We start from the raw sequence: 86,994 nt of genomic DNA on the forward strand, positions 1-86,994 counted from the left end.
TTCAATCTTCCTAATGAATATGCTACATCTGATGCAGTTACTTTCCTAGTTTTATGTTTTCCAAAACGTTCATGCTCATGAAAAAACACATCATCTCGTAATAGAAATTGATAAATTTTTCCATCTTCAGAAATTGTCCATTGCTTAGCTATATCTGGTTGTACAAGTAAACTATCATCTAGTTGTACTAATCCATTAAATAATTGATGAACCGCCCAAATATTTCGTTGATCTCTAGCAAAAGCAGGATCTAAGGAAGTAATATTTGAATGTTCATTATAACGAAATACTTGTGCTCCTGAAAATTGTTTTTCTTTAGTAGTACAAGCTGAAATAATTAAAAGAGTGTATACAATAAAAATATTTCTTCTTTTTACGCTTGTTTCTATAATAGGTTTTATTTGCAATGTAAATTGTTTTAGTAGCTTCTGCGAATACTAAGGCTTCTCATTTATGGATTGTACTCTGCTTAAAAAACTGCTTGAAAATTCTATATATTGACGGGTACATTATTTATGGTTTAGTAAATCCATATTCACGTTCTACTTTACAAATTCTAAGTTGATATTGTTTATACCATTTTTTTCGACCTTGTTCTCTAGCATAGGCATGTTCTACATTATTTTTCCATGCAGCTATGGCTTCTAAACTTTCCCAATAAGAAATAGTTATTCCAACTTCATTTCTAGCTGACTCTATCCCTAAATATCCTTTTTGTTGTTTCGCTAATTCATCCATTTTTTCAGCCATCTCTTTATAGCCTTCTGTATTATCTGTTAATAATGTTGTAAAAATAACAGCATAGTACGACGATTTTGAAATTTCTGCAATCATAGTTTTAATTCATATTTAGTTTCAGGTAAGCCAATATCTTTACTCACAAATTTGTGTACTGGCTTAAAATTTAATTTTTCTAAAATTTTAGCTGATGCTATATTTTCATCAACCACATATCCTATTAATTTAGACATTCCTACTTTTCTTGCATAAGTTATTAATCCTTCGCAAATTTCAAAGCCATACCCATTTCCCCAGTATGTTTCAATAAATCTATAGCCTATTTCATCCTCATTATTCTCATCTTTAACTATTGCCACGGTTCCAACAAATATCTGATCTGACTTTCGTTCAATAGCATAAATCCAAAAATTATTATCGACAACATTATACTTCTGTATTACCTCTTCTAAATTTTCCTTAATTTTTTCGTAGGAGGTAACTTCTCCTGTAGCGTATTGCAATACTTTAGGATTACTTTGCAATTGATAATATCCTTCAATATCACTCATCTTTAGATATCTAACTTCTAGCCTATCTGTTTCAAAAATCATTTTCAATATTGTATTTTTGCCACCGGTTAAATGTACAAGAATGAATGCGGAAAAAAAAGTAGCTTTTTATACCCTAGGTTGTAAACTAAATTTTTCTGAAACTTCAACTATAGCTAGAAACTTTGTTAATGAAGGTTTCAGTAGAGTTGAATTTGAAGAAAAAGCAGATATTTATGTAATTAATACTTGCTCTGTTACTGATAATGCAGACAAACGCTTTAAAACTATTGTTAAGTCTGCCCTAAAACAAAACTCTGAGGCTTTTTTAATTGCTGTTGGATGTTATGCACAATTAAAACCTGAAGAGTTAGCTGCTGTTGATGGGGTTGATTTGGTACTTGGTGCTACAGAGAAATTTAACGTTACCAGTTATATCAACGATTTAACAAAAAACGATATTGGAGAAGTTCACTCTTGTGAAATAGAAGATGCTGATTTTTATGTAGGGTCTTATTCTATTGGAGATAGAACTAGAGCTTTCTTGAAAGTTCAAGATGGATGTGATTATAAATGTACATACTGTACTATTCCATTAGCTAGAGGAATTTCTAGAAGTGATACTTTAGAGAATGTTTTAAAAAATGCCAAAGAAATTTCTGAAAAAGGAATTAAAGAAATTGTGCTTACCGGAGTGAATATTGGTGATTATGGAAAAGGTGAATTTGGTAATAAAAAACATGAACACACTTTTCTTGAGTTAGTTCAAGCCTTAGATAAAGTAGAAGGAATACATAGACTTCGTATTTCATCCATCGAACCTAATTTATTGAAAGACGAAACAATTGATTTCGTTTCCAATTCAGAAACTTTTGTTCCTCACTTCCATATTCCTTTACAATCAGGTAGTGATACTTTACTCAAGAAAATGAAGCGTCGTTACTTACGTAAAGTATACACCAACCGGGTAGCTAAAATTCGTGAGGTAATGCCTCATGCTTGCATTGGAGTTGATGTAATTGTTGGATTTCCAGGTGAAACCGATGAGTTATTTTTAGAAACATACAATTATCTTTCTGAGTTAGACATTTCATACCTACATGTATTCACCTATTCAGAGAGAGCCAATACTGAGGCTGCAATAATGGATGGAGTTGTACCGAAAAATATTCGTGCTAAACGTAGTAAAATGTTACGTGGTTTATCTGTAAAAAAACGTAGGGCATTTTATGAAAGTCAACTAGGCAATATGCTTTCAGTACTTTTTGAAGGTGAAAATAAAGAAGGGTATATTCATGGTTTTACAGAAAACTATGTTAAAGTAAAAACACCTTGGAATCCAGAGCTAGTAAACACTATACACACAATTACACTTACAGAAATTGATGATGATGGCTTAGTACGTTTCAATTTTGTTGAAACCAAAGTTATTGTTTAAATTGGTCTGCATAACCCAAATGCTTTGAGTCTCATGAAATGGATTTATTTATCAATACTTTTATTAGCGTTGAGCTGTGATATCCCAAAAAAGGAATCTACTATAGTAGAAACTGAAACTAATGAAACAGCTCCTACTCCTGAAGTATCTGAACCTAAAAAAGAAGTTAAACAAAATTTCATTGTAGTACTCAGAAATACAAAACAAAAGAATAAAGCTAAAGATTTTATAATCAATGCTGGTTTGCAGTGGAAAAATATAGATTTGGAAGAAGACGTAAACGCTACCATGGCCTATATAGATATTCCTGATGAACGGTATGATTTTTGGAAAGAGAAACTTGAAAGTTCTAATGAGTTTAGTGCGGTAAAAATTAATGAAGATAAAATACTTGATGAGCTCATAGCTAAAGAAAAAAACAAACTTATTTCAATAAGTAAAACAAGCTGTTTTGGTGATTGCCCTGTATATGAACTTTTGATTGATAAAACAGGAAAAGTTACATATAATGGCAAGCAATATGTATTGAGTAAAGGAGTTAGTGAATTTACACTTACTGATGAAGAATTAGAAATTTTAAATAATAAATTAATTAACACTTCTTTTTCATCTTATAAAGATGTGTATGACAATCCAAAAATTATGGATTTGCCTAGCACTTTTATTACTCATCAAGGGAAACAAGTACAAATTCGTTTATGGAATGATGATGTACCTGCTGAACTTATGGATTTACATGAATATATTGAAGGTATATTATTAGAGAAAAAATTCTTTGAATAGTTAAACATGAATAAAACTCATATATATTTCGTTCCTGGTTTGGCTGCAAATACGAAAATATTTGAGTATCTGAGCTTACCTGAGGAACACTTTGAAGTTCATTTTTTAGAATGGATTTTACCACTTTCTCTTGATGAATCTATTGAAAATTATGCCAAGCGAATGTGTGAGGTTATCACACATAAAAATCCTATTTTAGTTGGTGTTTCCTTTGGAGGTGTTATGGTTCAGGAAATGAGTAAGCAAATTAATTGTAAAAAGGTAATTATTATTTCTAGCATGAAAAGTAATCATGAATTACCTAATCGGTTAAAAATTGCCCAAATGACTAAGGCTTATAAACTCTTTCCGACTAAGATTATTGAAAACATTGAAGATTATGAACATCTTTTCTTTGGTGATTATCTAAAGAAAAGAGCAGAACTTTATAAGATGTACTTATCGATTCGAGATGCTAATTATTTACAATGGGCTATCTACAATGTTTTACATTGGGAACAAGATTATGAACTAAATGATATAGTACATATTCATGGAAATAAAGATGAAGTATTTCCTATTAAACATATTAAAAACTGTATAGAAATAAACAACGGAACTCACATTATGATTTTAAATAAGGCTAAAACTATATCCAAAATTTTAAAAGAACACTGCGCCTGTTAATATTGTAGAGTTTATAAACAGTCAAAATAAAAACAATTGATTCATAAAGAGTTTTAATTAATCCCCAAAACATTAACTCTTTACTCATACATTAAAATATTATATATGAAGATTACATTAGTACGCATTTTTTATTTTATCTCATTCTTAGCTATTGGTTTTTTATTATTAAACCTAGCTACTCCTAAAGTTACAACATCACAAAACCTAAATAACACTAATGTTGTTATTATAGATACTAGCATAGTCAAAAATGTAAGTCATTTATATGAAGTAAAAGCCGTAAAAATTCCTGAAACTATTGAATTTTCTGGAGAAAAAGTTCCTCTAGATATGGCTGATATCCGTGAACGATTAGATAGAGAGTTATTAGTAAATACCTACTGGCAATCTAATGCGCTTTTACTTATAAAAAGAGCTAATAAATTCTTTCCTTTAATTGAACCATTATTGAAAAAATATGGTTTACCTGATGATTTTAAATATCTATGTGTGGCAGAAAGCGCGCTAATTCAAGTACCATCATATAAAGGCGCTGCTGGATACTGGCACTTTATGCCAAGAACAGGAAAGGAATATGGTTTAGAGATCAATAAAAATGTAGATGAACGTTATAACCTAGAGTTATCAACTAAAGTTGCTGCTGAGTATTTAAAAAACGCCAAAAATAGTTTTGGTAGCTGGACTCTTGCTGCCGCTGCTTATAACGCTGGAAACGGAAGAATTTCTCAACGTTTAAAAGAGCAAAAAGTAACTAGTTATTATGATTTATTATTAAATCCTGAAACTGGAAGATATGTGTTTAGAATTCTGGCTTTAAAAGAAATCATGTCTAATCCTGAAAAGTATGGTTTTATTTTAGAACAAGACGATTTATATAGCTTTCCTGAAGTTAAAGAAATCTTAGTAGACTATCCTATTCCTGATTTACCTGATTTTGCAAAAAAATACAATATTACTTATAAGGAACTAAAATTAGTAAATCCGTGGCTTAGAGAAACTAAATTAGACAACCATAGTAAAAAAGAATACATTATTAAAATACCTTTAAAATCTAGTTAAAGGAATCAAAACAGATATCATGAAATTATCTGTCAATATATTTCGCAGATAACAAAACATCTAAAAGGATAAGAACAATATAAGCACGCGTTTTATTTGATCTTATGTTCTTATTTAGATACCATTCCAATTTTTATTGTGTTCAAGACAATAGTTCTCAATTTCCACACAGAAGAAAGAAAAATATTAAAATCTATTTCCAAAAATAGTTCTCGTTAGGAACATGTCTTTTACATTTTCAAAGTAAAACACCTAACATAAGTAATAAATGATGTCTGAATATAGATAAAAAAGGGTAAAATAAGAATCCTATATCCAATCTATAATCCTACCTTACATTTCCTCGGATTCCTGTAACGGTTAAAGTAATTTTAATCAAACATTATAACCATAATTTCTCATATGCTTTTTATAAAAAGCATATACCAGTGTATGAAAGAGGACAACTATTGCATTTCTTTATTCACTTTTTTTCTAATTCCTATTTACTTTAGCGCAACTTAAAATCAAGCTATGTTTTTATCATAATTAACATTTGATTGTAGGTTACAATTAAATTGCTGACTAGATTTTAAGTCTTGAATCATAAAAAATTGCTAATTCTCATCAAAGAGTAAATAGTAATGATTCTACTAATAAATTATAATTAGTAAACAATTAATTAAAAATTCATATATGAAAAAACTATTACTCATTTGTAGTATCTTAATTACAAACATTTTATTTGCTCAAGTAGCTTCTTATGATTTTGAAAATGGAAGCTTTATTGATGCCGTTAATTTGAATAACCTAACTCAAACAGGTTCAAATTTGGCTGTAGAAACAGATCGTTTTGGTACCCCATCTAATGCTGTAAAATTAAATGGAGACAATTTATCTAGAAGGGATATTAACTTCTCTAATAACTCTGGAAGTATCAGCTTTTGGATTAAGACTACCACTAAAGATGGAAGCACTAGGATTATTTTTGAAGATAGCACACGACAAACTGACTCCAGTAATACGGACTGGACCGGTTATTATATTTTTTTATATGATGGTAGAATTGGCTTTTACATGAGAACTTTATATGATAGTTTTTTCAACTACCAATCTGCAGTAACTACTACTAATAAACTTGTAAGTGATGATCGTTGGCATCATATAGTTGTTAAGTTTTATGACCGTTATGACGCAGATTTTCCATTTGACTTTAGCACTGCAGACGCAACCTATTTTCATACACTCTATGGTTTAATATATATTGACGGTGTATATGCTGGAGGAGTAGCGGAAGAACAATCAAGTAAAAACAGAGATAACCTAAATTTATTAGAAACTCACGATGCACAAACCAGAATTTCAATAGGAAGTAATTTAAACGATACACAAAGAGATCGAAATAGTTATCAGGATTACTTTGATGATCTTAAAATTTACAATGAACTCTTAAGTGAAGAAGAAATAAAAGCTTTAGCAACTGCTAACGGTTTTTGTATTGCTCCTGAAGTATCTATTCTAAGCAGTTCTGATATCACAAGTACCTCCGCTACTATTAACATTTCTGAATCAGGCACCTTTGACGTAATTTATCACAAAAGTTCTGAATCATTTTCTGACGGTACAGTTATAGAAAATATTACTTCTAACACCATTGAACTACAAAGTTTAGAAGGAGGTGAAGATTATGAAGTATATATTAGAGAACAATGTGGAACAAACCCGACAACTCCATGGTCTGAAAAATCATTAACTTTTAGAACTTTAAGAAACACAGGGAGAATTTATGTAAATCATGCAGCTACAGGAAATGGTAGTGGTAGCTCATGGACAAATGCATACACATCACTTGCTGATGCTTTGTCTGTGACTTTACAAGGTGAAGAAATTTGGATCGCTAAAGGAACATACTTGCCAACAGTAGAAGACAGAAATGGCTATGTTAACTTTCAAATCCCTCATGATAACATAAAACTATATGGAGGATTTAACGGAACTGAAACCAAACTTTCTGATAGAAAAATTAAAGAAAATGAAACTATATTATCAGGAGATAAATTAGGAAATGATGATGCTGATATCTCCTACGAAAACACCTTAAGAAGAGATAATTTTGAACATATTCTAAGAATTTCAAGAAAAAACGGGATTCTTATAGACGGACTTACAATTGCTAATGCACATGCTGATGGTTTTGATGAACTTAGAGCAAATACTGGTGGTGCCATTTTTAGCTTCTCATCTGATATTACCGTGCAAAATTGTGTTATAAAAAACAATGTTGCTGAGAAATATGGAGCTGGAATTTTTGCTTATTTCTATGGAGGATATATGAATATTTACAACTGTGAATTCTCTAATAATCTGTCAAAAGGAGGAACTGCTATTTATTCTTATACTACAAGTCCATATTCACCAGCAAATATTGAAGTTGCGAATTCTCTATTCGATAATAATACAGCAAAAAATAATGGAGCTAGTAGAGCATATGCAGGTAGTGCAGGATGGTTTAAATCTGAAGGTAGTAGATCAGTAATGAATTGTAAATTAACTAACAACACTTACGTTAACAATAAAGACATTGGTAGTGCTTTGTCTAGTACTTTCACATGGGCTCCTGTTGGAATGTCTAGTGAAAAAGATGGTGCTTTTAATGGTAATGTTAGTAATTGTATTTTTTGGAAAAACACCAGTGATGGTACTGAAATAAGTAGGTCTATCTCAGGAATAAATTATGACCTAGGAAACAATATCACAGTATCTAATTCTATAGGTGAAGATAATTTTTACACCCTAACTCCTGAAGCTGCTGCTGTTTTAAATACAAACTCTGCTGAGTTAATAAATATATCGAATGCAAACCCTTTATTTGAAGATATTGATAATAGTAATTATAATTTACAAAGTACTTCTCCTGCAATAGATAGCGGAGATAATTCAAAGGTAATTAGTGCTTCAGACTTATTAGGTAATTCTAGAATTTATAATTCTATAGTTGACATGGGAGTATATGAATTTGGTGCTTCTAAAAATATTGAGCGATACTTATCAATTATTGCTACAAATGGAACAATAACAACAAATCCAGATTTAATTAATGGTATTTACTCTGATGGTGCTACTGTTGAATTATTAGCCACACCGGATGTAGGATATCAATTTGATGGTTGGAAAGACTATACTGACACTTCAAATCCATTAAATATTGTAATGGATACAGATAAAACTATTACTGCCTTGTTTTCTAAACTTAAACATACCATAAGTATCAATGCTGAAAATGGTAATGTTTCTGCTAATATTCAACCTACAGAAGGCACTTATGAATATGGAACAGAAGTCACCTTAACAGCAACACCTAACAAAGGATATACATTTGTTGGTTGGGAAGGGTATACTGAAACTTCTAACTCTTTAACTATTACTGTAGATGAAGATAAAACCATTACTGCTTTATTCTCTAAAGCTAAGTATACTTTAACAACTACTGCTGATAATGGTAGTATTAGTACTAATATACAAGCTACAAACGGTACTTATGATTTCGGTACACAAATTATTCTAACAGCAACACCAAATGAAGGATATAAGTTTGATAGCTGGGAAGGTTATAGTGAAACTTCAAATTCTCTAGCTATTACAATGGATGAAGATAAAACAGTCACTGCTATTTTTACCAAACTAGCAACAGCCTCTATAAATGACGAATCCTTTGCTAAAAAGATTAAAATATATCCAAATCCAGCAGAAAACTTTATAACTATAGAAATTCAAAATATTTCTAAAACAATTGAAACAACTGTAATAGATGTATTAGGTAAAGAAATCTTTCTCACTGATCAAAAACAAATAGATGTTTCTATACTTCCTGAGGGGGTATACGTTTTAAAAATAAAAGATGAAAATAATAGAATAGCTATTAAAAAAATTATTAAGCAATAAAATTGCAAATTCGATTAAAAAAAGCTCGTTAATACGAGCTTTTTTTATTTTCAATAAGTTTCTACATTTTTTTTATCAAAACTGGGTAACGTTTTTTCAATTAAGGAACATAGCACTAAATAAAAGTGAATTTTACTGAAAAATCAGTAACTCAATTAAAAGAAACCTAGAAATGAAGAAAAAATTACTATTTGTTGTTTCCATTATTACAAGCATCATTATGTATGGTCAATGTACAGATATTGTTAACATTACTGATACAAACTTTAAAAACGCCTTACTCAACCATACACCTACAATTGACACCAATGGAGATGGTGAAATTCAATGTTCTGAAGCAGCATCTTTAACAGGAAAATTAGATGTCAGCAGTAGTACAATTACTGATTTAACTGGTATTTCAGCATTTACCAATATTACAGATTTAACATGCTCTAATAATCAACTTACTAGTTTAAATACAAGTGCTAATACTAATTTAACGAGTATTTTTTGCGATAGAAATGAGTTAACAAGTATCGATATTTCAGGAAATGTTAACTTATTAGAATTATTTTGTCAACAAAATAAATTAACCAACTTAGATATATCTAATAACTCAAATTTATTAATCCTATCCGCTTTTTTAAACCAACTTACAACCATAGATGTCTCAAATAAGGACAACCTATCTGTTTTAGGAGTATCTAACAATTTATTAACCAATATAGATGTATCCACTAATTTAAACTTAACAAGTCTTACATGTTCATCTAATCAATTAAGTTCTGTAGACGTTAGTAATAACAATCTTTTAGAGACACTTTTTTGCGCAAACAATACACTTACTTCCTTAAATACAGATAATAATCCTCTATTAAGGAGTTTAAGTTGCAACAATAATCAACTTACAGCCTTAAATGTTACAAATAATCCTAAGTTAATATCACTACGATGTTTTACCAACCAATTAACAAACTTAGATCTAAGCCTTAACACAGATTTACTAGAGTTAGTATCTTCTGAGAATCAACTTACAAGTTTAGATGTTAGTAATAATGCCTTATTAAAAACATTATATAGTCATACTAATCAGCTTACAACAGTGGATGTTCGTAAGAATTTAGATTTAGAGAAACTTTCTTTTTTCAATAATCAATTAACTGAATTGGATATTAGAAACAATGACAAACTTGTAGAATTATTTTGCGGTGTTAATCAACTTACTTCATTGGATGTTAGATACAATTTCGCTTTGACTAGGATTCAAGCTCGTGACAACCAAATCGCTCATATGTATATTTCTCGTAACACTAACCTAAAGGTGTTAGATTTAAGAAATAACTTATTAACTGTGGTAGATATCGCAGGAAATAATCAAATCAGTGCGTTAGCTCTAGAAGGTAATAATCTTGAGTATTTAAATGTTGCCAATGGTAACAATGCTAATTTCTCTAGAATGTCTGCTGATAACAATCCTAATTTAACTTGTATACAAATTGATGCTGGGTTTACCCCACCAACAGATGATACTTGGAAAAAAGATGCTGTAGCAAACTTCAACGAAACTTGTGATTGTACAGTTACTATACCAGATGTTAACTTTAAAAATGCTTTACTAAATCATACTCCTACCATTGATACCAATAGCGATGGTGAAATTCAGTGCTCAGAAGCTTTAGCAACCAAAAACATAAACATAGAGCGTAATCCAAATATTGATGCACCAATCAGTGACTTGACAGGAATAGAGGCTTTTATAAACTTAAAAGAGTTAGATTGTTCTTATCATGAACTTACAACTATAGATTTGAGTAAAAACTTCGAATTACAAGGTTTATCCTGCACTGACAACAAATTGACTAGCATAAATATTACCAAAAACACAAGATTATCCTATTTAAATTTTAGTCGTAACAAAATCAAAAATATAGAATTGAGCAATAACACAGGTCTAAGCGCACTTATTGGTACAGGAAATTTACTAACAGATATAGATGTTAGTAACAATATAAATATTAATGAACTTAAGATATCTAATAATAGATTACAAGCATTAGACATTAGCAAAAACCCTGTTCTAACTACTTTAAATTGTTCTGAGAATTTTTTAACTCAATTGGATGTAAGTAGAAATCCATTTTTACAAAACTTATCTTTTCACACCAATTTTGTTACAGAAATAGACTTATCTAATAATTTAGAACTAAAGGAAATCACTTGTTATACTAATAAAATCAAAAGTCTAAACACCAATAGTCCTATATTAGAGTCTTTAGAATGTAATAGAAATAAATTAGTTGATTTAGATGTTAGTATTAGCACTAATTTACGCACACTTTCATGTCAATTTAATCAATTAACATATTTAGATCTAAGTAAAAACATTCAATTACAAAATTTAACATGTCAAAATAATACACTTATCAATTTAGACCTTAGCAATAATCCTTTACTTAAAAACATATCATGTAATGATAATACCTTAGTAGGATTAAATCTAGCAAATGGAAATAACACTGAAATTGAAACAATTAACACTTCTAGAAATTCTAATTTAACTTGTATCCAAGTTGATTCCGGATATATTCCACCAAATAATAATACATGGTCCAAGGATGATAACGCTTCTTATAGTGATAGTTGTGATTGTGTTATCAATATTCCTGATACTAATTTTAAAAATGCTCTGTTAAATAACTCAGATATTATTGACTTAAATAACGACGGTGAAATACAGTGTTCTGAGGCTATGGCTTTCAATAGCCCTAGATTAAATGTCAGTGATAATTCAATTAGTGATTTAACAGGTATTGAAGCTTTTCCTAATATTCAAATATTATTTTGTGATAATAACACCCTTACTTGGCTTGATCTTTCAAAAAACACAAAGTTACTTGGTTTACAATGCAACAATAATCAAATATCATATTTAAATCTAAATAATATTGATGATTTATTTATTTTAAATTGTATAAATAACCAATTAGGAAACTTAGATATTACCAATAATACGAATATACATACACTTCGTTGTCAAGACAATGAATTAATGAGTTTAGATCTTACCAATAATACAAATCTACAAACCTTAATATGTAATGATAATCAACTAACAAATTTAGACGTAACTAATAACACCAAACTAACTTTATTAGAAACTGCGAATAACACTATTGGCAACTTAGATGTAACCCAAAATACAGCTTTAGAAACTTTAGGTTGTAAAAACACTTCTATAAGTAATTTAGATATATCTAAAAACATAAACTTGAAAACATTAAGTTGTGGTACAAATTCCTTATCAACTATAGATGTTTCAAATAATCCTAAGTTAGAAATATTATGGTGTAGTGTTAATTCTTTATCTACGATTGATGTTACCAATAACCCGATGCTAAAACAATTATTTTTTAAGGATAATTCTTTAAGTACCATCGATATTTCTGCTAATCCTAACCTAGAAAAATTAGGTTGTGGGAATAACAACCTTAGTAGTCTTGATATTTCTGATAAATCAAATTTAAGCGCTTTATTTTGTGATGGTAATCAACTAACTTCATTAAATGTTGCTAATGGTAATAATTCTAATTTCACTAATATGTGGGCTGATAACAATCCAGACTTGCACTGTGTACAAACGGATACTGGATTTGTAGTACCAACTGATGATACTTGGAGAAAAGACGATACTGCAAGTTATAGTGAAAATTGTACAGCTACTGCAAGTATTGATGAAGAAATCATTTATAATTTCACCCTCTCTCCTAACCCAGCGAATCATTTCTTAACTATTGAGTATGATGGTACTATTAAAAAAACTGAAGTTTATACACTTCAAGGAAGAAGAGTACAAAGTAACAAACAAGAAAAAAACATTGATATCTCTAAACTTAACACTGGAATTTACATCATAAGTATACACACAGATGAAGGAAAAGGAGTTAAACGATTTATTAAACAATAATAAGTAGTAAACATTTTAACTCAACTTTACAATAAAAAATAAAACAACATGAAAAAACAACACTTAATTTTATTTCTTTTCTCATTAATAACATTCAATATATTTCCTCAGTTTAAATTATCAAGAATGTTATCTAATGAGCCTGTACATAGAATACTAAACCTAAGAGCAGGACTTCCTACTTCTAAAAAAGAAAACGATTCTATAAATAAAGAAATTGAAAACACAAAACTAAAAATTAAAAATAATAAGTTTAAATACGCTGTAGAAATCATTGATCCAGATAATCATTTATACAATCTAGGTCAATATAAAAGTCACCTAACAGCAATGACCATAAATGGTCATGAAAAAGTTAAAAACCCTGAGGAAGCCGACCATGTTTTTAAGTATACCATAAGGAATGTAATAAAAATCTACGAAGGAGTTAAACCTACTAGAGAATATTCTGAATTTGGTAGACCCTATTACTATGCTACAGGAAACTTTGTTTTTGATGTTTGTTTTGAACACTCAACAAAAGAAAAAAAAGGGGATTGTTTTAAGCTTACCAATAGTAATAGTAATACTATTAGAATATCTACTGGAAAAAAATTTTACAATGGATACGATGCTGATGATAATTGGAAGAGTATTTCTATAGATAAAGCAGGGAAAGCATTAGACGGGCACATTAGAGAACATTTTGCTTTAAGAACTCATAGATACACTACAGAAATCCCTAGAAAAATCAGAAAAGGGAAATTTTTTAAAACATATTTATATTTATTTAAAAATAAAGGAAATAGAAAAAATCTAAAAAAGAAAAGTGATGATTTAGCTAGGGAAGTAATATCTATAATAGATAAACATTATAAAACATTCTCAGAAATCAGTGATGAACAGCATAAATGTAAAAAAGTTAAGACTGAAGAAGAGGCTATTAATTGTTTTATAACTTCAAAAAAAGAAGTTCTTGCTGAAAACACCAAACTATTAGAAGCCATGAATTTTTGGAAAAATGAGATTCTTAACAAGTATAATACTAAAGGAAAAAAAATAACAATAAGATCTGTAATGGCTGCTAATTTATTGAGCGTATCTTATTTATTAAAAAATCACGACAACATAAATTTCGCAATGAATATTTTAAAGGAAGAAAAAACAAAAATTTATTATAAAGTAAAAGATGAGATTCCTGACTTTACAGAAAAACCTTATCAAGTAGTTCCAAACTATTATGATGTGAGACTTAGATCTAAAGGCAAAGTGATTTCTGGTTATGATTATATATGGGATTAATTATTAGTTGAAATTCCAAATCCACAACTTTAGAAGTTACAAAGGTTGTCTAAAACTAATTTTTAGACAACCTTTATTTTGGTCTAATATATAGAGTTAATAATTTATGTAACAATTACCTTAAAATTTCATCTTATATTACGATTAATTAAAGTTTAATAAATTCTAGAAAAAGATGAAACAGCTTACAAAAGAAGAATTAGAAGCTTTACAAGTAGCAAAACAGTTACTAGAAAACCCAGGGATTGCTATGAAAATCACTAAAACATCTTTATTAAAAGCTACTGACGCCGCAATTTTTACACTAAAACAAGAATCAGGAGCTAAACATCAAAACTTACTACATAAAATTACCGCAGGTACAGCTGGGGCTGTTGGTGGTTTATTTGGAATTGCTGGTTTAGCTGTTGAACTTCCAATTACTACTACTATTATTTTACGTTCTGTTGCAGATATTGCTCGATCTAATGGAGAAATAATAAGTGCTCCTGAAACAAAATTGGCTTGTTTAGAAGTATTTGCTTTGGGCGGTAACAGTATAGAGGAAAGCACCTTAGAGTCTGGCTATTACGCTACACGAACTTTCCTTTCAAATTCCATGAGTCAAGCTACTCGCTATGTAACCGAACAAGGAATTATTAACGAAGGAGCTCCACTATTTTTAAACATCATAGGAAAAATTGCCAAGAAGTTTGGAGTACAGGTTACAGAAAAAACAATCGCACAATCCATTCCTGTCATTGGAGCTGCTGGAGGAGCTTTAATTAACACCTTGTTTATAAGTCATTTTCAAGATATGGCTAAAGGGCATTTTACCATCAGAAAATTAGAACGCAAATACGGTAGTTCACTTATCGAAGAATTATATAAAACTTAACTCTATTCCGTTAATTTCTACTTTTTTAATATAATTTATAAAAAGTATACACTTTTTCATCCACACTTTAATAGCCTTATAACTTTACATTAACGCTTTATTAGTAGTCTAAATACGTATTCAAAAATAGTTTTTGAGATCAATACTAAAACCAATTTAAAAACTATTTTTATGAAAAAACTATTACTTATTACGTTTTTATCCTCCATCATTTTTACGTATGGACAAAACAAAGAGGGGAAATTTGCTATTGAAAAAGGAACATGGAACTACGAAGGACAATTTTCATTAAATTTTATTGATGCAGCGCCTAGAGGAATACAAGTTGGATACACTTTTAAAGATAATTGGGTTATAGGACTTGGTTTAGAAGATATTAATACAGCTATTTCACCTAAACAACCTACATTAATAGAACAAGGAGGTAGTGCTTATGCATTTGTTAAGAAGTATTTTCCTATTGGGAAAAAACTAGCATTCTCAATACAAGGAAATATAGGGTATACTAGACTAAAGAGAGGACTAAAATTTGGTGATACACTTAATCGAACTGATAATATAAATCAATATTCTTTAAACCTTAGACCTGAACTCACCTATTTTCTATCAAAGAATGTCGCTGTAAAAATGGGCTTTGGTAGTATTGATTATGGGTTTAGAAATTTTGATACACATAATAGCAATACAAGTTATTTCGATTTTAATACTCTTGATCCTGCTCATTATACTTTTGGAATAATCTTAAACTTTTAAACCAAAAAAACCTCTCTTTATTAACTAAAAGAGAGGTTCATCTTATATTTAATTTATTCATTAAGCTACACTAACTATTCTTTGTAAAGGGATTAAGGTAGATTTTTTAAGAATTACCGATTTATCTGTAATTCCCCACACTGTGGTTTCTACCCTCTTATACCCAACATTATCTACAAAAACAATCTTTACTTTTTGCCGCTCTAAATTTCCTAAAGATAAGGCTCTTTTTAACTCAATAGAACGATTCAATTGATCATGCTTCTGATCTAAAATCTCTCCTTTTGGAAATGTAAATGACGCGATTTGTTCTTTTTCAACATTTTGTACTGTGTAATCTAGTGTCATGGGACTTTATAGGGATTTAGTTATTTCTTTATATTAAATTGGCCTAATAAAGATAACTTTCATATTTCATTTTCTCATAAAATCACCCATTAACAGCAAAATATGATCGATAAACAACCTATTTTTTACGATAAACACAAAAAAAACAACAGGTTAATTTAAAAAATATAAAAAATTAGCTACACTCGTAGATTATAAATTTTGTATTTTCTTTTAGAATACTCACCTGTTTAAAAATCTTAAGTAAATGAGTTTTGTAATTTAAGTGTTTATTCGCAACTAAAACAAAACGACCATTGGTAGTTAGACATTCTTTAACTTCTACAAACAAACGTGTACTTACCTCAATATTATTTTCGTGTTCAAAATGAAAAGGAGGGTTACTAACTACAAGATTAAAATACGTTTTAGGTAAGTTTTCTAAAGTATCATTACAAAAAAAATGAGCTCTAGCGTTGTCTAAATTTAGTTTTGAAGACTCTACAGCTAAATTAAAATCATCTATTAAAGTTACTTCTGATTCAGTATTAAATTTTAAAACTTCACTGGCAATGATACCATTTCCAGAAGCTAGGTCTAAAACGAGTTGTTCTTCAGGATGTATAGAAATGTGTTCAAGTAAAAACTGTGTTCCTATATCAATATGACCAGATGAAAAAACACCATAGTACTGTTTTAGATCTCTTCCTCTCCAAGAAATTGAGTTTAAGAATTCTTTTTCCTGACGCTTTTTTGGCGATTTTAAAATCAATAATCGTGCTTTTTTCCAAGCTTTAGATTGTGAAACATCTTCAAAATATTGTTCGGCTATTTTTAAATATGAAGGACTAAAATATTTAGTCATAAATCCGCAAACCACTTCAGTAGTTTCTGAGGCTGATTTTGTAATTTGGTGTAAGAATAATTCAAATAATTCTAAAGATTTAGGAATTTTAAGCAATGCTAATTCAACGTGTTCTAAATCATCTAATGGCGTTTTAAAAACTCCCTTTTCTTCTAAATTATTTAATAAAAGATTCTGATTTACAGCTTTTTTTTGACTTGCATATGTCCAAACCGTAGCTAACTTTTTAGTATGCAAAGTGCAATTCCAAACACCAAACCTGTCATTAAATAAATGAGCCTGATCAAAAGATTTGTCTTTTATATACTCTAAAACTAGAAGCTCGGCATTACTCCACGCTCTTAATGAACCGTCTTCAGTTTTAGGATATCTTACTAAATTGTAAGTACCATTATCGAATTCAAAATTAGTCTCCAAGTAATTTTTAAATTTAGGATATTACTTTTTCTGCAAAGTAAATAGTGCTTAATGAAGTGATATCACCTGCTTTATTTCTTCTGAAAATATCTTTAGCTCCTACTTCTGCTATGGAAGATTTTCCCATTGCAGAAACCACCTCTTTAACTGCCAAGATAGTTTTCGAATGATAATTTTTTACTCTTACATTTTTATCTGCTACCACTAAAGCTTCAACTAAATCTTCATCTTGCGTAGCTACTCCTACAGGACAAGTATCTAAATTACATTCTCTTGCTTGTATACAACCTAAACTTAACATAAAACTTCTAGCCATACCAATAGCATCTGCTCCGATAGCCATCAATTTCACAATATCAAAAGCATCTATTGCTTTTCCACTTGCTATAATCTTAATCTGATCTTTCAAATTGTATTTTACTAATGTTTTATATACAAAAGCAAGCCCCTCCAATAATGGTGTTCCAACATAATTAGAAAACTCCAAAGGTGCAGAACCTGTACCTCCTTCTCCTCCATCTACAGCAATAAAATCTGGGTAATTATTACGTTCTGCAAATGTTTTAATCATCTCCTCTATTTCTTCATTATTTCCTACACAAAATTTAATTCCAATAGGCTTTCCTTCACTTAAATCTCTAACTTTTTGTAGAAAAGTAACCATTTCTGTAAAATTTGAAAAAGCAGAATGACTAGGCGGAGAATCTACTCTTGTAAATGGTTCTACAGCTCTAATTTTTGCAATCTCTTCTGTATTCTTTTTTGCTGGTAAAATTCCTCCGTGACCAGGCTTTGCTCCTTGTGATAGTTTAATCTCTATCATTTTTACCTGCGGTTTAACTGCATTTTCTTTAAAAATATCATCGTCAAAATATCGCTTTCCATCAACTGTTTTTCCTGCACCAAAATACCCCGTTCCTACCTGAAAAATTAGATCGCCACCTTGTAAATGATATGGAGAAATACCACCTTCTCCCGTATTATGCGCAAAATTTCCCATTTTAGCCCCTTGATTTAATGCCATAATTGCATTTTTACTTAGAGAACCGAAGGACATTGCCGAAATATTTATGATTGAACTTTCATATTTTTGAGTGCATTTATCTGATCCAAACACCACTGATTCTCCTTTCACATCATGATGATCTGTAGGAAAAATAGAATGCTTTACAAATTCGTATCCTTTTTCATATACATTATGTTGCGTTCCAAAAGGAACTGTTTCCACTTCTTTTTTAGCACGCTGATATACAATACTTCTCTTTTCTCTATTGATTGGCGTTCCATTTAAATCATCTTCAATAAAATATTGTTGGATTTTCTCTCTTTCTTCTTCAAAAAACCAACGTAATCTAGCCACTATAGGGAACGCTCGCATTAACGAATGACTTTTTTGAATAAAGGCATCATAAATTGCTAGTATTGTAAAAGCTGAAGCAATTGTTAATAAGATAAAATTTCCTGTGTCAGGAATAAAATATGTTAATACTCCACATAGGATATTAATAACAATCACAATTGCCAAAATAGTGTCTCTCATTCTTTTGAATTTTTGTTAGTATTTACGCTAAGATACAAGATTTGTTGTACAAAAAAAGCACTAACAATGTTAGTGCTTTCCTATTTTTATGTTTGCTTAATTTATTTTTTAAATTTAGCATATTTGTTCTTGAACTTGTCAATACGTCCAGCAGTATCTACTAACTTAGACTTACCAGTGTAAAACGGGTGAGAAGTTCTTGAAATTTCTAACTTTACTAGCGGATATTCTGTTCCTTCAACTTCTAAAGTTTCTTTTGTAGCAGCTGTAGATCTTGTTAAGAATACATCTCCGTTAGACATATCTTTGAAAGCCACCATTCTATAATTTTCTGGGTGTATACCTTTTTTCATCTTAAAACTTTTAATTTAGTGCGAAATTGCTTAAAATTGGTAAGGTTTTAAACGCATTCAATAAAATCAAAAACCTGCAATGGCTATTGAGGGTGCAAATTTAACCCTTTTTTTTAAATTCCAAACAAATAAATTGTTTTATTTGTATTGAAATTAATGAACCAATATATTCAACAAGTCTTCTTATGAAACTTTCACACTTTTTAAGTATACTAACAATTATAATTTTAGGGTTAACATCTTGTAGTAAAAAAAGTTATAAATTCAAATTAGATACTCCTAAAAAAGCAACTGTTGGAGAAAAAGTGAACGTAACTCTTCAACAAATAAGTGGTGATCCCGCAGATAGTATTCATGTATACTTAGGTCAACAGAAATTATCTTTTCAAAACAATAAAGCAGAAATAAATACCGCTAATTTTGGTGTAGGAAAACATCAAATTACTGCATTAGCTTTTGTTCCTGGTAAAGTGAAAAAAGTTAGAAAATCTATCGAAGTATTTTCAAACAAAAAACCTGATTTATATTCTTTTAAAATAATCAATACTTTTCCTCATGATAAAGAATCTTTTACTCAAGGTTTAGAATATTATAATGGTTATTTATATGAAACAACAGGAAGAAAAGGGCAATCTTGGTTACGAAAAATAGATATTAAAACTGGTGAAGTATTACAACAATATGATTTGAGTGATAAATATTTTGGTGAAGGAATGACTATCTTCAACAATGAAATATTCTGGTTAACCTGGCATGCTAAAAAAGGATTTATCTTTGATTTAGAAACTTTTAAACTTAAAAAAGAATTTCCATACAATAAAAGTAATGAAGGCTGGGGCTTAACACATAGTACCTCAGAACTTATTAAGTCTGACGGTTCTAATAAAATTTGGTTTTTAAATCCTGAAAGTCAAAAAGAACAAAGAAATATTCAAGTATATACTAATGATCGTTCTTTAGAGAAACTTAATGAACTAGAGTTTATAAATGGTAAAATATATGCTAATTATTGGCAAAAACCATTAATAGCAATGGTAAATCCTAATAATGGTATAGTTGAAGGTATTATAGATTTAAGAAATCTTGTTAAAGAGATGGAAAAAACTCAAAAGCTTGTAAATGATGATGATGTTTTAAATGGGATTGCATATGATGCTGATAACAACCGTTTATTTGTTACAGGTAAACGTTGGAATAAATTATTCGAAATAGAAATTATCAAACAGTAATCACTAAGTAATTATCAGTTATCAATAAGAAAGTAAATTATGATTAAAAAGTTAATACAGCCTATGTTAATTGTTGCTATTATAGTAGCAACAGTAAGTTCATGTAGAAAAGATTTTAGTACTGTACCTAGCTTTGGTAATCTTGAATTTTCTAAGGATACTGTTTTTTTAGATACAATTTTCACCAATATTGGATCTGCCACATACAATTTAAGAGTATACAACCGTAGTGATAAAGCAATTACTATACCTGAAATTAAGCTTGAAAATGGAATAACGTCCAATTATCGTTTAAATGTTGATGGTATTCCTGGTAAACAATTTGAAGATATTGAGATCCTAGCCAAAGACAGTATTTTTGTTTTTGTTGAAACTACTATTGATTTTGATGCTATTTCTGATCCACTTTACACCGATCGTATTTTATTTGATAATGGCGATAATCAACAAGATGTTGATTTAGTTACCTTAGTTAGAAATGCTAATTTTATATTTCCAGGTAGAACTCCTTCAACCATGGAGATTGACAATCTCTTTTTAGATGGTCAACTCACCAATCTTCAAGGACGTTTTTTAACTGATAGCGAACTTAGATTTACAAAAGAAAAACCTTACGTTATTTATGGCTTTGCTGCAGTTCCTGCAAATAAAACCTTAACTATAGAAGCAGGAGCAACAATCCATTTCCATAATAATTCAGGTCTTATAGTTGATAATGGAGGAACATTAAAAGTGAATGGGACTTTAGAAGAAAAAGTAGTTTTTCAAGGAGACCGATTACAAGATGCTTTTAGTAGAGTTTCTGGACAATGGGGTACTATTTGGATGCGTTCTGGTAGTGTTGAAAATGAAATTAACCATGCACAAATTAAAAATGGCGTTGTAGGTCTTTTGGTAGATGGAGATATCGAGTCAAGTACCGAACCTACACTTCGATTAAAAAATACTGAAGTTTATAATCAAACCGCATTTGGTGTTCTTGGAAGGCAAGCTTGGATTGAAGGAGAAAATGTAGTTATTGGAAACGCAGGACAGGTTTGTTTTGGAGGTACTGTTGGTGGATCGTATCATTTTACACATTCAACTTTTGCTAACTATTGGAACAGAAGTTTACGTACATTACCAGCGGTTTTGATAAATAATTTCCTAACGACTACCGATGATGATGGAAATGAAACTACTATAACCCGAAATTTGTTAGCCGCTAATTTTACCAATTGTATTATTGAAGGTAATAATAACATTGAATTTGTTTTAGATAGACTTCCTGATGGTTCTACCTTTGAATATAATCTAAAAAATTGTCTAATTCAATTTGATGATTTCAATGATAGCTTTAAAAATAATGCTGAATTGAATTTTTCTGATGCAACTCGTTATGAGAATATTTTCTTAAACAAAAACCCTGATTTTAAAGACGTTTCTAAAGAAGAATTCATTATCGGAGAAAATAGTGATGCTATTGGTCAAGGGAGAGTTACACCTGTTACTTCTGACATACTTGGAGTAATGAGAAGTGCAACTCCAGATCTTGGTGCTTATCAACATATTACGTTTAACTAATCTGCCTTTTTCATTTACCTAAACAATAACTACAGCTCGTCGAATTACAAAAAAATGAACGGATGTTTGTGCTAATTTTACAGCAAAGTTTGTTTCATTATAATTATTTATAGTAGTTAATTTGGTTTGTAAAAGAGCTATTTGTTGACGGGAGGATATGAATAGTTCTTTTCTTTTGTATTAAAACACCAAATATCAATTTAACTTTTGAGTTAAATGATCTACAAACTTCTTTTTATCATCTATAACTATTGCAAAATTATCTGCTTTTTTTATCATACCATACATACTGGTATAAGCTGCTTCTTGATTTAACTGTACAATAACATTATGTCCTGTTAACTTACCAATAAAAGCTAAATGATTTACCTCATTAGACTCTTTAGAATTTATTTGTACCTTATCAATATTCTTAAAATCTATAACTGCTTTACCAAAAAAACCAAAAAACAAGTATAACTTTTTATTTTTATCATCAACATAGACCGGATTAAATCTTAATGACTTGTATAAAGCGAAAAATTGGATTATGGTATACACACTCAAAACACTCAATATCCATGCTAAAACAACACTTATTTTGACTAAAAGCATATGTAAGACAAATGTCTCTATCAAAATGATAAGCATAATACCTATTAAAATTCCCTGATAACTACCTTCTTTATGATATGAGTACTCGTTTGGTTTGAACTCTTTAGATTTCCACTTAAAAAACGCATAATAAAATACTTTGATTTCCATAACTAAAAAATTAGCTATTCTAGCTGGGAATAGTTCTTTAGCAAGATTATCCAAAGCTCCCAAAAAATCTTTACTCGTATTGCTTTTTACCTTTTTATGTAGTGTAATCGTTTTTAATAATACAAACCCTAATACTAAAACTTCAAGCAATGGAACTAGAACTTGTTGTATTGGCTGTAACAAAAATTGATGTTCATGAGGGAGAATAGTTCTACTTGTAAAAACTCCTATAACAAACAGTGTTATAATCGTTAATTTGTTGATACTCTTTTTTCGAATTAAAAAAGCATAGGTTAATGGAATAACCAATAGAAAATCAACAATAAATGATAGTGCTAAATTAGAAGAAAAAGAAATATTCTTACTCAATAAGATTAATGAAAGCATCATTAAAAAAGGAATAAGTAAAAAATTAAATCGACTGTAAAATCTATAGATATTCACCATAATACTACATTTAATGTTTCACACAAATTAGTCCACTTATTCTAGAATTTGTTACATAAAATTCTGAAGAATTATTTCTTTTTTCTTCTAGCTTACTACATAAATTATCAGTTAATCTTTTTTGTAAACTACACCGTTTTTCATTACAAAAACTACATTTTCTATTGTTTTTATATTTTTAATAGGGTTTTCATTAACAGCAATTATATCTGCAAAAAAGCCTCCCTTTAACTGTCCTATTTCATTCTCCATTTTTAAAATCTTCGCATTAGTTATGGTTGCTGCTTGTATAGTTTCTATTGGAGGCATACCGGCCTCGACCATGTAACCAAACTCTTTAGCATTATTACCATGTTTGAACACACCTGCATCAGTACCAAAAGCAATCCCTACTCCTCTTTTATATGCTTTAGCAAAAGTCCCTTGAATTTGTGGACCTACTGCTAATGCTTTAGGAACTACAATATCAGGATAATAACCTTTCACTCTAGCCTTTTCCTCAACTTCCTTACCTGCTGTTATGGTTGGTACAAGATAAGCATCATGCTTTTTCATAAGGTCCATAGTAGCTTCACTCATATAAGTTCCATGTTCAATAGTTTTCACTCCACCAATAACAGCTCTTTGCATTCCTTCATCTCCATGCGCATGTGCTGCTACATGCATACCATAATCTTTTGCCATATCGCAAATAGCCTTAACTTCTTCAATAGTAAATTGAGGATTATCTCCGCTCTTAGCTACACTTAAAACACCACCAGTAGCTGTTATTTTAATACAATCTGCTCCATTTTTATAGCGCTGACGTACTGCTTTTTTAGCATCTGAAACACTATTAACTACTCCTTCTTTTGGTCCAGGATTTCCTATTAAAATTCTTTTACTACCATTAGTAGGATCAGCATGTCCACCCGTAGACGCTAATGCTTTTCCAGCGGTAAAAACTCTAGGCCCAGGGATTTTACCTTGATTAATTGCTTTTTTTATAGATATATTTACACCAGTACCTCCTAAATCTCGTACTGTAGTAAATCCTTTTAATAAAGTAGTTTTAGCAAAACCTACAGAATTAAATGCTATATCTGCTTCATCTAAGATATAACTATCTAAACGGGTAGTAGGACCAAATTCATTTTCAATATGTACATGCATGTCTATTAAGCCTGGTAATACATACTTTGTTTTTAAATCTAGTGAAATATCTTTTGAATTTTTAGGAGCAACATAGCCATCTTGTACACTAAGAATTTTATTCGCTTCTACTATAATGGTTTTTTTAGGTTGAAATTTCCCTGACTGAACATCTAATAAATTACCACAAAAAATATGTGTTTTTTGTGCTAACAATAAATTCTGAACTAATAATAGGAGTATTAGAAATATTTTTTTCATTATAAATTGGTTTAATAAGTTAAAAGTATTAAAATTTATAATGCAAAGGATAAAGTTGTGTAAGATGAAATATTGTTGCACTTTTGATATAAAATTTTAATTCATTTCAAATGTCTGGAATTTTAGGTTTGAACTCTGATAAAAAGCGCTTTCAATATTTTGGAAAAGGTATTGATTTTACACTTCTATTTTTAAAGAATATGTTACTTACTCTGATTAGCTTTGGATTTTATTACCCTTGGGCTAAAGTAACATTATTAAATTACCACTATACAGCAACTGAATTAGAGAATACAAGATTTACATTTCATGGAACAGGTAACGAGGTATTTAAAGGCTTTATAAAAGTGTATCTTTTAGTTTTTATATTATACATTCTGTTAGCTTATGCTTTTGCTTCTCAAAATTTCTTGTTGTCTGGTATTTTTACAAGTTTACTTTATTTAACAGCTATAGTATTGTTTCCTTTAGCAATTCATGGAGCAGTAAGATATAGAGCTTCTAGAAGTTCTTGGAAAGGAATTTACTTTAAATACTTGGGGGATAGATCAGAATTATTTTGGAAGTGTATTACAGGAACTTTAATTACAATTTTCACTCTAGGTATTTATGGACCGTGGTTTGTAACTGATCTTAGAAAATATATAACTAGCCATTTACGTTTTGGAAATTTAGCATTTGATTTTCATGGTAAAGGAGAAACTTTATTTTGGATACATTTAAAATTCTTCCTTTTATTTCCAATTACTTTAGGTATTTATTCATTTTGGTATGTAAAGGAACTATGGAGTTTTTATGTAGAAAACACAGAAATTACACAAAATAACAATCAGATAAAATTCAATTTTACAATGAAAGCTGGTGATGCTTTTGAGTTGTTTATTGTAAACTTTCTATTAATTATATTCACTTTTGGTTTAGCTACTCCATGGGTTATTGTAAGAACTTATACATTTATATTTCGTTTTTTAGAAATTGAAGAAGGCTTAAACACAAGTACTATACAGAAAGTTAACTATGATGATTATAGTGATGCTACAGGTGATAGTGCTTTAGATTTCTTTGACTTTGATTTAATTTAATACACCAAATGAGTAAAAATATTGTAATTACAGGAACAAGCAGAGGCATTGGTTTTAAACTAGCGCAGCAATTTGCCGAAGCTGGGCATAATGTTTTAGCTTTATCTAGAAATAGTCTTCCTTTAGAAAAAGTAAATCACAAAAACATTATTCCCTTTTCAGTGAACTTGGCACAGGAAGAAGATAGTACTAAAGCAATTGATTACATTACTGCAAATTGGTCTCAAGTAGATATCTTAATCAATAATGCAGGAATGCTGATTAATAAACCTTTTGAAGAATTAACTTCTGACGATTTTTTAAAAGTATATCAAGTCAATGTATTTGCTGTGGCTTCTCTTACTAAAAAACTCCTCCCTTTTATGAAATCAGGAGCACATGTAGTTACAATAAGTAGCATGGGAGGAATTCAAGGAAGCATGAAATTCCCAGGACTTGCGGCTTACAGTTCTTCTAAAGGCGCTGTAATTACTTTATCAGAATTACTTGCTGAAGAATATAAAGAACAAGGAATAGCTTTTAATGTTTTAGCTATTGGTGCTGTGCAAACTGAAATGTTAGAAGAAGCTTTCCCTGGCTATAAAGCTCCTTTAACTGCAGATCAAATGGCGGATTATGTTTTTAATTTTTCTCTTACTGGCCATACTTTTTACAACGGAAAAGTTTTACAAGTCTCGAGTTCTACTCCTTAGAAACTTAAGTTTAACAAAATTTTTTCAATATAAATTTAAATCTAAATGTAGTATTGTAGTATTATAAATAGTTGATGACTATGAATTACACTGCAGTTTCTAAATATGCTTTTGATATAAACACTTTTAATCTTGTTTTTTCTTTAGTTATTGGTATTATTATGGGCTTTTTTTGGTCTATAGTTATATTCTGTTCTTTTGGGATTTTAATTGGATACCTAGTATTTAATCTATTTAAAAAAAATGAATACTATATGTATTACAATTTAGGCTTTACAAAGAAAAATTTGTTATTACATGTTTGGTTACTAAACCTAATAATTTCATTGCCAATTTTTATAGTATCCATAGTTTTACAATGAGATTGAATATAACTCGATTAACGAAATCATTTAATACTGCTATGGTTTTAGATGACATCAGTCTAAGTTGCTCCACTGGTGAAATTATCGGGATTTTTGGAAGAAATGGATCTGGTAAATCTACTTTGTTAAAAATACTATTTGGTTCCCTAAAACCAGATCATATTCATAGAGAAATTAATGGAAAGTTATTCTCTCAAAAAAAGAGTATTTCTTCTAAAACTATAGCCTATTTACCACAAGAATCTTTTCTTCCCAAAGCCAAAAAAGTACGAGATATTATTCCTTTATTTTTTGCTGATGGAAATATACAAGATCAGATTTTTTATGCTCCAAAAATTTCTAGTTTTGAAAATCGTAAAGTCGGTAACTTATCTCTTGGTCAATTACGATATTTAGAGTTATTACTCATAGGGAATTTAGAACATCCCTTTTTATTACTAGATGAACCTTTTTCAATGATTGAACCTATTTTTAAAGATATTATTTCGTCATTTCTTATAGAATTATCAATAAAAAAAGGAATTGTAATTACAGACCATTATTATGAAGATGTATTGAAAATAACACATCGAAATTTACTATTGAAAAATGGACATTTACATTCAATCACTAACAAAAGTGATTTAATTTTAAACGGGTATTTAACTAATTAATCTAGATTTTTACTTTTTCTGTTTCAAAAACTTTCAAGTTCAATTTACCTGAGTTACTTTAGTAGTTAAAATCGAAATATTGAATACAGTACTTCAAAAATTCATTCCTCAAAAGGCAGTTCCCATTGCTCATCATATACTTAAGAAGTATAAGGTAAATCTAAAAATTGTACACCAACGACAAACAAAGCATGGTGATTTTAGAACTTTTCCTAATGGACAAACCCAAATTACTGTGAATAATAATTTAAATCCGCATCAATTTTTACTTACTCTGATACATGAAGTTGCTCATCATGTTACGTATAGTAAATTTGGAAGAGTACAACCTCATGGAAAAGAATGGAAAACTATTTTTCAACATTTAATGCTACCATTTTTACAACCTGATATTTACCCAAATGAAGTTCTACCCATACTTGCTAATTATTTAAAAAATCCAAAGGCAAGTACTGATTCAGATGTTAAATTATCGCTTGCATTAAAAGGAGGCGTTGCTGAATCGGGAAAGAATTTTATATTTGAAATACCTAATGGTAGAATCTTTAGTTATAAAAATCAACTATACCAAAGAGGAATTAAACGTAGAACACGTTATGAGTGTTTACATTTAAACTCAAAAAAAACTTATCTTTTTAATCAGAATATAGAAGTTTTACTACTGGACTAACCCAATATTAATTAACCATGAAAAATAACTTTTACGCAGTAATAATGGCAGGTGGAATTGGTTCCCGATTTTGGCCTGTAAGTACGCAAAAATTCCCCAAACAGTTTCATGACATGTTAGGCACTGGACAATCACTCATACAGCGTACATTTGAACGTATTAATGAACTTGTTCCTACCAATAATATTCTAATTGCAACTAATGACAATTATGAGAAATTAGTACTACAACAATTACCTCAACTCAATAATAAGCAATTATTGTTAGAGCCTGTAATGCGAAATACCGCTCCTTGTATATTGTATGCAGCACTTAAAGTTTATGATAAAAATCCTGATGCTGTAATGCTTGTAGCTCCTTCTGATCATTGGATAAAGGACGAAGGTGAGTTTTTAAGAAATATAGAAACTTCATTTAATGCTTGTGCGAAAGATGATATTTTAATGACTTTAGGTATTCAACCTGATCATCCTAATACAGGATATGGCTATATTCAATATGAACAGCACGATTCTGAGATTAAAAAAGTAAAAAACTTTACTGAAAAACCAGATTTAGCTACTGCGCAACAATTTATCGAAAGTGGAGATTACTTATGGAATGCTGGAATTTTTATTTGGTCTGCTAAAAGCATTATAGAAGCTTTTAAAACGTATTTACCCAACATGTTAGACATACTAGACAATGGTGACAACGTGTATAACACTGATTTTGAAGACGATTTCATCAAAAGCAACTATGAGAAATGTGAAAATATTTCAATAGACTTTGGTATTATGGAACGTGCTAATAATGTACATGTACTACCTGTAGATTTTGGCTGGAATGATTTAGGTACTTGGGGATCTTTATATGGTAAACTTAAAAAAGACGAAAATGAAAATGCAGTAGTTGGTGCTAATGTTATTTTTAGAGATGCCAAAGGTAATATGATTAGAACACAAAACGGAAAACGTGTTGTTATTCAAGGATTAGAAGATTTTATTGTTGTTGAAAAGAAAGATGTTATCATGATTTGTCCAAGAAAAGACGATCAGGATATTAAAAAGATTATGGCTGAAGCTAGAGATTCTTTTGGAAAAAAATATGTGTAAGTTGAATACTAAAAGTTGTTTACTACTTCTTCAAAAAACGGGAAGTAGTATTCAGCTAAATAGGCACCATTTTTTCGTCCTAATACTTCCCCTTTAGCATTAATTATTAGTATCGTAGGAAAAGAACTTTGGTCATACCTTACTCTAAGCTCCTCATTTATTTTCTTATTTTCTTCTGTTACTAAGTCTCTATTTCTAGGGAAATCAGCCATGTATAGTACCATATTTTCATCGGAAAATTTCTTAAATTTTTCGGTATGAAAGACATTTTTATCCAAATTTATACATGGACCACACCAATCAGAACCAGTAAAGTATAGTAAAATAGGTTTATTTTCTTTAGTTGACTTTTCAATTGCCATTTGTAAATTAGGCTGCCAGTTAATATCTATGTCAGTACCTACATGAGATGATCCCTCTTGAGCATTCAAGTTATACAACAGACAAAATAATGATATTATAGTAACTATTTTTTTCATTGTGAATTGTTTAACCTAATTTCAAAAAACAAAAATAATGCCAATTTTACAAATTTAAACAGTAATAAAACATTTAATACACCTATTAAATGCTTGTTCTTCTTCAAAAAAATGATTTTTGATACTGATGTAATATAAATCTTTAATCTTTCCTTCTAACCTCATGTAATCTTTCTCAGTTGTTAATATCAGTTTCTCTTTAGATTCTATTTCTTCATAGCTCTTTTTAATTTTTAAAATATCTGAAGCTGTAAAGTTATGATGATCTGGAAAGTTCAAATGTTTTACATCAATATCTTTCTCTCTTAAATAATTTAGTAATGGAGTTGGATTAGCAATTCCAGTAACCAAAACAATTTCTTTATTTTCTAGAGTTCCAATATTAATTATTTTTTCTCCTTTTAAATTCTCATCGTAATCAATAGCACTAAAAAATATTTTTTGATGCTTCTTAATATTTAACTTAGCTTTTATTTTATCTTTTTCTTCTAAAGATAAACTCTCAGGACACTTAGTAACTACTATTAGGTTTGCTCTATTACTACCTCTACTACTTTCCCTCAAATTCCCTGTAGGCAAAAGAAAATCATCTTTATATAAATCATTATACTTTGTCAATACAATATAAAAACCAGCTTTAACTTTTCTATGTTGATAAGCATCATCTAATAAAACAACATCAGGATTAACCTTAGTAATTAAACTACGAATACCATGAGTTCTATCAGCATCTACTGCAACTGTAATAGCATCTTTAAATTTAGAAAAGAATTGTAATGGTTCATCTCCAACATCATCTGCTGAATGATTTTCTTTAGCTATTAAAAATCCTTTGCTCTTTCTTTTATACCCTCTACTTAAAACAGCAACTTTATAGTCTTCTTTTAATAATCGTATTAAATATTCAATCTGTGGTGTTTTTCCAGTTCCTCCTGTGGTTAAATTTCCAACAGCAATTACCGGAAGTTCGAATGAAGTAGATTTAAATACTCCTATATCATAAAGATAATTCCGAATAGTGGTAATTAAGTCATACAGAATTGCTAAAGGAAATAATAAATATCGAAGTACTTTCATTAGTACGAAAATACATTAAATATCTTAACTTTGACATTACGCAAATTAGTACTATGACTATAAAAGACATTACAAATCATATAGAAAAAATAGCTCCGCTTGCTTATGCTGAAGACTTTGATAACGTTGGACTTTTAGTTGGGAAATATTCTACAGAAGTAACTGGTGTTCTGGTCACCTTGGATACTCTTGAAGAAACCGTTGATGAAGCTATAGAGAAGGAATGTAATCTAATAGTGAGTTTTCACCCTATAGTGTTTAGTGGACTTAAAAAACTAAATGGAAATAATTATGTAGAACGTGTAGTATTAAAAGCTATAAAAAACGATATTGCTATCTATGCCACACATACTGCATTAGACAACTCCAATAACGGTGTATCTGCTAAAATGGGAGAAGTATTAGGTTTACAAAACACAAAAATATTACTTCCTAAGAAAAGCATTATAAAAAAACTAACTACTTATATTCCTAAAAATAACGCCAAAGACTTAAGAAAGGCGTTATTTGAAGCTGGTGCCGGTAATATTGGTAATTATGATCATTGCTCTTTTAATATAGAAGGAAAAGGTAGTCATAAAGGAAATGAACATTCTAATCCTACAATAGGTAAAAGAGGTGAGTTACGATTTGAAGAAGAAACTTGTATTTCAGTAACTTTTAATAGCTATTTAGAAGGAAGTATTTTAAATACTCTATTTAAGAATCATCCTTATGAAGAAGTTGCCTATGAAATAATTACACTAGAAAATAAAAATCAAAATGTCGGAATGGGAATGATTGGTGATTTACCTGAACCTATGAGTGAAATTGATTTCTTACAATTTGTAAAATCTACTTTTAAAACAGACTGTGTAAGACATTCTGAGTTACTTCAGAAAAATATACAAAAAGTTGCTGTTTTAGGTGGTTCTGGAAGTTTTGCAATTACAAGTGCAATAAGAGCAAAAGCAGACGCATATATTAGTGCAGATTTTAAATATCATGAGTTTTTTAAGGCTGAAGGAAAAATTTTATTGGCTGATGTTGGACATTATGAAAGCGAACAGTTTACAAAAAACCTTTTAGTTGATTATCTTACAAAAAAATTCACTAATTTTGCAATTATTTTAAGTGAAAAGAGTACAAATCCAATACATTATATTTAAAAGATGGCAAAAAAAGAAGTAACGGTAGAACAAAAGTTAAGAGCGTTATACGATTTACAATTGATCGATTCTAGAATTGATGAAATTAGAAACGTTCGTGGTGAATTACCTTTAGAAGTAGAAGATTTAGAAGATGAAGTTGCCGGATTAAATACTAGACTTTCAAATTTAGCTCAAGATATTTCAAACTTAGATACTGATATCAGTAATAAAAAGTTAGTAATTGAAGAAGCTAAAACATTAATAAAAAAGTACGAAGAACAACAAAAAAATGTTCGTAACAATAGAGAATTTGATTCTTTAGCTAAAGAAATGGAGTATCAAGAATTAGAAATCCAATTAGCTGAAAAGAGAATTAAAGAGTTTAAAGCTAAAATTGCTCAAAAGAAGCAAGTAGTTGACAGTACTAAAGATAAATTAAAGTTACAGGAAGGTCATTTGAATGGTAAAAAATCTGAATTAGATGCCATCTTACAAGAAACTGAGAAAGAAGAGAAATTATTACAAGAAAAGTCTCAAGAGTTTGCTGAATCTATAGATAGACACTTATTAACTGCTTACAATAGAATTCGTAATAAAGTAAAAAATGGATTAGCAGTAGTATCTATTGAGCGTGGTGCTGCTGGAGGATCTTTTTTTACTATTCCTCCACAAATTCAATTAGAGATTGCCAATAGAAAGAAAATCACTATTGATGAGCATAGTGGAAGAATTTTAGTAGACGCTGCTTTAGCTGCTGAAGAACGTGAAAAAATAGATAACTTATTTTCTTAATTTGTCTACTATTATATAAAGAATAAAAAAAACCTCGAATTTAAATTATTCGAGGTTTTTTGTTTTCAATCTGTTTAATATTTAATTTCCAGAAATAGAAGCTGTACATAAATCAAAGCAGTCGTCAGCGCATTGAAAGAACTCATCATCTTGGTCTAGAGGAATTTGCATACAACCCGAAGTACATCGACCAACACAACCAGATCCTCCATGTATTAGTATTTGTTCTCTCTTTGTTAATTGTTTAGTTCCTTTTAGGCTTACAATTGATTTTACCATAATTATTAGATTTTAAAGGTTTATGAATTATCGATAAAATTATTTCAAAGAAAATATTATGAATATTATTTCTGCATTAAACATGTACGTTTGTATACATTAATACAAATAATAGTATAAAAAAACTCAGCCAAACAGGCTGAGTTGTAAATAAATATAATTGTATACTATTTTAGTAATCTAACTTCTTTAGATAATCTAGCTTCATTTGCCAGATATCTAACTCTTCTTTAAATTTCCCTATTCCTTTTCGTACATTTTGTACTAGAGGATTGTCTTCTGTTGCATTAGAGATGAAACTTAGATTATTTTCTAATTGCTGCATTTCTCTGACAGTTTCAGTTATTTTTTTACGGATGAAGAATTGCTCACTATCTAGCTTTCTATAATCTTCTTGAGCTAGATAATTATCTACAATATTTTTGAATTTCATTAATTCAATTTCCTCTCTACCTAAGTTTAATTTTGCTAAACTTGCATCTACAACTTTGTTAAACTTACCATCTAAATGACGTGCATTTCTAGGTAAAGATCCTAAGGCTCTCCATTTTTGGATATACTCTTGAACTTGCTCTATAGATAGTTCACCTGCATTTTTAAATTCTTCTAAGAATTCTTTTTTAGTAACTACTACCGCTTCTTGTTCTTGTGTTACACCATCTCTATGCGCATTTAAACGATCAAAATAAGCGTTACAGGCAGTTTTAAAACGACTCCAAATCTCATCAGAATATTTACGAGGTACATGTCCTATTTTTTTCCAATCAGACTGAATACGCTTCATAGTATTGGTAGTTGTTTCCCAATCTTCACTATCTTTCAAACTTTCAGCTAACTCAACCAATTCCATCTTCTTTTTCAAGTTATCAGTTTGAGCAGACTTTTCTTGTTTATAGAAAGCATTCTTTGCTGTGTTGAAACGTTTAGTCGCTTGCTTTAATTTTTGCCAAACTACTTCACTTTTATTATAAGGTAATTTTCCAACATTAAAGTATTCTTGACGCAAAGCTTCAATTTCTTTAATACTTCTTTGCCAATCTTTATGACTTATATTTTTAGAGAAATCGAATGCATTTATTTTTTCAACTACTACTAATTTAGCGTCTATGATTTCTTGATGTTTAGATCGTAGGTCTTTAAAATAGTCATGGCGTCTATCATGAAGTTTTTTTGTTGCCTCACTAAATCTATGCCATACCTCTTCTCTAAACTCTCTACTTACAGGCCCTATATCTTCTTTCCAAACCCTGTGTAACTCCTGTAGTTCTTTAAAGGCAACATTAATATCCTCAATTTCTAATAAAGACTCAGCTCTTTGAATTAGTTTTTGTTTTTCTTCTAAATTGTGTCTAAAATCTAACTCTCTAAAGTCTTTATTTAAATGTAGAAGATCATAAAATCTTTCTACATGATGGTGATAAATTTTCCATGTATCATTATATCGTGCTCTAGGAACTGCCCCAATCGCTTTCCATTTCTCTTGAATTTTCTGAAATTCATTGTACATGGTTCTTGGATTAGCATTTTCAATTAATGATTTTAATTCTTCGATAAGCACATTTCTCTTATCCAAGTTATCTTTTAATTGATTTTCTATCTGTGCATAATATGCATCTCTTTTAACTTTATATTCTTTCAATAAACCGTTATACTCAACTTTTACTGGACTAGAAAACTGAAAGTCTATAGAATTACCTCCCTCAGCTAAAAACTCTTCCTTCTTTTGAGATAATAGCTTTCCAAACTTAATGTTAAATGCATTTTTGATAGCATCAGCATTATTTTTAATAAGTTGTATAGGATTATTTTTGATTAGCTTTTTTAGTTGCTCAACCAGTTCTTCTAATTCCATGGAAGCATAATCTAGCATCGGAATCTCTTCCTTCTTTTCTTCCTTTTCTGAATTTTCGGCAACCATATTCTCTACTTCATTTACTGCTGACTCTACTTCTTTTGAGATAACCTCTTGATTTTCTATTAATTCTTTGGTATTATCTTCTACACTTTTGTCTTTGTTTTCTAACATATGAATAATGTTTAAAGTTCCATGATTTGAATATAAAGATAAGGAATTATTGAGTAATCCCCACTTAAATTGGGTTAAACGTTTTTAGATTTAACTTTATAACGTAAATATTAATGCCATATTTCCCAAGCCTTCTCAGCTTGCAATTCTAACATCTCTAATCCATTCTTAATTGTAGCTCCTTTTTCTTTACCTAACTTCAAAAAAAGAGTTTCGGAAGGATTATAAATTAGATCATATAGTATATGTTTATCTGTGATAAAGTTATAAGGAATATCTGGTTTACCACTTGTATTAGGATGTGTTCCTAATGGAGTAGTGTTTACGATTAACAAATACTCCTTTATTATATTTTCAGTGAGCTCACCATATGTAAGCATTTTCTCATTTTTTTTAGTTCTTGAAACAAATGTATATTGTATTCCTAACTTTTTTAAGGCATAGGCAATTGCTTTAGAGGCACCTCCTGTTCCTAAAATGAGTGCTTTTTTATGTTCTTTTTTCAGTAAAGGTTTTAATGAATTTCTAAATCCATAGAAATCTGTATTATATCCTTTTAACTTACCAGACTTAGTAATTTTTATAGTATTAACAGCCCCAATTTTTTTAGCTTTTCTATCTATTTTATCTAAAAAAGGGATTACTTCTTCTTTATAAGGAATAGTCACATTCATTCCTTTTAAATTTGCTTCATTTCGTTTTAAAATATCATACAGCTCATCGATAACCTGTATATCAAAATTCACATACTCATGATCTTTTAGATTCAATGATTTAAATTTTTCTGTAAAGTATCCTCTAGAAAAAGAGTATGAAATATTTTTTCCTAGTAAACCAAATAAACTTCTAAGCTCTTCTTTTACCATAATGGTCTATAATTAAAATAAGGCTTATTCCTAATAGTATAAAACCTACAGCAATCCAAGTTTCATACTGCTGTATATCAGGAATAAAACGTTGATAGTTTTCTATAATTTTATTTCCTTGTTTATCTAGCAAAAACTTTCCCTCTTCTATTTTATAAATTGTTTTTTTCCATGGCCATACTATTCCTAATGAACCACTTATAAATCCAATAATAATAGCTGTTACTATTTGATGATATCTCTTCAGCACATAGCCTAAAACATGAGAAATAGATACTAAACCAAAAGCAGATCCTAAAGTAAAAACGGTAATAATTTTAAGATATCTGACTTTAACAGCGTCTTTAAAAGCTGAAAAATCACCAGAAAACATAGCTGCAATAACACCTCCTAATACATTAACGCTATCTACTAGTAGTAACACATAGTTTCCTAATAGGATTAAAATAAAAGACCCTGATAAACCTGGCAATGTCATACCAGAAACTCCTATAATTCCGCATACAAATACAAACCATAAATTATCATTCTCTTTAGCAGGTGTCATAAAACTAATTGCCAATCCAATTGAAATTCCTATAGCTAGCGAAATGAAACTCTTGATATTCCACTCTCCAAAATCTTTAGATATATAATAGATTGAGCCGATGATCATTCCGAAAAACCAAGCCCATACATAGAGTTCATAATTTTTGAGAAAATAGTCTAAAATAAGAGATACACTGAAGTAGCTAAACATGCTTCCTAGCATAACCCAAACTAAAAACTGAAAGTTAGTATACCTAGCAAAACTTCTAAATTTCCCTTTAAATAAAAACTTAAATGCTGTAGCATTTATCTTTTGAAACGTATAGATAAGTTCCTCGTAGAATCCCATTACAAAAGCCACCATTCCACCTGAAACACCTGGGACTTTGTTTGCGCCTCCCATAGCTAAGCCCTTGAGAAAAAGGTTTATTTTTTGTAGTAATGTTCGTTCTTTATACATACAGTTTGGCTACCTCTAAATATAACTACTTTTTTACAGCTAATTTTTCTAAAACAATAATTATACTAAAACCAATTATTGAAAGTAGTATGGCATAAAGTAACTGAGGATCTCCATCATAAGAAAATGGAGAAATAGATAACTCATTAAAAGGTTCTTGTTCTCCATGAGAATTGGTACGGTATGTAAGTACTTTTTTCCATGGCCATATCTTATTTAATGAACCAATAATAAATCCTGTTAATGCTGCTAATGTATAGTTTTTATAATTCGCGAATAACCACTTTAAAACCCTAGAAAAAGATAACAAACCAACTATGGTTCCTAAACCAACTATCACAATGGTAACGAAATCTCGATCACTAACCGCTTGTAATATCGGTTTATAAGCTCCTAACAACACTAAAATAAACGATCCTGAAATACCAGGTAATATCATTGCACAGATTGCTATAGCTCCTGCTAAAAACAAGAATAAATTCGACGAACTTTCAGAAATTAAAGGTGGTAAAGTTGTTATGTAATACGCTAAAATAGCTGCTAGAACTACTAAAATCACAGCAATTATATTCCATTTTTTTATTTGTCGACCAACGTAAATAACGCTTGCTAATACCAATCCAAAGAAAAAAGACCATACTAAAATTGGTTCAGTTTCTAACAACCAAGAAATTAACTTCGCTAATGATACTACACTAATAAAGATTCCTGAAAACAGTGCTAAAAGAAAATTACCATTTAACTGTTTCCAAGCAGCAGAAAAACCTTCTTTTTTTAAAGTTTTAAAAAGGCTTAAATTGATATTACTAATAGACTGTAAAAGTTCTTCATAAATACCAGAGATAAATGCTATAGTTCCTCCTGATACGCCAGGCACAACATCTGCTGCTCCCATTGCCATTCCTTTTAAAGCTAGAACTATATAGCTTTTAGTTGTTCGATTCATTTTTGATTTTTGTAGTGTCTTGTTTGGTCTTGAATTGAATCAGACTTCTTTTCTTTACAATAATACTATCTTTTTTAACTTCTTTTTTCTTTTTTATCCCTAACTTTTCACCTAATTCCTTCAACGTATTAAAATTCACTTGATAAGAAAGCCCCAGACCTTGTGTATACCCCTCATTATCAATATCAAATTGAATATCATTAGGTTTATTAAAGAATGTACCTCTAAGTGTTCCTTCTTCATTCAATAACACTTCTACTTTTACCTCTCCAACAACATTAGTTTGTGTATTGGCTCCTACTGGTACTCCTACTCTACCGTTTACTAAAACTCTATCTGAAATTTGTGTAGAAACAGAAACATCAACCTGATCGTCAATATTATTTTGTAATTGCTCAACATTAGTTCTATCTCCTTGTACATAACCTACACCTACTTGAAACTTCCCTCCTTCTTTATTAATTACGCTTGATAAAATATTGGACGCTACTTGTGCTGCTGTTCCTGTTAAACCTGCCGAAGCACTATTTCCTATATTTTCCTCATTATAAAATGTACCAAACGCCATTAAAAAAGTAAAGTGCTGCATTTTGGTATTGATATCATTTTCATTTAATTTAAATTCCAATTCAGAAGCTACGGTAGAATTTGCATTAGGAATTTTGATGTCAAATTCTTGTTTAGAATCGAATAAACCACCTGTAATTTGTGTATATAAATCGATTGGAATTTTTCGAGTAGAGTTTATATTATCTAATAATTGAGCTGGATTTGCTTTGGTTTGATAAATGGCGGTAAGATCTAACTGTGCTTTTAACGGATCTCCTGTCCATGAAATGGTTCCACCTCTCTGCACATTAAATGGTTTACTTATAATTCCTCCATATTTAAAGTTATAAATTCCATTATCTATGGTAATAGCCCCATCCATAATGAATTTCCCTCTCGTATCAATTTCTATATGTAAGTTTCCATTTCCACTTCCCTTCAAATCACTTCCTGAAACTTTATCAATTACCACTTGAGCTACTGCATCTTTAGTTACTGCTAGATCGAATTTTAAATTCAATCCTTTAATTTTTTCGATACTAATTTCTTCCTCATCAATTTCTTCATTTGATTTGAATCGGATTAGTTTATAATTATCAACTGTCGTTACATCATTTAATGGAATTACAAATACAGTTCCTGGTTGAGTTCTTCCATTTACATTAATACTAAGATTACTAGTTAGTCCTCTAATTTGTGCATTTCCTCTAACAAAGCCTTTTCCATAGTACGGTATATCTTCAGCTTCTTTAGTGTCTAATACTAATAGATTAGGTGTATTTAAATCGAGTTTCATGTACCATTGCTCAAAATTTTTATGAGTGATACTTCCTTCTAAATATCCTTTAGTATCATATTTAGTGTCTTGTAAAACAATACTATTGATCAAAAAAGATTGATCTCTTAACTTGATATTTGCATTCTCTATTAAATCAAAATCTATATTTAAATATGGGAAGGTTAAACCCGCTTCAATTAATTCTAAATTTCCTTTAAAATCTGGATTATATGCTAAACCTTTAGCTGAGAAGTCTCCAGATAATCTTCCTCTAATATTAGAAATTACTTCTCCTCCAAAATCACTAAAACCATTTAATTCGTATTCTTTAAAGTTTACCTCTAAATCTACTTGTGGTTTTTTGGTATCTGTAAAGTCTAATCCTCCTTCAATTTTCACATTGTCAAACTCATAATCTCTCAAGGAAACATCTACTTTATATTTATTCAATGAATTTTCTCCTTCTAATTTCACTTTTAAGGTACCCTGAGAGAAATCATTAACAATTACGTCATTTATTGTAATATCTGCTTTAGGTTCAATCACTCCACCTTCTTCTCTGTAATTGACTTTTCCATTGAGCAACCCAGTCAATGTAAAACCTTCTACTTCTGGAAGGAAACTCAACAATTCTACATCAGTAAAATTCAATTTTACATCTCTATTTGATTCCCCTAAAAGATTTCCTTCAAAATCAATTTTTTGTTTCCCAGAGATTAACTCAAAAGGACTAATACGATAGTTTTGCTCTTTTACATTAAAACTTACTTTATTATTACTATCATTTTTAGGATTGATAATCCAATCAAAATTATTGTGATTAAATGTAGATTTTTGCATTCCTACAACAGACTGTTGATTCTCATCTATAGTATAAAAGAAATCCAAATTAAAGCTCTCTTTTTCCTTTTTTCCGCCTTTAAATGTAGATTTAAAAAATAACGTATCGTTTGCTGTTCTGTTGACTAAATTTAACTTGCTAACATCATAATATTTAGTTGCTATTTTATTGGCTGTAAGATGTGTATTGTATAACTTATTTTTATTATCAACTCGCAAAATAATGTTATCAATCGCATTATCATAAATCGTAATATCTGGTGATGAAAATGTAAGTTTTACAGCATTCTCATCTGAATCTATTCGCCCTTTTACTCGTGTATTTTTTCCGATAGCTATTTTAGGTAAAAAAACATCTACAATTTGATTATAAATGGTGAAGTCAAACTTTAAAAACTGATGTTTACCTACTTTAATAGGTCGGTAATTGGTGTATACACTTCCTAAAGCATTTTGAAAAACAGGCAATACATCTTTAAATACAAACTTCCCTTCTAATTTACCTTTTACAATATCTGCAGAATTGACTTCTATAGTTTTGATACTATCTTTAACGGAAGAATTTATATTGAAATCTTTAAATAAGAACGTCTTTTTTTCATTCTTATACACTAAATCTTTAAATGTGGCTTTTCCAATAATATCATCAAAGGTATTTCCTATAATATCTAGTTTTACTTTTCCTTTAAGCTCAGATATACTATCACGATCAAATAGATTTGTTTTTTTAAGGTCTAATTTGTCTATATCAGCTTCGAAATCAAACTTATTTACTGCGTTAGAAAAGTCAGCCAAACCTTTAAACTCTAATTTAAAGTTTTCATCTTCAGCTTGTAAAAACCCATCGAACTTTTTGTTTTGAAATTGTCCATTAACATTTAAATCTCGATACGTATATCCTTTAAAATCGATGTTATATACTTTACCAATAATTGAAGAATTGATATTATCTACGGTAAAACCGCTTCCTTGTACATCAGCTTTTAAAGATACTTTTTGTAAATCTTCATTTTCTGTCAATTCTCCTAAATCAAAATTGATAAATTCTATAACCCCGCTATAGGCTGCATTATCCATATTATCAATATTGGTAAATTGTAAATCAGAAATTGTACTTCCTATTTCAGAATCAACATTTAATGTAGCTTCCATTTGGTCTGGTGTTAATTTTAACAATCCAGACATGGAAAAATTTCCTATTCGTTTAAAATTTGTAGGTAAAGTTTTCCCTAATACATTAGGTAAAATACTCTTTAACTGATTATAATTAGAAGAAACCCTTTCCATATCAGCATCAAAAACAAAACCTCTTTCAGAGTTGAATGCGTTTACAAATCCCATATCTCCTCTAATAACCATACCGTTTTTAGAGTATAAATTCATATTACTAACACTAAAATTATTTAGTGTTCCTACAGCATCAGCAGTAAAAATTAGTTTATCATTTCCTTTAAGTTCTCCATAAAACTTTTGAACATCTTTAACTGCTAAAGTACTTTTTTCTACATCTGCCTTTACTTTTACCTTATCTGTAAAACTTGCAAAATCTTTTCTATTATAATCAAATTGGATATTGGCCTTTAAATGGGTTTCATTATCTGTTTTAACAATAGTATTTTGAAATAGCATTTGTGTTTTGCTATATGAAAAATCAGTGGTTAAATTGGTAAAGTTGATTTGTTTATTATCTGTAAAATATAATCCTCTTACTTTTCCAGAAACATTAGGCCCTTCTAGTAAAAACTCTTGAATATTACCACCTACATTGTAAGCTCCGTATTGAAGTGGATCTTTTTTATCTTCATCAATTACCTGGAAGTTTAGCTCTTCAACATAAATATTTTTAGCTTGTAAAATAAAAGGTGTATTACTTTTTTCCTTCTCCTCCTCATCATCTTCAAAACTATCTATAAAGACAGTCATACTATCATCTTTTTCTCCTTTATATTTACGCATATAGAAATGAACTCCATTCAATCTAATATCTCCAAGATTCACTTTATTATCTACTATTTTTTTTACATTTTTAAGTGAAGTAGTTAAGTTTTTTACAAAGATTAAGGTGTCGTTATGATGGTCTCTTATTTCAATACCTTTAAGCTGCACATTTCCTAAAAGCGACAGATCTATTTTTTTAATCAAAATATTAGTATCAAAATCTTTATTGATACTCTTAGTAGCTACTTTTGCTAGCTTACTTTGAACATAAGGAATAGAGAAAATGATTACTAGAAGTAATACAAGAATTAGAATAACTCTTAGGATTTTGAATATTATTTTCCCTACCTTTTTAATGACTTTTTGCGCTATTTTATAAGAAAGAAACTACAAAAAATTTGCCTAATTGCAAAGAAACGGCATTTTTAACGAATATCTAACGAGTAGTGCCTATTTTTGTTAAATAAAAATTAAGTTTTTGAGTACATCTAATATTTATATCTTAGGGATTGAAAGTTCTTGTGATGACACAAGTGCAGCGGTAATTCATAATGGAAAAGTATTGAGTAATATAGTTGCTAATCAAGAAGTACATGCGAAATACGGTGGTGTAGTTCCTGAATTAGCTTCTAGAGCGCATCAACAAAATATTGTTCCTGTGGTACAACAAGCTATTGCTCAAGCAGGAATTACTAAAGAAGATTTAAGTGGTATTGCTTTTACACGAGGACCTGGATTGATGGGATCATTACTTGTTGGTACTTCTTTTGCTAAATCTTTAGCGCTAGGCTTAAATATTCCTTTGCTAGATATTAATCATATGCAAGCGCATATTTTAGCTCATTTTATTGAAGAAGAAAACAGTAAAATTCCACCTTTTCCTTTTATTTGCTTAACTATTAGTGGTGGGCATACACAGTTGATAAAAATCATAGATCATTTTAACATGGAGATCTTAGGTGAGACTATTGATGATGCTGTGGGTGAAGCGTTTGATAAATCTGCAAAAATTTTAGGTTTGCCTTACCCAGGAGGCCCTTTAATTGATAAATATGCTCAACAAGGTAATCCGAAAGCTTTTACTTTTACGCAGCCTAAGGTTGGTGATTTAGAGTTTAGTTTTAGCGGTTTGAAAACACAAATCTTATACTTTGTTCAAAAAAATGTAAAAGCAGACCCTGATTTTATTGAGAAGAATCTTGTAGATATTTGTGCTTCTATCCAACACACTATTATTGAAATATTAGTAAAAAAACTAAAAAACGCTGTAAAAGAAACTGGCATTAAACACATTGCTATTGCAGGTGGTGTTTCTGCAAATTCTGAGATTAGAAAACGTTTATTACTTGCCGAGAAGCATTGGGGATGGACTACCTATATTCCTAAATTTCAATATACAACAGATAATGCGGCTATGATAGCTATTACGGGGTATTTAAAGTATTTGAAACAAAATTATGCAGACTTTTCAATTTCAGCGAAAGCTAGATTAAAAGTTACTGAGAGTTAATTTTTTCTTTGAAATTTAATTTAATTTTTCAAATTTCCAACCGCATCCCTCAACACAATTTAAATATATCGGAATAAATACTACAGTATTAGATTCAAAAGCATAATTCTCAATAAATATTCCCTCTGGTTTTTCAATTCCAGTTGTAAATCCATTACAATCAAAATCTAGGGTCAATTGATTAGCATCTATGGTATAATTTCCAGAACTACATTCCGAAAAACGTGTTGATGTAAATTGTCCATCTATAGAAAAATTATAAGTATATCCATTTTCAACAGGTTTCCAACTTCCTGTACCATCTCCACTGTCATTATAAATCTCGATTAACTTCCATGTTCCAATTATAGAATTCTCTATTTCTACATTTTTACTATCGCTACTACATCCAATTAACAAAATTGCAAGTAAACTTAATACTCCAAGTTTTAATTCTTGATACATTTTTAAACTTTTATTATTAAGATGCATTTTCATCTAAATGGTTGCTTTGAATTGATAGAAAAATTAAAAGAGGTTGTTTAAACAACCTCTTCGTGATCTATAAAAAAATATTATTCTTTAATTACTTTTATTGTTTCGTTTACTCCTTTAGTTGTAATTGTTGTTAAAAAATATACTCCCTTTGGATAACCTGAAAGATCAATCTTTGTTTTCTCTGTTTCTAATACATTTGTAGAAAATAATATGCCTTGTGTGTTAGATACATTGATCGAAATTATATCTTTTGTATTTTCTATATATATAAAATCTGAGGTTGGGTTTGGATATGCATTCCTTTCTATCAAATTAAAGCTCTTGACATTTTTACTTATCATTGATGTTACTCTTGTATCTTGAACACACTTAAAATCTAATGCAGTCCAACGAGCTCTGGCATAAGAAAATCCTTTTTTCTCTACAACTTGTTCATTAGTCAACGAAGTATATTCTACTCGAATTGTTGAATTTTCTGTAACATCAACTTCTGTAAACGTATAATTTGCTGGTGCAAAATCTACAGTAGTAGTCGGATTTGTAAATTCTCCTACCTGATCATCGTTAATAAAAATCTTGTATACACTCTCTCCATCTAATTCTGTTAAGGTGTGTAATGTAATATTATAAGTACCTGTTTCTCCTATAAAAGTAGTAATAGCCGCTGCAGTTCCTCCTTTTACTTTTGTTGCAACCGCATCTCTCGCCACATCTCTGTAACCAGCAGCAAAACCACTGACATTTATATTCGAAAAATCATTAATTGCATCAAGAGTTAGGTTTGAACAATTCACAGGTTCTGGATCTGGTTCTTCATCAACATCTGGGTCTGAAGTTGTATCTTCAATGCATTTAAAATCAAGTGATGTCCATCGAGCTCTAGCGAACGAAAATCCGTTTTTCTCTACAACTTGTTCATTAGTTAATGAAGTATACTCTACTCTAATTGTTGAGTTTACTGTAACTTCAACTTCCGAAAATACATGACTCGCTGGTGCAAAATCTACAGTGGTAGTGGGATTTGTAAACTCTCCTACTAGATTATCGTTAATAAAAATTTTGTACACACTTTCTCCATCTAATTCTGTCAAAGTGTTCAAGGTAATATTGTAAGCTCCTGTTTCTCCAGTAAAAGTGGTGATAGCCGCAGCCGTTCCTCCTTTTTCTTTTGTTGCCACAGCATTTCTGGCAAAATCTCTGTACCCAGCAGCAAAACCATTCACATTTATATTGGAAAAATCATCAATTGCGCCAAGAGTTACACTTGCACAATTAGTAGGATCATTTGTATTCGCGTCATCATCGTCATCATTATTATCGTCATCATCATTACCAGGATCAGTAACTGATGTACCAGTTACATATCTACTCCAAAATTTAGATATTGTATCCGCCTGATCTCCAACATTAAAAATCCACCAATTTTCTGAACAATCAGAAAAGTCAACTCCTTTTCTATTTCTAACCTTACCTAACCAACTTGAAGGTAATCCATTTGGGAATGTATCATTTAATATTCTATCTGCCTCTATCCATAATTCTTTTGCTTTTTGATTTGTAGAAGATTTTGCCTGTTGCATCCATTTCTCGTCTGAATTTCTATACTCAGGAGTACTCCATTGCCCACGATCTCTAAGAGGTGATCCGTATGGTAAATTACCATCATCTATAGCAAAGTATTGACTATTATTTCGTACAAATTTCAAGTCCGAAAGATCAGTATGATCTTCATTCCATCGTCCATGTTGAACGACTACAACATTGGATATTACCGTAGCTGTAGGAATTGTTTCCATTACTTTTGCAATCCAATCTGCTGTTAAGTTTGATTGTCCTGCTTCTTGAACCCATGCCTTACCTCCATTTTGTAAAACGGCAATAACTCTATCTGCAATTCTGGTTACTGATGCATTCCAATTTGCATTGGCATCTGTCCAGTTATTAGGGCCAAAAGCCATATCAAATAATGTATGTGAATCAATAAATTTCCCTTCTTGATTACCAACTGCACCTGCTACACCATAATAATTTATATCTCTAAGATCTTCATGTGCTAGCATGCATCCTAGAGCAGCTTGTGCATGAATATCGTCAGGATCTGGTTTGCTGTCAAATTGAGCAATAAGAATGTCTTTACTTTTATTAAAAAAAGGACGTTGTAGCGCAATTGCATCTGAAAATGATAACAGAAGTATCGCTATTAAGAAAACATGAATTTTGGGATTAATTTTTGTCATTTTAGTTTACTATTACATTTTATACTGGTTGTTACAATGTAAAATTAGATCTTAATCTAGTGAGAAATTACCCCGTTTTCCGTGAGCTTTGTAAAATATATATTTGGGATTTATGAAATATTTAATACTATTTTTATGGAAATGATAGTGTGAGATTTCCTTTTGATTTTTTTAATAAAAGTCAAAATTAATCTGGTGCATTATTATGGTAATATTTAGCGTACATTAAAGACAAGTAGGCTTTCACTTCTTTAATAGGTTTATTGTTTTCTAACATATCAAAAACCTTAGATATATACTTCTTTTTAAATCCTTTTAAAATGCCTTTATCATTTAATACGTCTTGATATGTCAAACCTGTTAATTGTTCTTGCATCCAAACATGTGCTTTGTACTTTTTGCGTCTTACTTCTAAATCTTTCTCATCACTTTTTAACACAAAACGTCCCTTTCGTTTTTCAACCGTTACTAAGTCTAATAATCGTGTATAATCACTCTTAATTTTATGATCCATTCGTACTGCATCTTTATATAATTCTTTCAAACTTTCAGCAGATATTTTATGGTATATGTCTGAGAAATCTTTGTATTTATATAGTAATTTTAAGTACTCAATAGCAGCCTTCTTGTATTTTTTATTACTATTTTCTTCATTTTCTTTAACATTCAACCCTAATAATTCTAGATCATTTTTTACTCTTTCTAAATATTGTACAGATGTAAAAGATGAGTTATTTATAAGTCCTAATATTTCATCACTAATTTTTGTATGACTTCCCTTGAATGTATGTTCTTTATATGAAAATTGAAATATTTTTTCCTTTTTTTCTTTTTTTACCTTTTCTCTCTTTTTAAAATGAAATTGCGGCTTTTTTAATCCAAAATTATAACCATAACTTAAAGTTACTGTTAGTTCATTTAACAGTTGTTGATTGGTTACATCTCTAAATAATTGTACTGCATTTAGATTTAGATTGTGTTGTTTTGCGATTACCGTACCTGTACTAGCTCTAAGGTTTACAACTTGAGTTTGTACATTTCTATTTTCATTTTTGTTAAATGCTATACCTAAAGAAGTATTTAGTTTTTTTCTAAAAAATAGCTTATTAAAATTTGTGGATGCTCCCCAAGCTTTACTATTATCTCTTCCAATATCACTGTAGTTATAATTTAAAGAAGAAGCTATTGTAAACGCTTGTTGGAGAAAACCTAAAGTATATGTAGCTGTTCCGTTATGAAAATTATTAGCTTGTCCAACTCTTATGATTCCATTTTCTTCATTTGCTGATGATGCTAAGGCGTAATTCAGATTTATATTCTGTGTTGTATTCTTCTTTTTTGGCAATGCCCAATTTAAACTGACGTTGGCATTCTGAGAAAGTTGCCTGTAATTTAATGCTTCTTGATCTTCATCTGTCAAATCATTATCATTGATATCATCAAATTGATTCAAATTTTGATTGGTAAAAGATGTAAAATTGGAATACGATCCGCTTAACATAATAGCATTTGTTAACTGATATGTAGCATTAACACTTCCTACCGTTCTCCCTAATGATTGTGTTTTTTGATTTTCTAAATTATCTCTTTGATAACCTACATTAAAATCCAAACTTAGTCTATTATTGAATAACGCAGTTGCCAAGTTTAGTGTTATGTTTTCAAAATCATTATTAAAATAATATGCTCCTAAAGTTTCATAATTAGGATCTATCCTTTCATACCCCAATCCAACTTTCAACCCTCCCATATTTGCATCAAACGCTACTTTTAATGCGTTATAAAATTCTGTAGATGTTTTGTTATTAAATAGAAGTCCTGCCAAATTATAGGTAGAAACATCACTTTTATCGGCTCTAATATCTTGAGTGATTGCTGTGGATGCATATTCTACTTTTATTCCATACTTTCTTGCAATAGTAGTTGCTCCATTAATGCTTAACACTAAGTTTTCTTTAGGTCTTATATTTCGTTCTTCAGGAATGAGAGGTATAGAATTTATATCATCTTTAGCATAAAAACCTATAATTCCAAATTGATAATTTGGTTTTTCCCATCCTATTTTGGCACCATACCCTATTCTACGATACGCTGGAAGTGTTTGCTCGTTTCCATCATCGGGTGTCGCTTTTAACAATCTACCATACATAGCGCTAAATTTTATCGGCTTATTCGGTAACAACTCAACACCTCCACCTGTGAATTGATGGCCACTCAGTGTGTAAGGTGAAAAATTCATAGTTACATCTCCAATATGAGCTTGTATCCATTTGTATTTCGGGTGTAAGCTTAGTCTATTAAACTTAAAAGGCAATTGATAATTAAAGTTTTCTCCTTGATTAGAGTAACTGTATGAAATAGGCATAGTAAAGGTTAGCCAACTCGTATTTAATGTTCCTTGTACAAAATACGTAAAAGGAATACGGGCATTTCTACTATTAGAATTATAGTATACTGCATTCGCATTTATATTTCCACTAACTTTAAATTTAGTGGATTTAAGAATGTTATCAATATCAAGGTTCTGGGTAAAACCCAAATTAGTACCCAAAAATATGAATACTGTAAGTATATATTTTATTATTTTTTTCAATGTATTGCCCTTCAGAAGAATTAATGATCATTCAAAAATTTTATCATGATTAGATTGATCGTTAGATAATTAATATTAGTTATCATCCTTAGCTAATGGATTTTCAAAAAGCTTAAAATCATCACTAGTAATTCCTAACTTTTTAATAACACTAGCCATATCTTCTAAGTTTTTATTTGAAGGCTTATAATGACCACTAAAATTTGAAATCTCAATAATTTTTCCATCACGGACCTCTAATTTTCCTGCTGAGATAACTGATTCTGCATTTCTTGATAGATTATAATGTCCATAACCTAATAATAAACTCCCTTCATTAGTCAACACAAAATTTAATTCACTATTTGCCTCAGAGTTCAATAACTCCCATCTACCTGTTTCATTATCAACTCCCTTATATTGCTCTATTCTTCCTTGTTTTATTCTTATTTGAAAAGCTCCAAAAGAAGCAGTTCCTGAAAATTGTGGACTTGTTGTCTTAGCTGAAATAGGAGTAATTTCACTATATAATTCATTTGGGATTTTTATCCCATTTGGATATTCTTTTGATAAAAGAATAGCGTTGAAATAAGCTTCCTTATCTATTTGATTGTCTACAAATCGATTAAATAATTTTGCATCTAGTGTATATCCTTCTTCTTCTACATGCTTTTTGTATAACTCCATAGCTTTGAAGTTATCCACTTTTTGTCTGTAAGAATCACTTACTGAGACATCGTAAAGTAGATTCCAAACTTCTATTAAATGAATATCATTTCCTAATAATTTAGCCAGCTCTTTAGAATTATTTAGATCTTCTGCTAATTGTTCTCTTTTTGCTGGAGAATCATTTACGTAACCTAATATTTCATCAATTGAACGGAGTGGAACATGACGCTTAATATTGGGGAATTCTTCATTAAGAAAATCATCAACTCTTTTTAATAAATCATCAAATTCTTCATTGGTATCAAACCAATCAATTTCAGGAAACCAATCTCCTTTATATTTTCCTGTCTGTTGACCTATTTTTAGTTGTACATACAATTCTTCTATTAACCTTTGCTTGCGACTGCTTGGTCTTATACTTAATAAATCTTCATAGGTCTTTAATTTAGTTGGTATAGATTCACTTCCTAATTCAGACATTGCTTGCGTACGATAAAAGCTATCAGCATTTGCTGGAACCTTTATTCCATTAGGTAATGTTACAATATCTATAGCATTAATTTTATCTAAGTCATAACCTTCATTCTTAAATTCGTCACGGTAACTCTTTATTATTTTTTTACCATTACTTCCAATAGGATCAAACAAACTGGAAACATCAGTTATTGCAATTGTTGATATCTCTTTTTGATTCCCTAAAATTTTAACCTTATCAGGTGTAGGATTTCCTATGTCAATAAGAGCTTTAGGTTTTGTAAAAACAACGCGTACTTCTAATGGCTCATCTTTCTCAAATGTAGGAGTACCAGTGTATCCATTTTCTTTAGCTAAAATACCATCAGGAATTCTAAAAGCGGCAACTTCTCTTCCTTGACCTCTTCTTTCTAGATACATCTGTAAATACTGTCCTTTATTTACTTTTGAACTCCAAACAAAACGTACCCCTTCTGGATTGAATTTCCTGATTGCTTTATCTAAAAAAGTAGCTGTTATTTCATCTATATTCGAATTAAAATACCCTTTTGGTGAGTTTGTCATAAACTCTAAAATATTTTCTGATCGTTCATAAGTACCCACAGGTATTAAACTACCGTCTAACATTACTATATTAATAGCATTTTTACCATATGCAGTGTTTGATTCAAACTGTATATCCGTCCAAAGTTTATTATTTCTTCCGTTCTCAGTCTCTTTCCAATTTTTATATCCTCCTACTCTAATAAGAATTTCATCAATCTCATCTAGCTCTTGGATATTTATTTTAAATGGTTTACTTAAGTTTATATCATAATATGCTTTCCATGATTCTATAAGTCCTAAATCATTTTTAACAGCATTAATAATATACCCCTCTACATTAGAAAAGCTATTGATAAAGTCTTCTAGAATAGTACTAGAAAAATTTAGTTTATTGATTTGATTATATACTAAATCACTTCCATCTTTAAATATCTTATCTAACTTCTTTCTCTTAGCTAAATTTGGAAATAATTTCTCGAAAAATGTTGTAGCTGGAATTCTAACCTCTCCATTTTGACCAAGTAATCTGAGTTTCTGACTAAATATATTGGCCGGAATTTGCTGTTTAAGAATCTTTAATACTTCTACTAAAGACTCATCACTTGGCTTAAAATGCCCTGAATTATTATCTATAAAGGTTAGTTTTCCGTTTTCAAAAACAAGCATTCCTGCTCCTTTTACATTCGGATTTTCACCTCCTATTAAGGTAGGGTGAGGATACTCTAAACCATCTCCATGTACCCTAACAAATATATTATCATATTCATCTACAACATACATGGTCTCTTGACCTAAGAAATGTGAATTTAATGGTTCACCTCTAGCATCTAGTACAATTCCTAGCTCTAAATCCATTTTCATTTTAGTAAGATCTTGACGACTCGGATGAATAATATAATCATCCGTTCCTGGCTTAAAATAAGCTTCTAAATGTGCATCTTTATCTGTAGCATAAATATCATGTTCAACTGATTTGAGATCGGCACGTTTTGCATATATCGACTTTAATGACTCTTTGAAGTACTTTAACCTGTTTACAGTAATATTTGAATGATTCCAGAAAAATCCAGCTCCATTACTTTCATTTAATTTCTTTAGCATATCACGATCCCAATCTTTAAGAACCGCTGTAATTTCTTGTTTTACTGTAAAATCCTTAATGCTCTCTAATCCTTTTTCAATGGTGGGATACTCTCTTAATATTTCATCCAGTGTACTACTCCCTTTTTCTTTCCCTAAAACAATAGAAGTTCCTTTTCCTTCCTTGATATTTGGCGGAATTTCATCTATATCACTACGAGCTCCTTTATGGTATTTTTTAAAAGGCGTATCATGTACTACTGTTCCATCAGGATATAGCTTCACTTTTCCATCACTTGCATAAAATGGCCTTGCAACAATTTTTGATAGCTCTAAAGCTGCTTTATCTGTATTACATGATAATAACCTGATTTTCTGATTTTCAGGAATTGAATTTATAACATCTCCCAACAACTCTATTGGTATTACTGTACTCTTTCCTTCTACTCGTACTTCAAAACCTTTTTCTCCATGATGTATAATAACATCTACATATTCATCTCTTATATTGAAATTAATTCCTGCTAAATCTATATTTTTAGGATATGCGTTTTTATTTTCTATAAGTACATTTTTAATTTTTGCCCAAGTATTAATTAATTCAGGCTTCTCTGCAAATTCTGCTAGTTTAGTCGTATTATTTTGAAATTCGTTTTTAAATGCTTCTTGTAAATGTTCAGGAATTAATACTTTCAAAGATCTTAAAATGTCTTCATCTTTCTGAACAAAGTCAGAAAAATCCCTTTTCATTGATTCATCAATACTTTCTAAAAATCTAATTTTAGTTGCTGTATTTATCCATGAAGCTTCAGGCATCCATTCTCCTTTATAAAATCCAGACCTTATAGCTAAGAGTAGAGAAAAATAAATTCTTTCTATTTCATCCTCATCATATTTAAAATCATCATAGGTATTATAGTAAACAGGAACATAATTTTCATTTAACCTATTTCTCATTGCTTCTACCCTATGCATTCCATCTAATACAAGTTTAGTTCCATTTGGTAACTCAACAACATCAATAAAACCACTATTTGCTACAACAAATCCTTCGTTTTGTATTTTTTCTACTATTTCTTCTACTCGATTTTTATTTACTGGGTGTATTACAGTCAATTCAGATGTTTTTACATCTTTAACCTTTTCTGGGTATGGTGTTCCTTTAGGATTCCTTACTATTTTAACATTTTTATAAATTGTTTTTTCATTCGTTGCCTTTGTAAAAACAACACTAACATTAAACACTTCATCTTGTTCAAATATTGGAGTACCTGTAAATCCTTTTTCTTTAGCTAAAGCACCATCTGAAGTCATAAAAGCAGCTGCTTCTCTACCTTTACTCTTGCTGTCAAGATATCTTGCTAAAGTTGCTTGCTGATTTTGTTCCAAATTCCAAATAAACCTCACTCCCTCTGGATCAAATTCTTTTATTACTTTATCGAAAAAATTGGATATTATTTCATATTTCTTCGGAGAAAGATACTTTATAGAAGTATTCACCGTAAATTCTAAAATATTGTCTGATAATTCGTACATACCTACAGGTATTTGACCATCATTCAACATTACTACATTAATGAAATTTTCATTTGATTGCGTATTTGATTCAAGTTTAACATCCTTCCAAAGTTTATTTTCTCTTCCCCTTTTGGTCTTTTTCCATTCTTCATATCCAGCTGTAGAAAGTAATATTTCATCAATTTCTTCAAAATCACTAATTTTCATCCCATAGGTGTTTCCTGAATTAATATCATAGTAAGCCTTCCAAGATTCAATTAAATTAATCTTTTCTTCTATTCTACTAATAATACCTTTTTCTGTGGATGGAGAGACTAAGTAATCTAGAAAAGCATCTCTTTCTTTTACTGTAAAGTTTAAGTTCTGTAACGTTTTTTCTATTTGTTCACTTTTCTTTTTAAAAATAAAACGGATAGCTGTATGGTTTTGAACCACTCCTAAATCAATTGGCTTACCGATACCTTCTTCTGTGTTCGGAGGAATTTCATCTATATCACTACGAGCTCCTTTATGGTACTTTTTAAAAGGAGTTTTATGTACCACAATACCATTTGAATATAACTTTACAGGTCCTTCACTAGCATAAAACGGTCTTTCTATTAGTTTTGACAACGCTATTGCTGCTTCATGTGAATTACAAGACAACAATCGTATTTTTTGGTTTACAGGAATTAAATTCATCATTTCGGCTAACAACTCTACAGAAACTATTACATCTCTTCCTTCAAACCTGAGCATAAAGCCTTTGGTATCATGATGGTGTATAATTACATCGGTATATGAATCTCCTGTGTTAAAATTATACCCCGTAAAATCAAGATTTTGTGAAAAGGTTTCTCTATACTTTTTTAGTATATTCTTTATATACGCATAAATGTCAACCAATTTAGGTTCTTCTATAAACTTTCTTAATTGGTCATTTTTACCTTCAAATAATTTTAAGAAATCATCTACTACTTGACTATCTAATTGTTCTATTTTTCCAACAACTATTTCTATACTTTGTTTATTTTTTGGAGTATATATAGTACTAAACAGTTCTTTTACCCGTGTTCTTTGTTTGTTAGCTGGTTTTGTAAACAACACATCTATTCTAGCTTTGGTATCCAACATAAAAACTGGTACTCCTGAATATCCATTTTGCTTTGCTAATTTCCCTGCAGGTGTTGAAAAAGCTGCTTCTTTTCTAGTTTTTCCTTTTTGTATTTCCGATAAATACACCGATAGATTTGTAGAAACATCACTATGATTAATATTAGTAACGCCCCATGTTTCCTCTATTTCTATTGGATTGTATTTTTCAATTCCTCTTCTTAAAATTTCTGCAGCTATTTTTTGTTCTCGAAGATACTTTGGTAAATCTACTGTATGGATTAATGTTCCTTGTTTTGATACTGCAAAACCTCCTATTTCATCTGTTTTAGTTTGATCTAATAAAATTACATATGCATGATCTTTACCATCTATTTCTATTCGATCCCATAGTTGGTTTTTCTTACCTTTTTCCGTGCTTTTCCATTTAACATACCCGCCAATTTTTTTTAATATTTTTTGAATTTTTTGTATATCCAATAACCCTAAATCAAATTCTTTATTAGGAATTATATCATAGCGTACCTTTATAGGCTCTAATAAACTAGGGTTTACAACAACTTCTTCTAAAATTCTCCAATCTAAAACTGCCAAGTATTTTAAAAAGGCCGTTCTTTCTCTACTACTGAGTTTTAATGCAATAATTGCATCTCGTAATGGTTTAGCTTTAATTCCTAGTATTTTTTCAATCTCAAAATCTAAATCTTTGTCTTTTCCTAAAACAATAGGCTTAGCTCCTCCTGTTCTTATATTAATATTAGGTGGAATCTCGTCTAGATCACTACGCACGCCCTTATGGTATTTTTTAAATGGAGTTACATGTAATACCTCTCCATCTGAATACAGTTCCACTCTTCCATCATTGGCGTAAAATGACCGTTCAGTAAGTTTTGATAATGCTACTCCTGCTTCTTCAGTGCTGCAGGATAATAATCTTACCTTGTAATTTGAAGGGGTAGCATCAATTATTTTGGCTAATTTTTCTATACTTATAACTTCATTCTCGCCTTCTACCCTAGATATAAACTTTCCTTTTTCATAATGAATAATTATATCAATATAATTATCTCCTGTATCAAAATTAAACCCTGTGAAATCGATATTTCTTGGAAATGCATCTGCATTTGCGTCCAATGTTCGTTGTATATTTACCCAGACATCTACTAAATCAGGATTGCTATTAAATTCATTAATTCGTTTACTATCTCTTGATAATTCTTTTTCAAAAACTGTTCTTAGTTTATCATTAAAAATCAATGCTTTTAAAGAAGCTAACTTTCCTTCAGAAGATGCTGCCAATTCAGGAAATTCTTTTTTCATTAAATTATCAACCTTACTCAATGCCACATCTCTTCCATTAGACTCCCATGGAACATTTGGCATCCAATCGCCTGAATAATATCCTGTTCTTTTTCCAATATGAAGCATAATAAAAATATTATCAATACTATTCCTATCCATACCTGCTTCAAAAGCTTTGTATACTTCATCATAGGTTTTATAAGATACAGGAATATGGGTTTCTCCTAGTTTTTGCATCGCTGCTACTCTATGCATACCATCTACCACTACTTTTGTTCCATCAGGCAGTTCTATCACTCTGACTGGTAAGTTATGCATGCCATCATTACCAACTACATGAAATCCTTCTGCTTTAATTTTTTCTATAACTGAGTTGACTCCGTTAGGTTGCGTTTTTCTTGGTACTGGATGTAGCGTTGTTAATTCTGAAATTTCAACATCTACATAACCATTTGGATATGAACCAACAATATTAATATTCTTATATAACGAGTTGTTAGATACATCTAAATTCTTGAGTTTCTCTACCGCCCTTTCGGCTTTATCTAAATCAAAACCAGTATTTGTTTTTAATACTGTTATTTCTTCTTCTAAAATTTTGGTTGAAGCCTCTAATTGTGCAGGAGTTAATTTTTTAAGATGTACATCGTCTTTTAAAATATCTGCTACTAACTGATTTACATTAGCCACCTGATCATTAGTTTCTTTTAAAACCTCTGGATCTATTACTTCTCCTACTTTCTTCTGAGTGATTCCATCTTTTACCAATTCAGAAAAACTTGCTAAGCTTACCACACCTGTAACTAAACTCAAGTGATTCATATAAGTAGCCAACTCTGGATCAGTTTCTCTGAAAGCAGTACCAGCCATACTTGTAGCAGAACTCATTTTATCCGCATAATATAAAAACTTTCCAAAAGTATTTAATGCTGCTGTTCCTCCTGTCGGTAAAAAAGCTAGTAAATCTACTGAGGTTTGTATAATATCAGATTTGGTTTGTAAAGCATCAGTTTCACTAGCATAATGCAAAGTAAAAGCAGGAATAAAAATGGCTTGCGGATTTCCATTTTGATCTTTTGCCGTGAATGGCTTCAGTAAATTGTTTTTAGAAATATTAATGAATGATATTAACTGAAATGGTGATAAATCTTCATTCTTTTCTGTTTTATTTTTAACGAATCCCCATTTGATTTTTTGCTTGGCATTGATCAAATAATCATCTGTAATTTCAGTATCTACACTCTTGTAAAAATCATCTTCATCGTATATAGAAATTCCAGGTACTCGACTTCTGAAATTTGTTTTTATATGACTCCATCCTCTTCTAAAAATATTTTGATAATCGTTTTCATATGTGAAGAATTGATTGTGTATCGTTTTTATATCTTCAAAGGTCATTTCTTTTAACAACTCTGGATCAATACTATTTTGTAACTGCTCCTGAAAACTCTCGGAACCTATAAATATTTTACCAATAGATTCTACAACACTTTGTCTATTATCTTCTCCAAAAACAAAAACTTCATCCTGTATATTTTTAAATACAGCGTACCAAAGTGGATGGGTTTTGGAAAGAGATCTATTTCCACTAGTTTCCCAATTATAGGTTATTTTTTCAGTTTCTAGTAGTGAGAGTGCTTTTTGATAATTCGATGATGGACCATTAGCTATTGACTCTAAAATTCTAGCTACTTGTATTTCTTCTTTATCTGATATATTACCTCCACTAGAAGAACTTAATAGTATTTTCTTAACTCCTTCTATTTGTTTGGATAACGATAAATTTATCAGTTCATTTTCACTAGCTCTTGCTATACATTCATAAACTTCTTTACTTGATTTTGTTGCAAAATCTGCTGTTAAACAAAGACTGTTTTCCGTTGCTTTTTGATTGGTAAAGGCTAATAATTCAATTAAAAAATCTTGATAAAAGTTATATAAAGCATCATTAGAACTCCCTAGTTTTAAGTTTTCTTTCCATGTGTTATACGCCTGACTTGGCTCACCTCCGAATGGAATATTTTCGTCATCCCATTTTCCATAGTCTGAAAATGTTTTGATCAAGAAAGATTGATCCCAATTATTAAAGAAGTTTGTAAACTCTTTAAATAATACTGGATATCTATTATAGATTTCCGCAATTTTAACAATTAAAAATACTTCTCTTCTCTCATTATGACTAATGTGTACTTTAGTGTTTCTAACTCTTCCTTGAGTATTCTTTTTTTCATTGACATACACCGGATTAAATTCGCCACTCAATAGTTGAACTTCTAGTTCTGAAACATCAATCTGTCCATCTCCTAAAATTTCAGATACTTCTGTAAAACCTTCTATTACCTCAGGTTTCAATGCATTAAATAATCCTATATTTTGAAATGCTTCTGAAGTTATTGCAACAACTTCACTACTACCATTTTGATATTCAAGAATATTTTTACTGTCGAACTTATAATTTTTCCACTGTGCTTGATTCGATTTTGATTCCCCATAAGGAAGCCCTATAACAAAAGAGGTATCTACATCTCCGTTTAAATCAGGCACTTGATAATAAAAGTTTTCATACCCTAAAAACTGACCATTCTCAATTTTTGCTTTGTAAACAACTTCATCTACTTTTTCTTCACTTACGTTTCTATTACTATTTGAATTTTTACGCTTAAAACCAATTAGTGTTCCTGGTATTATTTCATTATATCTATCGTTTGCTATACCATGAAAAAAGATGGGTGTATAATCATCAGATAGAACTATACGCTCTCCTGATGGGGTTAAATAACCATAGTAATATTTACCATTATATTTTTTCTTATTAATAGCCAAAGAAATTGGCATTACAGTAGCTACACTTTGTCCTTCACTATCTTTATCAAAAATACCAATTCGTAATGTTGGATTATGAATACTTCTCCAATGTACAAATGGAAGTTTTACATCGGCTCCATAATCCATTAACCAATTGGTTTCCTTTTCTGGATATCCATAATCTTGTAAAGAGAACGGATGCTTTAATTGAAAAGCTCCATGACCTAATTCATGTGCAACTGTTCGTTCATTCGCCCCATTATTCGCATATATATACCCGAATTGCTTACCTAAAGGCATTATTCCTTTTTCTTTATTGGTAGAGGGTTGTTTGTTGGTTAGGATGATATAATAAGCGTTTGTGTTAAAATCATCTCTAGCTCTTAGCGCTTTATTAATTGCTTTTTGATCTTGTGTATATTGAGTTAACAATTCATCTTCACCGCTTTCTATGATGGAACTTGGCACTAAAGTTTCTAAAGTACCTGTAAAATCATTTATCTCTTTAATATTTAACTTTACTAGAGCTTTTGTATAGATATTTTGAAGAGATTCTTTTACTTTTCGAATACTGGTATTAGTAGTATTTACCAATACAACATCAACATTTTTAACTTCAGCTTGGTATTGAATAAAAGCTCCTGCAACTTCGTATTTATCTGATTTTTTTACAACGGCTTGCGTTTCTATACTTGCATCAGTAAATGCTCCTTTCAATTTTAAGGTATATGAAGTAGCAGTACTATCTATTTTAGAAATAGCAATTCCATCTTTTGTTTTAAAAATAATATCTTGAGGTTGAATATTTTTATCTGTAATATCCAAATTGGCTATAATCGTAGTTTCTTGCCCTTTAGGTATAGCTTTATATGGAATTACATAATCATCATTAAGTGTTTTGTATAAGTTTTTAGTTTGTTTTTGATCTTTCTGATACGCATCAAAGCCATACAGATCTTTAGGATCTCTGGCAAAAGTTACTATAACTCCATCCGCAGTTAATGCTACTGCTTCTCCTTGATTATTTACACCATTTGTGTTTTCTGAATTTGTTGCTCCTCCTTCTGCTACTTCACCAGACTCTGTAACGTTTCCTTCTTCATCCACCGACCATGTTTGTCCGTTAGCATCGGTAATCACATAATCTTCTCCACCTGGTAACTCTACAATTTCTCCATCAGTACCTATAATAATAATATCTCCATTCGGATCTATTTGTACATCATCTACTATAAAATCGACTGTAGTAGCTCCTGAATTCCCAGCTCCTCCAAGCGCCAAATCATTTACATCTTCTACTCCCGACCAAGTAGGATCGTATGTTGTTTTGACTACTCCGTAAATTAATTGGTGATGATCATTCAAATGAATTGAAGAAAAAGTAACAGCTATTTTTGTGTCTTGTAAATACGGTACCGTTATATAACCTCTTCCTGTAAATACTCCATTTCCTCCAAAAATTTGTTTCACCGTAACCGAAAAATCTCCTGCGGTAAATGTCTCATTAACTCCTATATTTTTTAGTGGATTTCTTCCTTTGATTTCAATATCTGGAATAATCCCACAATTGTAAGTAGCTACATCTTCTTTTTTAGGCATTGTAAATTGACTTACATTACTATACGAAAATGTTTTATGCCACTCATAAGGTTCATTACATGATCCCCCAACTCTAAACATATATGGTTTTCCTTCTTCTAAATTCCCTATTTGTGCAAAATTGTTATACGTGAATACTTCAAACCATTTAGCTTCAGGAACATCTGCTCTTTTATATTGTACATGAAATTCTTTATGATCGAAATGAGGTTCCCAAGAAATTTTAACCGTGCTGCTGTTTAAAGCTTCTGACAACACATAGGTCGGTACCTCACAGGGATTTGCATAAGTAAAATAGAATATTTCACTATATCCATTATTTTTAAATACTGAGCTTTCAGAAATTCCTGTAACCGATTTTGCTTTTACTCTCCAACCATACGTTCTTTTAGGTAACAATACTGGCTTGCTTATATCATAAAGCAATGTTGTATTATTCAATGTTTCTGTATAGTAATTTGGGGCAGCTAAAAACGCAGCTCTTGGATCCATCGTTATATCCCACAATTCACGTAACTCAAAATCGTAACTGACATTTGTAGCATTGGTATGTCTTGGTGTCCATTGAAAAATAACATTCATTGGATCTTTAGCTAAAATATAATCTCCTCTGTAGGGTAAGTTTAAAAAAGGTGGATCATTTAATAGTAAAAATACGTTGGCACAACCTGAAGCTGGATTGCTGATTTGTTGATTGGTAACTACCTCATATACTTCCCAACACATCGTATACATTCCTTCTGGTAATGGTCTATTGTATTGTTGCGGAGGAATTCCAATTAAATTATTGGGCTGAAAATATGCTGCTAAATCTAAATTTGTAAACTGCTGTAATACGCCTCCTGTTAAAAATATTTGTGGAGCACCAACTACAACATCTGTAGATTGAATATTAAATCCATTTCCTTGAATACGAAGTTTCAATTTTACCTGTTCATTACTTCCTAATATATCTGTTAATGCTATATTGAGTCTAAACTTTATATCGCTTGAAGTTACATAATCACTTAATTTTGATGAATATGGAGGAAATACAGTATGCGTTACTTGAACAGGATATCGCTGTGCTTGTAGCGCTACAGACAGTAGCAGTATACCTATAATTAGAATACGTTGGAAATATGGTAAGACTTTCATTTTAAGGCAACTTTTGAATTTTAATATCACAATGGATATATGAATTGATTCCATCATCTACAAACTCCTTTATTTTAATCGCTCCTTTACGACCATCTTCTGTTTGAAAAAGTACAATACGCGGTAATACATCTTTATTAAAATGCAGTAAACCATTTGGCGTTTCTGTAATATTTATACTTTGTAATGGTGTATCGTTTTTCATGGCATCAAACTCAACAGCTGTAAAGCTTACACCACATCCACAGTTTTCTAGATTATTAATAAATTTTGTATATGTAGCATTGGGTATTGGAGTAAACCCATTTGTGCCTGCTTGACTAGGGCTTATAAATTTGTTAAAACTAAAGATGTTATTTAAACTTAAAAAAGCAAGATCTATGTTACTTTCATCAGTAACTTCATTTGCTGTTATCACTTTACGTGAAGAGGACGAGAAAAAAGCGCCTATTGCATTTGTATTGTGAGCAGAATTTATACCTAATTTTAAATTTTTAAAAACTCTTAAGTTCGTATTAGGAATTACTGTTATTGTTTTAATTAGCTGTTTGGTTTCTTTATCGTTAGAAGCTTCCAAAGTTATCTTATGAGTGCCTGGTGTAGTAAAAGTTACTTTAGGGTGTTCCTCATTACTTTTCTCTGGTAATCCTTTTTCAAATTTCCATTGATACGAAGTTGCGCTTACTGAGTTATTGATAAGTGTTATGGATACCGGGGCTTGATTGTCATCATCAAAAAAATCAACTTCCCAATCAAAATCTGGCACTAGTTTAGGTAACACTGTAATTTTCTCTTCTTTTGTAAATGATTCAAAACCATTGGAAACGGTCACTTTTATTGTGTGTTCCCCTTCTTTAGTAAACAAAACATTCTCAGGATTTTTTGATGTAGATGTTTTTGGAGTTCCTTCTTCAAATTCCCATAGATATAGTAATGAATTTCCTTCTGTTGAATTTTGAATTTTTACCTCTACTGGTGAAAAGTCACTTCCTATCACTTCTGTTGAAAAATCAATAGCTATAGCTTCATGAAGTTTAATTTCCTTTTCAATACTACCCTCTTCTCCATCTACATTTGTGGCTTTCAATCGTATTTTAAAACTTCCTGCTTTTGTATACTTTACAACTGCTGGATTTTCATCTTTAGATGAAGTTACTTCTGCGCCTTCAAAACTCCATTCGTATGTATCTGCTCCTTTCGTTTTATTTTTAATTCGAATTCTAACCGGTACAGATTGATCTTCATTTATGAAACTAAAATCAAAATCTGATGCTATTGAAATTGCTGTTTCTTGATAACATGAAGAAAACAACATCAATACCAATAGATACTTTACTATATTTTTAACATCCATTTTTGTCAACATCATTATTTCACTATCATTCTTTTTATTCTCGTTTCTTCAGGAGTTTCTAATACAACAATGTACATCCCTGATGGTGCCTGAATGGTAAATGACTCTGTATATTCTTCATGAACCTCAAAAGGAATATGCTTTTTTATTAACTCTCCTTGCATGCTAAAAATTCGGATGGAAATTTCACTCGCAGTCACCAATTTAACAGTGCACTCAAATTTTCCATTATTAGGGTTTGGTGTAATTTTGAATAGCTCAATAAATAAATCTGAGTCATTTTCAGTATCTGAAAGTTCACTTGGTTCTTCAATAACAATCTTTTTAAATGCTTCTTGAATACAATCTCCTACTTGAGAGCGTAATCCTATTTCATACGTTTTTACTTCAGGAAATTTTACGACTAAAGCTCTTTCTCTTGTTTCTACAATTCGTACATTAGGTGGTAATATCCATTCAAAAGAAGACTGGGCTAAGCTACTCTTATTAAAAATTACAATTTCTTCATCGAGATAGGCTTGAGATGACATTAAAAAATTGGCTTCAATATCTTGATTACTATTTATGATTTCAACGGAATCGCTAATTACACATCCTTCTGGCGTAGTTGCTGTTACTGTATAAATCCCTCCTTCTGTTACCTCTATTACAGGTTCGTTAGAAGAATAACCTTTATCTGAACTCCATACATAACTCGTACCTGTTTCATCTATAGTTCCATCTAATGTATATGATTGCTCATTGCATAATACTTTGTCCTTGCCCAGATCTATGATGAAATCCTTTGGATTTTCTAATGTAAATTCTACAAAGGCTTTACAATTGTTACTGTCCGTTAACGTGAAAATATATTTACCTTCTGTCAAATTTGATATCGCTGTTGTAGTTGCTCCTGTATCCCAAGAATATACATAGGGAGGCACGCCTCCTGAAACGTTCACTTCAATAGCTCCATCATTTCCGTTAAAACATGACGGATTTTCTTTTCGTATCGCTTTTACTTCTAAACCTCCTGGTGGTGTGAGTGTAATATTTCCTGTAGCCTGACATCCACGAGCATCTGTAACAAAAACTACATAATTCCCAGCAATTAAATCAACTGCTTTTTCTGATCTACTACCATTAGACCATTGAATATCGTAAGGAGGTATTCCTCCTGTGATAGCTACGGTAGCAGTACCATTATTTCCTAAATCACAAGAGATTTCAGTAGCACTTAATTTTACCGCTAACAATTCTGGTTCTTCAAATGTAAATAGAGTGTCTGTTGGATTTATTAAGTTTAAACTTTGGTATTCTCCAATAACGACACCTCTACTGTCTTCCACATTTAAAGCATAATTTCCATGTGAAAGATCCGTAAGTATCGCACTATTCACATTTAAATCTTCATAAACACCTAAATTATTCTGCTTCTTCCAGAAATAGGTATAGGGATTTCCTGTAGTAAAAGGAACACCTCCTGTTACCTCAACTTTTAAAACTCCATCAGAAAAAGGATTATTAAATGTATTGTTTTGATTACATGATATTGGAGTTTCAATACTAATTACGGCTTCAATAGGATCATAGAGTGTAAACTCTTTTTCGATATATGTACATCCGTTTTTGGTTGTAGCACTTCCATAATTTGCATCTTCTATGGTTAGTAGATATTTTCCTTTAGGAATTGTATGTAATCTGATTTGAAACTTTCCATTGACAACATTAGTCGTAGTTTGAGAATTTAGCACGTCTCCTTTTTCATTTTGCCAGTAATACGTATAACTTCCATCTGAGAAAGTAGTTCCTCCATTTACTTCTGCTACTATCCACCCGTTAGACTCTCCTCCCTTTTCAGGTGTTGCAAATTCTAAAATATCTACAGTGATTTCTTCTTTTGGTTGAGTAATCTCTATACTTTCCACAACTTTACATCCTTTGCCATCAGTTATGGTTACTTCATATATTCCTTTGACTAAATCATTAATCTTAGCATCATTACTTCCTATATCCCATTGGATATGATACGGCGCCATACCTCCTTGTATCAAAACTTCTGCCCAACCATCACTTCCTTCATAACAGAAAACATCTTGCTTTTTAAACGTTAATTCAATAGCTTCTGGTTCTTTTATTTCTTGTGTAAGATCTTTTGCTGTGACTAAAACATTGTTTTGATATTCTCCTAAAATTATACCGTTAGCATCTTTTATATTCACTGCATAATTTCCTTGATCTAAACCTGTGGCTATATTACTAGTTTGGGTCGGCAAAACAGTCCATACTCCCGGACTTGTTTCTTTTTTCCATGTATAGTAATAATCAAGTCCTCCATTTTCATGCGGCTGTAAACGAATACCTCCTGTTACTACAACTTCTAATTCTCCATCTGAATATGGATTACCTACATTGTTTCTATTACACGATATCGGTCTTTTTACCGTTAATTTTCCTATGAGTGGTTCTGGATCATTAATATAATACTCACTTTCAATAATAGTACAGTTAGGATTATCTACCGCTAAAGGGAAATTTTTATCTTGAATAGTTAACTTATAGTTGCCTTCTCCAATTCCATTTAATCGTATTACATAATTTGTAGCTGTAACACTAGCTGTTACTTTATGATTTAATGTATTTCCGTTGTCATCTTTCCAAACAAAATTATATGCATTTGAATCTAAAGGTGTACCTCCAGCAACAGTGGCTTCAATCCATCCATTAGTTGCACCTGCAAATGTCGGTTCAAAAAATGTATACGATACTGTTAAAGGTACATCTGGTTCTTTGATCTCTATTTGTTCTGTTACTTCACAACCTTTTTCATCTGTAACTCTTACGGAGTAAGTTCCTGCTGTTAAATTTGAAATATCTTCAGTAGTTTCATTATTACTCCATAAGATTGTATACGCTCCTGTTCCTCCTGTAATTGATATATCTATGCTTCCATCAGTTCCTTTATGACAAAAAACATCTTGCTTTTTGTATGATAATTCTAGTAATGGTGGCGCTACTAAATTATACGTAGCATCTTGCGCCTTACTTAGTACATTATTGACATAAGTCCCTACGGTAATCCCATTAGCATCTTCTATGTTTACTGCGTATTCTCCTTCTTCTATATTTGCAAGTATATTTCCATTTTCTTTAGGTAAGATTTGATAATTTCCAAAAGCATCTTTTTTCTTCCATATGTATTTATAGCTATACTTTCCATCCAATAAAGGACTAAAAGGAATTCCACCATTAGCGGTAACCGTTAATTCACCATCATTAGCTGTATTACCATAACTATTTTTAGGGCTACAAGAAATAGGATTTGTTAGTTTTAGGTCTATGGTTAATTTAGGTGGTTCTACTAGTTTTATTTTGTCCTTTTCTATAAAACATCCAATATTATCAGAAGTACTAAAAAAATTATTATCTCTAACTCTAAGTGTATAATTTCCATCAACTGCATTTTTGAGTGTTAGAAAAGCACCTTCCTCTCCAGGAACAATCTCTTGACTATAATTTACTTTACCAACTATCGATGTAACACCATTCTTTTCATGTAACCAAGTATAACTACCATACTCTCCTTTTGAATTAGGAGTTCCCCCAGTAACTTGTACTGTAATTTCACCATCAGAAAATCCAAAACCACTAGGATTCTTCACATAACGCACATCTGCTTTAAGAGGTGACTTTGGTTCTTTTATATCTACACTAATTTCTTTTTCTCTTCTTAAACCTATAATATTACCCGCAGCATCTCTGATGACTTCTTTGGCTATACAATTATTAAAGTCTTTTACTTTAATCTTATATTTTCCTTTTGGTAACCCTTTTATCAATTGAATCACTTCTCGAGTGGGAGAAGTACTTATATTTGTAAAAGAAATCCAATCGCTATCTTTTATTGGACGTGTATCTCCTTCTTCTCGTAATAAATATCTATGTGTTCTTCCAACTCTTCCTCCTTTTGCTCTTATTGTTATTGTTCCATCGCTTCCTCCATGACAAAAAACATCAGTATGAGTTACAGAAAATTCAACTGGTGTGGGCCTAATGATCCGTGCTGTAGTTCTATGTCTAAACGATTCCGTATACGTATTAAATCCTCTAAAAAAACCAGCCATTCTGATTGGATACATTCCAGGTTTTAGTCCTTCTATTACTATAGAATTATTCGCATCAAATCTTCTTCTTGTTAAGTTTACATAGCGTCCAGGAAAATCTGGATTTGTACTTGTAAAACTTAACAATTCCCCTACATTTAATCTTCTATCTAAAAAGATTCTAACTTTTCCATCATCCGAGTCATAACAAGTTGTTGCTTCTCGTGTTATACGGTTAATTCTGGGGGCATCACCTAAAAAGCGATATGATATCGTATTAGAAGTCCAACCATTACACCCTGTGTTTACTCTGAAGTAAATCATTCTTCCATGATCATTTACAGGATCTAGAAAATCTTTCCCTTTAACTCTCAAGAAATTCTTTTTAGAAGTATAGCTTGGTAATGCTGTATAAGGGCCTGTAGGACTAAATGAATATTCCCAATTAAAATAGTTATTATTAATCCCTAGAATTCTTGGGATCTCTAAAAAGTCTTCTGAACCAAAATTATTATTAACACTTGGATCTGGTAGTTTTATTATCGGTTTTATAAGAACATTGGCATACCCAGGTACTTTGGATAATCTACTGTGTTTTCCTGTACCTAATTTTACTCTTGCGTTCCCTAATGTTGTTGAAACATTATGATTTGAAAAATCAAAAGTAAAATCTACACAAGTAGGATCATTTATAAGTTCAACAAAAAAATTACTCCTCTTCGATTTACAATCACCACTACTCCTCCTTCTTTTATTGGTGTGAAAATGTATTTTAGCAAGTCTATTTGATTCATTAAATCTAATAGTAGGTGTAATTATAGGCTTATTTCTATATCTACCAGGGTGAAAGTAACTTTCATCTAAAAAACCATTTTCATATTCTAAATGTATATAATGTAAACCATTACTCCCACCTCCACAACTACTACCAACCCCATCTACAAAACCTGTAATATCTAATTCATAATATGCTTCTTGAGCACGGGAGTTATAAGATAAACTTAACAATAAGATTATAATTAAGAAGATTCTTTTGTTCATCTTTTAATAATTTACTTCTACTTTTTTAACTTTAGTATACGAGGCATCTGTTAAAGATGCTCTGATATGATATATGTAAGTTTGATTCGGACTTACTTCTGTGTCTATTATTTTTTTGATTTTTCCGGGTATCACCTTCCAAGTACTTAGTGACTTTCCTTTTAATTGTTTGTAAATAGTGTATTCTGCTACTTTTCCTTCATCTGCACGCCAAAACAATTCTATTTGATGTGTTTGCCTATTCACTGAATAATCAAATCCTTTGATGGATGTATCTACATCAAAAGACAATGCTTTTATAGTTAAAGGTGAAGATGGTTTTGAAGATAAGTTTGCTTTATCTATCGCCTTAATTTTGTAGCGATACACATTATTATTCAACAACTTTGTATCGGTAAAACGCTGAATAGTATCTTGAGTAGTTAGAATGGTTTCCCAATCTGTTTGTTGAGTACTATTTTTTCTTAAAAGTATATGTTTAACGTCTTGTTCAGGTGAACGTATCCATTCTAAAATAATTTTCCCTTTCTCTACTTTATAATCTGTAAATACAGGAGAAATAGGTGGTATTAGATCAGGTTTTTCTAGTACTAATACTTCAGATTTATCAGAATGATTATGCCTTTTATCTACAGCCACTATCTGATAAAATACTTTTGAATTTAAATTCTTCACTTCCACTGTATCTATAAATTCATTTTGTGGAATTGGTGAAATCGTAACCTGAGACGGTTCTTCTTCTTTTGTAAAACCTCTAAATACTCTATATCCTAATAGGTCTTTTTCTAGATTAGGTTTCCAATTTATTGTTACAATACCTAACGTATCTATTTTTCCTATTAGCTCTATAGGTTGTTTTGGCGGTGTATTATCTGCTAGTTGTACCAAAGAAGAAAATGATGTTTTTTGTTGCTTTGGATCTTTACCGACAGCTATAATTTTAATATAGTTTGATGCTTGTAAATTATTTAACGTGTAACTTCTTTGTGTTGGTGCTACGTTATCAGCTACAACAACATAATTCCCTCCATCTTTGTCTGCACTAATAATCTGAAACTTTTCTAGTAAAGTTTCTCCCTTACTTGGAAAATCCCAAAAAACAACAGCCTCATCTGCCTTATCAGTTAATCTTGTGTCTGTAATTCTAGGGGTAAAGGGTAAAATTGGTTTTCCTTTACCTGAAACAGTTTTACTATACTGACTTTTTTCTCCAAAGGAAGAAATTCCTTGTAGTCGATAATAATAGGTTTTGTTATTAGTAGCCAAGGTATCTATAAAGAACATGCGCTTAGCAGGCACATTAGGTTTGTCATTAAGATTTACCAACGGTTCTTTACTTAATGAACTAAAGTTTACACCATCTTCCGAACGTTCTAAATGATATGAGGTGTATATACTTTTCAGTAATTGATACTCCCAAGTTAGCGTCACACTCTTGTCTCCAAAGATTCCTCTAAAATCTACAGGACTTGGTAAAGGTTCATACTTTTGAATTGAAGCAATTACTGAATTTCCTTTGATGTTCTTTTTTTCAGCAGGCAGATTTGCTTGTATTCTATACACATAAGTTTCATTTGTTTTTACTTGTCTATCTACATAACCCCAACCTGCTTTTTGAGCAGCTTCAAAATTTGTTTCAGCTGCTAATAATGAAAATGAAAAACGTTGTTCTACTTCATTAGCTAAGTTGTAAATGTCTGCTAATTGGGTACTATTTCCTCCATCTACAAAAAAGCCATCTCCAAATAATGCTTGTGCTATAACCGCTGCATTATCATTTTTCTCTACCAGTTCTTGCCAATCTTCTAATGGGGCTGCTTTTATTGGTTTTTCCCATACTTTTTCTAAATCCAGTAAGCGTTTCCCATTTCTAGACAACACATATTTTTGTAAAATAAATCCTGAGGCATTTGTTTTTTTCCATGCGCTTGCTGTAGTTGCTCCCCATCGTAATAAGATTTTATCTTTTTGCGCTCTGGATACTATTTTTACCTCAGCTTGTCTCACTTGAGCTTCAACTTTAACTATCCAAAATAGGAATAGTAGTATACTTAGGTATTTTATATGTGTACTAAATATTTTCATTTACTAATTTTCTTAGTATCTAAATTTATTTGGGTTCTTAAATTTGTATATGGCTTCGGTTCCTTTTCTTTCTCCTGGAAGCATGTAACGAAGTTTTGTTTTGTAAAATCCATAGCGCATAAACAAATAGTCTTCATCTAAAAAATTCAACACCGCATCTCCTTTTGCTATTTCGCCATCTAATAATGCATTTACCAATTGAGAATGCATATCTGTCCAATCCGACTTGTATACCAAACCTAAATTATATCTGAAAGGAAATGTAGTTTCCAACATGTTATGATCTACATCATATTCTAAATTCTGTAAATAACCTTCTATAATTGGTAAGGCATATTTTGGAGGTGCTCCCAATTTGTTTTCATCTCTGTTTTTGATGGTATATCCGTTCATTGGATATTTAGCGTATAATGGTGGATTGATATCTTTTCTGAAATAATCGTCCTCTAAAGTAGATTCTATCGTAACTAAAGGTTTATTATTAGTATAACTAGAACCTAATAAGTCTGTAAGATCAAAAGGCTCGTGTTTTTTAATTGTATTGCCTAAATAAATAACATCGGAATAGATAACACCCCATCTGTAATCTTCAGTTTGAATTGCATTTATTTTTTGCTTAAATGTTTTATAACCTGATGTTGCAAAACCATAAGCCAGCCTTTCAATCACACCTTCTTTAGATAATTCTTCAGATTTTTTTTGTTGAATACTAACTGTATTTCCATCTGCATTATCTCCTATGTCTACGTTTTTATAAGTATTCTTATTTTGAGTTTTTACATTGCCTGTTTTAGACTCACTTACAACACTAATAGTATAGCTTGATGATTGTGATAAATTTGGCAGGTTATAAGTGATGATATTATCATTTGTATTATAGGAGAATTCAACTCTTTTAGCTTCTTGTTTTTCCTCTTTACTGTAGGTTAAAAAACTCTTCCATTGACTGTTATCAAATAAGTAGTCTTGTCCTCTTCGTAGTTGAATATACCCTTTGTTATACTCATTTTCTAAGAAGTATTTCTGCTCTAATACGGGATATGCATAGGTTATATTATGTAATGGAATATTATCTGGTGCGCCCCCCGTAACAAATGTTCTTTCCTCAACTTCTTTTGCGGGCGTTCCGTCTATTTCTATAGTTCTAAATACTCCTTTAATTTTTTCTTTAAAGCTTACTTCAACTTTTACATTCATTTCTTCATAAGGAGGTAAAATATCTTTAGATACAAAATTGGCTCTGTCTTTATATTTAGACCACTCAACAGCTCCTTCAATTTCTTTTCCTTTATGAAAGACTTGAAATTTTTCTAAAATGATTTTATAGGTTTTATCTCCATCATCTTCAGGAATTATAATCGGTTCCCCTACTTTCATACTAAATGTAGCTTGAGGAATTGCGAATACATCCACATCTTTGGTATTATTTGCTGGAGTTACATCTGTAATTATTTTTAAACCTCCTAATGGTGAAGCATCTTCAAAAACACATTCCTTTCCTAAGGTTAACTTAAATCGGAAATTTCCTTTGACTAATCCGCCTAATAAATCAAACTCTCCTGCTAAATAGCCTCGCATCCAAATAGGGTTTGGTGCTTTAGTTTGCAATAGCACAGCTGCCCCTCCTCTAATAATTGGGATCTTTTTCTTAATGAAAAATAGTTTGATTCGAATTCCTAATTCTCCTTGTAAATAGGCATAAGCTTGACCATTGGCATACCAACCATTAATTCCTACCTGATCTCCTGTATTTACACATTTTGCTTCTTTATAATCTCTCAACATCAAATCAAAACCAGCTCCTGCTTTGAATCTTGCATAAAAAATAAGGAATCGTAAATCTCCTGTATCTATTGAAATATTAGTTCCAAAGGCAAACCCTCCTCCACTTTTCAATGCGTTTTCATCTCGCATATAGTCTAACTCGTTTGGATCTACTCTTAAAATATTTGCTACTTCTACTGGTGGTGGTGGAGAACCTGGCAATTTAGAACCTGTCATAAAATATCCTCCTGTTTCTATACTGATAGAACCAATTCCCATTCGTAATCCTAAGCGATCTTCTGGTGTACCTACATAGATGTACCAATCTTTTGAAGAAAAATGCAATACAGCCCAACCTGCTCTACCATATTCTCCGATTCCTCTTAAAAAGCCTCCTGCAACATTTACATAAGCGTCTAGCTCTCCATGTAAAACATCGTTTTGAAAATCGTAGGTAATAGAGGCCTTAGCACTCATTGCCATTTGGTTGGGAGGTGTTTGTGGAAATTCTCCAGAAGCTTTATCTAACAAATTTCTTCCCACATAAGAATTTCCTATGTTTTCTTTAGTAGCGCCTAAAAATTTGTTTTTTACATCTGTATTCTCTTTTAGTTTGGTCATTAAACCACTAATCTTATCCATTCCGGGAATTCCTACTGCTAAAAATGTGGCTTGTCCGTAATATCCTAAGAAATTGATTCCTCCGCTTCTGTTAAAAATGATTTCAAATCCTGCTCCTCCTTTTAATACTTCTCTTTTTACTACATTAAACATCACCATGGCTTTCACTCCAAGGCCAATATTACGATCTGGTGTGTATCCAAGTCCTGAGGGAGAAAAGGAAGAACTAAAATCTTTTCGTCTCATTTTATAGGAAGCTCCTCCTGCAAATCCTTCTAAATTTAAAATTCCTGTTCCTGTTCCAGGAGGTAGATTATCTACCAAAACATCGAACTGCCAGTATCTAAATTCTTTTTTACCAAAAATTCCTTTGGCTCCCACTCGTATGCCATTTCCTGATTTAAACTGTGCTTCTAAACTTGCGGCAAATCCATTTCCATATTCTGGATGATTATCCATTACTAACAGACTCCCTTTCATTGAAAAACCACCCAAATCAGCTTCTAAGGCAATCGCTTCCAAAGCTACTCCTCTAAATTTCCATTTTTGTCTGTTATTTTTTTCTTCAAAATACCCAATGACAGCTAAACTGGATTGTGCAGCGAACCCATTATTTTCCCCCATTAAATTGATACCCAAATCAAAATATAAATTCGCTTCTGTTGTATTGGCTGTAATTCCTATTCTTGAAATGGATACTGGAAAATTTCCTAATAAGCTTTGTCCTTGATAGCCCATGTAATCCACTGAAAATACAGGTGATTCTGTTTGTAGTACTAAATTTTGAAATACAACTCCATTGAACTCTACAAATCGTTTTTTAAGTGAGTTTTCGTTACCATCATCATTTGCATTTTCACTTTTGTTGGCACTTATACTTAAATTTCCATGTAAAACAGCTTTGGGTCTAAATTCAGAATCTTTTACTTTTAATGTGATTGCACTGTTGGGTAATAATTTCCCTTTGGCTTTCCATAGATTGAAATCTACTGTAGATGTATTACTTACCGTTAATGCATATTCATCTTCAGAAATCAGTCCTTGATAACGCAGTCCTAATTTTTCTTCTTTTTTCGAAATTGGTAATAAAATTTTACCGTCAAAAGCTACTTTAGTCAATTGATTTTTTGCTAGCGAAACTTCAATTTTATCTAAAGAATATGCCCAAGCTCTTTTTTTATTGGTTCGTCCTTCATCAATAGAAAATACATTCTCAGCATAAAAATTCCCCGAAATTCCATAGTTATCTACCAATAAATGGTGCGCTCCAAAAGCTACTCGTTTTTGTTGCGATATGCTTTCTTGAGTTTTAAACTCTTTAGGTAGTTTTACTTCTAGTGTATTTACATACACGCCTCTCCAAGCTTGCTCATTAGGGAATAGCAAATCGTTTTCATAATAATGCTTTGGAAATACCATGTCTGGTATATTATGCAGATCACTAAAATCTAATACGGCTTGATTTACATAGAACTGGAAATTCCCATCGTAATTTTTTTTATTTCTTTTTTTGGCTAATACAAAGGGTTGTAAATCGATATTGATTAATAAATCGTTCCAATCTTTTGCCATAGTTGTAAAAGCTCCTTTTACTCTATAAGGTACTTGTACTGATTGCACTCCATTTTCTGTAGCTATTTGTTTGGTAACAAAAGTTTTATTTTCATTTACTTTTCCATTACTCTCTAATGGAATTAAAAGTTCTCTAGAAAATTCTACTTCTCCTGCTACACTGAACCCCTTTACTCCATCACAAGTAATGGTTACATAACTTTTGTTATTGATATTGCCATTGGTATAATCAAAACCTCCTTTTAAGGTTAACATCCATTTTCCTGCATTAATTGGAATATGTATATCTCCCATCAACACCAGATTCGCTTCTCCAATGATACCTCCGTAATGTGATAACTTCACGTTATTTGCGCCAAAAAATAGTTCTATTGGTAATCCGTTTTCATTAGTTTGCGGTAATTTTAAACGAGCAAATACAGTGAGTTCTGTATAGTCTTGATAAATTCTTGCTTGGGTTATACCAATAGCATATTGGGTATTTTCTCTTGTATATTTTACTCCTACAGGTAATTCTTGAATATCTTCATTTGAAAAAGTATCTACCCAAGAATTTCTTTCTTCTATGAGTTTAAATGAATTGGATGCTAAACTTCTTTCGTTAATAGTTGCTGTACTTGTGGGATACCAATTAGCTATATTATCCCATGAAAAATTTTGCGTTGCTACCGTTACCTTTTTTTGAGGTTCTGTAGCACTTTCACTATTGATAACATCCTTAGGTGTTATTGTTGTTCCATGACTTATTACATAGTACAACAAATAAAAAATGAGTAATATTCTTTTTCTCATAAACTTTACTGTTTAAAGAAATAGTAATACCTAATGTGTTGTTTTTAAGGTAGAATTAGATTTTTTGGCTATTCTTTAATTCAAGTCCAAAACTCTTATTTATAAGAGAAAGAAACTACCCCATTTTCAGTGATTTTTAATATTTGGAAGGTTTAGCGCTACTGATTTTTAGTTTTCTATGTGAAGTTTTGATCAATGATCAGTGAACATTTATCGGTTATCAATTGATGGTTTTAAGTGTAATTGGTAGGTCTGGTTTAACTTACCTTTTCATTAGAATGATATGGTATAGTATGGTAGCAGTTTATTTTATTTAAATGATAAAAACCACGTTATAACAAATATGTATAACATGGTTTTTTTTATATTTTATTATTAATTTCAAGCTCATTGATCACACGAAAGGGTTCGTGCGGTAGTGGGGACTCTTACTTTTTATTATATAGTCCGTAAACGTAAAATATATTAAAAATCAAGACTAGTATAGAAAGATTTATTTGTTCATTACTAATACAAATAGGGCAAAAATCATCATTTATACACTTTTCACATAGCGGACCTATTGAGGCAATGATGTATAACATTAAAATGTCAATCACTATCAACCCAATTATATTTTTTAATTTGCTCATGTTTTTTTATAAAACATTTATTTTAATTTTCCGTAACATCTGCTCCTGCTACTCTTCAACCACCAATAACAATCACAAGTTTGCTAAAATCAAAAAAAACAACATATATAAATCACTATTCTTCCTCATTTATACACCCACTAGTTAAAGACTAACTGAAGTTGGAATTCTTCTCATTCTAATTAGTGAATACAAGAAATATAGAAATACAATCACACCAATAATAATCATAAATAGCATAGCTCTATTTCTACCTTTAATATCAAATTTAGATATTACCTCATCACTTGAAGTAATGTAATAAAGTGGAATATATTCTCCTGCAACTAATTTTTCATATTGACTAAAGCTTATATCTATTGTATAATTTTTATTCTTGTAATTTAACACTAAAACATGCCCTTTGTTGCTACTTTTTCCTGATGGCCTACTTGTTTCCAAAACTGAAACTATATTGTATTTGATAGGCTCATGCTCCTCTATGATAGTATCATATTTTTCCTTTTTTTGATATATGTAAAAAGAAAAGAAGAAAAAAAGTAAACTGATAAAGCTGTATGCGTATAGACATATTTTCATTTTACTATAACATCAATCTCAAAGTATTTGTTGTGCTCTTCAATTTTTAATTCAGTAGAATCTTTATTTATTATTCTTTCAAAAATTAATTGTTCTATAATTCTTCCCTTTATTCTTTTATTACCTTTTTTATGAGCAAAAAAACCAAAACGAGAATAATTAGACTCTTCTATAAAAGTATCTATTTTTTTTTCTGTTTCGGAATATTCATTCTCAATCAAAATATATAAAATACTTTCATTAGGTTTAAAATTAGAGTTATAATCAATTTTACCTATGTTCTTTCCTAAATTAAGAGTATCAGAAATTTCAATTTTAAAATAACAACTCAAATCGTTATTAATACTACCATCATTATTATAAATTCCATCATCTAAAAAATATGTTCAATTTTCTTATTTAGCTTCCCTTTTGTATCATAATATTTCCACCAACCATTTTTTTTATTAACAATTAAAATACCTTTCTCTTTAATATTACCGTTTTTGTAATAAGAATACAAAGTATCATTAATTATTCCTTCTAGAAAATTAGTTTTTGTTTTCAGTTCTCCATTCTCATAATATTCTCGATAAAAACCATTTTGTGAACTCTGATCATCAACTGTAAATTCCAATTTTAATGATCCATTCGGGTAAAACTCTTTCTTAACATTATCTTTTGAACAAGAAATGATTAATATTAATAGAGATAACAATATTTTTTTCATAATTCAATTAGTTATTAAACCAATTTATAGCAGATCTTCTTTGTTGCGCTGCATTATTTCTCGTAGAATCTGTTTTTTTCTTATTTGCTTCCGATCACTGCTCATGCACGAATCACTTCGTGTTGTAATTCTTTAACCTAATATTTTAAGTATAATTATATTATCTAGTAATCTTTTTTCTCCAGCGTAATGTATAATATATAACACTACTTTACAGTCTTTACCCATAGCTGAATAATTTCAACAGTATAAAAGTACTATTAGTTTATTTTAAAGCAAGAATTAATAACTAAAAAACCATATTATAGTAAAGCAATACATATAATATGGTTTGGCATTTTGTTATTATCTAAACTTTCATTAACCACACGAAAGGATTCCTGTGAGAGCGTGGATTGATTATATTATTTAAGAATTAGTTTTAATAAATCCTATTTCTTTTCTATACATTTAGAAAAATTATCACCAAAGGATGAAGCTAAAATTTTTAAGTCATTAGGTACTACTTTCCACTTATAATCTTTATCTAAAACTAACATAAAACTTTGAATTTGATTTACTTTTAAAATTTTCGTATCAGAATTAAAACTTACATTCTCCTTACCATAATTTTTATAATTCAATTTTAAAGCTGTTGAATCTAAATAAGGTGTCTTTGTTGTTTTTGTAACTTTGTAATTCACATCATAAAACCTATAGGATTCACATTTACCCTCATCATTAACTTTTAGCTCACTAATTTCGCTAACAAAAACAGGAAATTCATCTTTTTCCTCGTAAATACTTTTATAATCTTCCCTTATTTTCTTGTCTCCAAGGTCTTTTAATACTTTAATAGGAACATTATTCATCAAACACTCTATATCTCCTTCAAAACTAGCCCTATACCTTTCATTAATTTTCTTTTCAATTTGGATAAGGTTTAATTTCTGAGAACATGAAAAAAAACTAAAGAAAATCAATCCTAAAGCTAATGATCTTATTTTCAACATAACTATTTCTTATATCTGTGTAACGAAATATTGATTAATGTACTATAATCTAATAGAGGTTTAACTCTAGAATTAAAAGCATTAAAAGCTTTTCTTTTAAATTCATGATTTTTTGTACCATCTCCAACAGGTGGTGACTTGAAGAGCTGCTCTATAAGAGGTACCGTTTTAGAACCCAAACCAGCAAGCTTTTCTAACTTACCTGTAGCAAAGTCTTTTACTTTACCTTTTACTTGATCAAAAATAAATTTATCTAATTTTGACCCAACTCTATTGGATGAATTTCCTCCCATGAATATAGACTTTAATGTTTTTTTAGTTAAATCTTCGTATATGAAATCTTGACTTACATATTCTACTCCTGCTTTTTCATTGATAGATTTAGAAACTTCATCTATATACTCTTCTTGTTTTCGTGAAATTTGTATGTAGTCAGAATATGTATGACCACTGGTACCAAAAAAGCTTTGTCCTAAGTTTTTATATTTATTTTTAACATCATCAGAAAGATTTGATATGTTATACACGGAAGACTTTTCAATATTACCATCTTTTTCTGCTGCAGCTCTAATAGCATTATCTCCAGTTTGATCATACCATTCAACCTTACCTGTTTCTAAGTTTTTTATCCAATCTTGAGGAGACATCCCATCAGGATCAATAAAATAAATAGGATTATCAAACGCATAATTATATGGTGAATGTTTACGCATTTCTTCTGCTAAAGGATCTAAATTCATCCAACGTCCAATACTAGCGTCGTAATTTCTAGCTTCAAAATCATACCAGTTTAATCCTTCCTCTTCATTTAATTCCTTTCCATTATATCCGAACTTTTGTGCTAACGAATTCCCTAATCCTGAAACGGCTTCATTATATCCTTTATGTTTTAAACCAAAAGGGTAATAATTTTTCTCTTCTATAATTTCTGTCCCACTTCCTGAAGTTTGTATTATACCATCTTTATTGGCGTCTGTATAAGAAAGTCTTACGTTTCCTAAGTGATCTTTGTACTCATATACATAATTGAAATTACCATTATCTTTCTTTACATAACCTTCAGGGGTTGTAAAAAACTGTAATTCAGTTTTTCTATTCCTTGAAGCTTCTTTTTTATAAATAAAATTACCGTCATAGTAAGTTACTTCTTTTTCAGACGCTCCAAAATCAAATATCTTAGCTAACTTGGTTCCTGTAGCATCATATACATAATTTACGTTTTTACCTGCTATACTAACTTTTGTTGGTAGATTTAAAAAATTATACTCAACACTTGTTATTCCTTTTCCTGAATCACTAATCAAATTTCCATTATCATCATAATTAAATATACGGCTTTCCGATCCTGATATACTTAACAATCGATTTCCTCCATCATAGTTATAGGTAAAATCGTCATGATTTCCTTGAGAAGTATGTTTATTTCTCTTTAACTTTTCAATATTTCCATTAGTATCATATTCCACATTACTAAGATTATAAGTAGCGATGTTAAAGTTAGCATTTTTCAATCTATTTAAATCATCATAATTATATGTATATGTTTTTATACCATTATCTGTATTGGATGTATTCCATGAAACTTGACTAATATTTCCATTAAATAATGGTGTCCCTGAAGATGGATTAACATATTTCATGTTAAAATTAAACAAATCGTTATCATTACTTGTATCAGAATTCATTCTTGTTAACCAACCTCTAACATTATATTTCAATTCTATATTTTGTAAGCTAGAATTTAATGATTTACCTCCAACTCTTCTATTGATAATCTCTCCTGTTCCATTGTAAGTATTTCTTACAATATATTCCCCTTGCTCTGCTATGGCAAATTTCACAGATCGATCATCTGAGGCAACAACTCTAAACCCAGGTAATAATGTAATAGCACTATTATCTTTAATTATTCTGTCTGTATTTGGGAATAGGTTTAAATTATTTGAGAATGTAGCATTGGTAGTAACTCCTTGTTCGTTTTCACAATTTACACATTGTCTATGATTCAATAATCTATTCTGATGATCAAACTCATAAGCATCTATTATAATTAGATCTTCTTCTCCTTCTTTTTTATGAGTAGTAGTAGTTTCTTCAACATCACCGGAAAATGTTAGCTTAGATTCTAATACAGTAGTTGTTTGATTGTAATCATTTTTAACATACTTAAGTATCTCTCTTGCTTTATAATCAAAATAACTCACTGTAGTTACCCACTGAACAGGATAGCTATCCAGAACTTTTACTTTCATTCCTGTTTTCAGCGACTTTGTTTTTGTGGTAATAAATTCATTATACACTCTTTTTGTTGTAGTTAATGGATTAAAGCTTCCCACTAAATCAAAGCTATAATTATCGTAATAACTTATGGTCAAAATTTCTATATTTTCACTTGGGAAGCTATCATTTGTATAATAACTATTATTATAACCAGTTCCCGTACTTACCTTAGATTCATTATTACTTACTTGAGTATCATAATGGTCTTGCATCTGACGTTGCGTAAAAGAGTCGTTATCTGTGTAAATTCCTGTATAGATTTCTCTTTCAAATATATCATACTTAACAAAACTCCATTCATTCTTTTTTCTCTGATTAATATCTTGTGTTAAAACAGGTCTATCTAATTTATCATATACTATATATTCTTTACCTTTTCCTGGTAATTGTTTTTCAACAACTCTCCCTAAATGATCATGCTTATACTGGTAACACAGTTTATCTAGTATTTCTTGAGTTAATACCTGCTGTGATGCTTTAGGTGGAATTACAAACGATAGATTTCCTAAATTATCATACACATAATAAATATCATGAGCCTTATTTTCATTATATGATCTTTTAAGAATTATGTTTCCAGACTTATCTGTAAATTCATCCATGGTTCCATTTTTTCCTTTAGATGGCACCCAATTTTCATCTTTAGTTGTTTTCTTGCGTAATGTGTTTCGTGCATAAAACACTGTATTATCTACTAAAGTTGTGTTGTAGTTAGCATCTAAAGTAACCGAAAACAACCTAACTTCATCAGTTTCATTGGTATTGTATTCATACTTAACTTCTTTTCCTCCATCTAATTTCCATGCTTTACCTGCAGCAGCTTCTTTTAATTCTCTATTTAAAGGAGAATCATCAAATTGTATTTGTGAATATGCATTTACTTCAGATACAGACATACCTGTAAAGTCATCTGCATAATTAGTTTTATAATACTCCTTAGTAAGTTGAGATACATCTGTTGCTCTAAAATTACCATGAGTACTTTCATTGGATACAAAAGGTAAATAACTTTTATCTTGTCTTCCTACATTATCATATTCAAAATGAGTTATGACATCTTTTTGATTAGGAGCGTTTCTAATAGATATTTCTTGCTTGGCTCTACCTAAGCCATCGTAATAGGTTATATTTTCTACCTTATCACTTGATGCAGCTGAATTTAATGAACTTTCAGAAAAAGCTTTTCTATATACTGCTGTGTAAACATAGTTATCATTGGTAAAACTGTTTACAACACATCCATTATTAGTTGTACTAAATTCAAAAGGACATTTATCTGAGTTGTTTAAAACTTTACCTGTTACTGGAATATTACTTGCTATTACTGTTTCTTCACAATCTCCGAAACCGTCTCCATCTTTATCCGAAAAATAATTCTTGTAATTAGGTTCCCCTGCTTGTACTATTACAAACGATAACTCTGTGAAAAAAGAACTAGTTAGATTAGCAAATGGAAAAATTTCAAAAATTCTATTTGAAGACAAACCTGTATTTTCTGAAATATTTAAAGTAATAGTTGCTTCGTAACGATCTCTATATGAATGCTCTCCTACCCTTTCAGGAACAACAGCTACACTAACTGTTGACGTAATTCCAATATTATTCTCTACATTTGGAAAGCGTAAATCCGTAGCATTTAAACAACTATTATCTTTACGAGTAATAGGTATATAATCGCCAATAAAATTATTACAAAAACTAGAAGCTGTAAATGTAAATGTTTGAGCTTCTCTACCTATTTCTATAATTCTTCCTCCCTCACTCAATCTTTCTCTACAACCTACCTCCTCAATAGGTATAGGATCATCAAGATCTATTGGAATTTCAATCTGTGAGTGTATATTAACGGATGTTATTATAAATAAGAATATAAGTATATTCCAATGTTTTCTAATATTCATAGCTTTTAATATCTTTTGTAGTTGTACTTATTTTCACTTAAAACGTTACCTCTAGAATCTAAGATCAGTTTCAATCGATTAAAGTGATCGTATTTATAAAATGAAGTTTCTCCTCTTGGATTGGTTATACTTGTAACTCCTACTAAAGGTTTATAAGTATAAGTAGTCATGAAATAATCTTTCAAAAATTCTCTAGCTTTATTTAACCTATCTAATAATAGTTCTTCATTATTTGAATTTGATAGTTCTTTTAACTTTTGAATTGATACATCAATAGATGTATTTTGAATTAAATCTCGTTCTATGCTTTCATAACTTATATCAGAACCTTTTATGACCGCTATAGGATACTGTTTCTTATACCCCCAAATAAGCACTGTTTTCTCTCCTACTTTATTTTTATACTCTAATAAATTCCCTTTAGTATCGTATCTGATATACTCTATTTGCTGAATCATATCTAGATCTTTATTAATAGTGCTTCCATTTACTGGTGCTCTATCTAAATCATAATTATACGAATGCTCTTTTCTTTCTAGTTTATATTTACTTTTCGTTAAAAACTCTGAACTACTTACTACATACTCTGTCAAATCCGCTCCTAAAAACTGATTATCTCCTTTAACAGAAACTATTTCTAATGGCATAATAATATTTCTATCTAACATCTTTTTATAAGAGTTATTATTAATTTCAAATGCCATTGGATACTTATATATAGTTTTATATGTATCTCCTTTGGAATCCTTTGTTTTTTCTTCAGTTAATAAATTACCGTGACTATATTTATTTTCTTTTTGTGTCGATATTTGCTTTAAAAAACCATCATGATAAAACTCTCTAGTAGTTTTGGTAGGTACTAAACCAATACCATAATACGTATCTATAAAAGACCAAACCCATAGAGTTGGTGCTGTTGTTGGTCCAATACTTGTTTGATATGGATTACTAAAAGCCCATCCATAACCTATTGGTCTAGAAAAAGAATTGTACTTTATACTTAATACTTTTTTTGAAGATGAGGAATTACTAATATCTCCTGTAGTTTCATATTCATAGGATTCTTTAAAAACACGATCCCCTTCTTCATTAAAGTACGTGTAATCTTTTAATGAGCCAAAGTAACGATTCCAATTGGGTTTTGGTGCAAACGGATGAGAATAACCTGTTAGATCTACTAAATTATAATGTTTTGTTACTCCGTTTAGGGTAGCGCTTCCAATAGGTAATAATGTACCAAACATACAAGGCCCTTGTTGTAGTTGTGTTCTATCTGCCAAATACCAGTTAAAAGTAGAAAAAGCAGATCGATGTCTAAATTTTTTATGATCAAAACCAGTTGGTAAACTTTCTTCATCTATGGCTCCTAATACATCAAAATGAAATTCTTTTTTCCCATTTTCCCCTTCATCTAATGTAATATGACTATACGCTATTGGGTGTTCCACATTTAAACTTAAAGGTAACTGTGATTTTGAATACCTTTTAGTAGTCATGGCAAAGTATTCATTTCTCTTATTTGTTGGTGAAAATTCTAGATTATTCCCTCCACCTGCAAAGCAATAACGCCTTTCATATCTAACAAACTCATTACCATTAGAATCAGTCCATTTAATTTCTTCCATTCTGATTTCTTGGCGTACATAATTACTATAACTTGGAGAAGTTATAGTAATAAGATCATGGTTTATAATATCATATCTAACATACCAAGGTATATGTACTGCAAACTGTGGTAAATATGATAGTCTTCCACTAGATACATTTGTATCTGGTTTCTTATATGAATAATTCAATGTTTCTATTTTATTACCATCTGAATACTCTATTTTTTGAACTCTAACCCCATTTCCTTTAATGGCTGTATCTCCACTAGTATACTCTTTATGAGTAAAATCATTAGGTTCATAATAAAAAGTTTTACTACCTCCAGTTTGATAATCTATCTTTTTTAGCATCCCCATATGAATGTAAGAACTATTAACATTCCTTTCTATTGATCCATAGGTTTCAATTTTATTTGCAGCAACATCTTTAGGTGAAAAGATATGATACTTATGCTCTTGTTTCCCTACTATAATAGTTTCATCCTCTACATATACTTTAGGAACTAAAGAAGTTGCTCCATTTTTGTTATAGTATCCCCAATAGTCTTGTTCTGTAGACTTTTTATGCGGTAATGGATAATCTTCATAATAAGTAAATTGTTGAAAAAAGCGTCCTTTTCTTCTAATATCATTTAGTTTTAAACGCTTATACTCATACTGGTCTGTGGTAGGCATACCAGGCGAATTAAAATATGAATGATTAAATTGATAATTTTCAACTTCTTCACCATACATATTTTTTACAGAAATTCTGTATAATTTAAGTCCACCTTCCAAATCTTGTCTAGCAACATTGGTGAAATCAATGGTAAATAAATCTTCAGAAGATATTGTTTTAATTTTTTTGGAAGACACTTCAAATTTAGTAACTGCACCTTGAATATTATTATCAACATCCCTTTTTGCTATTTCTTGCGTACTTAAATTTGTATCGTCACATTGTTTAGTTCCACATATTTTACCTGCAACTACATCTCTTAATTCATATTTTGTACTTTCATCATCATAATCAAAAGTAATAGTTCTATTGTCCGGTGTCAAAATAGATGTCAAATGCCATGAAGAATAGTAATCCATTTTCTTTCTATCTCTAGATCTTCTATTAAAACCTTCAAAAGCACTTCCTCCTGTGTATTCAGTTTTTGAATATTCTCTAATTGAAAACGTATAAACAATACCCTTTGTATCTGTTATTGTAAAACTAGATAACGTATTATCTGATGCTAATTCGTAACTAAACTTAAAATTATCGTTAGATATACTTACTATCTCCTTATCTTCATTAAATAAAAATTTCCCTTGAATACCAAAGAAATTAAAATAGAATATATCAGGCTGTGTATCATTTCTAGTTCTATCCTGTAAGTTTTCATTTACTTTATTTTTTATGAAATCTTTAGAGGTGTTTTCATTATATCCATTGGTAGTAATAGAACTCTCTAGACTTTTAATATCTTTTAAAAGATTATTATGTAAGATTCCCCTACCATGCAAAGAACTAATCATATCATCTGGTAAATCCACAACTGATCTGGTTATTACACCTCCAGCCGATAAATTCCATCCTGTACCTACATAGGAAGACATTTCTTCTACTTTTACTCCTGAAGAGCTGTAGAATAATTGTATTGGAAATTCATATTTTCCAACTTTTATATTCCATAAAGGAACATTTTGAGCAATCATCCCCGAACTATTTACTGAATCTTTCTCAATAGTTACTAAAGAAGCTACTGTTGGTGATGGAGGAATCCCTTCGTTTTCCTGACTATACACAACAAAACACAACACTGTAAAAGTGATACTTAACAATATTTTTCTCATAAAATACAAATGGGTTTTAGCAATTTAACAATAACAATTTTCAACTAATTTTTTGCAAATATATAAAGTCTTATTGAGCTGACAAAGAAGTGATTTATTTTTTAATTTAACGTTGATCGTTGTAACCAATGATCAATTGGGATTTATCAACTATCAATTTTTGGGTTAGAATAATTAATTCGGAAATTCAACAAATTTTATACTTCGCTTTTCATTTTTTCCTTGATGAAAAAACGAAACAAAAAAATCAAGTTTGTCTCAGGAAATTACTTCGTATCACTCAAGCTAAAAGCTACGCTTTGCAATTCCGTTTTTACTTTCCTTATTTCTTAGACAAACAACTAATTGTAAAGACTTTCATTTTGACAACAAAAAAATCCCACACAAATTGTGCGGGACTGTATATTTTAAAAATGAAGAAAATTCTTATTTTGTTTTAATAGAACATCCTATCGCTTTAGTGATCGTTTTACTAGGTGCTTTACCAGCTAATAAGTTATCTATAGCATCTTCTACATAATGCTCTTTTACGCTATTTGATGCTCTTGCATTGTCATCAATTGCTCCAATATATGATAATATAAAATCATTCCCTTTTTCTTTGTTTAAAATAAAAACATGTGGTGTTCTTGTAGCTCCAAATTTTGGATATACTTTTTGTCCATCATCAAATAAATATGGAAATGTAAATCCTTTTTCTTTTGCTCTTTCCTTCATCGATTCAAAATCATCTCCACCTGATACTGATGGATCATTTGGATTAATAGCCACTACAGGATATCCTTTTGCTTTATATTTCTTATCTAAAGCGATAATTCTATCTTCATACATTTTTGAATATGGACAGTGATTACACGTAAATACAACAACTACTCCTTTTTGATCATCATAATCTTTCAAAGAAACCATTTTACCATCAATATTTTTAAGGGTAAAGTTGTCTACCGTATCTCCTATTTTATATCCTTTACTTTCTTCTTTTACAGTAAATGCTACACTAGCGACTACAACTAATACAGCTAAAAGTGATTTAAAAGTTTTCATGAATAAGTATTTAATTTAAAAATTTGTTTAATTCTTGTGTAAGTGAACTGTAATCGAAAGATTGTTCGTAAAAACCTCTTTCATTCTTATTGTATATTAATGTAGCTGGAATTGAACCTGACCAATCTTTTGAAATTCCATTGATCCATTTATTCTGATTTGGATCATCTAACACCACAACTTCTGGCTGTAAATTTCTATTTTTGATAAAAGGAACTAATTCACTTTCAATTTGATTAGGAAAATCTAAACTAACTAAAACTACCTCTACATTTTTGTTAGCATATTCTGCATGTAATTTTTCAAAAGCAGGTAATTCTTCAACACAAGGTTTACACCAAGTTGCCCAAAAGTTAATCACATGAGTCTTGTCGTCTTGTTTTTCTAACCAAGGTAGTAATTGGTCATAGTTTACCACAGTTACCCCTGATTTGGTAGTAGGTTCATTCTTTACTACTTCTTTTACTGGATCTTTTTTAGGTTCTTGTTTACAAGCTGTAAATACAAGAATCCCAAACATTAATATGATTTTTATTGTAGATTTCATTAGTATAAAATTAACTTAAAGCTAAGGTGTAGCAAAAAGATTAACTCTTTTTAACGCTAATCGTTTTAATGATATGTTTCTTTTTTAATTCTTGTTTTGAGTTATAATTAGGGGTTATTAGCATTCCGGATAGTCATTTTTATTTTGAATAAATTTTGTAGCAATGTTGATTTTCATTGCTTGTCAAAGAAAATGAACCAACGGAACTTAATTTCTATACTTTGAAAAAGAGTTTCAAAGCTCTGCTTTGGACTACTAAAATAACATGTTATTAAACTCATTTTATTAATTACCATGCATCTTGGATAAACTTTTTTGTCAGTTCGAGTGATTTTACAAAGTGCTAACGACGTAAAATTTTATCGAGAACTAGCGAAATACTTCTCGATACAAAATTATTTTTCATTGTATTACAAATAATTTTACTCGAAGTT

At 30.4% G+C, this 86,994-nt stretch carries 52 protein-coding genes (1 of these 52 cut by a window edge); 19 read left to right on the top strand and 33 right to left on the bottom strand.

Going from position 1 to position 86,994, the window contains the following annotated elements:
• From BVC87_RS08785 to BVC87_RS08795, 3 genes are all read right to left on the bottom strand, one after another.
• Window positions 1-407, bottom strand: the 5' portion of a protein-coding gene (locus BVC87_RS08785; RefSeq protein ID WP_394331630.1) for an ABC transporter substrate-binding protein. 1,240 nt of this gene lie to the left of the window's left edge; only the first 407 of its 1,647 coding nucleotides appear in the window; it begins with the start codon at window positions 405-407; its stop codon lies off the left edge, out of view.
• Between the two features lie 106 nt (window positions 408-513).
• Window positions 514-834: an antibiotic biosynthesis monooxygenase family protein gene (locus BVC87_RS08790; RefSeq protein WP_075341992.1), complete on the bottom strand. Its 321-nt coding sequence runs from the start codon at window positions 832-834 to the stop codon at window positions 514-516.
• Window positions 831-1,331 carry a GNAT family N-acetyltransferase gene (locus BVC87_RS08795; protein ID WP_075341993.1) on the bottom strand — a complete coding sequence of 167 codons (501 nt, stop codon included), beginning with the start codon at window positions 1,329-1,331 and terminating at the stop codon, window positions 831-833. Before BVC87_RS08795 ends, BVC87_RS08790 begins: the two co-directional genes overlap by 4 nt.
• A gap of 40 nt (window positions 1,332-1,371) precedes the next feature.
• Here BVC87_RS08795 and mtaB point away from each other — a divergent pair, with 40 nt between their 5' ends.
• The 9 genes from mtaB to BVC87_RS08840 all read left to right on the top strand — a co-directional run bounded on the left by mtaB (window position 1,372) and on the right by BVC87_RS08840 (window position 15,995).
• Window positions 1,372-2,706: a tRNA (N(6)-L-threonylcarbamoyladenosine(37)-C(2))-methylthiotransferase MtaB gene (gene mtaB, locus BVC87_RS08800; protein WP_075341994.1), complete on the top strand. Its 1,335-nt coding sequence runs from the start codon at window positions 1,372-1,374 to the stop codon at window positions 2,704-2,706.
• Window positions 2,707-2,739: 33 nt separating this feature from the next.
• Window positions 2,740-3,489 (top strand): DUF6438 domain-containing protein, encoded by a 750-nt coding sequence (locus BVC87_RS08805; RefSeq protein ID WP_075341995.1) that lies wholly within the window; start codon window positions 2,740-2,742, stop codon window positions 3,487-3,489.
• A gap of 6 nt (window positions 3,490-3,495) precedes the next feature.
• Window positions 3,496-4,155, top strand: a complete 660-nt coding sequence (locus BVC87_RS08810) for an alpha/beta hydrolase family protein (protein ID WP_075341996.1) — start codon at window positions 3,496-3,498, stop codon at window positions 4,153-4,155.
• 105 nt (window positions 4,156-4,260) lie between these two features.
• Complete coding sequence (locus BVC87_RS08815) at window positions 4,261-5,217, top strand: lytic transglycosylase domain-containing protein (protein WP_075341997.1); 957 nt, start codon at window positions 4,261-4,263, stop codon at window positions 5,215-5,217.
• 675 nt (window positions 5,218-5,892) lie between these two features.
• On the top strand, window positions 5,893-9,138 hold the full coding sequence (locus tag BVC87_RS08820) for an InlB B-repeat-containing protein (protein WP_075341998.1): 3,246 nt from the start codon (window positions 5,893-5,895) through the stop codon (window positions 9,136-9,138).
• Window positions 9,139-9,310: 172 nt separating this feature from the next.
• Window positions 9,311-13,084 carry a T9SS type A sorting domain-containing protein gene (locus tag BVC87_RS08825; RefSeq protein WP_083629360.1) on the top strand — a complete coding sequence of 1,258 codons (3,774 nt, stop codon included), beginning with the start codon at window positions 9,311-9,313 and terminating at the stop codon, window positions 13,082-13,084.
• A 48-nt stretch (window positions 13,085-13,132) separates the two neighbouring features.
• Window positions 13,133-14,365, top strand: coding sequence for a hypothetical protein (locus BVC87_RS08830; protein WP_075342000.1), 1,233 nt, complete (start codon window positions 13,133-13,135; stop codon window positions 14,363-14,365).
• Window positions 14,366-14,540: 175 nt separating this feature from the next.
• Window positions 14,541-15,242, top strand: a complete 702-nt coding sequence (locus BVC87_RS08835; RefSeq protein WP_075342001.1) for an EcsC family protein — start codon at window positions 14,541-14,543, stop codon at window positions 15,240-15,242.
• Between the two features lie 171 nt (window positions 15,243-15,413).
• Window positions 15,414-15,995 (top strand): hypothetical protein, encoded by a 582-nt coding sequence (locus BVC87_RS08840; protein ID WP_075342002.1) that lies wholly within the window; start codon window positions 15,414-15,416, stop codon window positions 15,993-15,995.
• Window positions 15,996-16,055: 60 nt separating this feature from the next.
• Here the strand turns inward: BVC87_RS08840 and BVC87_RS08845 are convergent, their stop codons facing one another.
• The 4 genes from BVC87_RS08845 to BVC87_RS08860 form a co-directional block, all read right to left on the bottom strand.
• Entirely contained in the window at window positions 16,056-16,343 is a 288-nt protein-coding gene (locus tag BVC87_RS08845; RefSeq protein WP_075342003.1) for a hypothetical protein, read from the bottom strand.
• 175 nt (window positions 16,344-16,518) lie between these two features.
• The gene (locus tag BVC87_RS08850) at window positions 16,519-17,604 is read right to left on the bottom strand and encodes a class I SAM-dependent methyltransferase (protein ID WP_075342004.1); all 1,086 of its coding nucleotides are present in this window, start codon (window positions 17,602-17,604) and stop codon (window positions 16,519-16,521) included.
• A gap of 13 nt (window positions 17,605-17,617) precedes the next feature.
• Window positions 17,618-19,144, bottom strand: coding sequence for an FMN-binding glutamate synthase family protein (locus BVC87_RS08855; RefSeq protein ID WP_075342005.1), 1,527 nt, complete (start codon window positions 19,142-19,144; stop codon window positions 17,618-17,620).
• 101 nt (window positions 19,145-19,245) lie between these two features.
• On the bottom strand, window positions 19,246-19,497 hold the full coding sequence (locus tag BVC87_RS08860) for a type B 50S ribosomal protein L31 (protein ID WP_075342006.1): 252 nt from the start codon (window positions 19,495-19,497) through the stop codon (window positions 19,246-19,248).
• 185 nt (window positions 19,498-19,682) lie between these two features.
• Here BVC87_RS08860 and BVC87_RS08865 point away from each other — a divergent pair, with 185 nt between their 5' ends.
• Together BVC87_RS08865 and BVC87_RS08870 are read left to right on the top strand one after the other, a co-directional pair.
• On the top strand, window positions 19,683-20,726 hold the full coding sequence (locus BVC87_RS08865; RefSeq protein WP_075342007.1) for a glutaminyl-peptide cyclotransferase: 1,044 nt from the start codon (window positions 19,683-19,685) through the stop codon (window positions 20,724-20,726).
• A gap of 39 nt (window positions 20,727-20,765) precedes the next feature.
• The gene (locus BVC87_RS08870) at window positions 20,766-22,289 is read left to right on the top strand and encodes a hypothetical protein (RefSeq protein WP_200799180.1); all 1,524 of its coding nucleotides are present in this window, start codon (window positions 20,766-20,768) and stop codon (window positions 22,287-22,289) included.
• 195 nt (window positions 22,290-22,484) lie between these two features.
• Here BVC87_RS08870 and BVC87_RS08875 read toward each other — a convergent pair whose 3' ends face one another.
• A complete protein-coding gene (locus tag BVC87_RS08875) occupies window positions 22,485-23,480 on the bottom strand; it encodes a hypothetical protein (RefSeq protein WP_075342008.1) in 996 nt (331 codons plus the stop codon).
• A 111-nt stretch (window positions 23,481-23,591) separates the two neighbouring features.
• Entirely contained in the window at window positions 23,592-24,872 is a 1,281-nt protein-coding gene (locus BVC87_RS08880; protein ID WP_075342009.1) for a metal-dependent hydrolase family protein, read from the bottom strand.
• A 110-nt stretch (window positions 24,873-24,982) separates the two neighbouring features.
• Between BVC87_RS08880 and BVC87_RS08885 the strand changes: the two genes are divergently transcribed.
• The 5 genes from BVC87_RS08885 to BVC87_RS08910 all read left to right on the top strand — a co-directional run bounded on the left by BVC87_RS08885 (window position 24,983) and on the right by BVC87_RS08910 (window position 29,428).
• Window positions 24,983-25,954: a YjgN family protein gene (locus BVC87_RS08885; protein WP_075342010.1), complete on the top strand. Its 972-nt coding sequence runs from the start codon at window positions 24,983-24,985 to the stop codon at window positions 25,952-25,954.
• 8 nt (window positions 25,955-25,962) lie between these two features.
• A complete protein-coding gene (locus tag BVC87_RS08890) occupies window positions 25,963-26,646 on the top strand; it encodes an SDR family NAD(P)-dependent oxidoreductase (protein WP_075342011.1) in 684 nt (227 codons plus the stop codon).
• Between the two features lie 358 nt (window positions 26,647-27,004).
• On the top strand, window positions 27,005-27,664 hold the full coding sequence (locus BVC87_RS08900; RefSeq protein WP_075342013.1) for an ATP-binding cassette domain-containing protein: 660 nt from the start codon (window positions 27,005-27,007) through the stop codon (window positions 27,662-27,664).
• Between the two features lie 79 nt (window positions 27,665-27,743).
• Complete coding sequence (locus BVC87_RS08905; protein WP_075342014.1) at window positions 27,744-28,334, top strand: SprT-like domain-containing protein; 591 nt, start codon at window positions 27,744-27,746, stop codon at window positions 28,332-28,334.
• Window positions 28,335-28,351: 17 nt separating this feature from the next.
• Entirely contained in the window at window positions 28,352-29,428 is a 1,077-nt protein-coding gene (locus BVC87_RS08910; protein ID WP_075342015.1) for a mannose-1-phosphate guanylyltransferase, read from the top strand.
• A gap of 8 nt (window positions 29,429-29,436) precedes the next feature.
• Here the strand turns inward: BVC87_RS08910 and BVC87_RS08915 are convergent, their stop codons facing one another.
• Together BVC87_RS08915 and lpxK are read right to left on the bottom strand one after the other, a co-directional pair.
• Window positions 29,437-29,907: a thioredoxin family protein gene (locus BVC87_RS08915; protein ID WP_075342016.1), complete on the bottom strand. Its 471-nt coding sequence runs from the start codon at window positions 29,905-29,907 to the stop codon at window positions 29,437-29,439.
• A 54-nt stretch (window positions 29,908-29,961) separates the two neighbouring features.
• The gene (gene lpxK / locus BVC87_RS08920; protein WP_075342017.1) at window positions 29,962-30,984 is read right to left on the bottom strand and encodes a tetraacyldisaccharide 4'-kinase; all 1,023 of its coding nucleotides are present in this window, start codon (window positions 30,982-30,984) and stop codon (window positions 29,962-29,964) included.
• 53 nt (window positions 30,985-31,037) lie between these two features.
• On the opposite strand from lpxK, the gene BVC87_RS08925 reads away from it, so the two are divergent.
• Both BVC87_RS08925 and BVC87_RS08930 read left to right on the top strand, forming a co-directional pair.
• Window positions 31,038-32,132, top strand: a complete 1,095-nt coding sequence (locus BVC87_RS08925; RefSeq protein WP_075342018.1) for a Nif3-like dinuclear metal center hexameric protein — start codon at window positions 31,038-31,040, stop codon at window positions 32,130-32,132.
• Between the two features lie 3 nt (window positions 32,133-32,135).
• Window positions 32,136-32,906 (top strand): zinc ribbon domain-containing protein, encoded by a 771-nt coding sequence (locus BVC87_RS08930; protein WP_075342019.1) that lies wholly within the window; start codon window positions 32,136-32,138, stop codon window positions 32,904-32,906.
• 81 nt (window positions 32,907-32,987) lie between these two features.
• On the opposite strand, the gene BVC87_RS08935 is transcribed toward BVC87_RS08930, so the two are convergent.
• The 6 genes from BVC87_RS08935 to BVC87_RS08960 form a co-directional block, all read right to left on the bottom strand.
• A complete protein-coding gene (locus BVC87_RS08935; RefSeq protein WP_075342020.1) occupies window positions 32,988-33,185 on the bottom strand; it encodes a hypothetical protein in 198 nt (65 codons plus the stop codon).
• Between the two features lie 172 nt (window positions 33,186-33,357).
• Window positions 33,358-35,211, bottom strand: coding sequence for a DUF349 domain-containing protein (locus BVC87_RS08940; protein ID WP_075342021.1), 1,854 nt, complete (start codon window positions 35,209-35,211; stop codon window positions 33,358-33,360).
• 110 nt (window positions 35,212-35,321) lie between these two features.
• Window positions 35,322-36,077, bottom strand: a complete 756-nt coding sequence (locus tag BVC87_RS08945) for a shikimate dehydrogenase family protein (RefSeq protein WP_075342022.1) — start codon at window positions 36,075-36,077, stop codon at window positions 35,322-35,324.
• Window positions 36,058-37,065 carry a DUF368 domain-containing protein gene (locus BVC87_RS08950; protein WP_075342023.1) on the bottom strand — a complete coding sequence of 336 codons (1,008 nt, stop codon included), beginning with the start codon at window positions 37,063-37,065 and terminating at the stop codon, window positions 36,058-36,060. Before BVC87_RS08950 ends, BVC87_RS08945 begins: the two co-directional genes overlap by 20 nt.
• Before the next feature lie 25 nt (window positions 37,066-37,090).
• Complete coding sequence (locus tag BVC87_RS08955; RefSeq protein ID WP_075342024.1) at window positions 37,091-38,011, bottom strand: DUF368 domain-containing protein; 921 nt, start codon at window positions 38,009-38,011, stop codon at window positions 37,091-37,093.
• Window positions 37,995-42,320 (bottom strand): translocation/assembly module TamB domain-containing protein, encoded by a 4,326-nt coding sequence (locus BVC87_RS08960; protein ID WP_234974652.1) that lies wholly within the window; start codon window positions 42,318-42,320, stop codon window positions 37,995-37,997. Before BVC87_RS08960 ends, BVC87_RS08955 begins: the two co-directional genes overlap by 17 nt.
• 274 nt (window positions 42,321-42,594) lie before the next feature.
• Between BVC87_RS08960 and tsaD the strand changes: the two genes are divergently transcribed.
• A complete protein-coding gene (gene tsaD / locus BVC87_RS08965) occupies window positions 42,595-43,626 on the top strand; it encodes a tRNA (adenosine(37)-N6)-threonylcarbamoyltransferase complex transferase subunit TsaD (RefSeq protein WP_075342026.1) in 1,032 nt (343 codons plus the stop codon).
• Between the two features lie 15 nt (window positions 43,627-43,641).
• Here the strand turns inward: tsaD and BVC87_RS08970 are convergent, their stop codons facing one another.
• The 16 genes from BVC87_RS08970 to BVC87_RS09050 all read right to left on the bottom strand — a co-directional run bounded on the left by BVC87_RS08970 (window position 43,642) and on the right by BVC87_RS09050 (window position 86,560).
• Window positions 43,642-44,070 (bottom strand): lipocalin-like domain-containing protein, encoded by a 429-nt coding sequence (locus tag BVC87_RS08970; protein ID WP_159439336.1) that lies wholly within the window; start codon window positions 44,068-44,070, stop codon window positions 43,642-43,644.
• A 110-nt stretch (window positions 44,071-44,180) separates the two neighbouring features.
• Window positions 44,181-46,340 carry a T9SS type A sorting domain-containing protein gene (locus tag BVC87_RS08975; protein WP_075342028.1) on the bottom strand — a complete coding sequence of 720 codons (2,160 nt, stop codon included), beginning with the start codon at window positions 46,338-46,340 and terminating at the stop codon, window positions 44,181-44,183.
• Window positions 46,341-46,527: 187 nt separating this feature from the next.
• Window positions 46,528-48,933 (bottom strand): fimbria/pilus outer membrane usher protein, encoded by a 2,406-nt coding sequence (locus tag BVC87_RS08980; protein ID WP_083629362.1) that lies wholly within the window; start codon window positions 48,931-48,933, stop codon window positions 46,528-46,530.
• A gap of 75 nt (window positions 48,934-49,008) precedes the next feature.
• Complete coding sequence (locus tag BVC87_RS08985; protein ID WP_159439337.1) at window positions 49,009-61,134, bottom strand: ParB N-terminal domain-containing protein; 12,126 nt, start codon at window positions 61,132-61,134, stop codon at window positions 49,009-49,011.
• 1 nt (window position 61,135) lies between these two features.
• Window positions 61,136-62,503, bottom strand: a complete 1,368-nt coding sequence (locus BVC87_RS08990; protein ID WP_083629364.1) for a PKD domain-containing protein — start codon at window positions 62,501-62,503, stop codon at window positions 61,136-61,138.
• Window positions 62,503-67,611 carry a T9SS type A sorting domain-containing protein gene (locus BVC87_RS08995; RefSeq protein ID WP_075342030.1) on the bottom strand — a complete coding sequence of 1,703 codons (5,109 nt, stop codon included), beginning with the start codon at window positions 67,609-67,611 and terminating at the stop codon, window positions 62,503-62,505. Before BVC87_RS08995 ends, BVC87_RS08990 begins: the two co-directional genes overlap by 1 nt.
• Window positions 67,612-67,614: 3 nt before the next feature.
• Window positions 67,615-69,696: a fibronectin type III domain-containing protein gene (locus BVC87_RS09000; RefSeq protein ID WP_075342031.1), complete on the bottom strand. Its 2,082-nt coding sequence runs from the start codon at window positions 69,694-69,696 to the stop codon at window positions 67,615-67,617.
• 12 nt (window positions 69,697-69,708) lie between these two features.
• Window positions 69,709-74,445 (bottom strand): hypothetical protein, encoded by a 4,737-nt coding sequence (locus BVC87_RS09005; RefSeq protein WP_075342032.1) that lies wholly within the window; start codon window positions 74,443-74,445, stop codon window positions 69,709-69,711.
• Between the two features lie 776 nt (window positions 74,446-75,221).
• A complete protein-coding gene (locus BVC87_RS09010) occupies window positions 75,222-75,656 on the bottom strand; it encodes a hypothetical protein (protein ID WP_075342033.1) in 435 nt (144 codons plus the stop codon).
• Complete coding sequence (locus BVC87_RS09015; RefSeq protein WP_075342034.1) at window positions 75,653-75,988, bottom strand: hypothetical protein; 336 nt, start codon at window positions 75,986-75,988, stop codon at window positions 75,653-75,655. Before BVC87_RS09015 ends, BVC87_RS09010 begins: the two co-directional genes overlap by 4 nt.
• 41 nt (window positions 75,989-76,029) lie before the next feature.
• Complete coding sequence (locus BVC87_RS09020) at window positions 76,030-76,365, bottom strand: toxin-antitoxin system YwqK family antitoxin (protein WP_075342035.1); 336 nt, start codon at window positions 76,363-76,365, stop codon at window positions 76,030-76,032.
• 431 nt (window positions 76,366-76,796) lie between these two features.
• The gene (locus tag BVC87_RS09025; RefSeq protein ID WP_075342036.1) at window positions 76,797-77,357 is read right to left on the bottom strand and encodes a hypothetical protein; all 561 of its coding nucleotides are present in this window, start codon (window positions 77,355-77,357) and stop codon (window positions 76,797-76,799) included.
• Between the two features lie 2 nt (window positions 77,358-77,359).
• Window positions 77,360-81,538, bottom strand: coding sequence for a DUF6443 domain-containing protein (locus tag BVC87_RS09030; protein ID WP_075342037.1), 4,179 nt, complete (start codon window positions 81,536-81,538; stop codon window positions 77,360-77,362).
• Between the two features lie 5 nt (window positions 81,539-81,543).
• Window positions 81,544-84,969 carry a hypothetical protein gene (locus tag BVC87_RS09035; protein ID WP_075342038.1) on the bottom strand — a complete coding sequence of 1,142 codons (3,426 nt, stop codon included), beginning with the start codon at window positions 84,967-84,969 and terminating at the stop codon, window positions 81,544-81,546.
• 426 nt (window positions 84,970-85,395) lie between these two features.
• Entirely contained in the window at window positions 85,396-86,013 is a 618-nt protein-coding gene (locus BVC87_RS09045; RefSeq protein ID WP_075342040.1) for a thioredoxin family protein, read from the bottom strand.
• Window positions 86,014-86,023: 10 nt separating this feature from the next.
• Complete coding sequence (locus BVC87_RS09050) at window positions 86,024-86,560, bottom strand: TlpA family protein disulfide reductase (protein ID WP_075342041.1); 537 nt, start codon at window positions 86,558-86,560, stop codon at window positions 86,024-86,026.
• Window positions 86,561-86,994 lie beyond the last annotated feature (434 nt).

The organism is Tenacibaculum agarivorans (assembly GCF_001936575.1).
Taxonomy (GTDB): domain Bacteria; phylum Bacteroidota; class Bacteroidia; order Flavobacteriales; family Flavobacteriaceae; genus Polaribacter; species Polaribacter agarivorans.

Bases quoted from the DNA above. Each gene is read 5' to 3' on its own strand.
- BVC87_RS08790 (WP_075341992.1), bottom strand. From the start codon at position 834: ATGATTGCAGAAATTTCAAAATCGTCGTACTATGCTGTTATTTTTACA.
- BVC87_RS08795 (WP_075341993.1), bottom strand. From the start codon at position 1,331: ATGATTTTTGAAACAGATAGGCTAGAAGTTAGATATCTAAAGATGAGT.
- mtaB (WP_075341994.1), top strand. From the start codon at position 1,372: ATGAATGCGGAAAAAAAAGTAGCTTTTTATACCCTAGGTTGTAAACTA.
- BVC87_RS08805 (WP_075341995.1), top strand. From the start codon at position 2,740: ATGAAATGGATTTATTTATCAATACTTTTATTAGCGTTGAGCTGTGAT.
- BVC87_RS08810 (WP_075341996.1), top strand. From the start codon at position 3,496: ATGAATAAAACTCATATATATTTCGTTCCTGGTTTGGCTGCAAATACG.
- BVC87_RS08815 (WP_075341997.1), top strand. From the start codon at position 4,261: ATGAAGATTACATTAGTACGCATTTTTTATTTTATCTCATTCTTAGCT.
- BVC87_RS08820 (WP_075341998.1), top strand. From the start codon at position 5,893: ATGAAAAAACTATTACTCATTTGTAGTATCTTAATTACAAACATTTTA.
- BVC87_RS08825 (WP_083629360.1), top strand. From the start codon at position 9,311: ATGAAGAAAAAATTACTATTTGTTGTTTCCATTATTACAAGCATCATT.
- BVC87_RS08830 (WP_075342000.1), top strand. From the start codon at position 13,133: ATGAAAAAACAACACTTAATTTTATTTCTTTTCTCATTAATAACATTC.
- BVC87_RS08835 (WP_075342001.1), top strand. From the start codon at position 14,541: ATGAAACAGCTTACAAAAGAAGAATTAGAAGCTTTACAAGTAGCAAAA.
- BVC87_RS08840 (WP_075342002.1), top strand. From the start codon at position 15,414: ATGAAAAAACTATTACTTATTACGTTTTTATCCTCCATCATTTTTACG.
- BVC87_RS08845 (WP_075342003.1), bottom strand. From the start codon at position 16,343: ATGACACTAGATTACACAGTACAAAATGTTGAAAAAGAACAAATCGCG.
- BVC87_RS08855 (WP_075342005.1), bottom strand. From the start codon at position 19,144: ATGAGAGACACTATTTTGGCAATTGTGATTGTTATTAATATCCTATGT.
- BVC87_RS08860 (WP_075342006.1), bottom strand. From the start codon at position 19,497: ATGAAAAAAGGTATACACCCAGAAAATTATAGAATGGTGGCTTTCAAA.
- BVC87_RS08865 (WP_075342007.1), top strand. From the start codon at position 19,683: ATGAAACTTTCACACTTTTTAAGTATACTAACAATTATAATTTTAGGG.
- BVC87_RS08870 (WP_200799180.1), top strand. From the start codon at position 20,766: ATGATTAAAAAGTTAATACAGCCTATGTTAATTGTTGCTATTATAGTA.
- BVC87_RS08875 (WP_075342008.1), bottom strand. From the start codon at position 23,480: ATGGTGAATATCTATAGATTTTACAGTCGATTTAATTTTTTACTTATT.
- BVC87_RS08880 (WP_075342009.1), bottom strand. From the start codon at position 24,872: ATGAAAAAAATATTTCTAATACTCCTATTATTAGTTCAGAATTTATTG.
- BVC87_RS08885 (WP_075342010.1), top strand. From the start codon at position 24,983: ATGTCTGGAATTTTAGGTTTGAACTCTGATAAAAAGCGCTTTCAATAT.
- BVC87_RS08890 (WP_075342011.1), top strand. From the start codon at position 25,963: ATGAGTAAAAATATTGTAATTACAGGAACAAGCAGAGGCATTGGTTTT.
- BVC87_RS08900 (WP_075342013.1), top strand. From the start codon at position 27,005: ATGAGATTGAATATAACTCGATTAACGAAATCATTTAATACTGCTATG.
- BVC87_RS08910 (WP_075342015.1), top strand. From the start codon at position 28,352: ATGAAAAATAACTTTTACGCAGTAATAATGGCAGGTGGAATTGGTTCC.
- BVC87_RS08915 (WP_075342016.1), bottom strand. From the start codon at position 29,907: ATGAAAAAAATAGTTACTATAATATCATTATTTTGTCTGTTGTATAAC.
- lpxK (WP_075342017.1), bottom strand. From the start codon at position 30,984: ATGAAAGTACTTCGATATTTATTATTTCCTTTAGCAATTCTGTATGAC.
- BVC87_RS08925 (WP_075342018.1), top strand. From the start codon at position 31,038: ATGACTATAAAAGACATTACAAATCATATAGAAAAAATAGCTCCGCTT.
- BVC87_RS08930 (WP_075342019.1), top strand. From the start codon at position 32,136: ATGGCAAAAAAAGAAGTAACGGTAGAACAAAAGTTAAGAGCGTTATAC.
- BVC87_RS08935 (WP_075342020.1), bottom strand. From the start codon at position 33,185: ATGGTAAAATCAATTGTAAGCCTAAAAGGAACTAAACAATTAACAAAG.
- BVC87_RS08940 (WP_075342021.1), bottom strand. From the start codon at position 35,211: ATGTTAGAAAACAAAGACAAAAGTGTAGAAGATAATACCAAAGAATTA.
- BVC87_RS08945 (WP_075342022.1), bottom strand. From the start codon at position 36,077: ATGGTAAAAGAAGAGCTTAGAAGTTTATTTGGTTTACTAGGAAAAAAT.
- BVC87_RS08950 (WP_075342023.1), bottom strand. From the start codon at position 37,065: ATGTATAAAGAACGAACATTACTACAAAAAATAAACCTTTTTCTCAAG.
- BVC87_RS08955 (WP_075342024.1), bottom strand. From the start codon at position 38,011: ATGAATCGAACAACTAAAAGCTATATAGTTCTAGCTTTAAAAGGAATG.
- BVC87_RS08970 (WP_159439336.1), bottom strand. From the start codon at position 44,070: ATGTATCAAGAATTAAAACTTGGAGTATTAAGTTTACTTGCAATTTTG.
- BVC87_RS08975 (WP_075342028.1), bottom strand. From the start codon at position 46,340: ATGACAAAAATTAATCCCAAAATTCATGTTTTCTTAATAGCGATACTT.
- BVC87_RS08985 (WP_159439337.1), bottom strand. From the start codon at position 61,134: ATGAAAGTCTTACCATATTTCCAACGTATTCTAATTATAGGTATACTG.
- BVC87_RS08990 (WP_083629364.1), bottom strand. From the start codon at position 62,503: ATGATGTTGACAAAAATGGATGTTAAAAATATAGTAAAGTATCTATTG.
- BVC87_RS08995 (WP_075342030.1), bottom strand. From the start codon at position 67,611: ATGAACAAAAGAATCTTCTTAATTATAATCTTATTGTTAAGTTTATCT.
- BVC87_RS09000 (WP_075342031.1), bottom strand. From the start codon at position 69,696: ATGAAAATATTTAGTACACATATAAAATACCTAAGTATACTACTATTC.
- BVC87_RS09005 (WP_075342032.1), bottom strand. From the start codon at position 74,445: ATGAGAAAAAGAATATTACTCATTTTTTATTTGTTGTACTATGTAATA.
- BVC87_RS09010 (WP_075342033.1), bottom strand. From the start codon at position 75,656: ATGAAAATATGTCTATACGCATACAGCTTTATCAGTTTACTTTTTTTC.
- BVC87_RS09020 (WP_075342035.1), bottom strand. From the start codon at position 76,365: ATGAAAAAAATATTGTTATCTCTATTAATATTAATCATTTCTTGTTCA.
- BVC87_RS09025 (WP_075342036.1), bottom strand. From the start codon at position 77,357: ATGTTGAAAATAAGATCATTAGCTTTAGGATTGATTTTCTTTAGTTTT.
- BVC87_RS09030 (WP_075342037.1), bottom strand. From the start codon at position 81,538: ATGAATATTAGAAAACATTGGAATATACTTATATTCTTATTTATAATA.
- BVC87_RS09035 (WP_075342038.1), bottom strand. From the start codon at position 84,969: ATGAGAAAAATATTGTTAAGTATCACTTTTACAGTGTTGTGTTTTGTT.
- BVC87_RS09045 (WP_075342040.1), bottom strand. From the start codon at position 86,013: ATGAAAACTTTTAAATCACTTTTAGCTGTATTAGTTGTAGTCGCTAGT.
- BVC87_RS09050 (WP_075342041.1), bottom strand. From the start codon at position 86,560: ATGAAATCTACAATAAAAATCATATTAATGTTTGGGATTCTTGTATTT.